Raw genomic sequence first — 109,304 nt, forward strand, 5'->3', positions numbered from 1 at the left:
CCCAGATGCCCCATGGCGACTGGCGGGAAATCGCTGCGATACTGGTGCAGGCGTGAACGGCGGCACCGGAGAAGCTCTCTTCCTCAGTGCGCCACATAGCCGTCTCCCAGGGCTGTAGTGACGCCGAACTCCGCCGCCGGAAATGCCGTCATGATGGCATGCATGGCCGCGTCGCGGTCCGTGCGCGCGATCTCCACGTGCAGCGTGGTTTCGCCGTGCCGGTAGTCCACATTCACCACATAGACGCGGGCCAGTTCACCGAGCGCCCTGCACATGGTCTGGCGCAGGCCGAACACCTCGGTGGATGCCACCGCGAGACGCATGCGGATCCAGACCGGTGCCGGCTGGGGGACCGCGCGCAGCGCGGGCATGGTGGCCTTGCTGCTGCGCAGGGCGGTACGTCGGGGAACGGTATCAACGGCCAGGCTTGACTGTCGCATGATTGGATGGACCCGCGCGGTAGCGGGTCGCGTGTTGGACATGGCTTTATGCTAGCCAGCGCCGTCTAAATTTGATGCAAGGATGTTGGGCTTTGGCGTTAAATCCGCATCAAAACCAGCGACGCTGGCAAAGCGCTCGCGCTCAGAACGTCTTCGTCAGCGAAGCCCAGGCCGCAGCCTTGCCCAGATAGCGGCCCCGGTTGGCACTGGTGTAGGCCGATTCCTTGGCGTTGGTGTCCACGTAGGCCACCGCCAGCGCAAAGCCCTTGCCCAGGTCCTTGGTCAGGCCGATCTTCCAGTCGGTGTACGAGGCGTCGCTGAAGTGCGTCACGCCCTGGTAGCCCACGTGCGCGTTCAGGGTCAGGTCCCAGAAGTTCAGCGGCACGTTGGCCGTCAGGTCGACGTAGTAGCTGTTCTTGCTGTCGTTGAAGCCGAACAGGTTGGTCACGGCATGCGAGTACTTCAGGAATACCGGGCCCCAGCCGATACCGGCATACAGTTCCGTGGTGTAGGGACGCGGGTTGTTGTAGCCGCCCGGGTAGTAGTACTGGAGCGCGCCCACGTCATAGTTGAATTCGGTGCCGGCAACCTTGAAGGTGTTCTTGAAGCCGCCGTAGAAATCCATTTCGACCGGCGCCGACACCGCCGGGTTGGCATCCTCGAGCCAGCTGATGCTGGAGTTCCAGTTGCCCACGTAGAAGCCGCTTTCGTGCGCATAGTCAAAGCCCCCCTGGATCGCGGGCCGCAGGTTGGTCTGGCTGATGCCGCGGTAACGGTAGTCCGAGACCAGCGACACGTTGGCAGTGAACGTATGCGGCGATGCCGGCCCGGCTGCGGCAGTGGCCGGAGCCGCTGCAGGCGCCTCGGCGTCGGGCTGGGATTGCGCCATGGCCGGCATGGCAGCGAAGATGAGGATGGAAGATGCGGAACAGGCGAGCAGCGCGGCCGCGGTATGGCGCAGGTCAGTCATTGTTGTTGTGACGAAAGTTGAAGGAATCCCCGTTGCAGGGAGCCTCGCCACGATATGGCCTGACGCGTAAAAACGGTATCAAAAGCCGCAGCGCCCGCGTACAAATCCAATCAATGCGCTTGGTTTTCAGCGTTATCCGGCAAAGCGGTAGCCCAGCCCGATTTCCGTCAGCAGGTAAGCGGGCCGCGCCGGGTCTGCTTCGAGCTTGTGCCGCAGATGTCCCATATAGACGCGCAGGTACTGGCTGCTTTCGGCCTGAGAGGGGCCCCACACCTCCCGCAGCAATTCCCGGTGCGTCATCACCTTGCCGCGGTGCGCGATCAGGACCGCCAGGAGACGATACTCGATCGGCGTCAGATGCACGGCCTGTCCCGAGCGGGTGACGACGCGGCTGGCCAGGTCAATCTGCACGTCGCCGAACAGGATCTGGTGGGAGCCCTGGGCGTTGGCCCTGGCATGCCGGCGCAGCAGCACGCGCAGGCGCGCGACCAGTTCGCCGACGCCAAAGGGCTTGGTCAGGTAGTCATCCGCGCCGGCATCCAGCGCACCGATCTTGTCGGCCTCTCCACTGCGTGCCGACAGGACCAGCACCGGTACGTCAGTCCACGTACGGATCTCGCTGATCAATTGCACCCCGTCTCCGTCCGGCAAGCCCAGGTCGAGAATGACGAGGTCCGGTTGCCGGGTGCCCGCCTCGATCAGTCCGCGCTTGAGCGATTCTGCCTCGTGCACCATGCAGCCTTCGGACTCCAGCGTCGAGCGGACAAAGCGCCGGATATGCGGCTCATCCTCAACCAGCAAGACTGTCGGGGAAAAATCAAATGGCATCAGTCTGCTCCGGCTCCACCGCTGGCGGATTTCCACGCGGCAACGCTACCAGGAAGCGCGCGCCTGCCTGGCCGCCGGGCCGGTCTGGCCGTTGCGCGGGTTCCACCCAGATGCGCCCCCCATGGGCTTGCACGATTGCCTCGCATACGGCGAGGCCCAGGCCGACGCCCGCGGTCGCGGATTCGCGCTCACCGCGCGTGAATTTCTCGAAGATCTGCCGTTCCTTGCCCTTGGGCACGCCCGGGCCATCATCCTCTACCGCAATTCTGATCTCGCCGTCGACAGCCGCGGCCGAAAGCCGGATCTCTGTGCCGGCAGGCGTGTATTTGGCGGCATTTTCCAGCAGGTTGCACAGCACGCGCTCGATCAGCACGGCGTCGCATTCGACCAGGGGTACCCTGGACAAGTCGGCGACAACCACGCGGTGGTGCTCGAGCGCCTCGCGCATGGCAGCCAGGCTGGCGCCAACGAGTTCCTCCACCGATTGCCATTCCTTGCTCATCCGGACTTCCCGGCCCTGAAGCTTGGCCATGTCCAGCAGATTCACCACCATGGTCCGCATGCGTTTGGCCTGTTCCAGCATGGCGGCCACGGTCTCGGCCAGTGACGGCGCCAGCCCGAGATCGCTACGCTGCATGGTTTCCGCCATGCCGATCAGGCTTGTCAGCGGGGTTCGCAGGTCATGGGAGACAGCGGCCAGCAATGAGCTGCGCAGGCGCTCTGACTCCATCGACAGCAAGGCCTGCTGCGCCACTTCGACGTAATGCAAGCGCTCGATGGCGATCGCGATCAGCGTGCAGAACACATCGACCTGGCGCCGTAGCGCAGGTTGCGCAAAGGCGCGCGACACCGCAGGCTCGACCGCCAGCACGCCACGGGTCTGCATCGGCGCCTTCAATGGCAGATACAGCACGGTGCTGCCTGGCAAGGTATGCGTGCCGGTGCCGGCCGGCTGGCCGTGATCGAATACCCACTCTGCCAGTACACGGTCGATCGAGTCGGTTCGCGCCCCGGTGTCATGCTGCTCGACATCAGACACGGGCGGCAGCAAGCGGCCCTCCGGGGAAACCAGGAAGAAGGCTGAATTGGCATCGAAGGCAGCACGCAGGAAACGGCTGGCGATCGAAATAATCTGGTCCGGCATCAGCGCCGCGGAGAGTTCCCGGGCCAGTTCGTACAGCGTGCGAGCATCGTTCTCGCGCTGCACCGCCACCTGCGCCTGTTCGCGCAAACCGGCCGTCAGTTGCCCGATGACCAGCCCCACGGATAGCAGCACCAGGAACGTGAGCAAATACTGCACGTCGCTGACGGCGAACGACAGCCGCGGCGGTACGAAGAAGAAGTCGAAAGCGGCAACGGCCAACACCGAAGCCAGCGCCGCCGGTCCGCGGCCATGACGAAGCGCGACGCCGACCACCGCCGCCAGAAACAGCATGGCAATGTTGACGACGTCGAACCATGGAAACGCCAGGGCCGACAGCGCCGTGGCACCGGCACACCATACCACTGCCCACAAATGGTCTCTGCGCGTGGCCCCGTCGCCTGGCGCGGGGGCGTCTGGCTCCTCAGTGCCATGGCGCGGGCGAAGATCGACCCGCGTCGTGTCTGCCGCCACGCGGATGATGTCGATTTCCGGACACCCGATCGCCAGCGCATCGGCAAAACTGCGGCGGCCGAACAGCCACGCTGGCGAGTTCACAAATGGCGTCAAGGCCAGGCCGAGAAGGGCGCGGGCCCGTTCAGCAAGGGAGGCGCCCCCGCGGCGCCAGTCTGCCGGCGCCCGGCCGATGACTACCTTGGTCAGGTTGTGGCGGCGCACGTACCCCACGATTGCCTGGACCATGTCGTTGCCCGCCAGGGTCTCAGTGCGTGCGCCCAACTCCTCTGCGAGACGCATGGCCGTCTGCAGGCGCGTCTTTGCGAAATCGGATGGGGGTGCCAGCCTGGGTGTGGCGATGGTCACCACATGCCAGTCGCAGTCGAGCTGGCCGGCAAGCCGGCGCGCACTTCTGACGACCTGCTCGGCATCGTCACCACTGCCAATGCAAGCCAGCACGGCCTCCCGGGTCCGCCACACGCCTTGCACGGCTTCGGACTGACGCCATGCCCGGACATCGGAGTCCACGCGGTCGGCGGTCCGGCGCAGCGCCAGCTCGCGCAGGGCGATCAGGTTGCCTTTCCGAAAAAAATTGCGAGCCGCATGTCGCGCCTGCTCCGGCAGATAGACCTTGCCTTCCTTCAACCGGCGCAGCAGCTCGTCGGCCGGCAGGTCCACCAGCACGACTTCGTCGGCGCTGTCGAAGACAACGTCCGGCACGGTTTCCCAGACGCGGATGCCGGTGATGCCGCCCACCGCCTCGTTCAGGCTGTCCAGATGCTGCACATTGACCGTGGTCCAGACGTCGATCCCGGCGGCCTGCAGTTCCTGGATATCCTGCCACCGCTTGGGATGGCGGCTGCCCGGTGCGTTGGAATGGGCCAGTTCGTCAACCAGGATCAGGGCCGGTCGCCGGACCAGCGCCGCGTCCAGGTCGAACTCCTGCAGAACCCGCTCGCGGTACGGCACGTCCTTCATTGGCAAGCGCTCGATACCGGCGATCAGCGCTTCGGTCTCCGCGCGGCCGTGGGTCTCCACGATGCCGATGACGACATCGGTGCCCTGCGCGGACGCCGCCCGCGCTGCGGTGAGCATGGCGAAGGTCTTGCCGACCCCGGCGGAAGCGCCAAAGTAGACCCTGAGCTTGCCGCGCGAGGCGCGAGCGCCTTCCTCCTGCACCATCTGGAGCAGGGCATCGGGGTCGGGGCGCGCGCCGGCTTCGCGTAGTTCGACATCAGGCATCGGTCGGCTCACCCTCTATCCTGGCATTGGCAAACCAGTTCTGCTTCGCATCCGCGTCCCGGCACTGGGTTACTTCCGTGCAATGGCATCCAATCCAAGGTTCAACTTCAGGACGTTGATTCCCGGGTCGCCCAGGACCGACATTTGCGGCGTTTCCGTATTCGCCGCAATCAATTGCTTCACCTGCTCGATCGGAATCCCCCTGACGCGCGCGACGCGCGCCGCCTGGTACGCTGCGGCCGCAGGGCTGATGTGCGGGTCGAGCCCGCTGCCGGATGCCGTGACCAGGTCCACCGGCACGGGGGCCTGGTTGTCCGGATCGGCGGCGTGCAGCGCGTCGATGCGCGCGCGTGCGGCGTCGGTCAGCGCCGGATTGGTGGGGCCCAGGTTGGATCCCACCGAAGCCGCGGCGTTATACGACATTGGCGCCGTGGCCGACAGGCGGCCCCAGAAGTACTTCGGGTCGGAGAACGGCTGGCCGATCAGTTCCGAGCCAACAGTCTTGCCATCCTTCTCAATGAGCGAGCCGCCGGCCTGATGCGGGAACACAGCTTTTGAGATTGCCGTGATCACGCCGGGATACAGCAGCCCGGTCACCAGCGAAAGACCAACGAACACCACCATCATTGGCCGCAACAAGCCACCTTGCACGGGGGGCGGCGACGGCTGGCGGGACTGCACTTGCGTATTCATGAATGCTCCGATTCGTAGGAGAAAATCAGACCCAGCCAAAGAGGGCCAGGATCATGTCGATCAGTTTGATGCCAACAAACGGGACCAGGATGCCGCCCAGACCGTAGACCAGCAGGTTGCGGCGCAGCAGCACCGCCGCGCCCAGCGGCCGGTAGACCACGCCCTTGAGTGCAAGCGGGATCAGCACGACGATGATGAGAGCGTTGAAGATCACTGCCGACATGATGGCCGACGCCGGCGTGGCGAGCCCCATCACATTGAGCAGGTTGAGCTGCGGATAGGTGGTGGCAAACGCCGCCGGGATGATCGCGAAGTACTTGGCGATGTCGTTGGCCACGCTGAAGGTCGTCAGCGAGCCGCGCGTCATCAGCATCTGCTTGCCGATCTCGACGATCTCGATCAGCTTGGTCGGGTTGCTGTCCAGGTCCACCATGTTGCCGGCTTCCTTGGCCGCCTGCGTGCCGCTGTTCATCGCCACGGCCACGTCGGCCTGGGCGAGTGCCGGGGCGTCGTTGGTGCCGTCGCCGGTCATCGCGACCAGCCGGCCATCGGCCTGGTACTGGCGGATCAGCTTGAGCTTGGCTTCCGGCGTGGCTTCGGCCAGGAAGTCGTCAACGCCGGCTTCCGCCGCAATCGAAGCCGCAGTCAGCCGGTTGTCGCCGGTGATCATCACGGTCTTGATGCCCATCTTGCGCAGTTCGCCGAAGCGATCGCGAATGCCGGTCTTGACAATGTCTTTCAGTTCGATCACGCCAAGAACGCGCACCGAATCGCCGTTGGCGTCGGCTACCACCAGCGGCGTGCTGCCGACGCGGGCGACCTCATCCACGGCTTGCAAGACCGCATCGGGGAACTTGCCGGCGCGTTCCGTGACGTAGCGGCGCACGGCATCGGCCGCTCCCTTGCGCACGTGACGCTCGCCGCCGCCATCGCTCAGGTCAACACCGCTCATGCGGGTCTGGGCGCTGAACGGCACGAATTCCGGCTTCTGGCTTGCCATCACCGGCGCCGTCAGCCCCGGCAGCTGGCGTGCCAGCGTGATAATGCTGCGGCCTTCCGGCGTCTCGTCGGCCAGCGACGACAGCCATGCCGCTTCCGCGAGTTGCAGCTGCGACACGCCCGGGGCCGGGATGAAGCGCGATGCCTGGCGGTTGCCGTGGGTAATGGTGCCGGTCTTGTCGAGCAGCAGCACGTCCACGTCACCGGCGGCTTCGACAGCACGGCCCGAGGTGGCAATCACGTTGGCTTCCATCATGCGGCTCATGCCCGCCACGCCAATGGCTGACAGCAGCCCGCCGATCGTGGTGGGAATCAGGCAAACCAGCAGGGCTACCAGTACCGTGATCGTGACCGGCACGCCAGCCTTCGTCACCAGGACGCTGTAGAGCGAGAACGGCTGCAGCGTGGCCGTGGCCAGCAACAGCACGATGGTCAGCCCGACCAGCAGGATCGTCAGGGCAAGTTCGTTCGGTGTCTTTTGCCGCTTGGCGCCTTCAACCATCGTGATCATGCGGTCGATGAAACTCTCGCCCGGGTTGGTCGTGATGCGGGCCACGATCCAGTCGGACAGCACGCGCGTACCGCCGGTCACCGACGAGAAGTCGCCGCCCGACTCGCGGATCACCGGCGCTGATTCGCCGGTGATGGCGCTTTCGTCGACCGAGGCCACGCCGTCGATCACTTCGCCGTCGCCGGGGATCATCTCGCCGGCCTGCACCAGCACCACGTCACCGCGGCGCAGCGCCGTCGCGGGGCGCGCTTCGGTGGCACCTCCACGCTTGCCGTCCTTCAGCACACGTGCGGTGACCGTGGTCTTCAGACCGCGCAGCGCCTCCGCCTGTTGCTTGCTCCGGCCTTCGGCAAGTGCCTCGGCGAAGTTCGCGAACAGCACCGTGAACCACAGCCACACCGACACCGCCAGAATGAAGCCCGCGGATTCTCCACCCGGGGTTGCTGCCGGCGCGGCCATTGCCTTCAGGAAAAGGATAGTGGTCAGGATGCTGCCCACGTAGACCACGAACATCACCGGGTTGCGCAGCTGGTCGCGCGGCGACAACTTCCTGAAGGCCGCGACCAGCGCGGGCTTCACCAGCTCCGGCGCGAACATGCTGCGCGCCGGCGGGCGATGATGGTGGGAACCGTGTTGCCGGTCGGACACCGGCGCGCTCTTCGCCTGAAGCGTGTTGGAGGATGACGCTTCAGCTGTGTTGGCGCCGCGCTTGGCCACTTGGGCCATCGAATCTTGTTGCATGGTTTCTCCGCAATCCGCTAGAGCCATCCGGCACCTGCATCTGTGAGGCAGTGCAGGGGCCGGACGTGTAGGAATGCCCGATATTTCGTCGTCAGTCGTCGCTTTACTTCGCCGCGGTTGCCGTCACCGCGCCCTGGAGCTGCTCGGCGACCGGCCCCAGCGCCAGCGCCGGGACATAGGTCAGCGCCCCGACCAGCAGCACCGTGCCCACTAACAGGACGACAAACAGCGGGCCATGCGTCGGCATCGTGCCGCCGGTCACCGGCACGCGTTTCTTGGCTGCCAGCGAGCCCGCCAGCGCAAGGACCGGGATGATGATCCAGAACCGGCCAAACCACATGGCCGCCGCCAGCAGCGTGTTGTAGAACGGCGTGTTGGCAGACAAGCCCGCAAAGGCGCTGCCATTGTTGTTGGCCGCCGACGAGAGCGCGTACAGGATCTCCGAGAAGCCGTGCGTGCCGGGATTGAACACCCCGGCGCGTCCCACCTCGGTCATCACCGCCACGGACGTGCCGAGCAGCACCAGCAGTGGCGTGACCAGGATCGCCACGGCCGTCATCTTCATTTCGTAGACTTCGATCTTCTTGCCGAGGTACTCCGGCGTGCGCCCAATCATCAGTCCGGCGATGAACACCGCGAGCACGGCGTAGACCAGCATGCCGTACAGCCCCGAGCCGACGCCGCCGAACACCACCTCGCCCAGCTGCATCAGCAGCATCGGCACCAGGCCACCGATGGCGGTGAAGGAGTCATGCATGGCATTGACCGCGCCGCACGACGCCGCGGTCGTGATGGTGGCGAACAGTGCCGAAGCGGCGATGCCGAAGCGCGTTTCCTTGCCTTCCATATTGCCGCCGGCCTGCAACAGCGACGCGGCGTGATCCACGGGCAATCCGGCCAGGGCCGGGCTGGCCATCTGCTCGGACATCGCCGCCACGCAGGCCAACGCGACAAAGATGACCGTCATGGAGGCCAGCACCGCGACACCCTGTCGCCTGTCCCCGACCATTTCGCCAAAGGTGAAGCACAGCGCCGCCGGTATCAGGAAGATCGCCAGCATCTCTAGGAGGTTGGCCAGGGCATTCGGGTTCTCGAACGGATGCGCCGAGTTGGCATTGAAGAAGCCGCCGCCGTTGGTGCCCAGCATTTTGATGGCTTCCTGCGAGGCAACCGGTCCCATCGCCAGCGTCTGCTTGTCGGTCTTCAGGTCTTCCGTCGCCGGCTTGCCTTGTGCATCGAGCACCGGTTGCCCGGCCGCATCGACCTTCGGCTGGCTGTACTCAACCGGCGTGACGAGGCTGACTTCCTTGTAGGCATCGAAGTTCTGGATCACACCCTGGCTGACCAGCGCCAGCGCGATCACGGTCGCGATCGGCGCCAGCACGTACAACGTGACCCGCGTCATGTCGACCCAGAAATTGCCGATGGTGGCGGCGCTCTGGCGCGCAAATCCGCGCATCAGCGCGAACACCACCGCGATGCCGGTCGCCGCGGACAGGAAGTTCTGCACGGTGAGCGCGAGCATCTGCGTCAGATAGCCCATGGTCGACTCGCCGGCATAGCCTTGCCAGTTGGTGTTGGCGACAAAGCTGATCGCCGTGTTAAAGGCCGAGTCCGGCGCAACCGCACCAAAGCCCTGCGGATTGAGCGGAAGCATGCCCTGCAGGCGCTGCAGCGCATAGACTGCCACCACGCCAAGCAGGTTGAACGCCAGCACCGCGACGGCGTACTGCTTCCATCCCATCCCGGTATCGGCACGCACGCCGCCCAGGCGATACAGCAGCCGTTCCAGCGGTCGGCCCCAGACGGTCAGCGAATAGTCGCCGTCTTCCACAGCGCGCCGGATATAGCGTCCGAGAAAAGGGGCGCACGCCAGGAGGATGGCGAGATAGAGGACCAGCAGGCCCAAGAATTGGGAGGACATCAGAATTTCTCCGGCCGGAACAACGCAATGAGGAGGTAAACAAAAATGGCAATGGCCAGCACGCCGCTCAACAGATCCGTCCAGCCCATCACAGCCTCCTGTCCGACGCGCTGTTCTTTGCCAGCATCTGGTCATGCGGGCTGCCGGGCTCGCTGCCTGCCGGAGATTTCGGCGCAAGCACGGCGCAAAGCCCCAGCAGGGCCGCGCTCAGCACGGCGAAGCCAATCAATACGATCAAAAAGATCCCGTCCATAACAAAGCACCCTTGAATGGTTTCGGCTTGCAGATTAGCGACGGGGTCGTAAAAACAGGGTAGAAAGGTGGCCGGTGCGTATAAAGAACGCATAAAGATTCCGGCGATCAGCATGCGCACGCGAACCAAGGAGCACTTTTTCTGGCCGCTGGCGATCGTGATGGGTGCTGCTGGTGGCTGAGGTGCTGCGCCGGCGCGACGCTTCTCTATCGAATCTTTACGCGATGGCGCCGTATCGCGGCTCAGCACGTTAATCGAGAGGCTTGACCCGCCTGAACGCACCAAGGAGTGCGAGGTCGTAGGCAATCTTGAGCACGCCGCAGGCAACCAGCGGCGTCCCGACCCAGCCCATGGCCAGCAGCGCGCCCGCCAGGGTCGGGCCGAATGCGGCAGCCAGGCTCCTGGGCACGGCGGTCAGGCTTGCCGCCGCCGGCCGCTCGGGCGGCGTCACCACGGCCATGACATAGGCGGTCCGGGTCGGTACATCCATCTGCGACAGCGCGCTGCGTACGAGCAACAGCGCCAGCGTCGCCGGCAGGGAGGGGGCGAACGCGGCCGCGATCAGGCAGAGGCTGGATGGGATATGGGTGAACACCATCGTATTCAGCAAACCGAACCTGCGAGCCAGCGGCGCAGCCACGAGTTGGGAGCCGGCGCTTAGCAGCCCGGCCCAGAAGAAGAATTGCCCGGCGGCACCAATGGAAAGGCTGAAGCGCTGCATCAACCAGAGCGCTAGCAGAGAGTTCACCACCAGGCCGCCGGCAAATGCGTCGACGCTGAAGAGCAGGGCAAGGCGGGTAACGATCCGGCGAGACGGTCCCAGCGGGACTCTCGTCGTTGCCAGGTGCGCTGGCGGCTCCGGCATGCGGGCATAGAGGATCCAGAGTGCGGCACCGGTCAGGGCATAGACAATGAACATGGCGCGCAGCGCGCTGAGGACAGGAACCCCAAGCTGCGCCGCGAGCCAGTCCGGCAGCGCCGCCGCCAGCGCGCCAATGGCGGCGCAGAGGGCCCCGGTCAGGCTGTAGCGGGCGAACAGCGCAGTGCGGGCATCGGGGGAGGCCGAATCGGCAAGACCGGCATGCTCAAGCGGCAGGAAGACGCTGACGTCGCCGGAACTGGGGTTGAGCGTGCCTACGAATGCGACCAGCAACAGCGGCCAGAGAGAGGACAGCCCGGCGAAGCCTATGCCCGTCGCGGCCATCAGCGCGGCCGCCGACACCAGCAGCCTGCGCTGCGGATAGCGATGGCCGATGACGCCCACCAGGACCGTCGCCAGTGCCGAGCCGATCAGGGTGGCGCTGCTGACCAGTCCCACTGCCAGTTGCGCGAAACCGAGGGCCAGCAGGTACGCCGGCAACAGCACGGCGATAAAGCCGTCACAGAACCCGCGCAGCGCGCGCCCGACGAGAAGCGGCAAAGCGCCGGGATGAACGCGTGCGGGCAGGACCAGGCGCGCAAGCCAGCCTCTGCTGACAGTCATGGCCGGGTCTTCACGTGTGCGCATCGCAATGGCGTCCGTATCCCGGTCTTCTCATTGAGCCAGGGGAAGTCCGTGACGACCACGCCGTAAAAAAAACAGCATGCGCCGGACTCGAAGGCACCGGCTTTGGCAAGGCACACGGCAAGGGCAGGCATGGCGGCATGTTAGATGCCCGTACGCCGCGCTTCAATAGCGTAGAGATCGCTACAGGTGGGGGAGGAACCAGGGGCACGCCTGAAGTATCATCCTGGCTGACAAGCAAGTTTCAAACGATCGCCTATCAGTCACATGAACAGCCCCTCCGGAATCGAAGCGCCTCCCGCCAGGCAACGCCGCAAGCAAAGCGACCGCAGGGAAGAAGCGGAACGCCGCATTCTCCAGAGCGCCATGGAACTGGTGAGCGAGAAAGGCGTGACGGGGACGACCCTGGGCGAGGTCGGCGAACGGGCGGGTTACAGCCGGGGCCTGCCGGCCCACCACTATGGCAACAAGGAAGGCCTGTTGACGGCGCTGGTGGGACGGATCGGAAGGAATTTCCGTGCGGCGCGAAACGCCGCAGGTCCGTGGCGGCCGGGCCTCGATGCCATTCTCGGCGTGGTCGGGCTCTACATCGACCGGGCCGCGAGCCACGACTGCGCCACCCGCGCGCTGTACATCATGTTCACCGAAGCCTTTGTCTCGGGCGGGGCGCTCGCTGTCGCGCTGGATCAGTTCAACTGCGCGTCGCTGGCGTACTTCGAGGGGCATCTGCGCATCGGCATCCGCAAGCAGGAGATCCGGGCCGATGTCGACCCCGTGGCGGAGTCCATCGTCATACTTGGCGCGCTGCGCGGCATCTCGGCGCAGTTCCTGCTGGGATCGCCGCATGCCAATCCCGCCCAGGTGCGGGATGCCCTGGTGGGCACGATGGCGCGCGCGCTGCGTCCTGACCCGACGGCATGACGCAGCGCTGCAGCGTGCTTCAGGGGCGCGCCAGCACGTGCGCGTAGCAGACGGCGCCCAGGCCGACCATGTGGGCCAGCCCGTAACGGGCAGAAGCTTGCTGCCGGTCGCCGGCCTCGTGCCGCAGTTGCCGCACGATCTCGCCTACTTGCCCGATCCCGGTGGGCCCGATCGGGTGGCCCATGGCGATCAGCCCGCCGGACGGGCTCACGGCGCAACGGCCGCCAATGTCGAACGCACCTTCCTTGAGTAGCGGCATGGCATGGCCTTCATCGCACACGCCAATCGCTTCCAGGTACTCCAGTTCCTCTACCGTAAAAGCGTCGTGCAGTTCGACCACATCGAGCTGCCGTGGCGAAACGCCGGCATCGGCCAGGGCCCGGTGCACCGTTTCCTGCGTCAGCAGCGTGTCATAGCGCGCAGGATCGTCGTACACGCGCTGGCTTCCCGCGGCCGAGGCCAGCGCCCGGATGGCCCGGCCCGGATCCACGCCGTAGCGTCTGAGTGCCGCTTCCGAAGCCACGATGACGGCGGCCGAACCTTCTCCGACCGGCGTGCACTGCAGCGCGGTAAAGCTGCCGGCAATGGGCTTGCCCGCCAGGATCTCATCCAGCGTGCGTGCTTTCTGCCGCTGTGCGAACGGATTGCTGGCGCCGTTGCGGTGATTCTTCACCGCCACCAGGGCAATGTCCTCGACCGCCACGCGGTTGCGGTGCGCGTAGGCATCGGCCAGCAGCGCAAAATGCGTGAATGGCACGATGGCGTCGTCGGCCAGGCTGGCAATGCCAGTCTGGTGTTCCGCGCGTTCGGGGCGCCCCTGCGTGCGCGGCTTGTCGACGCCAAGCGCGAGGGACATGTCAGTGAGACCCGTCGCCACTTCCAGGCAGGCCTGGCGAAATGCCGCCGAACCGGAGGCAGAGGCGTTCTCGATATGGACGATGGGGATGCCGGTGGCGCCGAGGTGCCGCAGCATGGGCCGGCCGGCGGCCATCGGCAGCAAGGCCGTGGCGACATAGGCGGACTGGACGCCTTCCCACGGTACGCCGGCATCGGCCAGCGCGGCGCGGGCGGCGGTGAGCCCGAGTTGAACGTAAGGTGTTTCGCTCAGCGGCTGGTAGCGATGAAAGCCGATGCCGATGACATAGACCGGGCGAAGGGTGGTGAGTGCAACGCTCATGGGATCCGTTCCTCCGGTTCAGGCGACGCGAACAAAGCGAAGATCCAGCGCGCGCGCTTGCGTGCTGCCTTCCTGCTGCCCGTCCAACACCTCGGCGAGCACTGCGACGACGGCATCGCCCGGCACCAGCCTCGTTCCCCCAGTCCCCTGGCCAGCTTCGCTCCCGAGCGCAAGCGTGCGCACCAGGGGGCCGTCTTCCAGCCTCACCGCGGTGACCGTGAAAGGCGCCTGCCGCGCTGGTGAGGCGTGGAGATGCACCACCGCGCTGGATTCCACCCGACCGCGTCCGCTCAGGGCCACGGGCGTCAGCGCGTCGCCGGTGGCGCCGCAGCGCTCGCAGCCATAGCTTTGCCACGGGTAAAAGACATGGCCGCAGCGGCATGTTCCGCCGAGCAGGGCGGGGTGTTCCGGCAGCGCCGGCGTGCCCTGCGCGCGGTAGAGCGCAGGTTTCAGTAAGGGCAGGGTCATGGCGAATGCGCCACTCGGGGTGGCGCGAGTAGTTGGATAACCCTGCCCAGTTTAGTGAGCGCCCTTCGCGGCGGAATCCGGGAATACACTTACTTGCTGATGAACAAGCAAATACATATTCTTGTCCGACAACAAGCAAGTTGTGGTTCGGGCAGCAGCAACAACCCCGCCCGACATCGCCGAGGTAAGGAGACATGGACCAAGCAATGCTGATTGGAATCGAACGATGGGCGGCGGAAAAACCCGACGATGTCGCCCTGGTCGAAGGAGAGCGCAGCCTGACCTGGGCGGCGTTTAACGAGGTAGCCAACCGCGTCGCGCATGGATTGCGGGAACGCGGGGTCGGTGCCGGCGACATCGTCGTGCTGCGCACCCAGGTGCGGCTCGAATGGGCCATCGTTGCCGGTGCGCTAGCCAAGCTGGGCAGCACGATGCTCGGGCTGAACTGGCGGCTGACACCGGAAGAAAGCCGCCACGTGCTGGCTGACAGCAGGGCAACGGTGTTCCTTTGCGACGATGTCGATCCGTCCGCGTTGAAGCCCTTGCTGGATGCGTTGCCCATCAAGCTTGCCATCTCGATCGACGCGCCCGCCGACGGATTCCTGCCATACAGCGTCTTGCTCGAAAGTAGCGATGTACCACTCCATGCGCAGGCCGAGCCCCCGCTGATCATCTACACCTCAGGCACCACCGGGCTGCCCAAGGGGGTGACGATGCATCGCGGCACCGATCCCCAGACGATGCGCGAGTACCGCGAGTCCGTGGAGGCCTACCGCGGCGGCGCCGGCGAGAGCGTCAGCCTGATCAACATGCCGGCCCACCACGGTTCCGGCCCGTCCCAGTTCTGGGCGTGCGTGCGTCGTGGCGGCAAGACCGTACTGCAGCGGCGCTTCCTGCCGGAAGAGACGCTGCAACTGATTGCCCGCCACAAGGTCACTACCTGGACCGGCGTGCCCACCATGTACAAGCGCCTGGCGGCGCTGCCTGCCGAAGTGCTGGCCCGCTACGATGTCTCGTCGATCCGTGGCCTCAGCATCGGGGCCGCTCCCGTGCCCTACGGGCTGAAGGAATGGATTCTCGGCTACTTCGGCGCCGATACCCTGCAGGAAGGCTACGGCGCCAGCGAGGTCGGCATGATTTCCCGGCTGCCGCCAGAGATGCAGCGCATCAAGCCGGGTTCCAGCGGCAAGCCGCACCGGCATGTCATCGTGCAGGTCCGGGACGCGCAAGGACATTGCCTGCCGGCAGGCCAGCGCGGCGAACTGTGGATCCGCACGCCGGTGACCATCCGCAACTACCTGAATGCGCCGCCGCTCGGCCCCGACACGGTTGACGCCGAGGGCTTCTTCCGCGTCGGCGATGTCGGCTATCTCGATGAGGACGGGTACATCTTCATCACCGACCGCGCCAAGGACATGATCATTTCCGGCGGCGTGAACATCTATCCGGCCGAGATCGAGGCGGCGCTGCTGAGGCATCCCTCCATCCTGGACGCCGCGGTGATCGGGATCCCCGACGACGAGTTCGGCGAGCAGGTGCTTGCCTTCTGCGAACTCAAGCCCGGCCATCGCGTCGGCGAGCATGAGGTGCTGGCCCACTGCGCGGAGCATCTCGCTTCGTACAAGCGGCCGCGCCGTATCGAATTCATGCAGGAATTGCCGCGCAACACCATGGGCAAGCTCCTGAAGCGCGAACTGCGGGATCCCTATTGGAAAGGACAGGAGCGGCACGTATGAACGACCTACTCAGTCTCGAAGGCAAGGTGGCGCTGGTGACAGGCGCCGGACAGGGCGTGGGCGAGCAGATCGCCCGGCACTTCGCCGGGCACGGCGCTGCCGCGGTGATCGTCAACGATTACTTTGCCGAACGCGCGCAAGCCGTCGCGCAATCGATCCGGGACGCCGGCGGCAACGCGTTTGCGGTGCAGGCGGATGTGTCCGATGCCGACAGTGTCAGGCGCATGGTTGCGCAGGCACGCGAACTTGCCGGCCCCATCGACGTGCTGGTCAACAATGCCGGCAACCATGGCGCGACGCCGTCGCCAGACGTGCGCAAGCCGTTCTGGGAGCATGGGCGAGAGGCCTGGAACAGCGCGATCGAGGTCAATTTCTACGGGGTGATCCACTGCGCCAGCGCCTGCATCCCCGACATGATCGAGCGCAAGCGCGGCCGCATCATCACCATCATCTCCGATGCCGGACGCGTGGGCGAACCGGGCCTTGAGATCTATTCCGGCGCCAAGGCAGGGGCTGCCGGCTTCATGCGCGCGATTGCCCGCACGCTCGGGCGCTATCAGGTCACGGCCAACACCGTGGCGATCGCGGCCACGGCGACTCCTGCGATCGAAAAGCGCCTGGCCGACGATCCTGACAGGCTGAAGAAGATGATGGAGAAGTACGTCATCCGCCGGCCGGGGCGCCCCGAGGACGTGGCGAACATGGTGCTCTTCCTGGCTTCGGATGCCAGTGCCTGGATCACCGGTCAGACCTATCCGGTCAACGGCGGCTTCTCCTTTGCCCAGTGAGGTGCGCATGAACGACGATACTCCCAAGGTGCTGACAGAGCGGCGCGGTCCGCTGCTCATCGTCACCATCAACCGCCCGCAGGTCAAGAATGCGTGCGATGCCGAAACCGCGGTGCAGATGAATGCCGCGATGGACCTGCTCGATGACGAAGAGAGCCTGTTCATCGGCATCCTCACTGGCAGCGATGGCAATTTTTCCACCGGCGCGGACCTGAAGGCCGTGGCACGCGGCGAGCGCGCCACCACCGACGACCGCGGCGGCTTCGGGCTGTTCCGCCGCCCGCCGCGCAAGCCGCTGATCGCGGCGGTGGAAGGCTATGCGGTGGGCGGCGGGCTGGAGCTTTGCCTGTCCTGCGACCTGATCGTGGCCGCGCGCAATGCCCTCATGGGCCTGCCGGAAGTGCGCCACAGCGTGGTGGCGGTAGGCGGCGGCCTGTTCCGGCTGCCGCGCCGCATTCCCTACCATATCGCGATGGAGTTGGCGCTGTCCGGCCAGATCCGCGACGCCGCCTTCTTCCATCAGCACGGACTCGCCAACCGTCTGGTGGAGCCGGGCACCGCGCTGCAGGAAGCCATCACGCTCGCCGAGGGCTTGCTGGTCAACGCGCCGCTCGCCATGGCCGCGAGCAAGGAAATCATGCGCCTCAGCGCCAACTGGACCGACGAGGAGGCCTGGCAGAAGCAGGCCCCGATCGCCGCGCGCGCCCTGGATTCCGAAGACCGGCGGGAAGGCCTGGCCGCTTTCGCGGAAAAGCGCAAGCCGCAATGGCGGGGCCGATGAGGTCCGCCATTGCAACCGGCGGGCTGGAGCTGCCGTGGCCGCGCTTGCGCCTGCCGCTGATCGCCGCGCCCATGCTGCGCATCAGCGGACCGGCGCTGGTGACCGCTGCCTGCCGCAACGGCGTGGTCGGTGCCTTCCCGACCGCCAACGCGCGCACGGTGGAGGAACTCGATCAGTGGCTGACGACCATCCGCGCCGACCTCGATGAGCGAGAAGCGGGCAAAGCCGAGCCGGCGCCGTTCTGCCCCAACCTGATCATCCGCCAGCCGCGGCTGCAGGACGATCTGGCCTGCCTGGTGCGCCATCGGGTGGAAATGGTCATCACCAGCGTGGGGTCTCCAGCCGCGGTGGTCGGGCCGTTGCACGACGTCGGGTGCATGGTGCTGGCAGACGTAGCCTCGGTCGCGCACGCCGAGAAGGCGCTGCAGGCCGGCGCCGACGGACTGGTGCTGCTCAGTGCCGGCGCGGGCGGCCAGACCGGATGGGCCAACGGGATGGCCTTCGCGCGTGCGGTCCGGGCTTTCTACGACGGGCCGCTGGTGCTGGCCGGTGGCATCTCGGACGGCCACGCGTTGTGGGCTGCCCGGGTGCTGGGCTGCGACCTTGGCTATATGGGCACCAAGTTCATCGCCACCGCGGAAAGCATGGCAGATGCACGCCACAAGGAGATGGTGGTGGCAAGTCGCCTCGACGACGTGCTGCGCACGCGCGCGTTCACAGGGCTCGATACCAACATGCTGCGACCTTCCATCGAGGCCGCGGGCCTCGACGCTGACGGGCTGGACGAGTCGGTCACGTTTGAAGAAGCCAAGGCCCGCTTCGGCGGGGGAAAGGCGCACGACAAGCCCAAACGCTGGAGCGATATCTGGAGCGCCGGACATACCGTTTCAGGGGTATCCGACGTTGGCAGCGTGGCTGCCTTGATCGCCACCACATGCAGGGAATACGAAGCCGCACGCTTGCGCACGCAAGCCCTGTTATCGGATCAGCCGCCGGCATAGCCCCGGTCAACCGCATAGCGAGCGCCGCCAGAGCGCCAACCAGGAGACAAAATGTTCAAGTCAAGCCATGCCGGCCGCCTCGTTGCGGGTCTGATCACGTTCGCCTGCACCGTGGTGCCTGCCATCGCAGCCGAATCCACATCGGGCTACCCGGCCAGGCCCATCAAGCTGATCGTGCCTTATCCGCCGGGCGGCGGCCCCGATGCGATCGCGCGCCCGCTCGCCCAGAAGCTGGGCGCCGCGCTTGGACAGTCCATCGTGGTCGAGAACCGGCCGGGGGCCTCGGGCATCATCGGCACGGACGCGGTGGCCAAGGCCGCGCCAGACGGCTACACGCTGCTCTACTCCATCTCCGGCCCGATCGTGCTCAATCCGCTGACCTACAAGAGCCTGCCGTACGATGCCAAGAAAGACGTGGTGGTGGTCTCTCAGGTGGTCAAGCGATCCCTGATCCTGCTGGTCAACGCGAAGGTGCCCGCGAAGACGCTGCAGGAGTTCGTGGCCTATGCAAAGCAGAACCCCGGGTCGCTCGCGTTTGCGTCCTTCGGTACCGGTTCCTCGGCGCATATCGCAGGCGAGTATCTGAACAAGAAGGCCGGTATCGACCTGGTCCACGTTCCCTACAAGGGCAGCTTCATGAACGATCTCGCCAGCGGGCAGGTGGTGGCCGGCTTCGGTGAACCCGGCTCCGCCAAGCCCCTGATCGATGCCGGCAAGATCCGCGGCCTGGCCATTGCCGGAAAGGACCGTTCCAGCCTGCTGCCTAAAGTCCCTACCTTCACCGAGCAGGGCATGCCGGCGCTGGAGTCGATGGTGGGTTGGCATGCAGTCTATGCCCCGGCGGGCACGCCCCCGGATATCCTGCAGCGCCTGAACGCGGAAATCGTCAAGATCGTGAAGACCCCGCAGATGGCTGCGCTGTTGCGGGAGCAGGGAGGGGAGCCTGCCGGCACGGGGCTGGCGGAAGCGGGCCGCGTGCTGGAAGAAGAGCGCACGCGCTGGCAGCAGGCGGTACAGGGGATTGGGGGTGTTACGGTGAACTGAAGACAGCCTGTGGGCGCCCGGCCTGACGAGGCTTCGTCCGGCTCGCCGCCCACAGGTGCGCCAGCCTCAACGCGGCTTGTCCGCGCCGGACCACTTGTCACGCTGTTTGCCGTTGGCCGGCCCACCTTTCCGTTGCATGTCGTATCAGGTCCGATCCTAAGCCTCTCTACCGATGTTGGCGGACAAAGAGTCAATCAAGGGACAAGAAGCCTCATTGCCATTGGCGTGGCATTGCCCAATGAGATTCTTCAGTTCCGCTCGCAATCGTCGCAAATCCTTCAATCTTTCCTCCACAAGACTGAGCTTTTGCTCGGCCAGTGCGCGGGCTGTGCTGCACGTCCCGCCATCGTTCTGTCGCAGCAGTACCCGGACTTCATCCAGGGTGAACCCGAGCGACTGGGCCTGGCGAATGAAATGAAGCCGCTGCAAGCTCTGTTGCGAATACTGTCGAATGGCGCCATAGGCACGCTCCGGCACCGGCAGCAGGCCGCACCGATGGTAGTAACGTACCGTCTCCACGCCAACACCAGCCGCCTTGGCCAGCTTCCCGATTGTTAGTGTGTGGTCCATCGCTTGACTCCGTACCTTGGTACGGACCTAGGCTACGCCTAAACCGCACATACGGGAAGGACGGATTGCGTTGCGATGGGCAACGCCGGAGATCGGGTCGCCAGGCACGGTGACCGTCTACTGCCCATCGGCCGTGAGGCAAAGAGAAATGATGAGCGCCGTCAAGCTGCAGTCAATCATCACCTGCCCCAAGTGCGCGCATGCAAAAGAAGAAACCATGCCCATTGATGCCTGCCAGTGGTGCTATGAGTGCGAGCGCTGCCACGCGGTGCTAAGGCCCAAGGCCGGTGATTGCTGCGTCTTCTGCTCGTATGGCACCGAAAGGTGCCCGCCCATGCAGCAGCAGTCTTGCTCGTGTGTTCGTTGACGCAGGTACAGCGATGCATGACGTACCCTCGATGCGGTTCCTCCCGGATGATCCCGGCTCTTACCCAGCCACGCATGTCCGCGGGAGCATGTTCTTGCTCGACAGTACGCGACGCCCGCTGTATGTCGCGGGAAACTTAGAGAGGGGTCATTATGCAATCGCGGATCATTCGCGTTCTACCCGCAGAAGATGGTTGGGCATTGGAATTCGGCGGCCTCAATATAAAAACCCAGAGATTTCCGACCATGGAAGCGGCAATCGCTGCGGGGTGGGAGGTGGCCATGCGAGAGAACGCCGAATTGCACATACATCGTCACGACGGGGATGTGCACTTGCGCAACGCGTGCGGCGACAAGCAACAGGAGCCGCAGCGGTGAGACCGTACTAGCTGTGAAGCGTGAAAGGGCTGTCAGCTGATCGAACTGGCTGCCTATCTGACGATCTAGCTGACGTACGCCCACCCACAGCCTTGAGCGCCAGCAGCATCCGGTTGCCCTCCTCGGATGTAATGGCATGCTGCACCTCATCTACGATCAGGACAACGTTGGTCTTCGCCTTGTCGACCACTTCCGCCAGCGCCTGTGCCAGCGTGGCACAGGTCCACATAGATCAGGATCGCCCCGTCTGCTTCAAGAGCCGGGACGAGGTCATTGATCAAGAATGTCGTCTTGCCGGTGCGCCGCAGTCCGGACAGGAATAGGCCGGAGCGCAACCCTTCGTCCAAGACCCCAGGGCGCAGCAATTGCCGGGTCATCCGGTCGGCCAGAGCGGGGCGGCGATAGATGTTTGGCATAGTGCACTTATTTGGAATTATTGAATTTCAATAATTATTGCGATCCCATAATTCCCAATAAACCATGATCCCTGACCACGCCTATGGCCGCACTGGTAACGCAAAGGACATTGGGTGGGGTGCTCGCTGTAAGTTCTTCGGGCTGTAGCAGGGCGCCCACGCCCCGCGTGCGTCTGCATCTATTCGACCGGAACTGGCCGGAGCGAATAGGCCGCATCACTCGTCGATAACGCGACCAGTATTTCCTGCCGACGTCATGCAGGCGATAAGAGACGTCGCATTCGGAAGAGGCGAGCGAAGCTTGCGGCAACTCAGGCGAGTGGGAAATCACTGAGTGAACATCGAAGCGATGCGAACGCCAGGCCCTCCCGACGATCGCCGCCTATGCCGCCTCGAAGGGAGCATTGGCCAAGCTGACGCGTGCGCTGTCCCTGGAAGCCATCGAGCATGGGATTCGCGTCAATGCAGTGGGCTCTGGCGATGTGGTGGCGAACATCACCAACCATATCCACGCCGACGGGCCTGCGTTCCTGGCCGAGCATGGAATGAATGCGTAGATTCGCCGCGCCGCGCCGCGCCGCCCGTGGAGATCGCGCAAGTGATCGCGTTCCTGACATCGGACAAGGCCAGCTACATCATCGGCGCCGTGGTGATGGTCGATGGGGGCATGAGTGTCGCGCTGCCATGAGCGCGACCCCCCCCGGCTATCGGTTATCGCTGATCCGCCATCTGGATGATGATCTTGCCTTTTGCATGCCTGGTCACGCTTCTGCTCATCGCGTGCGATGCTTCGTCAAGCGGAAAGACCGAATCGACCTGCGTGCGCAGCTTGCCCGACGCATACAGGGCAGCGATCTCTGCGAGCTGCTGGCCGTCAGGACGGGTGGAGAAGCGTTTGCCCTCCGCGCCTGACGCACGGCAGCGCAGTATGTCTGGCTGACTGACGCTGGAGACGAGGACGCCGCCGGGCTTGAGGACCAACCACGATTGCTCCTGCGTGTAGCCACCGACCAGGTCGAGAACCATATCCGCCTGCGCGACCCGGCGGGCAAAATCCTCCGCGCCATAGTCGATCACGGCGGTTGCGCCCAGGCTACGCACGTAGTCGAGGTTGGCAGCGGAGGCGGTGCCGATCACCTCGGCGCCGGCCAGGGCGGCCAGCTGAACCGCTACGCTGCCGACACCGCCGGCCGCGGCATGGATGAGGATCTTCTGTCCTGTACGAAGGCCGCCATGTTCGAACAGCGCCTGCCATGCGGTCAGTGCGACGGTCGGGATTGCCCCGGCTTCAATCAGCGGCACATTCCCTGGCTTGCGCGCAAGCCGCTCCGCGCTGACGGCGGCGCGGGTCGCGTAGCCCCCGGCAATCCCGATGAACCCCATCACTTCGTCACCGGGTGCGAAGGTCGTGACATTGCGTCCCACCGCGATCACCGTGCCGGCAGCATCGGCGCCGGGCGTGAACGGTAGCGGTACCGGGATCACGCTGCGCATTGCTCCGGAAACGATCTTCCAGTCGATGGGATTCACCGACGTCGACATGATGTCGACAAGCACCTCATTGTCGCCCGGGCGAGGATCCGCGACTTCGCGGAGTGCCAGATTCTGCGGGCCGCCGAATGCGTCGACTTGTATGGCTTTCATCAGATGCTCCTTGCATAGTCCACCGCGATGGGCGCGTCTAGCGCCACTGCGGCCTGAACCGGGTTGAAGTACTCGCGAAGGTGCGCGATCTTGCCGTTCCTGACGGTCAGGAAGACGACATATTCCTGTTCATAGGGCCGGCCGGTCGATCGGATCAGGCCTTTGGCACGCACCACGCCGACGGACATTCCTGGATCGGCCAGTGCCGAGACCTGCGCATCGTAGAAGCGGAAGCCGGATACCTCGCTGATGAACCACTGGGCATGCCTGATGACGGCTTCCCTGCCAGCCAGTTGACGCGGGTGGCCCAGGCTCGGCGCGTAGGGAAGATTCCACACGATGTCGTCGGCAATCAGTTCCTTCCACCGCTCGTGATTGTCCACAAGCGATTCGAAATGCTGGGTCAGTAGTGCTGCTGCGTTGTTCATGATGTTCCCCTGTGGAGCCTGCCAGCCCTTCGGCAGCGAAGGCCGTATCGACCGAGATCAGTTGGCGTGGGCCAGCCGTGTGGACGTCGTGTGGCGTTCGTCCAGGCTGAACGCGCCAGCGCCGTTGGCCACCAGTTGCAGGAGCCCGCCGGCCATGGCCAGGTTCTTCAGGAAGTGGAACATCTGGTTCTGGTCGCCGAGCGCGTGGTGGAAGATCAGCGCGGTTGCCACGGAGTAGACGGCAAGCATTGCCGCGACGGCGCGCGTGCGATAGCCGGCAATCAGGAGTGCGCCGCCTGCCAGTTCGAGCACCAGCGCGCCGGCGAAGCCCAGCGTCGGCGCAGGCAGGCCGAGCGATGTGATGTAGGCCAGGGTGGCACCCGGCGCTATCAGCTTGCCAACCCCACTGACAAGGAAGATGGCGGCGACAAGGATGCGGCCGATCAGTGGAAGGGATGAATGCGACAGGTTTTGCTTGGAGTTCATGATGGGTCCTCGATGGAGAGAGTGGAGAAGCGGCCTTGCAGATGGCATGAGGGGAGAGTAGGCGCTTGACATCCATCTTGGTAGCCTATATTTGTAGATGTTATCCATCTATGGAGTAGATACATGCTCGATGGCGTCTCGTTGGACCAGTTGCGCACCTTTATTGCCGCCGCCGACGAAGGAAGCTTCTCCGCGGCGGGCCGCAAGCTGCGGCGCGCGCAGTCGGTGGTGAGCCATACGCTGGCCAACCTGGAGGCGCAGATCGACGTGCGCCTGTTCGACCGGGGTGGCCGCTATCCGCGCCTCACGGAGCAGGGCACCGCCCTGTTGGCGCAAGCGCGCCTGGTGGTGAGCGGCATGGATGGGTTCAAGTCCAAGGCACGCGCCATGGCGGAGGGGCTGGAGCCCGAGTTGTCAGTGGTCGTGGACGTGATGTATCCGATGGCTTCGCTGACCGGGGCCGTGGGGGAGTTTCGCGAAGCCTTTCCCCATACGCCGCTGCGCCTGTACGTCGAGGCGCTGGGGGCAGTCCTGCGGCCGGTGCTCGAGAACGTTTGCCGGCTTGGCATCAGCGGCTCCATGCCGGTGGTTCCGCAGGCGCTGGAAGCCGAAAAGCTGCTCGATGTGCCAATGGTCACGGTCGTGGCGCCGCAGCATCCGCTGGCGGCAAGGAAGAGGCTGATCCGGGCAGCCGAACTGGAGGATCACGTCCAGTTGGTGCTCACGGACCGGACCACGCTAAGCGAGGGAAGGGCCTACGGCGTGTTCTCCCCTTTGACCTGGCGCCTGGCCGACCTTGGCGCGAAGCATGCATTCCTGCGCGCCGGCTTTGGCTGGGGACATATGCCCGTGGCAATGGTGCAGCCGGATCTCGACCAGGGCACGCTGGTGCCACTGAGACTGGAGAGCTTTCAGCCCCGGACCCCACCGATTGCCATGTTTGCCGTGTATCGCAAGGACGCGCCGCCGGGCCCCGCCGCCCGGTGGTTCCTCAAGCGGCTGAAAGGGACGTCGGCGCGCGACTGAACGGTCATGCTAGGTATTTGTGGGGTTAGAGGATTGGGGATCCGCATTGTGCTCCCCCACCTGAGCCACAAAATCCTCCCCCTCCGGCAACCCCAGCGAGAACCTCACCGGAAAATTCACAGCAATCCCGCCTTCCCCGGGCACCGGCCGAACCACGTCCCGCGCCTGTACATGCGGATCCTCAAACAGCGCCGTCGCCCCCAGCACCGGCGAGAACGGAATATCCAGCGGCCCGAAGAACGCCTCCCACTCGGCCAGGTTGCGCGTGCGGAACACCGCTGCCATCAGGTCATTGACCTCAACCTTGTGCCCGTACCGCACACCACGCGTGTCAAAGCGCGGATCGCGCAGGGCAGGGAACTCATCGCCCAGCGCCTCGCACAGGTTGACCCAGAATTTGTTCTCCAGGATGCCCATCGCCAGATGCCGGCCATCACGTGTTTCGAAGAGATCGTTCTCCGGCATCACGGTAGGGGATGCTTGGGGCGATGCCTCATGCCCGCGCGCGGCCCAGGCGCCATGGGCGGTCCACGACAGGATCGCGTCATGGATCGAGACGTCCAGATGTTGACCCTGTCCATTCTGGCGCGCACTCATGATCGCCACCGCAAGCGACAGCGCCGCGTAACCGGATGCGGCGTAATCCGACACCCGCACGCGCGGGCGCGAGACCGTATCGTGCACCTGCACCGGCGTCGCCCAATATCCAGCCAGCGCCAGGTAGTTCAGGTCATGCCCGGCGTGGCTGGCATACGGGCCAGTCTGGCCAAAGCCAGAGACCGAACACAGCACGATAGCCGGATTGACCGCCGCCAGCGCTTCATAGCCCAGCCCAAGCCGCGCCATCACGCCGGGGCGGAAGCCTTCCACTACGGCATCGGCATTGCGCACCAGGTCAAGGAAGGCCTCACGGCCTGCATCGGTCTTCAAGTCCAGCGCAATCGAGCGCTTGCCGCGGTTGAACTGCGCAAACACCGTTGGACCAAGCTGCCGCGCGGTGTCGCCAGTGCCGGGCTGCTCCACCTTGATCACATCCGCGCCTAGTTGTCGCAGCAGGCTGCATGCATGCGGACCGGGCAGCAACTGGCTGACGTCGATGATGGTGACGTCCTTGAGGCAGGACCATTCTGGCTTCATACAGGGCCTTGGGGGGAGAAGGGAAGAAGGGGTGCCGCACGCGCGGAAGGTAGCGTGCGGCGCGGAGCGGGCAGGACGCTCAGCCCAGGTCGCCAACCATGCCGATCGACTTCATCAGGTCGCCGTAACGCGCGTTGTCGCTGGCGACCAAGGTGGCGAACTGTGCTGGCGAGGCGCTGCGGCGCAGCTCGCCGGCATTGGCCTTGAGCTGGGCATCGAACACGCCGGCGCTTTGCAGGGCACCGATCGCGGCGTGCAGCTTCTGCGCCAGTTCGGCCGGGAAGTTGGCCGGTGCGAACAGGCCGCTCCAGTTGTCGATGACAAAGCCCGGGGGCAGGGCTTCGGCCATGGTCGGCACGTCCGGGAAAAACGGCGAGCGTGCGGCCGCAGTGACGGCAAGCACCCTGACCTGGTTATTGCGTACGTACTGTGTCGCGGTGCCGAGCACGGGCATGCCGAACTGGGTTTGTCCGGTCAGCATGGCGGTGATGATCTCCGGCGCACCCTTGTAAGGGATGTGCACGGCGTCGCAGCCGGTCTGGTGCAGCATGGTTTCCACCGCAAGATGGGCGATGCTGCCCTTGCCGCCGGAGCCGTAGTTGAACTTGCCCGGCGCCTTCTTCATGGCGGCGATCAGTTCGGCAGCGGTCTTGTAGGGCGACGAAACGGGCACCACCAGCGCGGACGGTCCGCCCGACAGGGCCGTGATCGGCGTGAAATCCTGCGCCGGGTCATACGGCATCTTGCGGTACATGTGCACGTTGATCACGTGCGTATTGGCCAGGATGCCCAGCGTATAGCCATCGGGCGCGGCACGGCGCAGCGCACTGGCGCCGATGATGCCGCCGGCGCCGGGCATGTTCTCGACCACCAGCGGCTGGCCGAGCTTCTTGCCCATCTCCGCCGACAGCGTGCGGGCGACGTTGTCGGGCGTACTGCCGGCGATAAACGGAACGATCAGCCGGATCGGGCGGTTGGGGTAGCTGGATGATGCATTGGCGGCGCGGGCCGGCAGCAGCAGGCTGCCCAGCGCGGCGGCGCCGGCGGTGGCAAGCCAGTTTCGGCGGTTCATGCTTGGTCTCCGTGGTCTTGTCGTATGGTCTTCTCGCCGGCGGCGACCGTGCCGCCGGCACGCTCAGGCCTTCTGCTGCTGCAGCGGTTCCAGGATAGCGCGCGCAATGGTGTTGCGCTGGATCTCGCTGGTGCCGGTGAAGATGCGGAACATGCGCAGTTTGCGGAAGGTCTGCTCCACCGGGTGGCCGCGCGTGACGCCGACATTGCCGTGGATCTGCACGGCCTTGTCCGCCACCTCGAAGCAGCGCTCCGAGACAAAGAGCTTGCACGCCGCGGCCTTCATGCGCAGGTCGGCGCCGGCATCGGCCAGCGCGGCGGTATGCGTGATCATGCTTTCGCAGGCCCACAGCGCGGCGGCCATGTCGGCCAGCATGTGCTGGATCGCCTGGAAGCGCGCGATCGGCCCGCCGAACTGGCGGCGCTGGCCGGCGTATGCCACCGACGACTCATATGCCTTGGTGGCCAGACCCAGCATGCTGGGGCAGTGCAGCAGGCGGTTCACGTTGATGCGCGACATGCCCAGCTTGAAGCCGTTGCCTTCGCCGCCAAAGATATTGGCGCGCGGCACGCGCACGTTCTCGAAGCGGATGTCGCCGTCGATATGCTGGCCCGACATCGGCACGTACTCGTTGCTCACCGTCACGCCCGGCAGGTCCAGGTCGACCAGCACCGCGGTGATGGCCGGCGGCGTGGTGGTGGCGTCGGTCACGCACATGACGATGGCAAAGTCGGCGAATGGCGCACCGCTGATGTAGTGCTTGCCGCCGTTGATGACCAGCTCGTCACCATCGGCCACGGCCGAGGTCCTGATGCTTTGCGCGTCGGAGCCGGAATGCGTTTCCGTCAGTGCGAAGCAGGTCGACTTCTCGCCGCGGATCACGGGCTCGAAGTAGCGCTTGAGCTGGTCGGGCGTGGCGTACTTGAGCATGTTGCCCACGCGCGGCGGGCCGCCCAGGTCGCCCAGCACGTGCGCCGCCAGGGTGGAGCCGCTGGCGGCCAGGTCGGCCTTGAGCGCGCATTGCTCCTGGATGTTCAGGCCCTTGCCGCCGAGCGATGTCGGCAGGCAGGCGGCGTAGAAGCCCAGCTCGCTGGAGCGGCGCCAGACCTTGCGCAGGGTCTCGCGCGGCCATGGGTCTTCAGAACCCAGGCCGAGTTCCTGTTCCAGCGGGCGCAGCTCTTCGTCGATAAAGCGGCGGATGCCGGCGCGGGTTTCCAGCAGTACGGGATTGGTCAGGTGATCGAACATGGCGGGCTCCTTCAGCTCAGTTCTCAATTCACGCGGCGCCCGACGCCTTGCCAGTAGCGTTCGCGCACGATCTTGCGGGCCAGCTTGCCGCTGGCGTTCTTGGGCAGCTCGGCGACAAAGTCCACCGAGCGCGGCGACTTGTAGTCGGCTATGCGCTCGCGGCAGTGCGCGATCAGCTGCTGGGCGGTGGCCTCGCGCCCGGGGCGCAGCGTGACCACGGCCTTGACGCTTTCACCCCAGGTGTCGTCCGGCACGCTGATGACGCACGCTTCCAGCACGTCGGGGTGCTGGTACAGCGTGGCTTCCACCTCGGTCGGATAGACGTTGAAGCCGCCGGAGATGATCATGTCTTTCTTGCGGTCGACCAGGTACAGGTAACCGGCCTCGTCCACGCGCGCCATGTCGCCGGTGTGCAGCCAGCCGTCGATGACGGTCTCGCGCGTCAGCGCGGGCTCGTTGAAGTAGCCGTGGAACACGTCTTCGCCGCGGATCACCAGTTCGCCGATCTCGCCCACGGCAACCTCCTTGCCTTGCTCGTCGACCACGCGCACTTCGGTCTCGCCGAGGGCGCGGCCGCAGGAGGCCAGGCGCTCAGGGTGGTTGGCGATGGCGTCAGCATGGTCGGTGGTGGACAGGCGCGTCACGCCGGAGGTCGATTCGCTGGCGCCATAGCCCTGCGACAGGAACGGGCCGATGCGCTCCCAGGCCTCGCGGATGCGTGCCGGCGCCATCGGGGCGGCGCCGTAGGCCAGGGTCTTCAGGCTGGACAGGTCGGCTTGCGCCAGCGTGGGCTCGGCCAGCAGCATGTTGATCATGGCCGGGACCATGAACACGTGGGTGATGCGCAGCCGCGCCACCTCGGCCAGGAAGTGCGCAGGCTCGAATTTCTCGAACAGCACCAGCGTGGCGCCCTGGTACAGGTAGGGCTGCATCAGCATGCCGGAGGCGTGCGTGACCGGCCCGATCAGCGCCAGCCGGTCGCCGGGGCGGGCCGGGCGGTCCATGCCGGACACCATCTTGCGCAGCGCCGCCATGCGGTTGCCGTAGCTCTGCATGGCAGCCTTGATCTTGCCGGTGGAGCCGGACGAGAAATGCAGCACGGCCAGGTCGTCGGGGGCAGGGGTGATGTCCGGCGACGTGGTGCCGGCGTTGGCCAGCAGCGCTTCATATTCGACATAGCCCGCCGGCGCATCGCCGATGGCGATAAAGGTCTCGATGCTGCCAAAGCCCGCCGTGGTGCGCGCATAGCCGGTGTAGCCGGGGCCGGCGATCAGCACGCGCGGGGTGCAGTTCTCTACCACGTCGCTGGCCTCGGCCGCGGTGAAGCGCGGGTTGAGCGCCGCCTTGACCAGTCCGGCCTTGTACAGCGCGCATTCCAGTTCGACCAGCTCGGGCCGGTTGCGCGACTGCACCGCCACGCGGTCGCCGGGCTGCAGGCCCAGTGCCAGCAGCGCATTGGCCAGGCGCGTGGAACGTTCGTCCAGCTGGCGATAGGTCACCTCCCGGTCCTGGTAGAGGATGGCGGGCTGGTCGCCCCAGTAGCGCGCGGCGCGGCGCAGGAAATACGCGAAACCCATGCTGTCTCCGTTGATGCTTGATGATCCTGGCGAGCGCTTTTACGTGTGCTCGTGCGCCGTAGTCTGTAAGATGGCAGGCATCACCACAATGACGCGTTGGCTATAAAGTCATAACCATCAGGAATGTGATGCAATGGAGACGCGAGACATCGACTACATCCTCGCCGTGGCGGCGCACGGCGGCATCGGCCGTGCCGCCGACGCGCTGGGGATCAGCCAGCCGGCGCTGACCAAGGCGGTGCAGCGGGTGGAGACGCAGGCGGGGCTGCCGCTGTTCGAGCGCACCGCCAACGGCATGACCGCCACCTACGCAGGCACGCGCTTCCTGGAGCGGGCGCGGCGCATCCAACTGGAATACGAGGACGGCATCAAGGAGATGCTGGGCATCCGCACCGGCGAGCAGGGCATCCTGCGCGTGGGCTATTCGCCGTCGATCCCGGGCAGCATGATCCTTGGCGCTTGCCGGCAACTGGTGCGCGAGCGTCCCGTGGCACGGCTGCGGCTGCGCCGCAGGCTGGCGCGCGACCTGCTGGACCTGCTGGCGGCGGGGGAACTGGATGTGGCGGTGGCGCCGGCGCCTTCGGCAGCCTCATCGACCGGCCTGGCGGTGCAGCCACTCTTTGACGACCGGCTGGTGGTGGTAGCTGACGAAGGCCATGTCTTGCTGCAGCGGCGCAAGCTGCGGCTGGCGGACCTGGCGGACCAGGAATGGCTGCTGCCCGAAGGGCATATCACACTGCGCCAACAGGTCGACGCGGCGTTCCGCCAGCGCGGCCTGCCGGAGCCGCAGCCGCGCATCGAGATCGACTTTGGCAGCAGTTCGCTGTTTGCGCTGATGCAGGGTACGCAGATGCTGAGCATCGCCAATGAAGGCGGCGATGCCATGCAGCACGGCCTGCGCGTACTGCCGCTGGGCGTGGAGGAGCTGGACCTGCGCCGTAACATCGGCGTGATCTCGCGCGAGGGCGCCTACCTGTCGCCGCTGGCGCAGCGCCTGACGGTGCTGCTGCGCGAGCACAGCCGCTGAGCCGTCAGGCCCCGGGGGGGAAGCGACTACTGCAGCGGGATCTTCGCCACCGCCGCCAGCCGCTTCCAGCGCTGGATCTCGTCCTTCTGGTACTGCAGCATCTCGGCCGGCGACGACAGGATCAGCTTGGTCGACTGGCGCGTGTAGTACTCGCGCACGTCGGGCGCGTTGCCGGCCTGCGCAAACAGGTCCAGCAACCGCTTCACCACCGCCGGCGGGGTCTTTGCCGAGACCGCCGCGGCCACCCAGTTGTAGGCCAGGAAGTCCGGCAGGCCGGCTTCGACGATGGAGGGCACGTCCGGCAGCAGCGGCGAGCGCTGCGGCGCGGTGTAGGCCAGCGCGCGGACCTTACCGCCACGGACCAGTTCGATGGCGCCGGTGGCATCCACCACGGCGAAGTCGACATTGGCCGCCATCACGCCGTTGATGGCATCGCCCGCGCCCTTGTACGGCACGGCAGTGGTCTTGATGCGGGCCAGTTCGTTGAGCCACTCGGAGTAGAGCGTGTAGGAGATCGAGCCCGTGCCGTAGTTGAGCGCGCCGGGGCGCTTGCGGGCATCTTCCAGCAGCTCCGTCAGCGTGCGGTAGGGCGAGCTTGCCGGCACGATGATCACGCATGGCCCGCGCGACAGCAGCGTGATCGGCACGAAATCCGTCAACGGGTCATACGGCAGCTTGCGGAAGGTGGCGGCATTGGTCGACAGCGTGGAATTGCTGCCGATAAAGACGGTGTAGCCGTCGGCCGGCGCGTTCAGCGCGGTCTGCACGCCGATAAAGCCGTTGCCGCCGGGCTTGTTCTCCACCACCACGCCCTGGCCGGTCAGCTCGCCGATCTTCTTGGCGAACATGCGCGCGGTGGTGTCGGTGCCGCTGCCGGAAGGGAAGGGCACGATAAAGCGGATCGGGCGGGCAGGAAAGGCGTCGGCGGACTCTGCGGCGGGCGCCGCCAGCGGCGTAGCGGTGCCGATGGCCGCCAGCGCGGCGGCAGCCAGTCCGAGGAAGCGGCGGCGGGAACGGAAAGCCTGTTGCATGGTGTCTCCTGAGCGTGGAAAGCCCGGCGTGTTCCCGCCGGTGCAAGGGGATAAACGGGGGGGCTTTAGCGGCGCAGCCCGAGCAGGTCGCGGGCGATGACCCAGCGGTGCACCTCGCTGGGCCCTTCGTAGATGCGCATCAAACGGGTCTCGTTGGCCATCTGCTGCAGCGGCAGCTCCTTGGTCATGCCCATCGCACCGAAGGTCTGCATGGCGTGGTCGATCACGTCCCAGGCCATCTCGGTGGCGAATACCTTGATCATCGATACCTGCGTGCGCGCCTCGTCGCCGGCGTCGATGCGGCTGGCGGCTTCGTAGGTCATCAGGCGGCAGGCGTGGATGCGCGTGGCGGCGTCGGCCACCCACCACTGGATCGCCTGGCGCTGCGCCAGCGGCGCGCCGAAGGTCTGGCGCTGCGGCGCGTACTCGCAGATCATGTCCAGTGCCCGCTGCGCCCGGCCGATGCACCACGCGGCCATCTGCACGCGGCGCGTGGACAGCCGCGCCTGCATCGGCGCAAAGCCCTGGCCCTCGGTGCCCAGCAGCTGCGCGGCGGGGATGCGGCAGTCTTCCAACACCACCTCGTAAGTCGATGCGCCGCCGATCATCGGGATGCGGCGCTCCACCTTGAAGCCCGGCGTGCCGCGCTCGACGATAAAGGCCGAGATGCCGCCGCGCGCACCCCTGGCCTTGTCGGTTACGGCCATGACGATGGTCCAGTCGGCGCGTGCTGCGCGGCTGATCCAGATCTTGCGGCCGTTCAGCACCCATTGGTCGCCGTCGCGTTCGGCGCGCGTGGTCATCATGGCGGGGTCGCCGCCGGCGCCGGGTTCGGAAATGGCGATGGCCGACACGGTCTCGCCGCGCGCGTAAGGGGCCAGGTAGCGCTCACGCTGGGCCTCGCTGGCGCTCAGCATCAGCATGCGCAGGTTGGGCGAGTCCGGCGGCAGTTCGTAGGGCGTGATGGTCTTGCCAAGTTCTTCGTTGACGCCCACCATCGCCACCGTGGGCAGGTCGGCGCCGCCCATCTCCGTGGGCGCATCCAGGCCCCACAGGCCCAGTTCGCGCGACATCGCATCAAGCCGCGCGTGCTCTTCCGGCAGCAGCGTCATCTGCCCGCCGGCGGCTTCGCGCGCCAGCACCGCGGGTTCCAGCGGGATCAGCTGGTCGCGCACAAAGCGCGCGACCAGGTCCTTGAGCATCCCGTGTTCTTCGTCCAGTTCAAAGTTCATGCCTGTCTCCTGCTGATTCGTTATCGTTGGCTGACGCCGTGCGCGAGGCCCAGCTCCTGCAGGACTTCGGCGGTGTGTTCGCCCAGCCCCGGCGCATGACGGCGCAGCGACAGCGGCGTGGCCGAGAAGCGCGCGGCGGGGCGCACTTCGCGCAGCGGGCCTTCGGTGGGGTGCTGCGTTTCCTGGAACAGGCCGACGGCGCGCAGGTGCGGATGCTCGACCAGTGCGTCCAGGCCATAGATCGGCGTGGCGGGGATGTCGAGCGACTCGAACAACGCCATCCATTCGTCGGTAGTGCGCGCCGGCGTCAGCTCGGCCAGGTGACCGTACAGCGCGCGGATATTGGCGTTGCGCTGCGCGCGGTCGGCCACTTCGTAGCGCTCGGCCAGGTCGTCGCGGCCCACCGCGCGGAAGAAGGCTTGCCAGTGGCGCTCGGTGTAGGGCAGGGCGCAGATCCAGCCGTCTCGGGTCGGCGCGGGGCGGCGCCCGCCTTGCAGCAGGCGGGCGTAGCCGGCACCGGCCGGCGCGGGCTCGAAGGTCAGGCCGCCCAGGTGCTCGGCCATCACGAACGCGGTCATGGTCTCCAGCATCGGCACCTCCACCGACTGGCCGACGCCATGGCGCTCGCGGTACAGCAGGGCTGCCAGCACGGCGTTGGCCAGGGCCAGCCCGGTGGTCTTGTCGGCGATCAGGCTGGGCACGTACTCGGGGCGATCGCCGGTGGTGGAACCCAGCGCGACCAGCCCGCAGCCGGCCTGGATGATGTCGTCGAAGGCCGGCTTGTCGCAGTGCGGGCCGTCCTGGCCGAAGCCGGTGGCCACGCAGTAGACGATGCGCGGGTTGATGCGCGCCACCTCGGCATAGCCGAAGCCCAGCCGCTCGATCGCGGCTACGCGCATGTTGTGCACCAGCACGTCGGCGCTGGCGATCAGCCCGCGCAGCGCCTCGGCGCCCTCGGGGGTCTTCAGGTCGAGCACGACCGAGCGCTTGTTGCGGTTCAGCGCCAGGTAGATCGAGCTCATGCCGGCATGCTGCGAGACGCCGTTGGCGCGCATCAGGTCGCCTTCAGGCCCTTCGATCTTGATCACGTCGGCGCCAAAGTCGGCCAGCACCTGCGTGGCCAGCGGCCCGAGCACGACCGCAGTGAGGTCCAGCACGCGGATGCCGTCCAGCGGGCCGGCCGGCGTGGTGCGGGTGTCTTGTTCGTTCATCGGGCCCACTCCTTCAACGGCGCTTGAAAGCAGGGGCGCGGCGCGCGGCCATGGCGGCGACACCCTCGCGGAAGTCCTCGCTGCGGAACTGTCCGTGCTGGATTGCCAGTTCGCGCTGGTTGATCTCGGCGATGCGGTCGGCAAGCCCTTCGCGCAGCGTGGCGCGCGTGGTTTCCACGGCCAGCGGGGCGGAGGCGGCGATCTCTTGCGCCAGGGCCATGGCGCGGGCATTGACCTGCGCCTTTTCCACCAGTTCGTCGGCCAGGCCGATCTTGACGGCGTCGGTGCCGGTGATGCGCCGGCCGGTGTAGAAGAGCAGCGCGGCCTGCTGCTCGCCCACCAGGCGCGGCAGCGTCAGGCTCATGCCGAAACCGGGGTGGAAGCCCAGCCGGTTGAAGTTGGCGCTGAAGCGCGCCTCGGCGCAGGTCACGCGGAAGTCCGCCACCAGCGCCAGCCCCATGCCGGCGCCGATGGCGGCGCCTTCCACCGCGGCCACGATCGGCTTGCGGTTGCGGTAGAGCCTCATCGCATGCGCGTAGAAGCCGCCCGGGTCGTTGGCGACCGCGCCCTGGTCGGCGCCGCTGAAGTCGGCGCCGGCGCAGAACGCGCTGACGCCGGACGCCAGCACGATGGCGCGGCAGTTCTCGTCGTCGTCCAGCGCCTGCAGGGTGTCGGCCAGGCGCCGCATGATGTCGGCATCGACAAAATTGTGCGGCGGGCGGGACAGGACGATGCAGGCTACGTGGCCTTCATGGGTGACCTGGATATCGGCGTCGGTTGACATGCGGGGCGCTCCTCTGTGGTGGATCGGCTCGGGGCCGGGATGCACACAGTATTCGCGCCGCGCGGCCGTACCGCTATACTCGAATTTCACTAACTGAAATTACTGACAATGCCGGACGTCGTGCTGCCAGAGCCCTCCACCCGCCGCGTCACGCACCAGACCGGCCGCTTTACCCGCGACACCGCGGGCAGCCAGTCGCTGGAGCGCGGGCTGGTGCTGCTGCGGGCCTTCCGTGTTGGCACCACCAGCCTGACCAATGCTGAGCTGGCGGTACGCACCGGACTGCCGCGCCCCACCGTCAGCCGGCTGACGCGCTCGCTGGTGGATGCCGGCTTCCTGCGCTATGACGTGAACGAACGCGCCTACCGGCTGGCGCCGGTGGTGCTGAGCCTGGCCGATGCCTTCCACCAGTCCAGCCGCGCGCCGGACATTGCATTGCCGCTGATGCGCAAGGTGGCCGAGGCCGGCAAGGTCAACGTGGGGCTGGCCGTGGGCGACCAGCTGGAGATGGTGTACCTGGCGTCGATCCGGCACAGCCGCGACAGCGTGTCGCGCACGCGGCGCGTGGTGCCGGGAACGCGCGTGCCGATGGAGATGACGGCGATCGGGCTGTCATGGCTGGCGGCGCAGCCTGAGGGGGTGAGGGAGGATCTGCTGGCCGGCATCGCCGCGCGCCAGGGCGAGGCCTGGACCGGCATGCGGGCGCAGGTGCTGCGCGGCATTGCGCAGGCGCAGCGGCACGGCTATTGCACGGCGGCCTACCAGCCCGGGCACCTGCTGGCCGTGGGGGCCGCATTCTCCGGGCCGGACCAGCAGCTGTACGGGCTCAATATCAGCTTCCCGTTCAACGAGAGCGAGCGCAGCCGCGACAATGCCCGCTATGCGGCCCAACTGGCGCGGCTGGTGGCGGACATCCAGGAGGCCTGGCGCCGCGCGGCAGGATAATCGGGCTCAGTACACCGACGGCATGCCTGCGGGCCGGTTCTTGAAGCGCCGGTGGATCCAGTAATACTGCTCCGGCATGGTGGCGATCTGGGTTTCGAGGAAGGCGTTCATGCGGCGCGAATCTTCCTCGACGCTGCCCGAGGGGAACCCTTCCAGCGGGTCGAATATGCGCAGCCGGTAGCCGCGGTAGTCGGGCAGCACTTCGGTGGTGAAGGGCACCACGCGCGCGCCGGTCATGCTGGCCAGGCGCGAGGCCGAGGTCAGCGTGCAGGCCGGCACGCCAAAGAACGGCACGAACACCGAATCGTTGATGCCGAAATCCATGTCCGACGCCAGCATCACCGGGCAGCCGGCGCGCAGCGTGCGCACCACCTGCTTGCCGCTGCCGCTGCGCGGGATCATCTCGGCGCCAAAGCGCCCGCGCTGCGTGCGCGAGATTTGTTCCAGCATCGGGCTGGACATCCTGGTGTACAGCGAGGCCACCGGGTGGCGCATCGAATAGAACATGCAGCCGGCCTCGATGCCGACGAAATGGAAGCCCATGAAGATGGTCGGATGCTCCGCGCACGAGGCCAGGTCGATGCGCGAGTCCAGTTCCACCAGCTTGCCCAGGCGTTCGGCGCTGCCGAACCACTGCACGCCGCGCTCCAGGTAGCTGCGCAGGACGTGGCCGAAGTGGTTCCGTGCCAGCTTGTCCCGCGTGTCTGCATCCATGTCTGGGAAGCACAGGGACAGGTTGGTATGGACAATGCGCCGGCGGCGGCTGGGGATGCGATACAGCAGCTTGCCGATCGCATCGCCCAGGCGTGCGGTGACACCGTACGGCAGGGCGGCGACGAGCTTGAAGACTGCGATGGTGAGCGCGGCCTGGAGCCGGTTTTTCATGAAGATCCTAGGGAGCGGCAGCGGCGGGTGGGGCAATGGCCCTGGGCAGGCGGCTGCGCGGCAATAATTCGGGCGGTGTGCCGGCCGGAAAGGGGCGGCGTGAGTGCGCTGTGGGTCGCTGCGCAAGCGGTCTCCGAAGGGCGCACTGTAGCACGATGGCCGCTGCCCGGCGATGACGGTTACTACCAGTAGCAAACAGAGCGAGATTATTGCAGCGCCTGGGAGATTCCGCGGAAATGCCCTGGCAGGGGCAGAACATTTCCGACTGTGCCGGGTGCGATCCGGAGAAAGGAAAATGACACTGAATAATACGCGCAGGCGGCATCGCCACGCCTGCAATAATGGCCGGCGGGATTATCAGCCAGGCATTGCTCAGGGCTTTTTCAACTCGCCCAGATAGTAATTGACCTCGGCAAGCAGGGCGCGGTGGAATTCCGCCGGCAGGACATGGTCGTCGGTCAGCGACATCAACTGGTTGATGCGCTGGCGGAAGCGCTGCTCGGCGCTGGCGCGCGCCGCCGGCGGCAGGCCCGTGGTCAGCGAGCACAGCAGCTCGCGCATCACCAGCAGGCGCGCGCCGTACTGGATCATGGCATCGCCTTGTGTCTTGAGGTTTTGCGCCAACTGTTCCGGCATCGTCTTGCCCGGCTCGCCAGGCGCGGCCGGCGCGGGAGCTTCGATGGCGTTGTGTTGGTCATTCTTGTCGGGCGCGGCCGCGCCGGTCTTTTTTCCAAGCATAGTGATCCTGAACATGGGCGAGGCTCCCTGATACAAGCGGGGCCGGCCTGAAACGCCGGCGGCCTGGATGGCAGAAGCACTCATCATGGAAGCCTGCCGTGCACCGGACTGTGCGGCGGCAGACACTGGGACGCCGTGCGCGGCGTCAGCCGGCCAACGCAGCCGGCGCGGTTTTGCGGCACTTGCCTGCGCGCGCCGGCGGCAGGCATAGCCCGCAGACGTACCGGTGGCGCGCATCGTCGGCCTGCACGACATACTCACCCCGGCAGTCCCTGCAACGCGCCAGCCGCAGCATGCCGCGCTCATAGAAGCGCACCAGCGTCCAGGCGCGGGTAAAGCTCAGCTGCGAGGCCTCGCCGGTGGCGCACAGCTCTTCGCGGTACATGCGGTAGCTGGACAAGACCGCGCGGATCCCGTCCAGGCTGCCGCGGCTGGTCATGAAGCGGTAGGCGCCAAGCAGCATCGAGGCATGGGCATTCGGGCGCCAGGAGACAAACCAGTCCGTGGAGAACGGCAGCATGCCCTTGGGCGGCGACACCCCGCACAGCTCCTTGTACAGCCGGATCAGCCGCACGCGTGGCAGCGACACTTCGGATTCCAGCACCTGCAGGCGGGCGCCCAGGCCGATCATCTCGATTGCCAGGCGAATCTGCTCCACATCCTGCAGCGTGCTCTTGCCGGGACGAGGGGGCTTGGCGCGCGGAACCGGGGGTGGTGAGCCGGCCACAGCCGTGCCGGCGATATCGTGTGCATCCATGAGTCTCCTCCAGGAGATATATCGGAATGGGCGCGGGCAAAGTGCCGGTTGCTGATCCGGCTTGCCCGGGCCTGTCACCGATAATCATGACCCGGCGTGTCATCGTGCGCGGCACGGTTTCTCGCGGGTCCGGGGCTCAGGTTTCTCGTAGTCGAGGAGGATTTTTGGATCGATCGGGGAGTTATAACCATAACATGCATCAACAATCATATTTCCGCGATTATTGTGTGTCATGTACGGCGCCTGGATTTGACCGTCCCCACCCTGGTGTAGGAGAAGTGCCCGCACGCTATCGGACTGACGCCGATTTCAATGGCAGGCCGATGGACTACGCTGCAAGAACACCAACGACGGAGCGACCCATGGCTGCGAACTTCCTGATCAGGCAGACGGCGCAAGGCTGGGAACTGACGGTCGAAAGTGCCCGCAAGGGCCTGGTGCACTGCGAGGATCGCGAAATCGCCGTCAACATCGGCATGGCTGCGGCCAGGCGGCGTGGCGTCGCGCTGATCGTGCAGGAGGAAGAGGGCGGCAACGACACCTCGCGCGGCATCTCACCACTGGCTGCCTGAACGGGCCCGCCCCGCCCCATAGCGCGGTACGGCCCCGGCATGCCATCAGAACACCCCAAGCCCCAATCCCGCTGCCAGGCCCTCACCCAACTCCGCGCAACGCGCCAGGTCCCCGGCTTCGATTTGCTTGGGCGCAAGGATGCGCTCAGGCGTCTGCGCATGCGTACAGACGATCAGCCCCGGCGCAATGCAGTTGAGCCGCCAGCCGGTGGCGATGCGGTCGATCTGGCGCAGCGCATTCTCGCCATCGCTGCCGGCGCAGATCATGGTGGCGTAGGGGCGGCCGTTGATGCGGTCCAGCGCGGCGTAATAGCAGCGGTCGAAGAAGTCCTTCATCATCCCTGCCATGGCGGCCAGGTTCTCTGGCGTGGCGAAGAGATAGCCGTCGGCGGCAAGGACATCGTCCGGGCCGGCCTCGGCAGCCGTCTTCAGCACGACCGTGACGCCGGGCTGCTGACGGGCCGCGTCAGCGGCGGCCTCGGCCATCTGCCGGGTGCCTCCGGTCATGGTGTGATAGACGATCAGCAGCGTTTTCATGCTTGCGTGGGGGCGGTGTGCCGTACGCTAAAGACTGTATCACGCAGGCCGGCGACGACAGTTATCGTAGAATCCGGGGCAGCCATCCTGCGCGCCCGGCGCACGTGCCACCCCTCCATGCCGAAAGCCAAAGCCCCCGCCCTTGACCGCTCCGCCAGCGAGCAGGCCATCCAGTTGCTGGATGCCGCCACCGATCATGTTCTTGCCAATGGCCTGGGCGATCTCTCCTTGCGCAGTGTGGCGGACGCGCTCGGCACAAGCCACCGCATGCTGATCTACTACTTCGGCTCCGGGGATGGCTTCTGGCAGGCACTGTTGCATCGCATCCGCCATGCGGAGCAGGCCGCCCGCCAGCGCGTGATGGTGGAAGGCATGGCTCCCGAAGCCGCGATGGAGGCGGCATGGGAGCGCTATTCCGCTCCAGCCTACCTGCCGATCATGCAGCTGATGTTCGAGATCTACGGCAAGGCCATCCGCGACCGCGAGCGCTTCAGCGGCTTTCTGGAAGACGTCGTCGGCAGCTGGACAACCACGCTGGCGGCGCGCCTGCAGCGCGACCTCGGCCTTGGCGCTGCCGAGGCCGGGCTGCGCGCGCGGGTGGAACTTGCCACCATGCGTGGGCTGCTGCTGGACCTGGTCACCACGGGTGACCGCAAGGGCACGACGGCCGCGCTGAAGTACTTCGCCGCCAGGATGGCGGTGCCTCCCCAAACCGGCAAGTAACGGCTTCTTCCGCGGAAATCCGCGTAAACCCCGATTTTTCCCATTCGTGTACCACGTGGTACATTGCATCCCACGCCTTCGCGAACGAGGCGAATCGTGACAAACCAACAGGGTGCAATATGGATCGGCGACAACTACTGGCCTGGGTGGCCGGGACTGCGGTGGCGATGGCGCTGCCAGGGATCGGGCAGGCGCAAACCTTCCCTTCGAAGCCCGTGCGGCTGGTGGTGCCGCAGGCCGGCGGCACCGGCAATGATGTGCTGGCGCGCGCGCTCGCGGAAAAGCTCAGCCGTGCCTGGAACCAGCCGGTGGTGGTGGAGAACAAGCCCGGGGCAAACGGGATGCTGGCGATCAGCTATGTGATCGGGCAGCCCGCCGACGGCTACACGCTGTTCTTCGCCGGCGTTTCCAACCTGAGCTTCAATCCCTTCCTGTATCCGAAGCTGCCCTACAACCCGGGCCGGGACCTGACCGGCGTGGCGATGCTCGCCAACTCGCCCTTTGTCTTTGTCGCGGCACCGTCGCTCAAGGCCGATACGTTCCAGGATTTCGTGCGGATGGCCAAGGCTCGCCCCGGCGAGATCAGCTTCGCGTCGGGCGGCATCGGCAACTCCACCCACCTGGCGATGGAACTGGTCGCACAACGCACCGAAGTCCGGCTGCAGCACGTGCCGTTCAACGGCGGCGGTGGCTCGACCAGCCTGATGAACGGGCAGACCCCGGTGATGATGAATGTGCTCGCGGGCGTGCAGCCTTACATCGCCGGCAAGAAGCTGGTACCGCTGGCGGTCACCGGCGACAAGCGGCAGCCGGCCTTGCCCGCGGTGCCCACCTTCAAGGAGCTTGGCTATGACGTGCAGGTACCCGGGTGGTACGCGATCGTGGCCCGCTCAGGCACGCCTGCAGGCGTTATCCGCAAGGTCAATGCCGACATCAACCAGATCCTGGACGACCCGCAATTCCAGGAGAAGCTTGCCTTCCAGTTCCTGGATGCAATCAAGGGGCCGCCGTCCGAGGTGGAGCGCCATATGAAGCGCGACGCCGATACCTGGGGCCCGATCATCCGCAACCTTGACATTTCTCTCTGAGGACCGCTGCCATGGCACATCTCACCAAGGCCGTACACGACTATCGCCTGGCGGCGATGCACAGGCTGATGGACAAGCTGCGCGTCGATGCGCTGGTGTTCGGCACGCCAGACTTCTTCCAGTACGCCACCAACTTCCAGCTCGATGTCTGGCCGTGGGAGCGCCCGGTGTTCGTGGTGGTGCCGCGCAATGGCGACACCTTCGCGGTCATGAACGAGCTGTCGACCAACCATATGCGCTTTGCGACCGAGAAGGGCACGGTCTGGCTTGCCGATATCACCTACTATTCCGAGCATCCCCGTGTCTCGAACCGCCTGCCGCTGCCCGCGCAGCTGCCGGAAGTGGTTGCTGCGCTGCTGGGGGCCAGGGGGCTCGGCATGTCGCGGATTGCGGTCGACGTCCAGCATCCGATCCTGGCCGGTGCGCAGCGCTACCTGCCTGAACTCACGCTGCGGCCCGCCATGGCGGAGATGCGCAGCCTGCGCTGGGTCAAGCATGCGGAGGAGCTGCAGGTCATGCGCGAGCTCGGTGCGCTGACGGACTGGGTGCAGGATCGCTACCGCGAGAACTTCCGGCCAGGGCGGCTGGTGCAGGAACTCGACCACGCCATGGCGGCGCTGATGTCAGAGGAGGCGGCGCGGCGCTTTCCGGGCGAGGATTTCGATATCCTCAAATGCTGGACGCTGACCGGGCCGGCTTCGGCATCGCCGCATGGCGATGGCGCCGGATGCGGCGCACGGATCTGCGCCGGCGACACCATCGTCAACCTGGTGCTGCCGCGCCTGAACGGGCTTTATGTCGAGAACGAGCGCACCTGGTTTTGCGGGCGCCCTGGCGGCGAGCAGGCGCGGCTCTACCAGGTTGCGGCAAAGGCCACCGACGCTGCCGTTGCGGCGGCGGTGGTGGGCAAGCGCGTCTGCGACATGGATGCGGCCGCGCAGGCTGTGATCGAGCAGGCCGGCTGCGGGGACTACGTGTTCCATCGCACTGGCCACGCGGTCGGGCTGATGCTGCACGAATACCCGGAGGACATGGCGTTCAATACCCGTCCGCTGCTTGCGGGAGAGGTGTATTCGGCGGAGCCGGGTCTCTATGTCTATGGTCTCGGCGGCTTCCGGCTGGACGATACCGTGGTGGTTGGCGACCAGCCGGAAGTCATCATCAAGACGCCGAAGACGCTGGAATTCGCCACCGTGGACTAGGCGCCAGCCGCGTAGCTCAGTCGAGCGTCACTCCCGTATCCGCCGTCAGTTTCAGAACCACTGGCAAGTAGGCCTTGTATGCGGCCTCCGCCTGCGCCGGCGTATTGCCGAGCGGTTCCGCGCCCATGTCCACGATGCGCCGCTGCATGTCGGCGCTGGCGACCAGGCTGGCGGTCTCGCGGCCCAGGCGGTCGATGATGTCCTGCGGCGTCTTCGCGGGCGCCATCAGCGTGATCGGGCCGGTCAGCCGGAACGGGTCGTCGGCGTAGCCGGCCTCGGCGAAGGTCGGCACGTCTGGCAGGCCCTGTGCGCGGCGCGTGCCGGTGACCGCGAGGGGCCGCAGCTTGCCGGTGGCGAAGTGCTGCTTGAGTGCGGTCACGGAGCCCACCGTCACGTTGACTTGGCCGGCCAGCAGGTCGGTCACCATCGGCCCTTCGCCGCGGTAGGGCACGTGCAGCATGTCCGCCTGGTATTGCCTGGCGAGGTAAGTCTGGATGGTATGTGGCTGCGTGCCCGGGCCCCACGACCCCATGCGCAGCTTGCCGGGCGACGCCTTGGCATAGGCCAGCAGTTCGGCAACGGTCTTGGCCGGCACGCTGCTGTTGACCGCCAGCACGGTGCGCGCGGTGGCGATGTCGGAGATCGGGCGCAGTTCAGTGCGCGGATCGTAGGGCAGCTTCTTGTACAGCGCCAGGTTGGACGTGATCGGGCCGGGAATGGTCATCAGCAGCGTATAGCCGTCAGGCGCCGACTTGGCGACATAGTCGGTGCCAATGATGCCGCCGGCGCCGCCCTTGTTCTCCACCACCACCGTCTTGCCGAGCTGGCGCGACAGGCCATCGCCGATGGTGCGCGCCAGCGTGTCGGTCAGCCCGCCCGGCGGGTAGGCAACGATCAGGTGGATGGGCTTGGCCGGGTAGGCGCCCTGTGCGCCGGCCGGCGTGGGCGTGGCGGCCAGGGCCAGCAAGGTGAGCAGGGGCAGGGCGGCTTGCAGCAGCGGGCCGCGCAGCAGGGGGGCAGCGGTCATCATGATGGCGTTGTTTCCTTGGGATGGATGGTCACGTGTTGCCCTACGTCGAAGGGGATGTCTCACTCCAGCTTGATGCCGCGCGCCTTGATCAGCTTGCCCCATTTGCCGATTTCCTGGTCGATGAAGGCGGAAAACGCGCTGCCCGGCTCTGGCTGCGGCTCAAGCCCCAGCCCCAGCAGCTTCTTGCGGATCTCGGCATCGGCCAGCACGGCCGATGCCTCGCGGTTCAAGCGCTCGGAGACGGCGGGCGGCGTGCCGGCCGGCGCGACCAGGCCGAACCAGCCGTAGCCGACCATGCCCGGGTAACCCTGCTCGGCAAAGGTGGGCGCATCCGGATAGACCGGCGAACGCTGTTCCGAGGCCACTGCCAGCACACGCAGCTTGCCGGCCTTGATAAAGGGCAGCGCCGAGGTGATGGCGGTCAGGGTGGCGTCCGCGCGGCCGGCCAGCAGTTCGGTATAGGCGGTGGCGTCGCCGCGGTAGTGGACATTCAGCAGCTTGAACTTGCCGACCTGCCCGAACAGTTCGGCGGTCAGGTGCGGGCCCGAGCCTGCGCCCGGGGAGGCCAGCGTCACGCCATCCGGCTTGTCCCGGGCCATGCGCACGAAGTCGGACACGGTGCGAGCCGGCGAGCTGGCATTGACGATCAGGAAGACCGGCCCCAGCACGCGCGGCCCCACTGGCACGAAGTCCTTGTGGACGTCGTAGCGCTGAGCGATGCCTGCCGCGGTATTGATGGCGAAGGGCGCGGCGGCCCACAGCAGCGTGTAGCCGTCCGGCGCGGCATGGGCCACCTGCTCGGTGGCCAGGCGCGTGCCGGCGCCAGGCTTGTTCTCCACCACCACCTGTTGGCCAAGCTTGTGGCCAAGTGCCTCGGCAAGAATGCGGGCAGAGATGTCATTGGAGCCGCCAGCGCCATATGGCGACACCAGCTTGACCGGCCGCGACGGATACGTTTGCGCCTGCGCGGGGCTGGCCAGGCACAGCATCGCCAGGCCGGCCGTCAGCACGGCCCGGGCGAAGATTGAGGTCCGATTCATGATGCTTCCTTCATGCGGCGGATGGGTGGATAGCGGAAGGTGCGTTCCAGGTGCGTGATACCGGGCACGTAGAGACGCAACGCTACATAGAACGGCTCCGCGGGTGCCGGCAGCCAGTTACCGGCCAGGGCGTTCTCCGAAGGGGGCTGCGCGCCCAGCACGATGCGCAGGCTGCCATCGGGCGCCGAGCGCAGGGCCGGCGAGCGGTCGCCCAGCGAGTAGCGCTGCAGGGGGTTCTCGACCAGCATGCAGTCCGATTTGCGGTACATGGTCAGCGACCAGAATGCGCCCGCCTGGGGTAGTCCTTGCGGGGGAAACACCAGTTCATACTGGTGCGTGCCGTCCAGCGGCAAGCCGTCGCCATCGCAATCGGCCATCAGGTACATGGCTTCCTCAACGCCTAGCGCACCAATGTAGTTGCGCGCCACTTCGGCGCGCAGAGCGTAGTGGGTGCCGAACGAGGTGCGGATTTCCACCGGCAGGAACCAGCCGCCGCCCAGCGCGGAGGCCCTGGGCGCGGCCAGTTCCGCGTCGACCTGCGTCAGCGCGGTGGCCAGTGCCGCGCGCTGTGCCCCGGTCAGCGGCGCATTGCTGCCGATGCCGGCCGGGGCAAAGGCGCGGACCAGTTCGGCTTCGGCGGCGGGTGGCGGGTTCTCGCGCAGCATGCGGGTGACGACGGCGGCGTAGCGGTCGGGATCGGCTGGCCGCTCGCCGGCTTGCATGCCAGCATCGAATACGGTTGCTGCGCTGGTGCCGTCTGGCCGGCGCAGGCGGATGCCGTCCTGCAGGGCATGTGCACCCGGCAAATCGGCTTCGCCATCGGCCAGGACGCGGCCGATGATCCAGACTGCGTTGGTGGGACAGGGCAGCGGCGTTGCGCCGGCCGGCACCTCGCCGCGCCAGGCTGGCCCATGCAGCAGCCACGTGCCGCCTTGAGTGCCGGTGGTGCGGGTGCCGATATAGCCGAACGGGTTGGTATAGGCGTCTAGCAGGCCGAGCACGTAGTAGCGGCCGTGGCAGTCGGGCACATCGAGCAGCAGCGGACCGCCGGACAGGTCGAGCCACGCATTGGTGTAGAGCGTGTCGTTGTTCGGCGTGACGACCTGCCGGTGCTGCGGGCCGAGCAGCGCGCGCACATGCGTGACGGTGTTGATCCAGCGCAGTGTGGAATCGGGCCCGTCGCCGGCAAAGACCCCGGCGCCATCGCGGCGCGGGCAGGTGGCGGCGCGCATGCGCGCCATCTCGTACAGCGGCAGCGTGTAGCGCACCGCGTCGCACGCCAGTGTGCCGAGCTGGTTGTCGTGGGGCTCCATGGCGCGCTCCATCAGGCAACGCGCCGCAAGGGCGGGATCACGTAGTCGCCGGCCATGAAGCCATCGGTCGGTTGGTAGAGCCGCAGGATCAGGTAGAACGGGCCGTCCGGTGCCGGCAGCCAGTTGTCCTGCGCCTGCGTGGGGCGCTGGTGCGAGATGGTCAGGGTGAGGCCACCGTCGGCATCGTATTGCAGCCCGGGGCTGCGGTCGCCCAGTGCGTAGCGCCCGATGGCGTTGTCGGTGAAGAAGCGGTCGGCGCCGTAGAGCGAGACCGACCAGAACGCCTGCGCCGGCGGCAGGTGTCCCGCGGGGAAGTGCAGGGCGTAGGCGTGGCGGCCGTGCAGCAGTTCGCCGTCGGCGTCGTAGTCGGCAGCGGCATAGACGGCCTCGTCGGCGCGCAGTGCGCCCAGGCCCTTCATCGCGGTAACCGCGCGCTGCATCCAGTCGTCGCCATAGCGGCCCAGCAGCAGGCTGTAGGTCCAGCTCTTGCGCGCATGGCTGCGGGTGTTGGCCTCGATCAGGGCCATGCCTTCGTGCCAGGCGCGGACCAGGCCCTGTTGCACCGCAGGCCGCAGCGCGCCCACATCGACGGCGTCGCCGGCGCGGATGCCGCATTTGCGCAGCAACGACAGCAGGCCCGCGGCAGAAGGCTCGGCAGGATACTCGCGCAGGGCGTTGAAGATGTTGGCGAAGAAGTCCAGCGCAGGCTCGCCGCCATCCTGCCAGTCGCGCACGCAGGCGGGCTGCATCCTGGTGCCGCCGGACAGGCGGAAGCCGTTCTGGAAGGCGCTCGCCGCCGGCAGGTCGTCGGCACCGGTCACCAGCACGCGGCCCAGCAGCCAGACCAGTGAGGTGGGGCAGCGCACCACGTGGTCGCCTTCGGCGTGCTGCCCGGGGCCGGCCAGAACGATGTCGGCGCCGGCCGCGGGCACATTGCGCGGGCCCAGGTTCTCGAAGTTGTTGGTCCAGGCGTCCAGCAGCTCCACCACGTAATAGCGGCTGGCGTCCGCCAGTGCGGGCACGTGCAGCGTGACCGGGCCGTCGGCCAGGTTGACCCAGGCGCAGAAGTAGAGCAGGTCGTTGGCCGGGGTGACGATGTCGCGGTCCTTGTGCGTCCACTGGTGCGTGCTGGCCGACAGCACGTTGACGGGGGCACGGCCGTAGCCCGTGGCCTGGGCTACGTAGGTCTGCAGCCGGCAGGTGCGCAGGCTTTCAAACAGCGGATAGGTGGCAAGCACCAGCGGCAGCGCCGCCGCGGCGGTGAGGGCTTCCTGGGGCGTGTCGATGGGTGCGCCGGCAAGGAAGGGCGCAGCGGGTTGGTTCATGGCGTTGTCTCCGTATGCGTGCGCCATGACTTTTTGGGCGGCGCCGCGAATCTTGTCATTGACGTGTCGGAGCATGTTGTCATGACATGTTATGATGAGTCAATGTTGTTATGATAAGTGGATGCCCGCATCGGACATGACGTGAACACCACCAATCTCGTGACAACAAGCTCCCTGCCTCGCTTCAAGCAGATCGAAGGCGCGCTGCGCCAGCGCATCGTCAACAATGAATGGACTCCGGGCATCAAGCTGCCGTCCGAGGCTGAGCTGATGGCTGAATTCGGCGTCAGCCGCATCACCGTGCGCCAGTCGCTGGCATCGCTGCTTGCCGAAGGGCTGATCGAGACGGTGCACGGCAAGGGCAGCTTTGTCAGCCGTCCGGCGGGGCAGGCGGACCTGGGGCCGTTGACTGGCTTTTTCGATTACATGCGTGCGCGCGGGCACGAAGCGCACGGCAAGCTGCTGTCGACGCGGCTGATTGCGGCGCCGGCCATCGCCACCGATGCGCTGCGCCTGCCACCGGGAACAAAGCTGCTGTGCGTGACCATGCTCAAGTCAGTGGCAGGCACCCCGGTGGCGGTGGGCATGACGATGGCGCCCGAACCCCTGATGCGCGCGATCCTGGAGCACGACCTTGAACGTCACGATGCACTGATGATCGTGGAAGCCCGCCTGGGTTATCGCCTCAAGTACCTGCACACGGAGAGCGCGGCAATCCCTGCCAATGCCGAAACCGCGCGCCGCCTCAAGGTGGCGCCCGGCGAGCCGCTGCTGCGCATCCGGTTCACGCCGCACGACATCGACGACAAGCCGCTGGCTTTCTCCGAGTTCATGTTTCGTGGCGACAAGTTCACCTACAAGGCTTGCGTGCGGCGCTAGCGCTGCCTGGCAGTGGCGCCAGGGGAACTTTTGTGCCGATGCCGTGGCCTGAACGGCATCGGCGCCGGCGTTAGAATGTGGCGTCCAGTTCTGCCACAGCCCAGGAGTTCAAGATGCTTTCGCCGCTTTTTCCGCGTTCCCTGTCCACCGCGCTGGTGATGGCGTTGTCGGTCACGTGCGCGTCGGCGGCGCTGGCTGCGGGGCAGGACGGCGCACCAAAGCCGCGCGGCAAGGACGAGGCCCCGGAGGCCCCGGTTGCCTGCATGAAGGCGGTCAAGGCAGCGCTGCCCAATCCCGCCAGCTTCAAGTGGATCGGCGGCAAGACCCGCAAGGTGGCCGAAGACGCCTACAGCGTGGTGGCCGACGTCGAATACCTGGCGCAGGACGGCGCCGTGCGCAAGGCCAAGGTCCAGTGCGACGTGCTGCGCGCCCCGGGCAACCAGTTCGTGGTGCCCAAGGTCAGGCTGCCGTAATAGGGCTAGCTGGCCGGCATCCGCTCGAATGCCTGCAGTGAAGGATCGATGGCGTCCCACGCCGGCGCGCGGGCGCTGTAGGTGAGGACCTGCGGCACGAAGCGGTCCGGGTCGTCCAGGCTGCCCGCGTGGACCGCGATCAGCTCCGGCATCGCGGCAAAGCGCAGGAAGACCGGCGTGCCGCAGACCGGGCAAAAGGCGTGGACCTTCACGTTGCCGCTGTCGCCCGCGACCTCCCAGTGCGTGGCTTCACCAGCGATGGTCATCTCGGCGCGCGCGGGAAAGGTCAGGTAGGAGCCGTGCCCGGTGCCGCTGCGCCGCTGGCAGTCGCGGCACTGGCAGTGGTTCTGGAAGACGGGCGCGTGCCTGGTTGCGTAGCGGATCGCGCCGCACGCGCATCCGCCGGTGTAGGGCTGGGTCATGAGCAACTCCCGGTTCAGGCTGCCTTCGGCTTGGCGAAGACGTCGATGGCCTGCCCTGTTTCCAGAAGGGACTTCAGGCTGGAAAGAACAATCGGCCAGCCCTGCCTGATGGCCTTGTCCATCCCGCTGCCGGCCTCGAGTTCGTCATGGGTGACGGTCAGCCGCACCATCTCCTCGTACGCCTCGATGTCGAAGCTCACGCGGCTGTAGCTGGCCGGATCGGCGGCCTGCGAGGGGCTCGCCCACGTGATGACCAGGCGCGTCGGCGGCGCGGCCTCGACTACCTTGCCGACCACCTGGACCGTGCGCTGCTCGTTGGCGCGCACGTGCTCCCAGGCCGATCCGGGCTTCCAGTCGGAGACGTTCTCGTGGCCCCAGTAGCGTCGCGCGATCTCCGGTTTCGTGATGGCCTCGAACACTTTATCCGGCGTCGAGCGGATGTAGGTCACATAAACGAAGCTGGTCTTCTCCTGGCTCATTGCTGATCTCCTTCGAGTTCGTTCTTCAGGTCGTGCAGCAGGCTGAGCCGCTGACGTTCGAATTTCCGCACCCAGCGCTCGTAGACCTCGTGCAGCGGCACCGGGTTGATGAAATGCAGCTTCTCCCGGCCACGCCGGACCGTGCTCACCAGGTTGGCCGCCTCGAGGATCCCGAGGTGCTGGGTGGCTGATTGCCGCGCCATGTTCAGGTGCTCGCAGAGTTCGCCCAGCGTCTGCCCGTTCCGCTCGTACAGCAGGTCGAGCAGCTTTCTGCGTGTCGGGTCGCCCAGCGCCTTGAAAACCTTGTCAGCGTCCATCCCATCCGTTGTGTTTGTGCATGAGGGGAGTATATGCAGGCAAATACCTGCATGTCAATCAGCGCGTCAGGCCAACGCAGCACAGCCAATTGCAGGCAAAAGTGGACACTGTCCATTTCATTTGCTAGGCTATGTGTACGGCATCCACAAGCATCTGTGGCTGCAACCCAAGGGGACCGCGAATGAAGACCGAAGCGCAGAAGGAGCACCGCTGGCTGCGACGGCTGGTGGGCAACTGGATCGCCGAAGGCGACGCATCGATGGGACCGGACCAGCCGGTGCAGAAGTGGGAGATCCCCGAGCGCGTGAGCAGCGTCGGCGACGTCTGGGTCCAGTGCGTGACGCAGGGCGACATGCCCGGCTGCGGCCCGTCCACCACGGTCATGACGCTCGGCTACGACCCCGCCCGCAAGCATTTCGTGGGGACCTTCATCGGCTCGATGATGACCCACCTGTGGATCTATGAAGGCGAGCTCGACAGCGGCGGCCAGCAACTGACGCTGCGTGCCGAGGGGCCGGATTGTTCCGGCAATGGCCGCATCGCCCAGTACCGCGACGTGATCACCTTCACCGACGACGACCACCGCACGCTGACGTCCTACATGCTGGGCGAGAACGGCGAGTGGGCCCAGTTCATGAACGCCAGCTATCGCCGCCAGCGTTAGGCCTGGCGGCGCAGTGCCGCCAGCCGTGCCAGCCGCCCGCGGGGGCCGGGCGGATCGTCTTGCGGGCGCGCGGCGCCGCCCTCGGCACGGCGCCGGCGCCGGCGGCGCAGCACCAGCAGCAGCGACGCCGGCACCAGCAGCACCAGCGCCAGCAAGGCGAAGGTGAACAGGCCCGGATCGCGCGCCGCGGCGGCGACGCGGTTCACCAGGCAGGCAGCCACCACAATGCTGGGCAGCATGCCCAGCGCGGTGCCGAGCAGGCAGTCGCGCAGGCTGATGCGCGATGCACCGATCACCAGGTTGACCAGCGCGAACGGTGCAATCGGCACCAGCCGCAGCACCACCATCGCCACCACCCCGTGCTTGCCCAGCTGGTGGCTGACCCGGTTCAGCCGCCTGCCGCCAAAGCGGCGCACGGCATTGCGCCCCAGCAAGCGGCCGGCCAGGTAGCCCGCGCCGGTGCTCAGAACGGTGCCGCACAGCGCCAGCGCGGCGCCATAGAGCGGGCCGAATATGACCACGGTCACCAGGATCAGCAGCGTCACCGGCAGCATCGTCACCGCGCCGGCCAGGTAGACGCCAATCATCGCCAGCGGTGCCAGCGGCATCTCGTCCAGTTGCTCGACCACACTGAGCAGCGCGCGGAAGTCTGCCCATTCGCGCAGCGGCGTATGGCGCCACGCAAACGCCAGCCCCGCCAGCAGCAGCGCCAGCGCCACCATCATCCCGACGCGCCCGAGCACGCGCGGGCGTGCCTCATGGCTGACGAACTCGGCCAGGACCTGGTCGCTGTCGATCGGCTCGATCGGGTCCAGCAGGCTGGCCGCCGGCGAGGCGGCATCGACATCGTCCGGCAACGGCGGCTCGTAGGCTTCCAGCGAGCGCCCGTCCGCGCGCTGCAGGTTGCGGATGGCCGCAAGCACGCTGCGGGTGGCGGCGACCTCGGCCTGGAAGGCTTCGGGTGCCACATCCAGGTGCTCGCCCAGCAGCCGTGCGCGCATGGCGGCAATGGCCGCCTGCACGCGCGGGTCGCCGCCCGACATCACCACGATATTGCACTCGGTATCCAGCCCCAGCGAGCGGTTGCTGAGGTTGGATGAGCCGATGGTGATGAGGTCGTCGTCGATCACCGTGACCTTGCTATGCACGTTGACGCATTCGGGCATCAGGCCCGGAATCGACGGGCAGTACAGGCAGAAGCGTTCCTGCGTGTCGGCTGCGCGCAGGCGGCGGTACAGGCGCGCGCGCAGCACGCCCATGCTGTGCGCTTCGAGCCAGCCGCTCTCGTTGCGTCTCGACACCAGCACGATAACAGGGCCGTCCTCGTGCCCCAGCCGTGCCTCCAGCGCCTTGGCGATCTCGTGCGAACTGAAGTACTGGTTCTCCATGTAGATGCTGTGCCGGGCGGAGGCGATAGCATCGCGCAGCAGCATGCGGATCTCGCTGACACCGGGCTCGTCCTCGCACATGGGCATGGTGCGGGCGATGGCGACGCGCACGTCGGTCAGCTCCGGCGCCAGGCCTGGCGGCCACGGGTCTGACGAGGTGGCCGCAACCGGGCGCGGCTGGCTGCCGCTGGCGCGCAGCCAGCGCGCCGCGCACAGGGTGCCCAGCGCCGCCGCGGCGGGGCCGTCGAGCGCGCACTGCACGTCATGGAAGGGCGGGTAGGGCTTGCCTTCGGCCACGCGCAGCGGCGCGCCGGGGGCATGGCAGCTGTCGTCCCAGCGGCGTAGCGTCAGGTCCAGCCCGCCGACAAAGGCGAGCTTGTTGTCGATGACGACCACCTTCTGGTGGTGCGAGGCGCCGGGGGGATGGTTGCCGTCAAGCCGGAACGACAGGTGCCGGTGCGCCTGCCAGTGCGCGCTGGCGGACGGCAGCCACTCGCGCTCCATCGCCATCACCATGGCGTAGTCCCAGCTCAGGATGTAGATGCGCAGTTCGGGGCGCTGGTCCGCCAGCGCGCACAGGAAGTCTCGCAGGCCCGCCGGCAGGCCGTCCTGCGCGCCCTGCGGCACCAATTCCATGCGGCTGTCGATATCCCAGCCCAGGATGAAGATGGTGTGCTCGGCTCGCGGCAGCGCTTCGCGCAGCGCGCGGAAGTAGGCGTCGGCGTCGACCAGCATGGCAAAGCGCTGGCAGGACTCGACGCGCCAGCAATTGCGCCCCGGCTCCGGCGTAAAGCCGAGCGGGGCCTGGCAATCATGCGGAGGGCCAGTGGCGGGGGGCGCGGTGGTGCCGGGCGGGTTGTGTTGCCTCATGTCGCACGCTTCGGGGAGGTTTAGCCAGAAGCGTCGCGCAAGTTCCGTACCGGCGCGGCACGTGGGCTGCCCCCCAAGCGTGCAGGCGGCGCCCCAGGGGGTAAAGGCAAGCCTTGGCCGGTTCAGGCGCGTGTGCGCTTTACCTGCCTTTGTAAGAACGGCATGCCGACGAGGGCGAGTCGGAAGACCCCGCTATGCGGCGAAGACGCTACGACGGATGGCTGCGCCGCAGCGTGGTAGGGCGGGCAATGCCCCAGACATCCAGCAGCGGCTCGAAATGCGGCTTGCTTTCGCGCGGTGCCGGCGCCACGCGCCGCGGCGGCGGCAAGGGCCGGCCGGTCAGCACTAGCGGGGTATCTGCCTCGGCCGGCGATTCAGGCTCTCCGGCGTAGGCGACCACGCCCATCTGGCGGGCGGACTTCAGCGCACGCGTCAGTTCCGCGGCGTTCAGGCGGCTGGCGGCGGCAAGCTGGTGCCGGGGCATGGGCCCCTTGGCACGCAGGCTGGAAATCAACGCCATCACGCATTCCCGGGTGGTTCGATTCATTTCGCTGCGTCAGGAAAAGGGTTGCAGCGGTGGGCTCGCCAATCGAGCCTGCCGCGTACGGTACCCATTCTTTCGCAGGGGTCATATCCTTGCCAACCGGATATGACACTTGTTCACATTTCCGAGCGCAGAGAGGAATCTTCCCTAATCTAATGCCGCGTTTCCGGGTCGCCGGCCGGAAATCTGCGATCCGCGCCGTCGCGCAGGGTCAGCATCGTGCCATGCCGGCGCCACTTGCGCGCGTGCCTGGCATGGATGTCTTCGGCAAGCTCGTGCAGTTCGGCAACCCTGGCGTCGATCGGGTCGGGATAGATGTCCAGCGGGCGGTACCTGAGGAACAGGCGCATGGGGGTCTCGGTTGGTTCTGGATAATGGCGTGCCTTGATTCCAGTATCGGTGACGGACCCATAGCTTTCACGAACGGAGGCGTAACACATTGATTTCACTCAATGTGTTTCCTGCAATGGACTGTTGTGCCCGCATTGGCCGCGGGCCCGGGGAGGTAGGGGGTGGGGCCGGCCGCTGGCGGTGGCCGGGGGGCTCAGTAGCCGATGCGGGCGGTGCCGCGTGCGTCCCGGCAATAGATCTTGCGCTCGCGCACCAGGCCGTCGCGGCCGTGGATGCACAACGGCAGGCCATCCTCGCGCGCGCGCATCCAGCCGGCCGCAATCGCGGCTTCCTGGGTCGGGAAATGCAGCGCGGTGTCGTCGCCACCGTTCTCCAGGCCCTCAATGGTGAGTGCCCATGCGCCGTCGCCGGCGTATTCGGTGTTGTCGGTTGCGGCGGGAAGCACGTGGATGCTGCGTGACGTCATGGTGTTCTCCGGAGGGCTTGGACTGACTGTTGACTTTTAAGCGATGGCGCTGCCGCGGGGTATCCGTCGCTGTCCTACAAGCACAAGCACAAGCGCGTACGCGGTGACGGCCGGTCGCGCCGTCGGCTGACATCCCGGTAGGACGAAAGCCGACTTTGCGCGCTGCGGTGCGTTGCTACGATCCAATTGCCGGTCGGGCAAGCGGCTGCCCGGTCAAGTCATTCCGATCCACTCCATCCTGGCGGCGCATGCCGCATCCACACGAAGCAAGGAGATCGTCATGAGAAAGCTATTCGCATTGTTTGCCCTCGCTGGCGTGCTGCTGGTCACGGGTTGCAACACCATTTCCGGTGCGGGCAAGGACATCGAACGTGGCGGCGAGAAGGTGCAGGGCGCGGCGGAAAATACCAAGCAGAAGATGTAAGTCCCGCTGCCCGCCGCCCGGGCATTTGCCACGGCGAATTCAATGTGCGGCCGCCGCCGGAGCCTGCCCCGCGTCGATGTAGTTGCGGCGCCAGCTGGCGGGCGGCAGGCCGAACTCGCGCTTGAACGCGCGGCTGAACGCGGCCTCCGAGTCGTAGCCGACCGCGCCCGCGACCTCGCTGATGGAACGGTTGCCGCTGCGCAGTTCGGCCGCCGCGGAGCGCAGCCGCCAGTGCGCCAGGTACTGCATCGGTGGCTGCCCCAGCAGGTCGGTAAAGCGCTGCGCCAGCGCCGAGCGCGACAGCCCCACGTTGCCAGCCAGTTCATCGACCGTCCACGGATAGGCGGGCCGCGCATGCATGCGCGACAGCGCCCGCCCCACATAGCGGTCGCGCAGCGCGGCGAGCCAGCCGCTTTCATTGTCAGGCAGAGTGTCGATGCAGCGCCGCACTGCCTGCACGAACAGCAGCTCAGACAGCTTGGCCAGCACCGTGGCGGTGCCCGCACGCGGTTCCGCCGCTTCCGAGGTGGCAAAGGCCAGCGCCGATGCCAGCCATGCCGATTCCAGCCCGCTGCCCAGCCCCACCTTGAACAGCCGCGGCAGCGACGTCAGCAAGGGATTGCCCATGGTGTCGTCGAACCCCAGGAAGCCGCACACCATGCGCGTGGTTTCGCCGCCGCCGCCGTAGGACACGCGCATGACCTCGCCCGGGCTGTTGCGCAGCATGTCGTACACCAGCGGAGCGGATGGCAGTGGCTGCAGGCGCAGGTCGCTGCCCAGTACGTGCGGCTCGCCCTGCGGCACCACCAGCAGTTCGCCGGTATCGACGCGCACGCCCGGGCCGGTGCCGTCGACCAGGCGCGCCCAGCAGACGCCTTCGGTAATCAGGTGGTAGGAGACGACGCGGTCGGCGCGGGGCAGGAAGGCGGCGCGCAATTCAGCATCCGCTTCACTGATCAGGCACCACGGCGACTTGAACTCGCCGTTCAGGAACACGGCGCCGCTTAGCTGCACGGCGCGCAAGAGGTCGGACAAGGCATCCATGGTCACATTCCTCCAGATCCGGTGTTTCGCGCAAGAAAGCCGGACGCCCGATCATACGGGCGAGGGGACCGGGCTCCGATACTAGCACCGTGCCTGGCGCCATACAACGCCGCAGCGCACGTATCAGACCAGCCGGAGACAACACCATGGAAACCCTTTCCGCAGCGGATGCCAGCGCAGGCGCACAGGCCGACTGGCTCGGCCTGGCCGCGACCCTGGGCCGCACCTTCGAGGCGCGCGCGCCAGAGATCGATGCCAGCGGGCAGTTCGTCAGCGCCAACTACGACGACCTGCGCGCGCACCGCTTCTTTGCCGCGGCCGTGCCGCAGGAACTGGGCGGCGCCGGGCTCTCGCACCAGGAGCTGGGCGCGGTGCTGCGCGAGCTGGGCAAGTCCTGCGGATCGACCGCGCTGGCCTTTGCCATGCACACCCACCCGGTGGCCACGGCCGCATGGCGCTGGCGCAATCAGCAAGCGCCGGTGGAGGGGCTGCTCAAGCGCGTGGCGGGCGAGCAGCTGGTGCTGCTGGGCAGCGGCGGATCGGACTGGCTGCAAGGCAGCGGCAAGGCTACGCGCGTGGATGGCGGCTTTCGCGTGGATGCGCGCAAGATCTTCGCCAGCGGCGCGCCGGCGGCGGACCTGTTCATGACCTGCGCCGTCCATGACGATCCGGAGACCGGGCCCACGGTGCTGCATTTCGCGCTGCCGATGAAGTCGCCGGGCGTACGCGTGCTGTCGAACTGGCACACGCTCGGCATGCGCGGCACCGGCTCGCACGATGTGCTGCTGGAAGGCGTGCTGGTGCCGGATACCGCCATTGCCGCGCGCCGCCCGCAAGGCGTGTGGCATCCGATGATGCATACGGTGGCGATGATCGCGCTGCCGCTGATCTATGCGGTCTACGTCGGCGTGGCCGAGGCCGCGCGCGATATCGCGCTGCAGCTGGCGCGCCAGCGGCGCCTGAGCGCGCATGCGGTGGAAGCCGCCGGGCGCCTGTGCAACGAGGCCGATGCCGCGCAGCTGGCGCTGGATGCGATGTTCGCGGCGGCATCGGGGCAGGCGCCGGGCGCGGTCACCACCAACCGCATCATGTGCGCCCGCACGCTGGCCGCGCGCGCGGTGCTGGCGACGGTCGAGGCGGCGATGGACCTGGCCGGCGGCGCGGGCTTCTATCGCGACGCCGGACTGGAGCGGCGCTTTCGCGATGCGCAGGGCGCGCGCTTCCATCCGCTGCAGGCCGGTGCGCAGCAGGAGTACGCAGGGCGCATGGCACTGGGGCTGGATATCGACGCGCCGCCCGGCGAGGTGCGGCCTGCCGCGCAATGATGCCCGCCCTGGCGCCGCTACCGTATGCCACGCAAGCATGCAACGACAGCGGCCAGGACGACGCGGCCCGCGCCATCAGCCACGATGGCGCGGCGCGGCGGGCCTTGCGCGATGCGCTGGGGCAGTTTGCCACCGGCGTTACCATCGTTACGGCCGCGGACGCCGACGGCCAGCCGGTCGGCGTCACGATCAATGCCTTTACCTCGGTGTCGCTCGCACCGCCGTTGCTGCTGTGGTGCCTGGCGCGCAGTTCCGGCAGCCTGGCGGTGCTGCGCGCGGCGCCGTGCCACGCGATCAATGTGCTGGGCAGTGGCCAACTGGCCTTGTGCCAGCGCTTTGCCGCGCGCAGTGGTGACCGCTTTGCAGGCGTCGATTGCCGCCCCGGGCCGTGCGGCACGGTGCTGATCGACGGCACGCTGGCGCATTTCATCTGCCGGCACCGCTCGGTGCGCGTGGTCGGCGACCACGTGATCTTTGTCGTGGAGGTGGTGGCCTATGGCTCGACGCCAGGTGCGCCGCTGGTGTTCCATGCGGGCGGGTTTGCCGGCAGCTAGGCGCGCTTGCCTGCAATCACCAGTGCAATGCCGCCCAGCACCGCGGCCGCGCTCAATGCCAGCCGCAGGCTCAAGGCTTCACCGAGCAGCGCGATGCCGCCCGCCGCCGTAATGACCGGCACGCTCAGTTGCACGGTGGCGGCGGTGGCGGCCTTCAGCCGCGGCACCACGGCATACCAGATGACATAGCCCAGCCCGGATGTGATGGCACCGGACAACAGCGCATAGCCCAGTCCCGCGCTGTCCAGTGAACGCTGCGCCTGCATCACCGCACCCAGCGCCAGCGCCATCGGCACCGCGCGCAGGAAATTGCCCGCGGTGGTAGAGGCCGGATCCGCGGCGCGCCTGCCGCGCAGCGAATAAACGCCCCACGCGATGCCGGCCGCGATCATCAGCAGCGAGGACAGCAGCGGCGGCGCGGCCAGCCCTGGCAGCAACAGCCACACCAGCCCGGCCAGCGCCAGTGCCAGGCCGAACCATTGCTGCGCGCGCATGGGCTCGCCGGCATAGAGGCCATAGCCGGTCATGGTGGCCTGCACCGCCCCGAACAGCAGCAGTGCGCCGGTCCCCGCGGTGAGACGCACATAGGCGAAGGAAAAGGCCGCGGCATAGCAGAACAGCGCAAGCGCGGAGATCCAGTTGCCTTCCACCGGCGGCAGCCGCTGCGCCACGACCGTGCGCACCAACTGGTGCCGCGCCGCGACGATGACCCACAGCACCAGCGCCGCCGCGGCGACGCGGGCCAGCGTAAAGCTGGCCGCGTCGATGGTGGTGCCTTTCAGCGCGAGCCGGCACAGCAGTGAATTGCCGGCAAAGGCGAGCATCGCCAGTGCGGTCAGCACCACGGTGTTCGCGCGCGACATGCGGCGGGGCGGCGGCGTGGTTCAGGCTACGGGCGGCTCGTCGCCGATGGCGAACGAGGACAGGTGCTCGATCGCCCTGACCAGCCCGGAATGATCCCAGCCAGCGCCGCCCAGCCCGCTGCAGACATTGAACAGCTGCTGGCACGACGCCGTGCTGGGCAGGCCCACGCCGAGCTGGCGCGCGGTGGACAGCGCCAGGTCCAGGTCCTTCTGGTGCAGCGCGATGCGAAAGCCCGGGTCGAAGGTGCGCTTGATCATGCGTTCGCCATGCACTTCCAGGATGCGCGAGCTGGCAAAGCCGCCCATCAGCGCCTCGCGCACGCGCGCGGGATCGGCGCCGGCGCGGGCGGCCAGCACCAGCGCTTCGCTGACCGCCTCGATGGTCAGCGCCACGATCACCTGGTTGGCCACCTTGGCCACCTGGCCGTCGCCGGCCTCGCCCACGCGCGTGATGTTCTTGCCCATCAGTTGCAGGATCGGCAGCACGCGGTCGAATACTTCCTGCTTGCCGCCGGCCATGATCGACAGCGTGCCCGCCTTGGCCCCGACCTCGCCGCCGGAGACCGGCGCATCAACATAGTCGGCGCCGAGCGCCTCGATGCAGCGCGCGAACTCGCGCGTGGCGATCGGCGAGATCGAGCTCATGTCGATCACGGTGACGCCGCCTGCCGTGTCGGCAAGGCCGTCAGCGACCCCCTTCTCGCCAAACAGCACCCGCTCCACGTCGGGCGTGTCAGGCAGCATCAGGATGATGGTCTCCGACTGCTTTGCCACCTCCTCGGCGCTGGCGCAGGCTTTCACGCCGGCATCCTGCAGGTCCTGCGGCACGCCGCTGCGGGTATGGGCGGACACGGTATGCCCGCCCTCGACAAGGTGCTGCACCATGGGCTTGCCCATCACGCCAAGTCCGATAAAGCCGATCTTGCTCATGTCAGTGTCCGGTAGTGGTCAGGCGCCAGGCCGGCCGTGCGTCGCGCACGACGCCGGGTTCATCTCTGATGATAGTCAGTCGCAAGCCAGCGCAGACAGCGGCCCCGGCGCAGGCTGCGCGCTGGCGCGCGCGGCCGCCACCCGCGCGGCGGCATCGTCCAGCTGGGCCAGCGTGCCGGCGTCAACCGGGACATGGGTGGCGCGGGCGGCGCGCCAGGCCCGTTCGGGCTCGCCCGGCAGGCGGATGCCATCCTGCCCGGGCTGCAGTCGCGACGCCTTCATCCACTCGGCGAACGCCGCTACCTCATGCCCGAACGACGTGCTGGTGCCCAGGCGCGCGGGATCGAACACGATCGCCAGCATGTTGTTCCAGACCGCATGCTCATGCCGCAGCGTTTCGGGGCGGATGGTGTGGCCGCCGGTGACCGCGGCGCCCAGCAGCTCGCACATCACGGCCAGCACATGGCCCTTGTGCTCGCCAAAGGGCCGCAGCGCGCCTTGCGGCGCGCCGTCGGCGGGGTACATCACGGCAGGATCGGCGGTGGGCTCGCCGTGCGCGTCCAGCAGGCAGCCGGGCGCCACCGGCACGCCCTTGTTGTGGGCCACGCGCACCTTGCCCAGCGCGATCGCGCTGGTGGCGAAGTCCAGCACCAGCGGCGGCTCGCCCGCCACAGGCACGCCGATGGTGAACGGGTTGGTGCCGTAGCGCGCATCGTAGCCGCCGTGCGGCGCCACGATGGGCTTGGACAGCACGTTGACGAAGTGGATCGAGATCATGCCGGCGGCAGTGGCCTGCTCGGCCCAGTGGCCCACGCGCCCCAGGTGGTGCGACTGGCGCAGGCCCATCACGCAGACGCCATGCTCGCGCGCGCGGCCGATAGCCATGTCCATGGCCTGCGCCGTCACTGCCTGGCCCATGCCGCGGTTGCCGTCCAGGCTCAGCATGCTGCCGGCATCGTGCAGCACGCTGACCTGCTGGTTCAGCTGCAGCTCGTCGGCCTGCCAGGCCAGCACATAGCGCGGGATCATGCCGACGCCGTGCGAGTCATGCCCGCTCAGGTTGGCGCCGACCAGGTGGTCGGCCGTCAGGCGCGCCTCTTGTGCGCTGCTGCCCGCGGCAAGCCAGAGATCGGCCACCCACTGGTGCAGGGCGGCGGTAGGGATGCAGTGTTCGCTCATATCGGCCTTGGCTAGGGAAAAAAAGAGCCCCGTGCCGTGTGACGGCAACGGGGCTTCATGATACGGCCAGCGAGAGCTCGGCGGCGCCGGCGTGGCCGGTGATCGGCTACTGCTTACTGGCGCAGCGCAGCTTCGGCAGGTGACTGGCCAAGGATTTCGCGGATACGGGCCAGGTAGGTATCGCCCACCGCGCGGTGCATGCGCGCTGCCTCGGCCGCGAACTGGCGCCGGCTGGGTGGGCGGATGCCCAGGCTGCGGCAGATCGTTGACAGGTAAGGCTTGCGCTGGCCGCCCAGGCGCAGTGCCGCGGTCTGCAGCGCGGCATCGCCGATGCGCCCGCGCAGCCAGGCCAGCACCTGGCGGTCATAATCGTTTTGCACACGGATCAGGTGTTCCATGGACGGGACTCCTACTGTTCATCCATACAGGTACTGTAAATATATACAGTATCCGGCGGGATGCAAGGAGTTTGTCCACGAACACTTTGGCCGCGTGGTCAAGTCGCCTACAAGCCACCCAGGGCGTTCACGGTGAACGCCAGAATCCCCATGTTGAACAGAAACGCGGCCACGCAGTGGCCCAGGACCACCCTGCGCATGTGGGCGCCGGCGATGGTCACGTCAGACGTCTGGAAAGTCATGCCCAGCGTGAAGCTGAAATAGAGGAAGTCCCAATAGCTGGGGTCCTTAACGCCCGGCACCTGCAGCCCGCCCTGGTCGCCGGTGGCGGTCTGGAGATAGTAGAGATGCGCATAGTGCAGCGTGAAAACGGTGTTGGCAAAAAGCCAGGACAGGATGAGCGTGGCGACGATCAGCGCGATGTCGGCCCAGTGCGGTGTCTCGGGGCGCGCGATCAGCGTGCCGATCGCGACCAGGATCACCATCGAGAGCAGCACGGTGATCGCGAGCAGCGCGGTGCGGTTGGCATCGTTGTATTCCGCTGTACGCCGCATGGCCGCAGCATCGGCGCGCAACAGCGGCAGCGCGGCGCCAAGGAAGACAAGGGCCGCGAGATCGAAGCCGATCAGCAGCGCAATACGTGGCTCTGCGCCGAGCGCACCCGCGGTGAAGGTCGCAACAATCAATATGGCGCCGCACAGCAGAAAGCGTGCGGGTGCAATGCGCTTGCCGATAGCGAAGCGGGAGGGTCTGTTCATGGGGCAGTTATCCGGATGACCCTTCGTCAGGAAAGGAGGCTGGTCACCCGTGAATAATATCCGTGCCGTGGCGCAGTTTGTAACGCTGCATGCGCCTTTCATTTGACGGTATCGAGGTCGATAATGGCCCTGTGCCATGACCGGCAAGGAGAGACGCCATGACCAAAAGCTCTTCCTCCAAGGATGAATGCGATCTCGCCCAGGGCGTGCCGCTGGCTGACCTTGCTGATGGCGGCATGGTGACAGGCCAGATTGGCGGCGAACCGGTCTTGCTTGTGCGACGGGCTGATGAACTGTTTGCCATCGGTGCGACCTGTACCCACTATGGCGCGCCTCTGGCGGACGGCCTGCTGGTCGGCGACACGATCCGATGTCCATGGCATCACGCCTGCTTCAGTCTTCGTACCGGCGCGGTCCTGGGGCCGCCCGCCCAGGACGATCTGAAATGCTGGCGCGTGGAACAGCAAGACGGAAAGGCCTTCGTCCGCGAAGCGCTGCCGGCGGTGCAGCCACCGCGACTTGCCGCCGCCCAACTCCCTGAATCCGTGGTGATCATCGGCGGCGGCGCAGCCGGGACTGCCGCGGTCGAAACCCTGCGGCGGGAAGGCTATAGCGGCCCCGTCACGCTGTTGAGCGCCGATCGTTCATTGCCGTACGACCGGCCGAATCTATCGAAAGACTACCTCGCCGGGACGGCAAACGCGGACTGGCTGCCAATGCGGCCACCGACGTTCTACGCGGATCACGACATCGATGTGCGCGCCGACAACCGTGTCGTCAAGCTCAGCCCCGCGCAAAAATCCGTCACGCTCTCGGATGGCAGCAACGTAAGCTACGGCGCGCTTCTGCTTGCCGTCGGTGCCGTGCCGATACGGCTCGACGTTCCTGGCGCATCCTTGCCGCACGTGGGCGTGCTCCGTACGCTGGCCGACTGCGACGCATTGATCGCGCGTCTCGGCACGGCACGCCGATGCGTCGTGGTGGGCGCAAGCTTTATCGGGATGGAAGTCGCGGCAGCGCTGCGAACGCGAGGCCTGGAAGTGCATGTTGTCGCGCCCGAAGCGCATCCGATGGAGCGGGTCCTGGGTGCGGCGCTCGGCGGCATGATCAAGGCGCTTCATGAATCGCACGGGGTAACGTTCCATCTCGGGGCCACGGTGGCGGAGATTCAGCCGGATCGGGTGAAATTGTCGACCGGCACGGAGCTGGCCGCCGATCTGGTCGTGACCGGGATTGGCGTTCGCCCCGACGTGGCCTTGGCGCAGGACGCCGGCCTCGCGCTGGACAAGGGCGTGGCGGTCGATGAATTTCTCCAGACGAGCGAACCTGGCATCTATGCCGCGGGCGATATTGCGCGCTGGCCTGACCCGGGAACGGGCCAGCGTATCCGCGTCGAACACTGGGTGGTCGCCGAGCGCCAGGGCGTGGTGGCAGCGCGGAATATCCTGGGACAGCGCCAACGCTTTGCGGCCGTGCCATTCTTCTGGACCCAGCACTATGATGTGGCCATCAACTACGTAGGCCATGCGGAGCAATGGGATCGCCTGGATGTCGACGGCGATCCCGCCGCGCATGACTGTACGGTGACCTATTGGAGCAAGGACAAGCGGCTTGCGGTCGCCACGGTCGGGCGCGACCTGGCGAGCCTTCGGGCGGAGGCCGCATTCGAGCAGGAGGCGACAGGATCCGGGGCGTGATCGGCAACCTAGGCAATCCGCAGGCGTTCGGGATGTGAGTAGACGACCAGGCTGCCACTGCGCACAAAACCGGCCAGCGTCACCACCGTGGATTCCGCCATCCGCACGGCCAGTGCCGTTGGGCCGGACACCGCAGCAAGAATCCCGGCGCCGATCGATGCCGTCTTGAGCACCATCTCGTAGCTGGCCCGGCTGGTGACAATCACCGCGCCGCTCTTGATATCCTCAGTGCCGCTTGCCAGTGCGCCCGCCAGCTTGTCGAGCGCATTGTGGCGCCCCACGTCCTCGCGCACCAGGACCAGCGTGCCATCCGCGCGCAGCCATCCCGCTGCGTGGGTCGCTCCGGTATCGCGCAGCAGCGTCTGGCGGTTGTGCAAGGCGGCGAACGCCGCGTCGAAGACAGACGGGTCGAAGATGGCCGTGCTCTGCACCGGCTGCGGCAGGCGCATGACGTCTTCAAGCGACTCGGTGCCGCACAGGCCGCAGCCGGTACGCCCCGCCAGCGCGCGACGCCGGGTCTTCAGCCTGGCGAAGGCGGCGGAGGCGATCTCTATCTTGACCGTCACGCCGTTCCCGCCGGCTTCCACGTCGATACCGTAGATCTCGCAGGCGTTGTCGACAATGCCTTCGCTAAGGCTGAAGCCGATCGCGAAGTCATCGAAATCGGCGGGCGTAGCCAGCATGACCGCATGCGAGATGCCGTTGTATTCGAGCGCGACTGGCGTTTCTTCGGCAAGGCGGTCGTCCTCGGACCTCACGGTGCCATGACGCCAGCGTCTGACCTCGACGGTGCGCTGCGCCGGTACCTCTTCCATGCCGGCGCTACTGCCTTCCACTGGCAAATCCCGCCTCATCGCCTCTCCGCAATGTGTTTTCCGTGCAGTCGTGGTCATGGATGGCGCTATCTACTTCGAGGCCAAGCCCATTGTCGCGATCGCTGCAGCGCAGCCTACGACTAACCAGAATAGCCGGGTTCAGCAGCTTGCGCCGTCATGAATCGAATAGACCATTTGCTGCGAGCATTTGTGAGCTGTCAAGCATGCAATGGGGAGGGCAGCGCTATTTGTAACCGCTACTTGCCGAGCGGTAGGCCGAGTCTATTTTTATGAAAAGCTCGCCTTGCGGCACGGGCGGCTGTCGCCCCCAGGGGGCCGGTTCACGTTCATGGAGCAGACATGGCTACTCGACGGGAAGTGCCTGGCATCAGGCCGTATGACGGACCCGCTGGTGGTTGGGGTGCGCTTCGCGCAACGACTCAAGCCATACGGCTGCAAATGGATAGCGTCAAGGCGCCGATCACGATGCTCCGGACCAATCAGCCCGATGGCTTCGATTGTCCGGGCTGCGCGTGGCCCGACAAGGAGCACAGGTCCACGTTCCAGTTCTGCGAGAACGGCGCCAAGGCCGTCACCTGGGAAGCGACCAGCAAACGGGTGCGGCCAGAATTCTTTGAAAGCAACACGGTGTCGTCGCTGCTGCAACGATCGGATTTTGAGCTGGAGGATATGGGGCGGCTTACCCATCCGCTGGTCTACGATCGTGCCACTGACACATTTCGGGCGGTCGATTGGGGCGCGGCATTCGCCCGAATCGGTGAAATCCTGCGTGGGCTGTCGCCCGACCAGGTCGAGTTCTATACGTCGGGCAGGGCATCGAACGAGGCAGCTTTTCTGTTCCAGCTGTTCGCACGGGAATATGGCACGAACAACTTCCCCGATTGCTCGAACATGTGCCACGAGCCCACCAGCGTCGGCTTGCCACAATCGATCGGAATCGGCAAAGGCACGGTGTCGCTGGAAGACTTCGATAGTTGCGAGCTCATCATCTCCATCGGCCACAATCCCGGGACGAATCACCCCAGAATGATGGGAACGCTTCATGAAGCCGCACGGCGCAACGTCCCCATCGTCGTGTTCAATCCGCTGCGCGAGCGCGCGCTCGAACGGTTCGCGGATCCCCAGAACTGGCTTGAAATGGCGACTTACGGCTCGACCAGGATCGCCTCGACGTACTATCAGGTCGATGCCGGAGGCGACGCGGCCGCGCTCAAGGGGATCATGAAGGCCCTCCTGGCCATGGACGCGGCTCTGGGAGATATTCTGGACCGTGATTTCATCGCGGTGCATACCGAGGGTTTCGACGCATTTGCAGCAGACCTGGCAGCCACGACGTGGGAAGACATAGAGAAGGCGAGCGGACTCACCCGTGCGGATCTTGAGCAGGTTGCAGACCTCTACGCGAAATCGAATGCGACGATCGTCACCTATGGCATGGGCGTCACCCAGCACAACAAGGGCACTGCCAATGTCCGCCTGATCGCGGATCTGTTGTTCCTGCGTGGAAACTTCGGCAAGCCCGGCGCTGGCATTTGTCCATTGCGTGGCCACTCCAACGTGCAGGGAAATCGAACGGTCGGCATCACCGAAAGACCAACGGACAGTTTCCTCAAGCAGATCGAAGATGCATTGGGATTCAAGCCGCCGCAGACGCACGGACATGATGCCGTCAAGGCGATGCAGGCAATGATAGACGGCACGGCCAAGGCCCTGATCTGCCTGGGCGGCAATTTCGCGGTTGCGCTGCCCGATTCCGGACAGTCCTTTCCCGCGATGGGGAAGCTCGATCTGAGCGTCCATATCGGTACCAAGCTCAATCGCTCGCATCTGCTGGTGGCGAAGGAAACGTACGTGCTGCCGTGCCTGGGCCGCACGGAACTTGATGTACAGGCGACCGGGCCACAATCGGTGACGGTCGAGGATTCGATGTCAATGGTCCACGCATCGGCCGGAAAGCTCACGCCTGCCTCTGAAGAACTGCGTTCCGAGCCTTCGATCGTGGCCGGCATGGCCAACGCGACCATGCCCAACAGCAAGGTCCCGTGGCTGGACCTGGTGGCCGACTATGACAAGATCCGCGACCTGATCGAAAAGACCGTGCCCGGCTTCGAGAACTTCAACGCACGCATCCGGACGCCGGGTGGCTTCCGCCTGCCGCTTCCGCCGACCGAGCGCAAGTGGCCGACGCCGACTGGGAAAGCGATGTTCTCCGTGTATGGCGGGGTGAAAGAGGACGCCGACGTCCTCGGCGGAGAAAATGTCCTGCGCCTGATGACGATCCGCAGCCACGACCAGTACAACACCACGATCTATGCGCTGGATGATCGCTATCGAGGCGTATTCGGGCGGCGCGATGTGCTGTTCATGCATGAAGACGACATGGCGGCACGCGGACTGGAGCATGGTGACCTGGTCGACATCGAGACCATCGTAACCGGCAGGCAACTGCGCTTGAAGAAGATCACTGCGATCGCTTATGCAAACATCGCACGGGGTTCCGTGGCGGCGTATTACCCGGAGGCGAATGTGCTGGTGCCACTGGACTACATTGACAAGGAAAGCGGAACGCCTTCGTACAAGTCCATTCCCGTACGGGTGTTGCGTGCGGAGGTGACTTAACCCTGGGCGAGCTTCTGGCGACCTGGCGAAGCGCGGCACGAGATTTGGCGTGGGAGGAGGGCGTTGTCCGGCGACACGATACATGCATGACCTGACCCAGCAAGTCACTGAACTCGTATGCAGTCCGTTCTGAGATAAAGCTTCCCCACAAGAAAAATCATGATCGTACGGCCAAAGAGAAACTGGTTCAGCATGCTGTTCGTATGGAGCGGGTCAGTCTTGCAGACCATCATTCCGCAGCTGCTCTTCCTGGCTCTTGTCAGCGGCTTCGCTGTCCTGACCCAAGGGCGGATACTGGGCGAAAAGATCCCGCTCAATACCGCCCCTTTCACGCTATTTGGCGTGGCGCTGACCATCTTTCTTGCGTTCCGGAACAATGCCAGCTACGAACGCTTCAAAGAAGCACGCTACCTTTGGGGGCACGTGCTCATCGCCTCACGCTCGCTCACCTCGCAGATACTGTGTTATCTCCCCGAGGACCGCAGTGAGGATCGGATCCAGCTGGTCAATCATCTGATTGCGTTTGCCTATTCGCTAAAGCATGAGCTTCGCAAGACGGACCCGACCCAGGATCTGGTTCGGCTTGTCGGGCGCGACGCGATGGAGGCCTTGCGTTCCAAGCACTATCGGCCGACGGCAATCCTCAATGAGGTACGCCATAGACTCTCGCGCCTGCAATTTCGTGCCGTGATCTCGGAGAACAAGCTCTGGATGCTTGATGCCCAGATCAACGAACTGGCGACGACGGTCGGCGGGTGCGAGCGCATTGCATCCACCCCGATCCCGTTTTCCTACGGGGTCCTGCTGCATCGCACCGTGTACGCCTATTGCATCATGCTGCCATTTGGCCTGGTGGATTCGACCGAGCTGTTCACGCCAATCATCTGCGTCTTTGTTGCTTACACGCTGATCGCGCTGGAAGCAATCGCCGACGAAGTGTCCGAGCCGTTCAGCGAGGCGCCCAACGCTCTGGCACTCGATGCCATCGCACGCAACATCGAGCGCTCGCTGCTGGAGCTGTCCAATCGGGAGATTCCCGAGGAGAAATTACCGGACCGTCAGTATCAACTGACGTAGGGGGCGGCGCTGCAGTCAGTCCGGCGCGCCGAAACGGACCGCGCCGGCTCAATCGACAAGCATTATTTTCCGGGTGCTTGCCCTGTCAGTTCAAGCGGAACCGATGCCTCGCTCGTCAGCATCAGGAACGTCAGCGTTTCACGCAGGTACAGCCGTACCACCTGCTCCGTATGGCTGCTATAGCCGATCGAGAGATCCTCGCCAAGGTGCAAGGCGTAGTCACCGCCGCGGGTCGACATTACACTGCCGCCGCTGATCGCCGGCGCCCAGATGATCTCGCCGCTGACGATCCGCTTGATGTGGTCAATGACCGGGTAGCCCTGGTCGCGCCCGCCCGCGAGCGCGGTGTATGCGTCGGCGCCAAGGAGCACGGAGTAGGGGCCGTCGACGCCCACCAGCTTCAACGCCTCGAGCGCATCGCTGATCACCTGCGGATATTCGTTGACGTCGGCCGGCAGCGTGAACTTCGGATTCGACGAGCCTTGGTGGATGCCAACGACGCCCGCCTGCCGATAGCCGTCGAAGATGGCCCGATCCTCCGCAAAGGCAAGCTGTTTGGCCGCTTCCTTGGCCGGCTGCCAGTCGGAGTCGCGCGCGCCGCGCTCGACGCTGTCGATCGCTTCGCGCTGGAGTTCAAACGGCACGGTCAGCTGGACCAGGGCCCTGACCTCGCGCAGCTTCGCGCCGACGCCCTGCAGCGGCGCCTCGAGGTCCAGCAGGTGCCCGGTACCCACGCCGGCCAGTTCGGGGCCGCCGGGGCCGATCACGTCTGTCACGCGCCGTCCGGCGACGGAACGCTTGAAGGTGCGCGCCACTTCCTCTTCAATTTGAGACCATGCGGCGCTGGTGATTGGGGCGAGTTCGCGGTGCAGGTTATTCATATTCACGGTTCCCTTTGAGCGATCCGATATTCAATGAGCCTTCCCGGTGCGGTGCGGCCGACGGTGAGGGCGCCGGTTGGCTATCACTGACAGCAGGGGCTTCGCGGTCCGCAAGCCCTTCAAGCAGGTCGGCCGACGGCACAAAGAACAGGCTGCCGGTGACTGCCTTGCTGAAGTCGAGCAGCCGGTCGTAATTGCCGGGCGGCAATCCGACGAACATGTTCTCGAGCATCTTCTCGATCGGCGCGGGCGAACGGGCGTAGCCGATGAAGTAGGTGCCGAACTCGCCCGCTCCCGGGCGCCCGAATGGCATGTTGTCACGCAAGATCTTCACCTCTTGCCCGTTCTCGACCAGCGTTGTCAGCGAACTGTGCGATGACGAGGGTTTGATCTCTTCGTCCAGTTCGATGTCGGACAGCTTCTTGCGTCCGATGATCAGTTCCTGTGTCTCCACGGGAAGGGCATTCCACCCCGTCATATTGTGCAGATATTTCTGCACGATGACGTAGCTGCCGCCGGCAAACTCGGCATCCTCGTCGCCGATCACCGTGAAATCGACCGCCTCGCGTCCGGCCGGATTCTCCGTGCCATCGACAAAGCCGATCATCGCCCGCATGTCGAAGTTGCGAAAGCCGTGCACCTCGTCGACGACCTGGATCGCATCGCCAAGCTTGCCGAGCAGTTGCGTGGCAAGCTCGAAGCACAGGTCCATCGAATCGGCACGGATGTGCAACAGCAGGTCACCCGGCGTGGCGATGGCGACGCGATCGCCGGTGCCGAACTCCCGGAACGGATGCAGCGCCGCGGGACGGGGCTTGCCGAACAGCCTGTCCCAAGCGTCGGAGCCGAAGCCGCAGACACAGGACAGGTTGCCTGACGGCACGCGATGGCCGACCGCGCGCACGATGGCGGCAACGTCGGCACACCATGCGCGGACGGTGTCGGCGTGGTCGTCGCCGTCGGTGAGCGTCGCAACGATGAATATGGCGCTGCGGGTGACTGTGCCGGAAACAGCTTGCGGTTCGGGGGAATTTGTAGGCATCGGGCGCTTCTTGTTGGTGAAACCGATACGGTTTTCGGGCTGACGGAAGAGAATTCAACGCATAAGCCTACACGAATTGTGTGGTGCCTCTGACCTTTCATTTCCTCCTGACCAGGCAGTATCAATCGCCGTTGCAAATTGCGCAACGCCGGCGCTGGCGCTCACGTCAGCTTGTAGGATCTGGCCCCTGTTCCCGCAAGTCCGCCACCGTCAACGATGAGATATTCCTCGCGAATGGGGGTGCCATCGAAATAGCTTTCCAGGATTTCCAGCGTGCCAGCGGTATAGCGGGCCTGCGCGGAGAGCGAGGTCCCGGAGATATGGGGGGTCATGCCGTTGAAAGGCATGGTTCGCCAGGGATGATCCGGGGGCGCTGGTTCGGGGAACCACACGTCACCGCCATAGGCGGCAATGTGGCCGGACTTGACCGCACGCACAACCGCGTCGCGGTCAACCAGTTCTGCGCGCGCCGTATTGATGAGGTAGGCGCCGCGCTTCATCCTGGCGAGCATCCTGTCATCAAAAAAATGCATGGTTGAGGGATAAAGGGGTATCTGCAGGCTGACAAAGTCCATGGCGCTCACGAGCGATTCGGCATCGGGGTGGAAAGTCAGGCCCAGTTCCTGCTCGATCTCCGGGCTGAGTCGGTGCCGCTGGGTGTAATGCAACTGCAGGCCAAAAGGCTTGAGCCTGCGCAGCACCGCGAGACCGATCCGGCCGGCGCCGATCGTGCCGAATTGCATGCCTTCCATGTCATAGCTGCGTGACACGCAGTCGGCAATATTCCACCCGCCACGCAAGGCGATCTCATGGGATGGCAGGTAGTTGCGGACCAGCGCCAGCATCGTCAGTATGACGTGCTCCGCCACGCTGATGCTGTTTGATCCCGTCACTTCGGCGACGGTGATGTGGGCACGGGCGGCCGCCTCAAGATCGACATGATCGGAGCCGATGCCCGCAGTCAGCGCAAGCTTCAGCTTCCTTGCCCTGGCGATTCGCTCCCTGGTCAGGTAAGCCGGCCAGAATGGCTGCGAAATGACCACTTCAGCATCGGGAAGATGCTTCTCAAACGCAGAGTCAGCCCCATCCTTGTCGCTGGTCACGATGAGTTCGTGGCCCAGCCCCTCCAGATAGCCGCGAAGACCCAGCTCGCCGGAGACCGACCCCACAAGTTCGCCGGGCTTGAATCCGAGCGCTGCCTTCGAGGTCGGGGCAGTCTGGCCGTTGTCATAGGTCGTGATCACCGGAATGTCATCGCGGACATAGTGCGGCGGATATCCGGAGACCGGATCCGGATAAAGGACACATAGGACTTTCGCCATGAGAGTTCGATTCCTTTCCTGCTTTGCAGCGACATGGTCGGCCAGCCGATCCAGACTGCTGAGCAAGGCCCATGCCTGCGACAGCATCGCTGGGTAGTCGGGAGGTTCCGGCGTACTGCAAGCGCTGCGGGGCCTGTGCGATGGACAAAATGTCCATGCTGAGCCAGGTCTCTCGGGTCAATCTGTCCATCCCGTTGTCACTTAAGGCATCGCTTATAGGCGCGCAAAGAATCGCTGAATTTACCTTAAGTGGCCAGGCAATTATCTTGTCTCCAACGATGCAGGAACACTAAGCGCAGCGGCGTCGATGCACGCTTGAGCAAGCCTCATCGGCCATTCGGATAAGGATAGGAGACCATGCATGTTCACGACGAGGATATTCCCGCGGCAGTCCCTGATGGTCTCCGGCGCGTCAGGCTGTCGGTCTACCTGACGCAGCCATGATCGTCGGCACGGCAGGACATATCCATCACGGCAAGACCAGCCTGGTTAGGGCGCTGTCGGGCATGGATGCCGACCGCCTGAAGGAGAAGAAGGTGCGCGAGGTCTCGATCGAGCCTGGCTATGCGTACGTGCCGCTCGAGAACGGCGACGTGCTCGGCCTGGTCGATGTCCCGGGCCACCAAAAGCTGATTCACACCATGGCCGCGGGCGCATGCGGTATTGACTTCGCGCTGCTCGTGGTCGCCGCCGATGCCGGCGTGATGCCGCAAACGCGCGAGCACCTTGCCATTGTGCAACTGCTCGGCATCCGGCGCGGCGCGATTGCGCTGACCAAGGTCGATCGCGTGGATGACGCGCGGCTGCGGCAGGTGCGCGCGGAGATTGCGTCGTTCCGGCGCGGCAGCATGCTGGAGGATGCACCGGTTTTTGAAACCTGCGCAACGCGCGCCGACGATCCGGGTGTGAACGCGTTGAAGCGGCACCTGCACGCGGCCGCGGCTGCGTCGCGCACCAGGCGCGACGACGGGCTGTTCCGCCTTGCGGTTGACCGGGTCTTCACGCTTGCCGGGCAAGGAACGATCGTGACCGGAACCGTGGTGTCCGGGCGCATCCATGTCGGCGACAGGGTGTTGCTCGCACCGAAGAACGAGTCTGTGCGCGTGAGCAGCATCCATGCGCAGAATCGTCCTGCTGCTGCCGGGCGGGCGGGGCAGCGCTGCGCGCTGAACCTGGCCGGCATCGGCAAGGGCGCGATCGAACGCGGTGACTGGGTGGTCGATGTGCGCCTGGCACGGGCGTCGGAGCGCATCGATGTGATGCTGACCCTGTTGCCAGACGCCCCTGCGCTGGAGCACTGGGCGCCCATGCATATTCACCTGGGCACGCAGCACCAGGTGGCACGTGTCGCGCTGCTCGATGGCCCGACGCTTGCGCCCGGGCAGCGCGCGCGCGTGCAGCTTGTGTTCGAGCGGCCGGTGTGCGCGCTGCCTGGCGATCCCTTTGTCGTGCGGAACGCGCAGGCTAGCCGCACCATCGGCGGCGGAGATGTACTCGATCCGTTCGCGCCCGCGCGCAAGCGCCGTTCCCCGGCGCGGCTGGCGTGGCTCGACGCAATGCAGGCCATGCTTGACACTGGCTCGGTCGGGGCATTGCTTGAGCAGGCGCCAAACGGGCTGTCGCGCGCGCTGCTGGAGCGGCTGAGCGGCATGCCGGCGGCGGCCATCGAACTGCCGCGGGACACGCGCGTGATTGAACTTCCGGGCGACGATGCCTTGCTGGTGTCCAGCGCGGCGTGGCGGGCGCTGGCGGGCCGATTGACCACTGCCCTCCGGCAATTCCACCAACGCTCGCCGGATGTGCTTGGCCCGGAGGTGGCGCGTTTGCGCAGGATCGCCGCGCCGCTCGCGCAAGACGCGTTGTGGAGTGCGGTCGTCGATGACGCCTGCGCGCGCGGTGACATCATCAGGAACGGGCCCTGGCTGCACCTGCCCGAGCACACCGTGACGCTCGACGATGCGGATCGCTCGCTTGCCGCGACATTGCAGCAGGACATGAAAGCGGGGCGCTTCGATCCGCCATGGGTGCGCGAGCTGGCGAGCGCGCATGGCGTGCCGGAGGACAGGGTGCGGCAACTGATGCGCAAGCTCGCACGTCATGGCGAGACGTTTCAGGTCGTGCACGACCTCTTCTACGATCCGGAGGCGATTCGCGAGCTGGCCTTGCTCGCCGCTGTCGACGCCAGCAAGAACGCCGGCACGGTCGTCGCCGGGGCATTTCGCAATGCCACCGGACTCGGACGAAAACGTGCGGTTCAGGTCCTGGAATTCTTTGACCGTGTTGGCTATACGCGCTTCGACCGTGGCCGGCATCTGGTGCGCACGGACAGTCGTTGGCTGGAGTTGCTCTGACAGGCGACGACTGCCTCCCTACATTCACCAGCAGCGGAGTATGTCTTGAGCGTCAGCACTGAGCAGGTCACCGAAGCCCTGCGCACCGTCATCGATCCCAATACGGGCAAGGACCTGGTGTCCACCCGATCGGCCAGGAATATCCGTGTCGACGGCGGCGATGTCTCGCTGGAAGTCGAACTCGGCTACCCCGCGAAGAGCCAGTTTGATCCGATCCGCAAGCTGGTGGTTGCTGCAGTGCGGCAAGTGCCAGGCGTGAGCAATGTCAGCGTGGCCGTCACCATGAAGATCGTCGCACACGCGGTGCAGCGCGGGGTCAAGCTGCTGCCGGGCGTGAAGAATGTGATCGCGGTGGCGTCGGGCAAGGGCGGTGTGGGCAAGTCCACCACGGCCGTGAACCTGGCGCTGGCGCTGGCGGCAGAAGGCGCGCGCGTCGGCATGCTCGACGCAGACATCTACGGCCCGAGCCTGCCGATGATGCTGGGCATCGACGGCCGCCCGGAATCCGCCGACGGCCAGACCATGGAGCCGCTGGAAGGCCACGGCCTGCAGGCCAACTCGATCGGCTTCCTGATCGAGCAGGACAACCCCATGGTATGGCGCGGCCCGATGGTGACCTCGGCGCTGGAGCAGTTGCTGCGCCAGACCAACTGGCACGACCTGGACTACCTGATTGTCGACATGCCGCCGGGCACCGGCGACGTCCAGCTGACGCTGTCGCAGAAGGTGCCGGTCACCGGCGCGGTGATCGTCACCACGCCGCAGGACATCGCGCTGCTGGACGCCAAGAAGGGCCTGAAGATGTTCGAGAAGGTGGGCATTCCCATCCTGGGCATCGTCGAGAACATGGCGGTCTACTGCTGCCCGAACTGCGGCCACGTCGAGCATATCTTCGGACACGGCGGCGGCGAGAAGATGTGCGCCGACTACGGCGTGGACCTGCTCGGCAGCCTGCCGCTGAACCTGCAGATCCGCGAGCAGGCCGACTCCGGCCGTCCGACCGTGGTGGCCGAGCCCGACAGCCCGGTGGCCGAGATGTACCGCGCCATCGCGCGCAAGGTGGCGATCAAGGTCGCCGACAAGGCGCGCGACATGACCAGCAAGTTCCCAAGCATCGTCGTGCAGAACACCTGACCAGGGTGAACGATTTACGCGCGGCTCCCGTCGCGCGCTGACATGGAGCAATGGCATGAGACGCCTTCGCAACGCCAAGATCGTGGCCACGCTCGGTCCCGCGAGTAGCACGCCCGACCTCATTGACGCGCTGTTCGAGGCCGGCGCCGATGTCTTCCGGCTCAACTTCAGCCACGGCACCCACGACGACCACCGGCAACGATTCGAAGCCATCCGCGCCGTAGAGCGCGAACTGGGCCGCCCGATCGGCGTTCTGCTCGACCTGCAGGGTCCGAAGCTGCGCATCGGCACCTTCGCCGACGGCCCGGTGCAACTCGCCGCCGGTGCTGGCTTCCGGCTGGACCTGGACAGTGCGGCGCCCGGCTCGGCCAGCCGGGTCTGCCTGCCGCACCCGGAGATCTTCGCCGCCCTGAGCGAGGGCGTGGAGCTGCTGCTGGACGACGGCAAGACCCGGTTGCGCGTCGGGCAGTGCGGCGCCGACTTCGCCGAGACCACGGTCGTCAACGGCGGCACGCTCTCGGACCGGAAGGGGGTGAACGTGCCGGACGCGGTGCTGCCGCTGTCGGCCATGACCGAGAAGGACCGGCGCGACCTAGACTTCGGACTGGCGCTGGGTGCGGACTGGATCGCGCTGTCCTTCGTGCAGCGGCCGGAGGACATCCGGGAGATCAAGGCAATCGTCAACGGCCGCGCCGGCATCGTGGCCAAGCTGGAGAAGCCTGCCGCCATCCAGAGCCTGGACCTGATTGTCGCCGAGGCCGATGCCATCATGGTGGCGCGCGGCGACCTGGGCGTGGAGATGCCCGCCGAGCAGGTGCCGTCGCTGCAGAAGCAGATCGTCCGCGCGTGCCGCAAGGCCGGCAAGCCGGTCATCGTTGCCACGCAAATGCTTGAATCGATGATTGCCGCCCCCGTGCCTACCCGTGCGGAAGCGTCAGACGTGGCGACGGCGATCTACGACGGTGCCGACGCAGTCATGCTGTCGGCCGAGTCGGCTTCCGGCCGGTATCCGGTGGAGGCGGTGCGAATGATGAACAGCATTATCTCCCGCACGGAATCCGACCCGCTGTACCGCGACGCCATCGAGGCATCCCACACCCCGCCGCGCGCGGACGCGGCTGATGCCATCGGTTACGCGGTGCGGCATATCGTGGGCTTGCTCAGGGTGCCGGCGACGGTCGCCTATACCAGCTCGGGCTACTCGGCGCTGCGCATGGCGCGCGAGCGGCCGCAGGTGCCCATCCTCGGCATGACACCCCGCATGGCGACGGCGAGGCGGCTGACGCTCACCTGGGGCGTGCATGCGGTGCTCTGCCACGAGGTGCTGGATGTGCCGGAGATGACCGATCTGGCCAGCCGCACTGTGCTGGCGGAGGGGTTCGGGGAAGCCGGACAGTCCATCGTCATCTCCGCCGGACTGCCGTTCCTGGTGGCGGGAACCACCAACCTGCTGCGGATTGCGCAGATCCAATGAGGGGGTAGGGACGCCGCCGAACAGGTACGTCCCGGGGCATTGCCGCAGCGTTGCACGGTCCCCGCTGACAGAGGCCACTGCCACCTCCGTCAGCGGGCCGGGCCGCTCCCCTCCTGACCTCGACTCCCCCCTCGAAGGGGGTAGGCGATGCTGAGGCTTGGCTCATTTGCCCCGACTCTCGTTGACTACGGCTTTGGAAGCCCCCGGCGGGGCCTGCCGAAGACCGGGCAAATGATGGCCATGATGGTATCGAAACCGTGCAAAAGTCATATCCTGCTAATCAGCAGGGTGCCTTTGACGGCGCGCAGGCATGAGTGGCGCCGTTAAAGGCCTTCCGGCTGGCGAACCTCGCCCGGTTTTATCGACGCCAACACTGTACATGCGCTGGCGCGTGGTCTAGTCTTCACGTTGACCCGCGTTCGGGTGAAATCCGGGCGAAGGGGCCAATCAAGGCGCCAGTAAAAGCGCCAGTATCGGGGGTCTGGACTGCCATGAGTATCGAGATCGGAAAAGACATCACTGCGTTTGCCGACCAACTGCTGGACGCCGTATTCCTGGTCGACACGGGCGGCCGCATCCAGTATGTCAGCGCAGCCTGCGAGGGCATTTTTGGCTATACGCCGAAGGATATGGCGGGCGAGTTCATCATCGATCTGGTCATGCCCGCCGACCGGGACCGGACCATTGTCGAGGCCAAGCAGGTCATGTCGGGAAAGAAGCGGATCGGTTTTGAAAACCGCTATCGCCACAAGGACGGCAGTGCCGTCCATATCATGTGGTCCGCCGGATGGCTCCAGTCGGAACGGTTGCGCGTCGGGGTTGCCCGCGATGTCACTGCGCTGAAGAAGGAGAGCATTCTTGACCTTGGGCTGGCGCTTTCTTCCGTCCCGTTGGCGCCCCACGAGCAGAAAGTTTTGCGGCTGCTGTTGACCGACGCATCGGAAAAGCAGATTGCCCAGCGCCTCGGTCTGGCGGTTTCCACGACCCATTCCTATGTGACCGGCATCTTCCGGAAATTCGGCGTCAGGGGCCGGGCCGGGTTGATGAGCCTGTGGCTGGAAAACCTGACCAGGGATTAGCGGTAGCGGAAAACCGAACGCTGGATGGTTTCCAACGGCACAAATCCTAGTCTGTATTTGTCTGATACAAACTAGGATTTGTGCTTGTCGGAAATCGGCGCGGGGTTCGGACACCACGTTGCATGCCGCCGCTAGCCGGCACATAGTCCATCTTCATTCGCGTACTTCGGGCCCCAATCCGATATCTCCACCGGCGCCGCCATCAGCGCCTGAGCAACGGGCACTGCGACTTCGACATCGGCATGAACGCCTGCTCGCCCGGCACCGTGGCCAGCACCTTGTAGTAGTCCCATGGGTACTTGGATTCGGCCGGCGTCTTGACCTCGAACAGATACATGTCGTGGACCATGCGGCCGTCTTCGCGGATGCGGCCGTTCTTGGCAAAGAAGTCGTTGATCGGCATCGACTTCATCTTCTTCATCACCGCCGCAGTCTCGTCGGTGCCCGCTGCCTGCACGGCCTTCAGGTAGTGTGTCACCGATGAATATGCACCTGCCTGGCTCATGTTGGGCATCTTCCTGAGCTTGTCGAAATAGCGGCGCGACCACGCACGCGTGGCTTCATTCATGTCCCAGTAGAAGGCCTCGGTCAATACCAGACCGGAGGCCGTCTTCAGGCCGATGGCGTGGATGTCGTTGATATAGAGCAGCAGGCCCGCCATGCGCTGCGTGTTGTTGCGGGTCAGGCCGAATTCAGAGGCGGCCTTGATTGCGTTGACGGTATCGCCGCCGGCATTGGCCAGGCCCACCACCTGTGCCTTGCTGGCCTGCGCCTGCAGCAGATAAGAGGCGAAGTCGCTGGTGGCCAGCGGGTGGCGCGCGGCGCCAAGCACCTTGCCGCCGGTCTCGTTGATGACCGCGGTGGCCGAGTCCTGCAGCGTGTGGCCGAAGGCGTAGTCCGCCGTCAGGAAGAACCAGGACTTGCCGCCGCGCTCCACCATTGCGCGCGCGGTGGTGTTGGCCAGCGCGTAGGTGTCGTAGGCGTAGTGCACTGACACCGGCGTGCACAGGTCATTGGTGATGCGCTCGGTGCCGGGGCCGGAGAACACCACGATGCGGTTCTTCTGTCTTGCAACCTCAAGCACCGCCAGCGCCGGCGCCGACGCGGCCACGTCGAGGATGGCGTCGACATTGGCGGTATCGAACCACTCGCGCGCCTTGTTGGCGGCGATGTCGGCCTTGTTCTGGTGATCGACCACCACCAGTTCGATCTTCTTGCCCAGCACCTTGCCGCCGAAATCGTCGATGGCCATCTGCGCGGCGGTGGCGCTGCCGCGGCCGGTGACGTCGGCATACAGGCCGCTCATGTCGAGCAGCATGCCGATCTTGACGACGTCGTCAGAGACGGCGGCCCTGGGCTGGGCCTGGGCGGTGCCGCAGGTAAGCGCCGCGGCGAAGGCGAGGGCGCTGGCGGCAATACGGCGGATCGCGTGGCGATGGTTCATGGTGTCTCCCTGATTTAATGTTGTTGGCTTATACCGTGGCGATCGGCGTCACCGGCGACCCAACTGCTCCGGGCAGGCGCAGCGGCGGGGCGGTGAGCTGGAAGCGCGTACGGCCGTTGGCGCGCAGCCAGTCCGCCAGTTCACGCAGGTACCACAGCTCGCCCAGCGGCAGGCCCAGCTTGAACAGGCAGTGGTGGTGCAACGGCAGCAGCGGGTGGTGCTTGTCGCCATCGGGCGCGGGGCGGGCGGGGTAGCGTTCGACCGCGTAGTTGTCGGCGATCAGCGCGGCGATGCCGGCATCGGTGATCCAGTTCAGCAGGCGTTCGTCGCGGCCATCCAGCGCGCAGCAGCTGTGGTGCAGCACGGCTTCATCGGGGTTGCGCTGCATCGACAGCACCACCTCGGCAAAGCCGGTGCGCAGGAGCAGCATGTCGCCGCGTTCGACTTCCACCTTGCCGGCATCCAGCGCGTGCATCAGGTCGTCGTAGCCGACATTGCGGAAGTCCATGCCGAAGGTGTGGGCCAGGTCCACCAGCGCGCCCCGGCCCTGCATGCCCTTGACCGCGAAGTTCTCGATGCCCAGCGCCTGCGCGGCACTGTGGTCGTGGCCGCAAGGGTGCGCGGCGAAGTTGTCGTCCTCGGCATAGTCCACCGGGCCGACGATATGCTCGTTGGCGCGGTAGCCGTTGTAGTAGACGCGCTCCGGGCGGCCGTCGCCGTCGGCATCGAACAGCGCGCCCACGTGTGCCAGCGCATCCCATTGCGTGCTGTATTGCAGGCACAGCAGCACCTGGTCGTCGCTGATGACGTCGGTGGCGGTGGGATCGACCTTGGCCAGCGGGAAGTTCAAATAGGGGATGTCGTCACGGAAGGTAGGCCGCAGCACCGGCGGATGCCGGCGCGGGTTGAGCTTGTTGCCGCCGGGGTAGTCCAGCGGCAGCGACAGGCAGAAGCTGATGCCGGCCTGCACCTCGCGCGCGCCTTTCACGACCTGCTCCGGGCCGATCAGGTTGATGCGGCCGAGCTGGTCGTCGGGGCCGAAGTCACCCCAGTTGGAACCTTGCGGACGTTGCTTCCAGCGCATGAGTCATGCCTCCTGTCGTGTGCGTGGCCGACGGAGCGGCCGGTGTATGGGGTATCAGTGCGGCGTGGCTGCGCGATGTGCGTGGCCACGCGGAAGATCTCCTGTCCGGTTCTCGTGGCATGAAACCGGTTGCATCCTTATAGGCCATATCGCGGGGGATGGTCATTTTGCGGTGCAGCAGGATTTCGGCGAGTTGGCCTCCTTCTTAGTGGCGGACAATGCTGGTTCATGATTGGTTGTCGTACAACATGACAGAGAAGTGGCTTATATCCGTCCTGAAAAAACGAGAGATAGGGAATTCCCGGGGTCATAGGCAGCCATAAGCAGATAGAATGTTGTCAGACAACGTAACACTAAAGGTGCGCGACGCGCGCCAGGCTGGAGATGACATGGCAGTGACCCCGACGGCAGGTGAGCAGGCGGCTCGCCCGCTGTACATCACGATGCACGCGAACGACAACGTTGCCATCGTGGCCAACGACGGCGGCCTGCCGGCGGGAACGGAATTCCCCTGCGGCCTGGTGCTGGCCGAGGGCGTGCCGCAGGGCCACAAGGTGGCGCTGACTGATCTGCGCGAGGGCGACGCGGTGATCCGCTACAACGTGGTGATCGGCTACGCGCTGAAAGACCTGCCACGCGGCAGCTGGGTCAATGAGCGGGTGATCCGCATGCCGGCCGCGCCGGAACTGCACGACCTGCCGGTCGGCACGCGCGTGGCGCCGCTGCCGCCGCTGGAAGGCTATACCTTCGAGGGCTACCGCAATGCGGACGGCTCGGTCGGCACGCGCAATATCCTGGGCATTACCACCACGGTGCAGTGCGTGGAGGGCGTGGTGGAGTTTGCCGTGCGGCGCATCAAGGAAGAACTGCTGCCGAAGTATCCCAATGTCGACGATGTGGTGGGCCTTGAACACACCTACGGCTGCGGCGTGGCGATCGACGCGCCCGATGCCGGCATCCCGATCCGCACCATCCGCAATATCGCGCTGAACCCCAATTTCGGCGGCGAGGTGATGATCGTCAGCCTGGGTTGCGAGAAGCTGCAGCCGGCGCGCCTGATCGGCGCCGGCACCATCCCGATCCAGAAGGAGGGCGAGCCCGACGTGGTCTGCCTGCAGGACGAGCAGCATGTGGGCTTTGCCTCGATGATCGATTCGATCATGGCCACGGCAGAGAAGAACCTGGCGCGCCTGAACGCACGCCGGCGCGAGACCTGTTCGGCGTCTGACCTGGTGGTCGGCGTGCAGTGCGGCGGCAGCGATGCCTTCTCCGGCGTCACCGCCAATCCCGCGGTGGGCTTTGCCACCGACCTGCTGGTGCGCGCCGGGGCCACGGTGATGTTCTCCGAAGTGACCGAGGTGCGCGACGGCATCGACCAGCTCACCGCGCGCGCGGCCACGCCCGAGGTGGCCGAGGCGCTGGTGCAGCAGATGGCCTGGTACGACCGCTATCTGGAGCAGGGCAAGGTCGACCGCAGCGCCAACACCACGCCGGGCAACAAGAAGGGCGGCCTGTCGAATATCGTGGAAAAAGCGATGGGCTCGATCGTCAAGTCCGGCACCGGCCCGATCCATGGCGTCACCGGCCCCGGCGAGAAGGTCACGCAAAAGGGGCTGATCTATGCCGCCACGCCCGCGGGCGATTTTGTCTGCGGCACGCTGCAGCTGGCCGCCGGCATGAACCTGCACGTGTTCACCACCGGGCGCGGCACGCCGTACGGGCTGGCCGAGGTGCCGGTGATCAAGGTGTCCACCCGCAACGACCTGGCACGGCGCTGGCATGACCTGATGGATGTCAACGCCGGCCGCATTGCGACCGGCGAGGCCACCATCGAGGAAGTGGGCTGGGAGCTGTTCCACACGCTGCTGGCGGTGGCCAGCGGCAAGAAGTCATGGGCCGAGCACTGGAAGATCCGCAATGCGCTGGTGCTGTTCAATCCGGCGCCGGTGACCTGAGCCTCGGGTCTGACTGCGCTACGTACGCCCGCGCAACGGTTTGAGCAGATGTGACAGGCCGTTGTGATCCAGTTCGTGCATCAGCGCCAGCAGCGCGCCGATCTGCCCCGGCGGGAAGCCCTCGCGCGCGAACCAGTTCAGGTAGTTGCCTGGCAAGTCGGCGATCACCGTGCCTTTGTGCTTGCCAAAAGGCATGGTGACTGTGACCAGCCGCTTCAGGGCGTCGGCATCGAAATCGGTCATTGGTGGGCGGAAAGTCGGAAGGCTCCACGCTATCACAGTCAGAAGGCGCTCGTGATGCCCATTTGACCAAGCACCTGCGTGCGCCCGCTCGAAGCCGCGTTGGGCCCGAAGAGCCCATTGATCCATGCCCCCGTAGCCGGGCCATCACCTGAAGCCCGTTGATAGACACCTTCGGCATAGACGGCGGTCCGTTTTGAGAAGCGATACATCAGCGTGCTCGTCAGCGGGACAGCGTCATTGTTCAGGAGGATGGCATTTCCCTTCATGTACTGGACGTTGCCACCCAGTGTCCATGCGGGAGCGAGCGACCAGTTTGCGCCGATTTGCCCCTGGGCCTGTGTGTTCTCGGTATGCGCATATAAGACGCTGGTCATGACCGGTCCGAAGCTGTAGCGCATGCCGGCTCCGAAGTTGCGGATGCCGTCTTGCCCGTTGTTCATCTGCAGATACTTGACGTCCGTGTAGGCCGCGCCGGCGGCGAACCAGCCGCTCGAATAGTTGACGCCAAGGCTGACGGTGTTGCCGGAGGAAAACGACCCGGCGACACCTCCAAAGCCGTACAGGGCGCCGAAGGTCAAGCTGGCAAAATTGGCCGATTGGTACTTTACCGATCCTGGTACCCGAGCGGACCACCCGATCGAAGTCCGCCGATCCAGTGGGGTTGTTCGGGATGCCGAGGGCGGAAAATGCTCCCTGCCGGAAATTGTAGAAGCCGCCATAGGGCAGTGCGCCATCGAAGCCGCCGTTCGCCTCGTGAAAGCCGCCGAAAAGCAGCGAGTCGAACATGAAATCATACTGGTTGCCAAAGGTCAGCTTGCCCCAGTGCTGGTTGGACAGCCCGACCCAGGGAGATCGGTTTCCTTGAGCAACTCGGCTGCCATATCGTCGTGCTGTCCGGCGCGGCTTCGATACCCGGGGCAGTGGTGGAACTCGATGGCGCTCAGGCAGCGTTCATGCATGGGCATGGCATGCAAGCTTACATCAGCCGGCCGGACTTTGCTGTTTTCGGCGGCGTTTCCGACCTGGCGCATCTGCCCGGCCTGGTCGATTCCCTGCGCCAGAAGATGCACTGGCGCGGTGCGGCGCAGTCCAGCATGCTGGCCGGGACCAGCGCAGCGGCTGTTTCGTGAGCGCGGGAGCCATGATGACGACAACGGTTTCTTCGGCAGCGCTTGCGTTCCAGCGGGCGATGCCGGTCACACGCTTGCTGGATTGCGGCATGGACTATGCCGACGCCGTCCGGCTGTTCGACGCCACAAGGCCGGGGAGAGGATTGGGATCGCATGGCCGAGTCGCTCGCCGATGCTCAGCTGGAGCGCGCCGAACACGCTGCCAGGGCCGGCCACCTGGTGACAGCCGCCCAGGCCCAGCCATCCAGGCCAATTTCGAACGCATGCGCTTTCAATCGCACCGCGACAGGATCTCTTGCCCGTTCTCGTGCTGCATGGCGGCGCGGATCCGTTGGTGAAGCTGGAAGACCAGCAGCCTTTCCTGGACGCGGCGCTCACGGACGACGTGACGCTACGAATCTGGCCGGATGGCGAGCATACGATCTACAACCACGCGGCCGAGCGGACGGTGCTGGTGGCGGATTGGTTGCAGACCGGCTCTGCTGAATGGACGCCGCCCGCCGTCAGGCGCGCTGGATCTTCGCTTCCTCCACAGCCGCGCGCACGCACTCGGCCAGCAACTCTGACGCCCGGGTGCGCGTCGCGCGGGCCGTGCGCGCGATCACCAGCGGCTGGCGCACGGTGTCTTCCCGTATCGGCTTTTCCACGACGGCGGTGACCTGGGACGACGCCGGTGCCTGCGTGATCAGCAGCGCCGCGCCCAGTCCGTTCGCCACCATGCCGCGCGCCAGTTCCAGCGAAGTCGCGCGGTAGCGCACCTCGGGCTGCAGCCCGAATTGCCAGAACGGCGCCATCAGGAATTCACGGCTGTGCGGCAGGTCGATCAGGATCAGCGGTTCCTGCGCCAGTTCGTGCAGCGACAGGCTGCCTTTGCGCCTGGCCAGCCGTGAGCCTGCGGGCAGCAGGCCGTAGGGCCGCAGCTCTGCCAGCAGTTCGCGCTCGATGTCATCGGGCATGCCCACATCGTAGGTCAGCGCAAGCTCGATCTGCCCGCCGTGCAGCCAGTCCTCCAGCTGGGCGAGGTCCCCTTCGACAAAGCGTACCGACAGTTTGGGATAGCGCTCGCGTGCCATGCGCAGCACCACCGGCAGGTAGACCGGCGCCAGGGTGCGGAAGACGCCGATCTGCACCTCGCCCGCCGAGGCATCGCCGCTCTTGTCCACTTCAAATGCCGTTGCTGCCCCAAGGATGTGGCGCGCTTCCGCCAGCTTGCGCACGCCGAAGCGGGTCAGGGTCATCCTTGCGCCGACATCGCGGGCGAACAGGGCTTCCTCGAACAGCGTCTCCAGTTCACGGATGGCAACGGAGATGGAGGGCTGCGAGACGTTCAGCAGCCGCGCCGCCGCCGTGGTGCTGCCGGTTTCCGCCGTCGCGGCGAAGTAGCGCAACAGCCGCAAGGAGACACGCATCAGAAAATCCTATAGGTGCTAGTCGAATTTCATATTTTACTTGATAGCCTGCGCTGCGCAGAATCGGTGTCACTGAAACGCAAGCCCGCGGGCTTGCAAGCCCTGGAGGCCAAGACGTGACCCATTCCGACCTGCCGCTTGCCGGCATCCGCGTGATCGATTTCTCGCGCGTGCTGGCGGGCCCTTACTGCACGGCGCTGCTCGGCGACCTTGGCGCCGAGGTGATCAAGATTGAACCGCCGGGCGGCGACGACTACCGCGCGGTCGGTCCCTTCGTCGATGGCAAGAGCGGCCTGTTCTCTGCCATGAACCGCAACAAGCAGAGCATCGTGATCGACCTGAAGACGGCAGCGGGCCTGGCGCTGGCGCGCTCGCTCTGCGCCCGGGCCGACGTGGTGGTCGAGAACTTCCGTCCAGGTGTCGCGGACAAGCTGGGCATCGGCTATGAGGCGCTGCGTGCGCTGAATCCGTCGGTGGTCTACGCCAGCGTGTCGGGCTTCGGCCAGACCGGCCCGGAATCGCATCGCCCGGCCTACGACATCATCCTGCAGGCAATGTGCGGACTGATGGACGCCACCGGCGCCCCGGACGGCACCCCGACCATGCTGGGCGAGGCTGTCTCGGATGCGGTCAGCGGCCTGTTCGCCTCATGGGGCGTGCTGGCCGCGCTGCTGGCGCGCGAGAAGACCGGGCGGGGCACGCATATCGATGTCTCGATGTTCGACGCCACCCTAAGCCTGAGCGCCACTCTGGTTGCGCGCTATGCCGCGACCGGCTTGGCGCCGCGGCGCGTCGGCAACCGCCATCCCTCGTCCGCGCCGTTCGGCGTGTACCGCGCCGCGGACGGTTTCTATGTGGTGGCGGTGCTGAACAACAAGCTGTTCCAGGCACTGGCCAATACCATCGGCCGGCCGGAGATGGCGCAGGATCCGCGCTTTGCCGACGACGAGACGCGCTGCCGCTTCGAGGGGGATCTGCGCGTCGGTCTCGAAGCCTGGTCGGCCAGCCTTTCCGTGGCTGAGGTGAACCGCCTGCTGAGCGAGGCGGGCATTCCTGTCGCGCCCATCCGCAACGTCAAGGAAGCCCTGGAAAGCGACCATGCCGCCCACCGCGGCCTGCTTACCGAAGTGGCCGAGGCGGAAGGCGGCACCGTGCGGCTGCCCTCGCAGCCGGTGAAGTTCTCCGGCTACGGCGCCAACCGCGTGACGCCCGCGCCGGCGCTGGGGCAGCACACCGAAGCCATCCTGGCCGAGCTGGCCAACGCTGCTACGGCGCATCCGCAAGTGTTCAGCAAGGAGAAACAACATGCATAAACGACTGGGCGTCGAACCGGGCGATCTCGAGATTGCCGACGCCATCGGCCGCTTCGCGCAAAGCGAACTGGCGCCGAAGGCGGCCGAGGTGGACCGGGCCGAAGCCTCCACCACGTGCTATGTGCCGCAACTTGCCGAACTCGGCCTGATGGGGATGAACCTGCCGGAACGCTGGGGCGGGACCGAGACCTCGCCCGTGGCACTGATCCTGTCGTTGGTGGAGGTTGCCAAGGCCTGCGCCTCTACCTCGTCGATGATCGGCGCGCACTACCTGGCTACCGATTCCATCCTGATCGGCGGCGACGACAGCCTGCGCGAGCGCTACCTGCCGGATGCGGCCGCCGGCATCAAGCTGGGCGCCTTTGCGCTGACCGAGCCGCGCGCCGGCTCCAACCCGGCCGACATGGCCACGCGTGCCACCCCGGAGGGCGACGGCTACCGACTGCGCGGGGTCAAGCATTTCATCTCCAACGCGGACGCGGCGGACTTTATCGTCGTCTACGCCAAGACCGATCCCGCCGCGGGCACGCGCGGTATCAGCGCCTTCGTGGTGGACCGGCACAGCGAGGGCGTGGAGATCGCTCCTGCCGAGAAACTGATGGGCATTCGCGGGGCGCCGGCCCATGAGGTGGCGCTGGACTGCTTCGTCCCTGCCGCCAACCGACTGGGGCCGGAAGGCACGGGCTTCCGTACCGCGATGAAGGTGCTGGACAACAGCCGCCTGGACGTGGCCGCCACCAGCCTGGGCATTGCCGAGGCAGCGCTGGCCTGCGCCGCGGACTGGGCCAGGCAGCGCCAGGTCGGCGGCGAGCCGCTGGCGCGCAAGCAAGGCCTGCAATGGATGTTCGCCGACATGCGCACGCGGCTGGAGGCGGCCTGGCTGCTGACCCTGCAGGCGGCGGTACGGCGCCAGGACGGCGAGCCCTTCACCGAGCAGGCATCGATGGCCAAGCTCTATGCCTCGGAGATGGTCGGCTTTGTTACCGACGCCGCGCTGCAGATCCACGGCGGCTACGGCTTCACGCGCGAAATGCCGCTGGAGCGGTTGGTGCGCGATGCGCGGATCCTGCGCATCTATGAAGGCTCGTCGGAAATCCAGCGGACGGTGATCGCACGCGCGGTGCTGGCGTAAGCGCCGCTGCAGATCCGACGGCGGGGATCAGGGCGTGGCAGGCGTGTCAGGGCTGTCAGGCGTGGCGGCGGGCGCGGCAGGTGTGTCAGGCGTGGCCGCGGGCGTGGCAGGCTTGGCTTTCCGCGGCCGGGCGCCCGCACTGCGGCGGGCCTTCAGCTGCTGGGCCCGCTTGGCATCCGCCAGGCTGACGACGCCGGCCTCATTGCCGTCCAGGTCCAGCCGCTTGGCGCCTTCCACCATGCACGACCAATAGCGTGCGCCGCTGCACCAGGTGCGGATCGCTTCACGCAGCTCCGCCTCGGTCAGGGCAAGCTTTCCCGCATGCTGGGCCAGATCCTCAAACGTGCCGACCTTCAGCGGCACCTTGGGTGCCGGGTTCTTCGGAAACGCCTTGGGGAAGTGCTTCTGCAGCCGGGCAATCGAATGCACCACCGGATCGACGGGCGGCTTCGCGGGTGCGGCAGCCGGCGCGGCAGCTGGCGCGGGGCGCCGGCGCTTGCCTTCCGTACGTGATTCGGCCTTCGCCTTGTTTGCCAGTTGATCCCTTAGTGCTGCGAGTTGTTCAAAGCCCATGATATTTGCCGTTCTGTGAACCAGAATTGTAGCAAGGCTGGGCCAATGACAGGTTCGGCGGCATTTTGCATGCGGCGGGCATGGGTCGAATACGTCTCTCGCTCCCGAAAAGGCGGGGCCCGGACAGAAGGGCTGGCGGCGGGACGTCCTCACATGATTGCCCTGAGCAGGCGGACCATCCGTTCGAAAATCGAGGAGCAGCGGTGGATTCTTATGCCATGAACGGTGAAACGCCAGACGAGTCGCACCTGCAGCAATCCCGCGCAGCGCTCACCCTTGCTGCGTTAGGCGTCGTCTACGGCGATATTGGCACGAGCCCCCTTTATGCGGTCAAGGAAACCTTCAATCCAGCCCACGGGATTCCCCTCGTAACCGAGAACATACTCGGCGGCATCTCCGCGATCCTCTGGGCGCTGATGGTGGTCGTTTCGCTCAAGTACGTGATCCTCATCATGCGGGCAAACAACAGGGGCGAAGGCGGCATCATGGCACTGCTCGCGCTCGCCCTGGCGTCCGTGAAAAAGGTCGGTCGCTCCCCGACGCCGATCCTGCTCGTGGGCCTGTTTGGCGCGGCGCTCTTCTATGGTGATGCCGTGCTGACGCCTGCCATGTCGGTGCTCTCGGCGCTCGAAGGCATCGAGGTGGGCACTACCGCGCTGCAGCCGTATATCTTGCCGGCATCCGTGGGTGTGTTGATCGCGCTGTTCCTGTTCCAGCGCCATGGCACCGCGGCCATCGGCGCGCTGTTCGGGCCTGTCACGATCGTGTGGTTTATCGCCCTGGCCGCCGCGGGCATCCACGGCATCGCCCGGTATCCAGCAATCCTGGGCGCGCTCAGCCCGCTGCACGCGCTCGGTTTCGTGACGCAGCACGGGTTCGCCTCGTTCGCGGTGCTTGGGGCGGTGCTGCTCGCGTTCACCGGTGCCGAAGCGCTCTACGCCGATATGGGACACTTCGGCAGTGCCCCGATTCGCCTGGCCTGGTTCGGCCTGGTATTCCCGGCCCTTGCGCTCAACTACCTGGGGCAGGGCGCGCTGATCATTGTGAATGCAAAAGCAATCGAGAACCCCTTCTACCTGCTCTTTCCGTCGTGGGCCCTTTATCCGATGGTTGCACTTGCAACAGCGGCAACAGTGATCGCGTCGCAGGCGACGATTTCGGGTGCCTACTCGCTGACGAAACAAGGAATCCAGCTGGGCTATCTGCCACGCATGAACGTGGTGCACACATCAGAGCGGGCGATCGGTCAGATCTACATACCGACGCTCAACGGGATATTGCTTGTTGCGGTTCTGATTGCCGTGCTCGGCTTCGGGTCTTCGTCCAATCTTGCTTCGGCATATGGTGTCGCGGTCACCGGCACGATGCTGGTGACGACGCTTCTCACCTTCTTTGTGATCCGCTACGGTTGGCGCTACAACTTGCTGCTAAGCCTTTTCGCAACTGGCTTCTTTATCGCGGTGGATATGGCTTTCGTTTCTTCCAGCCTGTTGAAAGTTGCCGAAGGGGGCTGGTTCCCGCTCGTTGTCGGGGCCGTGATGTTTGTCGTGATGCTGACATGGGTTCGCGGCCGGCAAGCCCTGTTGGAGCGGCTCCAAAGTACCGACGTACCCCTCAAGTCGTTCCTGGATTCGCTGTTTCTCGCACCACCACCGCGTGTACCCGGCACGGCGGTGTTCCTTACCCCGACACCGGATGTGGTGCCACATGCGTTGATGCATAACCTCAACCATAACAGGGTGCTACACGAGCGCGTCGTGTTTCTTACCGTGAAGATGAAGGACGTACCATCGGTGCCGGTGACCGAGTGCGCGGCCGTTGAACCGCTCGGACACGCCTGCTACCTGATAACGCTGCGCTTCGGCTTCATGAACCGGCCCGATGTTGCGCAGGCGCTCGGCGCGCTGCCTGCGGCGGCTGGCCTGGAGTTTGACATCATGGACACCTCGTTCTTCCTGAGTCGCGAGGCCATCGTCCCTGCAGCCGGCGTTTCCAGTGGCATGGCCTCATGGCGTGAGCGTCTGTTTGCCACGATGAGCAGGAACGCCGGTAATGCTGCAGATTATTTCAACATACCGGCAAATCGCGTGATCGAGATTGGCACGCAGATCGAGATCTAGACCGCAGGCGGTACCTGTTCTGCAAAGGACTCCGTGGCCCAGGCGTCCCGTACCTCGGCAGCCAGTTCATCGGCGCGCCCTTGATAGCGTGGCGAAAAATGGAACGGCGTCACCGCGCGTGCGCCGATGCTGCGCGCAATCAATCCGGCCTGGGCAGCGGTCAGGTGGTTCTTGCGCAGGCCGTGTGCCCGGTCAACGTCCAGGAACACGCTCTCGATGAAGAGCTGGTCGATGCCTTGCATCAGTTGCGACAGCGCTTGCACGTTCTCGCTCGTATAGCGCAGGTCGGTCACGTAGCCGATGCGCCGGCCGGGCTCGGCATCCAGGATCAGCCGGCTCAGCTCGCCGACCGTTCGCGCCGACGCATGGTCGCCGAGCCGGTCCCGCCACTGCACAAGGATCGGCGCATCGTCGGCTGCGCCGGTCAGGACGGCATGCTTGAGTTCGCGCAGCCAGGCGCCGGTGGTCAGGCCGGATGCGGCCAGGCGTTCCTTGTTGACGCCGAGTCGGGCCTTTTCCTCCACCAGGTAGGCCAGGCATGGAGTCCCGTGGTCGACAAAGCAGGCGCGCACCCGGAACGTCGCTTCGTCGTGCACGATATCGCCGGTCCTCGCGGCGCGCGCTTCGGCTTCTCTGGCAAAGCCGTGCCGGCTGGAAAAGCAGGCGCGCCGCACCTGCCGGTCCAGTCCAAGTTCGGCCACTTCGATGACCAGTTCGGTGGCGTAGCGATGCACCACGTTCCAGGTATAGGCAAGCAGCTTGTGCTCGACCTGCGCCAGGAATCCTGGCCCGCCGACCAGCACAATGCGCGGCTTGCGCCCGAGCAGCACCCGCAGCAGCTTGTCGAAGCCAGAGAAATGATCCATGTGCGCATGCGTGACAAACACATGCGACAGGCGCATCAGTTCGCGCGGCATCAGCCGGGCGATGTCGCCCAGGTCGAACAGCAGCGCGCGCCGTTCGTCCAGGAAGTCGACGAACAGCCCCGGGTCGCCAAAGGCATCGTTGACGAGGCGGGCTTCCAGCAAAGGGCGCATGATCAATCGCGGTGCGACCGGCACCAGGCTCAGGCAAAGGCGCATGCTGGTCCGGGCTGCCAGTCACCGCCCGGTCGGCTGGCGCAGCAGCTTCTGCACGATTCGCTCATGCTCCTCCAGCGCCGCGTCAAGCGTCTGCGCGCCAAAACTTTCATTGTCCTGCTCAGCCAGCCCTGTGACGCGCGTGATGAACAAGGGGGTGTCCGTCGGTGCGGCTTCCGACACGCCCCGGAAGCGGGTCGTCACCATGCCGCCGGACTGCTCCAGCAGGGTGCGGCGGAATACCAGGTCGTTGTCCGCCATCCAGCGCGACCATTCGTCGTGGTCGGTTACCTGCACTGGCCGGTTCTTCTCATCAAGGATATAGAAGCGGCGCCATTGCTGTGCGTCTTGACGAGGCTTCATCGAAGGCCACCTCCGTACGGTTGTGGGCACCCGGGCTCGGCGGACAACCGTGGCCGGAGTGCCGGAAGCTGGCCGTCTGTGGCCGCAAAGTGCTTTGCAAGGGACTGCCACGCAAGGCACGAGCTCAACGTTGCCCTACAGCCAGTCTATTTAACGCCCGCCACAAACTGGAGTAGATTTGAAGAGACAGGCGCGCACAAGGTTGCCACAGGGGTGCCAGCGTGGCTGTCGCCTGGGAGTGTATGCATCATGGACGAAGACACCGTTGTCACCGTTACGGTACAGGACAATGGGCCGTACCGCATAAAGGGTCCCGTCAGGATCGTGACCCCGGCAGGCGCCACCTTCGCTTTTGAAGGCGAGCAGGTCTGGTTGTGCCGGTGCGGCCATTCCGAGAACAAGCCTTTCTGCGATGGCTCGCACAAGCGGCAGGGGTTCAGCAGCACGCCACAGCCGAAGTCTTGAGCCGCCTGAGATTGAACCAGCGCCAGCACAGCCTGGTTCATGCCAGCGCGCCATTGCGCGCGACCACCCGGCCGGCCGACACCACCAGTTGCCGGACCGGCCTTGCCACGACCGCCTCGGCCACCGTTTGAGCGGCGACCAGCGCCAGGTCCGCCCGGTCGCCCGGCGCCGATGCGCACGAACTGGCCGTCTGCCATCAGGATATCAACCTGGTTCCCGGCTGCGAGCCGGACATTGCGGACCAACAGTTGATTCATTGCAATTCCGGTTTTTGTCAGGATGAAACTCTCACTGCATGGTTCAACGCAGCGGGGCGCGCATGCCGCCGCGCGGCAGGCAGCCAAGCAGCCTGTCGAAGGCCGGCGCGATGTCCTCTTCCGGTACGCAGGCATACCCCAGCAGCAGGCCTTGCTGAACAGCATCGCCGATGAAATAGCGCGACAGCGGCCGCACCACGATGCCGCGCTCGCGGGCAGCGGCGGTGATGGCCACGTCGTCGGCATCGTCGGGCAGGCGCAGCACCAGGTGCAGGCCGGCATTGCTGCCGTGCTCGTGCAGCGCGCCGGGGCCGAGGTATCGCTCGATCAACGCGGCCAGGATGGCGCGCCGCCGGGCATACAGCGGCCGCATTCGGCGGATGTGGGCGGCATAGTCGCCGGCCTGCATGAATTCGGCGACGGTCGCCTGCGTCATCAGGTGGCCGGCCCGGTATAGCTCGGCGTGCGCGGTTTGGAAGGCGCCGGCCAGGCTGCGCGGTAACACCAGGTAGCCCATGCGCAAGCCCGGATAGAGCGTCTTGCTGAAGGTGCCGATATAGATCACCGGCGCATCCGGTTCCATGCCCTGCAACGACGGAATCGGCTGCCCGGAAAAACGGAACTCGCTGTCGTAGTCGTCTTCCACGATCCAGCTGCCGCGCTGGCGGGCGTATTCCAGCAGCGCGCGCCGGCGCTTCAGGCTCATCACGGCGCCGAGCGGGTACTGGTGCGAGGGCGTGACGAAGATAAAGCGCGGCGCGGGCATCTCCCTGCCGGCTTCGGTGTCGGGCAGCGTCAGGCCTTCGTCGTCCACCAGCTTCGGCACCATGCCGATGTCGCTGACCTGCAGCACGCCGCGGATGCCCCAATAGCTGGGTTCCTCCACCCATGCCTGGTCGCCGGGCGAGCCCAGCATCCTCACCACCAGGTCGATGGCCTGGTGAATGCCCTCGGTGATCAGCACCTGGTCCGGATCGCAGCGCACCGAGCGCGCCACCCGCAGATGCGCCGCCAGGGCTTCGCGCAGCGCCGGCAGCCCGCCGCCATGGCTGTAGCTCAGCCACTCCGGGTGCGGGTTGCGCCACACGCGGGCCGAGATCTGGGCATAGCGGCGATGCGGGAAGCGCGTGACGTCGGGCACGCCCGGCATGAAGGCGCCCCATTGGGTGGGCGAGGCCGAGGCATTGGCCAGCAGCCGCTGTCCGCGCGGCGACAGCCCGGGCATGGCCTGCGGCCCGACCTCGGTCGCCGGGGCCGCGGCGGCGTTCAGGTAGCGCTCCGGCGCGGTGGCGGCAACGAAGGTGCCGCTGCCGGTGCGCGCGTACAGGTATCCCTCGGCCAGCAGCTGGTCGTAGGCAAACATCACCGTATTGCGCGACAGCCCCAGCTCGGCGGCCAGGTCGCGTTGCGGCGGCAGGCGGGTGGCCGGCGCAAGGCTGCCGTCCTGTATCGCGCCGCGGATGCATTCGTAGAGGCCGCGGTTAAGCGGTTTGCCCAGTGCCGCCGTGCCTTCGGGGCCCAAGCGCTGGAGCAGCTGGTCGCCGCAGATCGATTTCAAATTGGCACCATCGGAATTGCAAAAGCGGTACTGGATTATAGGGCCAAGGCCGGTTGAAATGGCTGGCATCGCTGGGCCCCTGCCAGCGGTGCCCGTTTCGCGAGTCGGCCGGTGCCGACAGTCCTTACCGCACAATGACCATGAAAAACCTCGAACTGAACCAACGCCGTACCCTCGCGACGCCGCGCGGCGTGGGCGTGATGTGCGATTTCTACGCCGACCGCGCCGAGAACGCCACGCTGTGGGATGTGGAAGGCCGTGCCTACACGGACTTCGCCGCCGGCATCGCCGTGCTCAACACGGGCCACCGCCACCCGCGCGTGATGCAGGCCATCGCCGCGCAGCTGGAGCGTTTCACGCATACGGCCTACCAGATCGTGCCCTACCAGGGCTATGTCACGCTGGCCGAGCGCATCAACGCGCTGGTGCCGATCCAGGGCCTGAACAAGACGGCCCTGTTCACCACCGGCGCAGAGGCCGTGGAGAACGCCATCAAGATCGCCCGTGCGCATACCGGCCGCCCCGGCGTGATCGCATTCTCTGGCGCCTTCCATGGCCGCACGCTGCTGGGCATGGCGCTGACCGGCAAGGTGGCGCCGTACAAGATCGGGTTTGGCCCGTTCCCCTCCGACATCTATCACGCCCCGTTCCCCAGCGCGCTGCATGGCGTCAGCACTGAGCGAGCGCTGCAGGCGCTTGAAGGCCTGTTCAAGACCGATATCGATCCGGGCCGCGTGGCCGCGATCATCGTTGAGCCGGTGCAAGGTGAAGGCGGCTTCCAGGCGGCGCCGGCCGATTTCATCCGGGGCCTGCGGGCGGTGTGCGACCAGCACGGCATCGTGCTGATCGCCGATGAAGTGCAGACCGGCTTTGGCCGTACCGGCAAGATGTTCGCGATGTCGCACTATGACGTGGAGCCGGACCTGATCACCATGGCCAAGAGCCTGGCCGGCGGCATGCCACTGTCGGCCGTCAGCGGCCGGGCCGCGATCATGGATGCGCCGCTGCCCGGCGGCCTCGGTGGCACCTATGCCGGCAATCCGCTGGCGGTGGCCGCAGCGCACGCGGTCATCGATGTCATCGAGGAAGAAAAGCTGTGCGAGCGCTCCGCCAGCCTGGGCCAGCAGTTGCGCGAGCACCTGCTGGCGCAGCGCAAGCACTGCCCCGCAGTGGCCGAGGTGCGCGGGCTGGGTTCGATGGTCGCCGCCGAATTCTGTGATCCCGCCACGGGCCAGCCCAGCGCCGAGCATGCCAAACGCGTCCAGGCCCGTGCGCTGGAAGCCGGCCTGGTGCTGCTGACCTGCGGCACCTACGGCAATGTCATCCGCTTCCTCTATCCGCTCACCATCCCGCAAGCTCAGTTCGACGCGGCGCTGGCGGTGCTGACCCAGGCGCTGGCCGAATAAGGGGAACACATGGAACTCCAACATACCGCGCTGTTGCGCAGCCATTGCCTGATCGACGGCGAATGGACCGGGGCGCAAAGCGGCGCAGAACTCGCCGTCTTCAACCCGGCGACTCAAGAACGGATCGGCTCGGTGCCTCTGGCCGGCGCGGCTGAAGCCGAACAGGCGGTGCGCGCCGCCGAGCGCGCGCTGCCGGCGTGGCGCGCGCAGACGGGCAAGGCGCGCGCCGCCGTGCTGCGCCGCTGGGCCGACCTGATGCTGGCACACCAGGAAGACCTGGCTCAGTTGATGACCGCAGAGCAAGGCAAGCCGCTGGCCGAGGCGCGTGGCGAGGTGGCCTACGCCGCGAGCTTCCTCGAGTGGTTTGGCGAGGAAGCCAAGCGGGTCGATGGCGAGGTGCTGGCCAGCCCGCGCAGCAGCCAGAAGATGCTGGTGCTGCGCGAGCCGGTGGGCGTGTGCGCGGCCATTACGCCGTGGAACTTCCCCGCGGCGATGATCACGCGCAAGGTCGGCCCGGCGCTCGCCGCCGGCTGCACCATCATCGTCAAGCCCGCCGAACAGACGCCGCTCACGGCACTGGCGCTGGCCGTGCTGGGCGAACAGGCCGGCGTGCCGCGTGGCGTGCTGCAGGTGGTGACCGGCGACGCCGTGCAGATCGGCGGCGTGCTGTGCGCCAGCCCGGTGGTGCGCAAGCTCAGCTTTACCGGCTCGACAGCGATCGGCAAGCTGCTGATGGCGCAGTGCGCCGGCACCGTGAAGAAGCTCTCGCTGGAACTGGGTGGCAACGCGCCGCTGATCATCTTCGACGATGCCGACCTGGATCGCGCGGTCGAGGGCATCCTTGCCTCCAAGTTCCGCAACAGCGGCCAGACCTGTGTCTGCGCCAACCGCATTTATGTGCACGACCGCGTCTACGACGAGGTCGCGCGCCGGCTGGTCAGCGCGGTCGAAAAGCTGCGGCCGGGCCATGGCGTCGACAGCGGGGTCACGCAAGGCCCGCTCATCGACGCCGATGCGGTAGCCAAGGTCGAAGCGCATATCGCCGACGCGCTCGCGCACGGCGCCACGGTGCTGACGGGCGGCCAGCGCCATGCGCTCGGCGGCACCTTCTTCGCGCCGACGGTGCTGGCCAATGCAACTTCGTCGATGCGGGTCGCGCGCGAGGAGACCTTCGGCCCGCTGGCACCGCTGTTCCGCTTCACCAGCGAAGAAGAAGTGGTGGCGATGGCGAACGATACCGAATCCGGGCTGGCCGCCTACTTCTTCTCGCGCGACATGGCGAAGATCTGGCGCGTGGCGCAGGCGCTCGAGTACGGCATGGTCGGCATCAATACTGGGCTGATCTCCAACGAGGTGGCGCCGTTCGGCGGCGTCAAGCAATCGGGGCTGGGCCGCGAAGGCTCACGCCATGGCATCGACGAGTATCTGGAGACGAAGTACCTCTGCATGGAAGTTGAATAACAGCAATGGGGTAAAGCACACCCCACCACCAGGGCGGGGCATGGCGCACCCACGCAGTGCGCTGGCCCCATGGAGACAAGACAGTCCGGCAAATGCCGGTGCCAGGTGGGCGACTCCGGTGCAAGACCTGCGCAAACTTCCAGGAAAGGGAAGGGGGCGGACAGGACGCGCGCCGGGATCGGCCCAACGCCAATGGCACGCATATTGCGGACTGGGAAGTGCCATCCGTTCCTGTCAGCGGATGCCATTTCTTCTATCGATGAGGGTACAAAGATGCGTTCCACTGCTATCCGCAGCCTGCTTGCTGTCACCATGCTGGCGGCCTCTTCACTGGCACTTGCGCAAGGCGCCCGCGACTGGCCCAGCCAGCCGGTGCGTATTGTCGTGCCGTTCCAGGCCGGCTCGGCCACCGACCTGATCTCGCGGCAGATCGGCATCGGGCTTGGCAAGGAATACAGCCAGACCTTTGTGGTTGAAAACCGCCCGGGCGCCGCCGCGATGATCGGCAGCGAGGTGGCCGCGCGCGCGCCGGCCGATGGCTATACGCTGCTGATGTCCGGGCCGGCGTCGATGGTGACCAACCGGTTCCTGTACAAGAAGCTCAGCTATGACCCGGATGCGTTCGAGAAGGTGGCAGTGGTCGCGGTCACGCCGAATATCCTGTTGTCCAACCCCTCGCTTCCGTTCAAGACGCTGCCCGAGATGGTCGCGTATGCCAAGGCTAATCCGGGCAAGCTGACCTATGCCTCCTTCGGTGCCGGCACCACCTCGCATATCGCCGGCGAGATGCTGAAGGCCGCGGCCGGCATCGATATCGTCCATGTGCCGTACAAGGGCGCCGGCGAAGCGATCCCGGCGCTGCTGTCGGGCCAGGTGTCGATGTATTTCGACACCATCATGACCGGCCTGCCCTATGTGAAGGCCGGCAAGCTGCGCGCGCTCGGCATGTCCACCGCTAAGCGCTCGCCCAACGCGCCGGAGATTCCGACGATTGCCGAGCAGGGTTATGCCGGTTTCGATATCGCACCGTGGTATGGCATTGTCGCGCCCAAGGGCACGCCGGCCGACGTGGTCAGCAAGCTCAATGTCTCGATCAACAAGCTGCTCAAGGCCCCGGAGTTCCGTGAACGCCTTGCTGCCACCGGTGCCGAGCCGCGCGGCGGCAGCGTCGGCGATTTCAGCGCGATGGTCAGCGCGGAGATCCCGCGCACCGAAAAGCTCGTCAAGCAATCCGGCGTGACGCTGCAATAAGCCGCGTGCAGCAACCCTGGGGCGCCGCCCGCGCGCCCTTTTACCTGTTCTGAATGGAGTTCCCGATGTTGCCTTTCGACTGGACCTTTCCCTACCCGTCGCAAAAGATGCCGCTGCTGGCCGCCAATGCGGTCAGCACCAGTCAGCCGCTCGCCGCGCAGGCGGGGCTGCGCATGCTGTACGAAGGCGGTAATGCCATCGACAGCGCCATTGCCAGCGCGATTGCGCTGACCGTGGTGGAGCCGGTCATGAACGGCATTGGCGGGGACATGTTCGCGCTGGTCTGGCATGAGGGGCAGCTGTACGGGCTCAACTCCAGCGGCCGGGCGCCGGCGCGCTGGACCCTGGATCATTTCGCCGGGCACGACAGCATGCCCCAGGTTGGCTGGGATACGGTCACCGTGCCGGGCCAGGTCGCGGGCTGGAAGGCGCTGTCGGCCCGCTTCGGCAAGCTGCCGTTCGCGCGGCTGTTCGCACCGGCCATCGAGTACGCTGAACAGGGTTTCCTGGTGTCACCGCAGATCGCACGGCAATGGGCCGCGCAGGTGCCGGTGCTGGCCGGGCAGCCTGGTTTTGCCAAGGCGTTCCTGCGCGACGGCAGGGCACCGCAGGCGGGCGAGCGCTGGCGTTTCCCGGAGCAGGCCGCCACGCTGCAGCGTATTGCCGAGAGCGATGGCGCAAGCTTCTACACGGGTGAACTCGCCGCGCGCATCGTCGCGTTCGCCGAGGAAACCGGAGGCGCCATCCGCGCCGACGACCTGGCCGCGCATCGCGCCGCCTGGGTCCAGCCGATGGCGCAGCAGTTCCGCGGCTATACGCTCCATGAAATTCCCCCGAACGGCCAGGGCATCGCCGCGCTGATCGGCCTCGGCATCCTGGACCGCTTCGACGTGGAAAGCATGGGCTGCGACAGCGCCGGCTTCTACCACGTCAGCATCGAGGCGATGAAGCTGGCCTTCGCCGACCTGCACCGCCACGTGTCGGACCCCGCCACCATGCAGCACGCGCCCGCCGCCTTCCTGGATCCGGCCTATCTTGCCGAGCGCGCGGCGCTGATCGATATGAAACGCGCCGGCACACCCACCGCTGGCGTTCCGAAGAGCGGCGGCACCGTCTACCTGTCCAGCGCGGATGCCGCGGGTTCGATGGTGTCGTATATCCAGTCCAACTACCGCGGCTTTGGCTCCGGCGTGGTGGTGCCCGGCACCGGCATCGCGCTGCATAACCGCGGCGCGGGCTTCAACCTGAAGCCCGGCCACGCCAACTGCGTGGCGCCAGGCAAGCAGCCGATGCACACCATCATCCCGGGCTTCGTCACCCGCAATGGCGAGCCAGTAATGTCATTCGGCGTGATGGGCGGCTCGATGCAGGCGCAGGGCCATGTGCAGATGATGGCGCGGCTTGCTGCCTTCGGCCAGAATCCGCAGGCCATGAGCGATGCCCCGCGCTTCCGCGTGGAGCACGGCCCGGTGGTGAATGTCGAGGCGCATCTGGCGCCGGACGTGGTCTCCACGCTGCGCGGCATGGGCCATCGCGTTGAAGTGGCGCCGCGCGACAGCCTGGAGTTCGGTTCGGCGCAGCTTATCTACAAGGCGCCGTACGGCTATATCGCGGCCTCGGACTCGCGGCGCGACGGGCAGGCAGTGGGGTTTTAGGCGCGAGCCGCCCGCGGTCACAGCGGCGCAGGCTGGGGCTGGCTGGCAGACGTGGCCGCGGCGGGCTTCTTGTTGTCAGTGCCGCTATATGAGAAGTACCTCGCCTTCGCGCCCCTGGCCCAGTACGCCACGGTGAAGTGCTTGCTGTCGCGCCCATAGAGCAGTTCCAGGCTGCCATTCGCGGCGGCCCACTCGGCGTAGCCATTCTCCGCCGCGCCTTCGGTCTTGCGCAGGGACGCATAGCGTTCGTCGAGCTTCTTGCGCACCTCATCCAGCGCCGTGCGCTCGAACGTCATCGTGATCAGCGCCACGGTGTCCTGCGCATCGCAGTTCAGGATCACGCGCGTCAGGCCCGGGAGGTGGAAGCGCTCCAGGTGCCTGAGCTCGACGGCATCGCCACCGGCCCACTCGGACTTGCCGGTCCTGGCGTGATTCTGCGGCGGCGCCAGGCGAGAGCACCTGGCCTTGCCCAGCTCCAGTCCCAGCGGCGCCGCGGTGTTGCCGGCTGCGTCAGGCTGGGCAGGAGATGCGGCATGGATCGAAACGGATGTCAGCAGGGCGGCACAGAGCAGGGCGGCCTGCTTCAGGTTCAGGCGGGAAAGTGCTTTCACGGTCTTGAGGAGAAGTTGTCAGCCGGGGATTCTACGGCTTTCTTGCTTCCTGCCGTCCGATCTTGCTAATGACGGGTGTGCCTGCCTGCGCGGCTTGCGCCGGCATGAAGCGGCGGGTGGCGGCCCAGAACATCAGCGCCAGCAAGCTGACCACGGCGCCCAGCACGCAGACGCCCCGCCACCCGGCAGCCTCATAGACTGCCGTGGTGGCAATGGCGCCCAGCCCGCTGCCCGCCGCGTAGAACAGCATGTACGCGCCGACCAGCCGGCTATGTACCGCGGGGTCGGTGCGGAAGATCATGCTCTGGTTGGTGACGTGGATGGCCTGGCCGCCCAGGTCGAGCAGCACGATGCCAATGGCCAGCGGCCACAGCGATGTCTCCAGCCACGACAGCGGAAGCCAGGCCGCCACCAGCAGCACCAGTGCCGCGAGCGTGGTGCGCTGCCCGAAGCCCTGGTCCGCCCAGCGTCCCGCACGCGCGGCCGCCAGGGCACCCACCGCGCCAACCAGCCCGAAGGCGCCGATGGCCGTATGCGACAGCGCGTAGGGCGGAGCGCTCAGCGGCAATACCAGGGCGCTCCACAGGATGTTGAACGCCGCGAACATCAGCAGCGCGATCGTGCCCCGGATCTGCAAGACCCGGTCGCGGCGCAGCAGCAGGAACATCGATGCGACCAGGCTGGCATAGCGCATCCGCTGGCCGGCGCTGGCCACCACTGGCAGCGCACGCCATAGCAGCCACGCAAGCACCAGCATCGCCGCTGCGGCGCAGACATAGACGTTGCGCCACCCGACCACGTCGCTGACGCCGCCGGCCACGACACGCGCCAGCAGCAGTCCGATAAAGACACCGCTCTGCGCGGTGCCGACCACGCGCCCGCGTTCATGCGGTCCTGCTGCCGCGGCCGCGTAGGCGATCAGTCCCTGGGTCATGGCGGTGCCGAGCAAGCCGGTCAGGAGCATCCCCGCCAGCAGCACGGTAACGGACGGCGCCAGCGCCACGGCGGCCAGCGCGCCGGCCAGGGCAAGCACCTGTGCCAGCATCAGGCGGCGGCGTTCCACAAGGTCGCCCAGCGGCACCAGCAACAGCAGCGCCAGGGCACAGCCAAGCTGGGTGGCGGTGACCACGCCGCCGATGGCCCCGGCGCTGATGGAGAAATCCGCCATCAGCGCATCCAGCAGCGGCTGGGCGTAATAGACATTGGCGACGCTCAGGCCGCTGGCGCAGGCGAACAGCAGCACGGCGCCGCGCGGCAGGTTCGCACACGGTGCCGCAGGGCAAGTCGGAGGCGGTGCCATCACCGCGGGGGAGGTTTCCATACCAGTTCATGTGGTTGCAAATCAAAACCAGTTGAAGCGTAAGCCTACTGGTTTTAAAATGCAACTACATTGACGGGCTGCACAGCCCCAAGGCAACCAAGACATGGCCACCCGCAAAGACCCCAGCGATGAAACCTGCCCCGTTGCGCGCACCCTGGAGCTGGTCGGCGAGCGCTGGTCGCTGATGATCGTGCGCGATGCGTTCGACGGCATACGCCGCTTCAGCGATTTCCAGCGCAGCCTGGCGGTCGCGCGCAACATCCTGGCCGACCGTCTGCGCCGGCTGGTGGAAGCCGGCATCCTGGCGACGCAGCCGGCTTCCGATGGCAGTGCGTATCACGAGTATGTGCTGACGAAAAAGGGAGAGAGTTTGTTCCCCGTCGTATTGGCCTTGCGCCAATGGGGCGAACACCATCTGTTTGCGCGCGGCGAGCGGCGCTCGCAGATGGTGGAAAAGCGGACCGGGAAGCCGGTGCCGCTGATGATGCCCCGGACCAGCGACGGTGATGTGCTCTTACCAGGGGAAACGGAAGTGCGCAAGCCGCGCTAGGGGGCGGTGACGAGGTCGTCGACAGTCGCCCGCTTTTCGGCACGGGCGACATGCCTCTTGCATTCAGCTGCCCCGATACGTCCCGAAGCTCCACGGCGAACACAGCAACGGCACATGGTAGTGCTGCGCGGCGTCCGCGATAGTAAAGCGCACGGGCACGATGTCGGCGAAGACGTCGGGGGTGCGGAAGTAGTCCGCCACCCAGAAGCGCAGCTCGAACTCGCCGGTGCGCGCCTGGGCCGGCGGCAGCATTGGCGTGTCGGTGCGGCCGTCGTGGTTGGTGCGGGCGCGCGCGATCAGCCGTGGCGGCTGGGTGGCGACGTCGAACAGTTCCACCTGCATGCCGGCCACGGGGCGGCCCAGGGATACGTCGAGCACATGTGTGCTGATGCCTGCCATGATGCGTGTGTCTCCGGGTTGGGCCGCGGCGTCAGCTGCCGCGGTAGTAGTTGTAGCTCCACGGCCCGAACAGCACGGGCAGGTGGATGCGCTGGCTGGCGTCGGTGACACGCAGGCGCAGCGGGATCTTCGACAGGAAGGAGGGTTGCGGCAGGCTGGCCTTGCGTGCGGCAAAGTATTCGTCCGCGTGCAGGATCAGCTCATAGGTGCCGGTGCGGTAGCTGTCGCCGATCAGCAGCGGCGGTTCGCTGCGGCCGTTGGCGGCCAGCGTGACGGTCTGCAGCGGCGTGCGCTGGCCATTGTCGATGCGGAACATCTCCACGCGCATACCGGCCGCGGGCGTGCCGTGGTAGGTGTCCAGCGCGTGCAGTGTCAGGCGCGGGCTCAGGCCGACTTGCTGCACCGGCGCAGCGGTCTGGTTCGGGGCCGCCGCCTCCGGCGTGGCGCCCCAGCTGGCGCCGGCCAGCAGCGCGCCGCCGCCCAGCGTCATCGATTGCAGCGCGAAGCGCCGGCGGGTGGGATCAAAAGCGTAGTCGTCCATGTCAGGCCCCTTGCTTGCCGTGCTTGCCGCCCAGCTTGCGGATGCCGACCAGCACCAGCGCCGCGGCCAGCACCTCGATCACCGCCACCAGGTACAGGCCGGAGGTGAGCTTGCCGGTAGTGTTCTTGATCAGCCCCATCACATAGGGCGCGCCAAAGCCGGCCAGGTTGGCCACCGAGTTGATCAGGGCCACGCCCACCGCGGCGGCGCTGCCTGCCAGGTAGCGGTTGGGCAGCTGCCAGAACACGGGGATGGCGCTCATGGTGCCGACCAGCGCGGCGGTCATGGCCAGCAGTGCGATCACCGGCGACAGCACCTGCGCGCCCAGCAGCACGGCCAGCACGGCCATGGCACCGCCACCGACCAGCGCCGCGCCGCTGAAGTGCCAGCGCACTTCGTTGCGGCGGTCGGAATGCGCGCCGTTGAGGATCATGCCGGCGGCGCCGCACAGGTAGGCCACGGCCGCGATCCAGCCCACCGCCATCGGCGTGGTGAAGCCCACGTCCTTGATGATGGTCGGGATCCAGAAGGTCAGCGTCGAGTTGGCGCACAGCAGGCAGAAGAAGATCGCGATCAGCAGCCACACCTTGGGGTTGGCGAAGAGCGTGCGCCAGTCGTGGCCGCGCTCGCCCAGGGCGGCGTTGTCGCGCTTGAGGGCGTCCTGCAGCACGCGCTTCTCGTCGTCGGAGAGCCAGCGCGCCTGTTCCGGCTTGTCGGTCATGTAGAACCAGGCAAAGATGCCGGCCAGCACCGACGGGATGCCTTCCAGGATGAACAGCCACTGCCAGCCGTGCATGCCGTTCACGCCAGCCATGCTGGTCATGATCCAGCCGGCCAGCGGGCCGCCCAGCACGCCGGCGATGGCCGATGCGGACATGAAGGTGCCGAAGGCGCGCGCGCGGCGCTGCGACGGGTACCAGTAGGTCAGGTACAGGATCACGCCCGGGTAGAAGCCGGCTTCGAATGCGCCCAGCAGGAAGCGCAGGATGTAGAACTGCGTGGGCGTGGTGACAAAGGTCTGCAGCATGCAGATCACGCCCCAGCAGATGGTGATGCGCATGATCGTCTTCTTGGCGCCGATCTTCTGCAGCAGCATGTTCGACGGCACCTCGAAGAAGAAGTAGCCAAGGAAGAAAATGCCCGCGCCCAGCCCGTACACGGCCTCGCTGAAGTGGAGCGCATCCAGCATCTGCAGCTTGGCGAAGCCGATGTTGACGCGGTCCAGCCAGGCCAGTACCCACAGCACCCCAAGGAAGGGCAGCAGGCGCCAGGTTACCTTCCGGTAGACGCTGTCCTCGGCGTCGTCGGCGGTGCCGGCAAATACCGGGATGCCTTGTTTCGTGATCGACATGATGTCTCCTGTCTTGTCGTGTTCTGCCAGGTCTTGCTTGGCGGCGGTGCATGCCGTCCGCCGGGTTGGGAGCAAGTATATGAATGGCCCGCCAATGCGAAACGAGGGGGCTGGTATAGACCCCATAGCAGCACCGATATGGGCTGCAATCCCTTGTGTGGCGCGGGTTTGCGGGTGCTCCGGCGGGGCCCTGGCGGACCTATGGATTACCCTAGGCAGGCCGTTTTCCGGGGTGTGCGCACGCGGACCGGGCAGGCTCGTCCGGGTTGTACCGGTTGTCGTGCGGTGCGCAACACGCTACAAAGTCGCCATTGCCTGGCACGGCGTTGCCGCCCGGAGCGGCGGCAGCCGCACCCGACAGGCCTCCACTTTTTCTGCCACGGACCCAACATGATTCGCGCCGACGACCCGTTCGATACCTACCTGCTGCGCGTGCTGTGCATCCTGATCGCCGAGCAGAGCGTGTCGCGCACGGCGATCCGCCTGAACCAGTCGCAGCCGGCCATCAGCGCCGCGCTCAAGCGCCTGCGCGCGATTTTCAACGACCCGCTGCTCACGCGCGAGAAGAACGTCATGGTGCCGACCGAGCGCGCGTTGCAGCTGGCGCGCAATGCCCAGGCCGCGCTCAGCGCGCTGGACAACCTGCTGGTCTCGGACGACCGCTTCGACCCCGCCACCACCGAGCAGAGTTTCGTGGTGGCCATGCCTGACTACCTGGCCCCGCCGTTCTTCGCGCACGTGGTGCGCGCGGTGCGGCGTGCGGCGCCGCACGCGCGGCTGTCGGCGCTGCCGTTGGGGGCCACCTTCGATTACGAGCAGGCGCTGTCGGCGGGTACGGTCGATATCGTGATCGGCAACTGGCCCAATCCGCCTGAGCACCTGCACCTGTCCGTGCTGCTGGAAGACGAGGTGGTGTGCGTGGTGGCGCAGGACAGCGTGCATGCGCAGCCCGGCAAGTTCACCGCCCAGGCCTACCTGGGCGCCTCGCATATCGTGCCCACGCCGTATTCGCGCGACCAGCGCGGCCTGGTCGATGCCGGCCTGAGCACCATGCGCGTGCACCGGGACAACCGCATCAGCTGTCCCTACTTCAACCTGGCGCCCAGCCTGATCCCCGGCACCGACCTGATCCTGACCACCGCACGCCACTTCGCCAACTACCATGCGCAGCATGTGCCGCTTGCGGTGCTGGAACCGCCGATCGAGTTCCCGTTCATGCGCTTCTACCAGCTGTGGCATCCGTCGCGCCACCGCTCGGCCGCGCATGTCTGGCTGCGCGGCATGCTGACCGCCGCCTCGCAGGAGCTGCGCGACCTGCGCGATATGCGCCGCTAGCGGTATCGGTTTCTGTTATGGGATCTATAGGGCGCGGGCTCTCGCCGCTGCGGCGGGCCGTTCCTATACTCGGCCCCGTATCCAACGATTCCCCATGCGCGGGATCCCTACGGGAGAAGCATCCATGTCTCAACCACTCGACCTGGCGTCGGTCAACGCCCTGGACGAAGCGGCCTTTGCCGATGCCTTCGGCAGCGTGTTCGAACACTTTCCGCAGGCCGCCGAGGGCGCCTGGGCGCAACGGCCGTTCGCATCGGCGACGGCGCTGCATGGCGCCATGATGGACGTGGTGCGCAAGCTCGACGAGCCGCGCCAGCGCGATTTCCTGAACCTGCACCCGCAGTTGTCGGCACGCAATATCCGCGCGGGCACGATGACGGCCGATTCCAACGCCGAGCAGAAGAGCGCCGGCCTGGATGCGATGTCGGCGCAGCAAGAGGCCGCGCTGGACCAGCTCAACGCTGACTACCAGGCGCGCCATGGCTTCCCGTTCATCATCTGCGTGCGCCACTACACCCGCGAGGGCATCTTCGCCGCGTTCGAGCGCCGCCTTGGCCGCAGCACGCAGCAGGAGCTTGACGAAGCGCTGGCGCAGATCGCCGCGATCACGCGCGGGCGGCTGGCGGCGCGGCTGGCCGGTTGAGTTCAGCGTTTATCCAAAGGCTTCAAGACCCAGCGCCAGCATCCCGACCAGGATGAGGCTGGCGGCCCAGACCGCCTCCAGGTTGAACCAGCTCCGCGACACGAACTTCAGTCCCAGGTAGCGGTAGACCAGCCATGCCATGCCGCCGCCCACGGCGAACATGGCCAGGGTGTGGATGACGGCGACCACCAGCGCCATGCCCAGGTTGGCGCTGGCGAGCGTGGCGGCGGCCTGGTGCCCCAGGTCCGCCTCGACACGGCAGAGGCCAAGATAGATCGGCACCAGCATCAGGCCGGCGCCATGCGCAATCGCCACCGCGAACGACCATAGCGCTAGCCGCGATGGCGCGATGCGCACCAGTGCCCGCGGGTGGCCTCGCCTGAGCAGCAGCACGATGCCGCAACCAACCAGCAGCACGCTGGCGCCGATGCGGATTTGCGCTTGCCAGGCGACCAGGGCAGCCAGCATGCCGAAAGGCAGCGTTACCGCCAATACCGCAAGCGCGTGCCCGAAAGCCAGGTACCCGAGCGCGGCAAGGAGGGCGCGGCTGCTATGCGCCAGCAGGCCGTTCGATACCGCCAGCGGCCAGCCCATGGCCGGGTTGATGCCGTGATAGAGGCCGCTGGCCAGCACTGCCGACCAGAGGCCGATCTGTTCCCAAGCGTGACCGGTCAAGCCTTGACCGACGGATAGCAAAACGAGTCGGTCGAACAGTCGCCGCCTTCCAGCCGGATCTGGTGCGCGCGGTAGCCTTCCGGAAACTCGACCCAATAGTCATCGGCCAGCGTCAGCCCGCCGTCTGGGCCGGCATGCGCCATGACCTGCGTGCCGGGGATGCCGTCTGGGTAGAACTGGTTGTCCCAGGTGGAGTAGAGCGAGTTGGTCCAGTAGACGCGCTTGCCGTCGCGGCTGATCTCGACCATCTGCGGGCCGCCGGCAAATGGCTTGCCGTTGGGATGCGGCGTGCGGCGGACGATGCCGCCGATATGGACCGAGCCGGCGAGCTTCAGGTTGCGCGGATCGCTCACGTCATACTGCCGCATTTCGCCGGTGCCCCAGCAGGACACGTAGAGGAACTTGTCGTCGAGGGACAGATCGATATCGGTCACCAGCGGCGGCACGGCACCGAAGCCCTGCAGCAGCGGCGGCAGCAGGCTTGCGTCGGCGGCTTCGGGCGGGATGGTTGCCGTCTTCTCGGCGTGGAACTTGCCGCCTTCGCGCCACCAGGTCCAGATCGAGCCTTCCAGGTTGGTGGTATCGACCACCACTCCAACAAAGCCGTATTCCCGGATCGGATCATGCGCAGGCCGGACTTCCAGCGCCATCTGGTGGTTGGCGCCCAGGTCGATGGTCTGCACGTTGCGGCGCGCCCGCAGGTCCCAGAAATGCAGCTTGTGCCCGTAGCGGTTGCCCAGCAGGTCCTCGGGCACCAGCCCGTTCTCGAACTGCGGCGGCAGGGCCCATTCGCTGGACACCATGTAGTCGCGCGGCAGGTTCCACCAGAAGTCGTAGTGCTTCTCCTGTTCGCCGCGGTCGATTTCCCAGCGGCCCAGCACGTCGAAGGTCTCGCAGTCCATGATGAAGATGCCGGGCGCGCCGTCCGTGCCATCCGGGCCACCGCCCCCGAGCGTGCTGACGTAGATGCCCTCCGGCCCGCAGTGCACGGTATGGGGCCTGGAGTAGCCGGTCTTGCGGAAGATCTCGTCCGGTTCAACGATCTTGTGGATCCGTGCCTGGGTCGGGTGGGGCTTGGTGTCGATGATATACAGGCGCGACGAGCGCATGCCCGGAATGATCAGGTAGCGCCGTTCGAGAAACGCATGGCCGGTCAGCGGCGACAACGACGACGAGCACGCATTCCAGCCGAAATGGTGCAACTCGTCGCCCTTGTTGGTCATCGGCACGGTATGCACGACCTGGCTGTAGGTGGGCGAGCCGGGTTTGGCGTCGATCACCGCGAGCGCGTCTGGCTGCGAGGCGTCGGGGCTTAGCAGCACCGTATAAGCAAATGATTCCGCTGGTGCGCTGATCGCGAGTTCCGGCGAGGCGTGAAATGTCGGATCTGGCCGCATGTTCATGGGTGAGCCCTCCTGGTTTTGCAGGACGTCGCAACGTCGCCGGTACATCACTTGCCCGTGGTGTGTGGCCAAGGTGCAGGGGAAGCCTACTTAGCCTAGGTCGTTCTCAATACCGAGTCAAAGGCGGCGCAGGCGCGGCAAACGAATAACTCTCAGGGTGCCCATTCATGCTGGCAAAAGATGCGCTTCGTGAAATAGAGATTTACGAAAAGCCGTAAATCGCGCAGAAATGGGGCTTCGGGCCAGCGAGCAAGCCACGCGCTGCACCGGTATCAGAGAAACGATCAGCGAAATGGAAACCCAAGCAATGAATGCGGTAAAACCTCAAGGTGAGGGCGATGGCGAGTTCTGTCTGGACAATCCGGCACTGGAAAGCATCGGTGTCAGGATCACCCAGTGGCGCGACGACTATGTAGAACTTGAGCTGCCGCTCGCGCCCAATATGCTCAACCGCAGCCGGGTGGTGCATGGCGGCACCCTCTGCACCTTGCTCGACGCCGCCACTGGATACTCGGGCCTTTACTCGGCGCCAGGCGAGGACGCGCGCCATGCGGTCACGCTGTCGCTGACCTCGAACTTCCTAAGCAACGGCACGGGCAAGTTGCTGACCGCAAAGGGCATGGTCGACCGGCGCGGACGCTCGATCTTCTTCTCGCGCGCAGAGGTGTGGCTGGATGGGGAGTTGCTGGTGGCAACGGGTGTCGCCACGATGAAGTACCTGAAGTAGGCAGTCAGTCTCAGGCGCCGTCCTGGCGCCAGCGCGTCGGCGACTTGCCGAACTGTGCCGCGAACCAGCGCGAGAATGCGCTGGGTTCTGAAAACCCCAGCAGCGTGGCGACCCGGGCGAGCGGGCGCTGCGGATCCTGCAGGTAGCGTTGCGCAAGCTCGCGGCGCACTTCATTGACCAGTGCGGAGAAGGTATCGCCATCCTGCTCCAGCTGGCGCTGCAGCGTGCGCGGACTGATGCCAAGGCTTTGCGCGACCTGTTCCACCGCGCCGCGCCCGCGCGGCAACAGCTGGTGCAGGGTGCGCCGGACGTCGGCCGCGATGGAAGGCTTGCCGGCCCCCGGCTGCAGGTCGAGGAAGCCCCTGGCGTACCCGGCCAGGCTGGCATCGGCCAGGGGATTGACGCGATCCAGGTCGCCGCTGGCGAGCACCAGCCCGTCGAACTCTGAACCGAACTCAATGTGTTGTCCGAACAGGCGCCGGTGGATTTGCAGGTCGGCCGGCGCCGCATGGGCGAAATGCACGCTGTGCGGCTTCCAGGACGTGCCCAGGATGGCGCGGATCAGGCTGTACAGGGCGGCGACTGTCAGTTCCATGGCCTGCC

110 protein-coding genes and 2 pseudogenes (2 of these 112 only partly in view) are annotated in these 109,304 nt (G+C 66.1%); 43 read left to right on the forward strand and 69 right to left on the reverse strand.

The window, feature by feature from the left end; translation table 11 throughout:
* The 11 genes from dapA to CNE_RS22285 form a co-directional block, all read right to left on the reverse strand.
* Positions 1-97 carry the 5' portion of a 4-hydroxy-tetrahydrodipicolinate synthase gene (dapA, locus tag CNE_RS22235; RefSeq protein WP_049800635.1) on the reverse strand. The gene continues 872 nt to the left of window position 1, outside the view, so 97 of the gene's 969 nt are visible here — the first part of the coding sequence; it begins with the start codon at positions 95-97; its stop codon lies beyond the left edge, outside the window.
* Complete coding sequence (locus CNE_RS22240; RefSeq protein WP_013952528.1) at positions 84-440, reverse strand: hypothetical protein; 357 nt, start codon at positions 438-440, stop codon at positions 84-86. Before CNE_RS22240 ends, dapA begins: the two co-directional genes overlap by 14 nt.
* Positions 441-582: 142 nt before the next feature.
* The gene (locus CNE_RS22245) at positions 583-1,410 is read right to left on the reverse strand and encodes a TorF family putative porin (RefSeq protein WP_013952529.1); all 828 of its coding nucleotides are present in this window, start codon (positions 1,408-1,410) and stop codon (positions 583-585) included.
* Positions 1,411-1,542: 132 nt separating this feature from the next.
* Entirely contained in the window at positions 1,543-2,238 is a 696-nt protein-coding gene (gene kdpE / locus CNE_RS22250; RefSeq protein ID WP_013952530.1) for a two-component system response regulator KdpE, read from the reverse strand.
* Complete coding sequence (locus CNE_RS22255; protein ID WP_013952531.1) at positions 2,228-5,077, reverse strand: sensor histidine kinase; 2,850 nt, start codon at positions 5,075-5,077, stop codon at positions 2,228-2,230. The genes kdpE and CNE_RS22255 overlap by 11 nt, the downstream gene beginning before the upstream one ends.
* A 69-nt stretch (positions 5,078-5,146) precedes the next feature.
* Complete coding sequence (gene kdpC / locus CNE_RS22260) at positions 5,147-5,770, reverse strand: potassium-transporting ATPase subunit KdpC (RefSeq protein ID WP_013952532.1); 624 nt, start codon at positions 5,768-5,770, stop codon at positions 5,147-5,149.
* Between the two features lie 25 nt (positions 5,771-5,795).
* On the reverse strand, positions 5,796-8,021 hold the full coding sequence (kdpB, locus tag CNE_RS22265; RefSeq protein ID WP_041228581.1) for a potassium-transporting ATPase subunit KdpB: 2,226 nt from the start codon (positions 8,019-8,021) through the stop codon (positions 5,796-5,798).
* 103 nt (positions 8,022-8,124) lie between these two features.
* Positions 8,125-9,945 carry a potassium-transporting ATPase subunit KdpA gene (gene kdpA / locus CNE_RS22270; RefSeq protein WP_013952534.1) on the reverse strand — a complete coding sequence of 607 codons (1,821 nt, stop codon included), beginning with the start codon at positions 9,943-9,945 and terminating at the stop codon, positions 8,125-8,127.
* A complete protein-coding gene (gene kdpF, locus CNE_RS22275) occupies positions 9,945-10,034 on the reverse strand; it encodes a K(+)-transporting ATPase subunit F (protein WP_018309472.1) in 90 nt (29 codons plus the stop codon). Before kdpF ends, kdpA begins: the two co-directional genes overlap by 1 nt.
* Entirely contained in the window at positions 10,034-10,447 is a 414-nt protein-coding gene (locus tag CNE_RS22280) for a hypothetical protein (protein ID WP_148271649.1), read from the reverse strand. The genes kdpF and CNE_RS22280 overlap by 1 nt, the downstream gene beginning before the upstream one ends.
* 1 nt (position 10,448) lies before the next feature.
* Positions 10,449-11,681 carry an MFS transporter gene (locus CNE_RS22285; protein WP_013952535.1) on the reverse strand — a complete coding sequence of 411 codons (1,233 nt, stop codon included), beginning with the start codon at positions 11,679-11,681 and terminating at the stop codon, positions 10,449-10,451.
* A gap of 288 nt (positions 11,682-11,969) precedes the next feature.
* Here CNE_RS22285 and CNE_RS22290 point away from each other — a divergent pair, with 288 nt between their 5' ends.
* Positions 11,970-12,623, forward strand: coding sequence for a TetR/AcrR family transcriptional regulator (locus CNE_RS22290; protein ID WP_013952536.1), 654 nt, complete (start codon positions 11,970-11,972; stop codon positions 12,621-12,623).
* Between the two features lie 19 nt (positions 12,624-12,642).
* Here CNE_RS22290 and CNE_RS22295 read toward each other — a convergent pair whose 3' ends face one another.
* Entirely contained in the window at positions 12,643-13,800 is a 1,158-nt protein-coding gene (locus CNE_RS22295; RefSeq protein ID WP_013952537.1) for a thiolase family protein, read from the reverse strand.
* An 18-nt stretch (positions 13,801-13,818) separates the two neighbouring features.
* Positions 13,819-14,268 (reverse strand): Zn-ribbon domain-containing OB-fold protein, encoded by a 450-nt coding sequence (locus CNE_RS22300; protein WP_013952538.1) that lies wholly within the window; start codon positions 14,266-14,268, stop codon positions 13,819-13,821.
* Between the two features lie 194 nt (positions 14,269-14,462).
* Between CNE_RS22300 and CNE_RS22305 the strand changes: the two genes are divergently transcribed.
* From CNE_RS22305 to CNE_RS22325, 5 genes are read left to right on the forward strand one after another with little or no spacing between them, the layout of a single operon-like run.
* Positions 14,463-16,004, forward strand: coding sequence for a class I adenylate-forming enzyme family protein (locus CNE_RS22305; RefSeq protein WP_013952539.1), 1,542 nt, complete (start codon positions 14,463-14,465; stop codon positions 16,002-16,004).
* Entirely contained in the window at positions 16,001-16,792 is a 792-nt protein-coding gene (locus tag CNE_RS22310) for an SDR family NAD(P)-dependent oxidoreductase (RefSeq protein ID WP_013952540.1), read from the forward strand. Before CNE_RS22305 ends, CNE_RS22310 begins: the two co-directional genes overlap by 4 nt.
* A 7-nt stretch (positions 16,793-16,799) precedes the next feature.
* Positions 16,800-17,573, forward strand: a complete 774-nt coding sequence (locus tag CNE_RS22315; RefSeq protein ID WP_013952541.1) for a crotonase/enoyl-CoA hydratase family protein — start codon at positions 16,800-16,802, stop codon at positions 17,571-17,573.
* Positions 17,570-18,574, forward strand: coding sequence for an NAD(P)H-dependent flavin oxidoreductase (locus tag CNE_RS22320; protein WP_148271650.1), 1,005 nt, complete (start codon positions 17,570-17,572; stop codon positions 18,572-18,574). Before CNE_RS22315 ends, CNE_RS22320 begins: the two co-directional genes overlap by 4 nt.
* Before the next feature lie 51 nt (positions 18,575-18,625).
* Positions 18,626-19,618: a Bug family tripartite tricarboxylate transporter substrate binding protein gene (locus CNE_RS22325; RefSeq protein ID WP_013952543.1), complete on the forward strand. Its 993-nt coding sequence runs from the start codon at positions 18,626-18,628 to the stop codon at positions 19,616-19,618.
* A 156-nt stretch (positions 19,619-19,774) separates the two neighbouring features.
* Here the strand turns inward: CNE_RS22325 and CNE_RS22330 are convergent, their stop codons facing one another.
* Positions 19,775-20,188 carry a MerR family transcriptional regulator gene (locus tag CNE_RS22330; RefSeq protein WP_013952544.1) on the reverse strand — a complete coding sequence of 138 codons (414 nt, stop codon included), beginning with the start codon at positions 20,186-20,188 and terminating at the stop codon, positions 19,775-19,777.
* 151 nt (positions 20,189-20,339) lie between these two features.
* Between CNE_RS22330 and CNE_RS42185 the strand changes: the two genes are divergently transcribed.
* Together CNE_RS42185 and CNE_RS22335 are read left to right on the forward strand one after the other, a co-directional pair.
* Positions 20,340-20,555 carry a GDCCVxC domain-containing (seleno)protein gene (locus CNE_RS42185; RefSeq protein WP_080569613.1) on the forward strand — a complete coding sequence of 72 codons (216 nt, stop codon included), beginning with the start codon at positions 20,340-20,342 and terminating at the stop codon, positions 20,553-20,555.
* 152 nt (positions 20,556-20,707) lie between these two features.
* Positions 20,708-20,932, forward strand: coding sequence for a DUF2188 domain-containing protein (locus CNE_RS22335; protein WP_041228584.1), 225 nt, complete (start codon positions 20,708-20,710; stop codon positions 20,930-20,932).
* A gap of 146 nt (positions 20,933-21,078) precedes the next feature.
* Here CNE_RS22335 and CNE_RS39365 read toward each other — a convergent pair whose 3' ends face one another.
* Positions 21,079-21,348, reverse strand: coding sequence for a hypothetical protein (locus CNE_RS39365; RefSeq protein WP_404997173.1), 270 nt, complete (start codon positions 21,346-21,348; stop codon positions 21,079-21,081).
* Between the two features lie 359 nt (positions 21,349-21,707).
* Here CNE_RS39365 and CNE_RS22345 point away from each other — a divergent pair.
* Positions 21,708-22,036, forward strand: a pseudogene (locus tag CNE_RS22345) (SDR family oxidoreductase); the annotation flags it as partial.
* A 23-nt stretch (positions 22,037-22,059) separates the two neighbouring features.
* Here the strand turns inward: CNE_RS22345 and CNE_RS22350 are convergent.
* Genes CNE_RS22350 through CNE_RS22360 form a run of 3 tightly spaced genes read right to left on the reverse strand, consistent with a single transcriptional unit; the run spans position 22,060 to position 23,906 of the window.
* Complete coding sequence (locus CNE_RS22350; RefSeq protein ID WP_013952549.1) at positions 22,060-22,992, reverse strand: NADP-dependent oxidoreductase; 933 nt, start codon at positions 22,990-22,992, stop codon at positions 22,060-22,062.
* Positions 22,992-23,420, reverse strand: coding sequence for a nuclear transport factor 2 family protein (locus CNE_RS22355; RefSeq protein WP_013952550.1), 429 nt, complete (start codon positions 23,418-23,420; stop codon positions 22,992-22,994). Before CNE_RS22355 ends, CNE_RS22350 begins: the two co-directional genes overlap by 1 nt.
* Positions 23,421-23,477: 57 nt before the next feature.
* Positions 23,478-23,906, reverse strand: a complete 429-nt coding sequence (locus tag CNE_RS22360) for a DoxX family protein (RefSeq protein WP_013952551.1) — start codon at positions 23,904-23,906, stop codon at positions 23,478-23,480.
* A gap of 123 nt (positions 23,907-24,029) precedes the next feature.
* Here CNE_RS22360 and CNE_RS22365 point away from each other — a divergent pair, with 123 nt between their 5' ends.
* Complete coding sequence (locus tag CNE_RS22365; protein ID WP_013952552.1) at positions 24,030-24,932, forward strand: LysR family transcriptional regulator; 903 nt, start codon at positions 24,030-24,032, stop codon at positions 24,930-24,932.
* Between the two features lie 9 nt (positions 24,933-24,941).
* On the opposite strand, the gene CNE_RS22370 is transcribed toward CNE_RS22365, so the two are convergent.
* The 4 genes from CNE_RS22370 to CNE_RS22385 all read right to left on the reverse strand — a co-directional run bounded on the left by CNE_RS22370 (position 24,942) and on the right by CNE_RS22385 (position 29,966).
* Positions 24,942-26,069 carry a CaiB/BaiF CoA transferase family protein gene (locus CNE_RS22370; protein WP_013952553.1) on the reverse strand — a complete coding sequence of 376 codons (1,128 nt, stop codon included), beginning with the start codon at positions 26,067-26,069 and terminating at the stop codon, positions 24,942-24,944.
* A gap of 79 nt (positions 26,070-26,148) precedes the next feature.
* Positions 26,149-27,141, reverse strand: a complete 993-nt coding sequence (locus tag CNE_RS22375) for a tripartite tricarboxylate transporter substrate binding protein (protein WP_013952554.1) — start codon at positions 27,139-27,141, stop codon at positions 26,149-26,151.
* Positions 27,142-27,204: 63 nt separating this feature from the next.
* Positions 27,205-28,389: an acyl-CoA dehydrogenase family protein gene (locus CNE_RS22380; protein WP_013952555.1), complete on the reverse strand. Its 1,185-nt coding sequence runs from the start codon at positions 28,387-28,389 to the stop codon at positions 27,205-27,207.
* Positions 28,390-28,412: 23 nt separating this feature from the next.
* Positions 28,413-29,966, reverse strand: a complete 1,554-nt coding sequence (locus CNE_RS22385; RefSeq protein WP_013952556.1) for an AMP-binding protein — start codon at positions 29,964-29,966, stop codon at positions 28,413-28,415.
* Between the two features lie 133 nt (positions 29,967-30,099).
* Here CNE_RS22385 and CNE_RS22390 point away from each other — a divergent pair, with 133 nt between their 5' ends.
* Positions 30,100-30,993 (forward strand): LysR family transcriptional regulator, encoded by an 894-nt coding sequence (locus CNE_RS22390; RefSeq protein ID WP_013952557.1) that lies wholly within the window; start codon positions 30,100-30,102, stop codon positions 30,991-30,993.
* A gap of 26 nt (positions 30,994-31,019) precedes the next feature.
* Here CNE_RS22390 and CNE_RS22395 read toward each other — a convergent pair whose 3' ends face one another.
* The 4 genes from CNE_RS22395 to CNE_RS22410 all read right to left on the reverse strand — a co-directional run bounded on the left by CNE_RS22395 (position 31,020) and on the right by CNE_RS22410 (position 35,251).
* The gene (locus CNE_RS22395; RefSeq protein ID WP_013952558.1) at positions 31,020-32,024 is read right to left on the reverse strand and encodes a tripartite tricarboxylate transporter substrate binding protein; all 1,005 of its coding nucleotides are present in this window, start codon (positions 32,022-32,024) and stop codon (positions 31,020-31,022) included.
* Positions 32,025-32,089: 65 nt separating this feature from the next.
* A complete protein-coding gene (locus CNE_RS22400) occupies positions 32,090-33,256 on the reverse strand; it encodes an acyl-CoA dehydrogenase family protein (RefSeq protein WP_013952559.1) in 1,167 nt (388 codons plus the stop codon).
* Positions 33,257-33,276: 20 nt separating this feature from the next.
* Complete coding sequence (locus CNE_RS22405; protein WP_013952560.1) at positions 33,277-34,467, reverse strand: CaiB/BaiF CoA transferase family protein; 1,191 nt, start codon at positions 34,465-34,467, stop codon at positions 33,277-33,279.
* Between the two features lie 13 nt (positions 34,468-34,480).
* Positions 34,481-35,251: an enoyl-CoA hydratase/isomerase family protein gene (locus CNE_RS22410; protein WP_013952561.1), complete on the reverse strand. Its 771-nt coding sequence runs from the start codon at positions 35,249-35,251 to the stop codon at positions 34,481-34,483.
* A gap of 108 nt (positions 35,252-35,359) precedes the next feature.
* Between CNE_RS22410 and CNE_RS22415 the strand changes: the two genes are divergently transcribed.
* The gene (locus CNE_RS22415) at positions 35,360-36,196 is read left to right on the forward strand and encodes an IclR family transcriptional regulator (RefSeq protein ID WP_013952562.1); all 837 of its coding nucleotides are present in this window, start codon (positions 35,360-35,362) and stop codon (positions 36,194-36,196) included.
* A gap of 6 nt (positions 36,197-36,202) precedes the next feature.
* Here CNE_RS22415 and CNE_RS22420 read toward each other — a convergent pair whose 3' ends face one another.
* From CNE_RS22420 to flhC, 3 genes are all read right to left on the reverse strand, one after another.
* Positions 36,203-37,081, reverse strand: coding sequence for a lipid A biosynthesis lauroyl acyltransferase (locus CNE_RS22420; RefSeq protein ID WP_013952563.1), 879 nt, complete (start codon positions 37,079-37,081; stop codon positions 36,203-36,205).
* A 372-nt stretch (positions 37,082-37,453) separates the two neighbouring features.
* On the reverse strand, positions 37,454-37,834 hold the full coding sequence (locus CNE_RS22425; RefSeq protein WP_013952564.1) for a hypothetical protein: 381 nt from the start codon (positions 37,832-37,834) through the stop codon (positions 37,454-37,456).
* 130 nt (positions 37,835-37,964) lie between these two features.
* Positions 37,965-38,576 carry a flagellar transcriptional regulator FlhC gene (gene flhC, locus CNE_RS22430; RefSeq protein ID WP_013952565.1) on the reverse strand — a complete coding sequence of 204 codons (612 nt, stop codon included), beginning with the start codon at positions 38,574-38,576 and terminating at the stop codon, positions 37,965-37,967.
* 362 nt (positions 38,577-38,938) lie between these two features.
* On the opposite strand from flhC, the gene CNE_RS22435 reads away from it, so the two are divergent.
* Positions 38,939-39,148 carry a transposase gene (locus tag CNE_RS22435; protein ID WP_041228585.1) on the forward strand — a complete coding sequence of 70 codons (210 nt, stop codon included), beginning with the start codon at positions 38,939-38,941 and terminating at the stop codon, positions 39,146-39,148.
* A 45-nt stretch (positions 39,149-39,193) separates the two neighbouring features.
* Here CNE_RS22435 and CNE_RS22440 read toward each other — a convergent pair whose 3' ends face one another.
* Positions 39,194-39,685: a flavodoxin family protein gene (locus tag CNE_RS22440; protein ID WP_013952567.1), complete on the reverse strand. Its 492-nt coding sequence runs from the start codon at positions 39,683-39,685 to the stop codon at positions 39,194-39,196.
* Positions 39,686-39,802: 117 nt separating this feature from the next.
* On the opposite strand from CNE_RS22440, the gene CNE_RS22445 reads away from it, so the two are divergent.
* The 3 genes from CNE_RS22445 (at position 39,803) to CNE_RS22455 (ending at position 42,698) form a co-directional block, all read left to right on the forward strand.
* A complete protein-coding gene (locus CNE_RS22445; protein WP_013952568.1) occupies positions 39,803-40,408 on the forward strand; it encodes a TetR/AcrR family transcriptional regulator in 606 nt (201 codons plus the stop codon).
* Positions 40,409-40,527: 119 nt separating this feature from the next.
* Entirely contained in the window at positions 40,528-41,496 is a 969-nt protein-coding gene (locus CNE_RS22450; RefSeq protein WP_013952569.1) for a Bug family tripartite tricarboxylate transporter substrate binding protein, read from the forward strand.
* Between the two features lie 11 nt (positions 41,497-41,507).
* Entirely contained in the window at positions 41,508-42,698 is a 1,191-nt protein-coding gene (locus CNE_RS22455; protein ID WP_013952570.1) for a M24 family metallopeptidase, read from the forward strand.
* Between the two features lie 16 nt (positions 42,699-42,714).
* Here CNE_RS22455 and CNE_RS22460 read toward each other — a convergent pair whose 3' ends face one another.
* From CNE_RS22460 to CNE_RS22475, 4 genes are read right to left on the reverse strand one after another with little or no spacing between them, the layout of a single operon-like run.
* Positions 42,715-43,728 carry a Bug family tripartite tricarboxylate transporter substrate binding protein gene (locus CNE_RS22460; RefSeq protein ID WP_013952571.1) on the reverse strand — a complete coding sequence of 338 codons (1,014 nt, stop codon included), beginning with the start codon at positions 43,726-43,728 and terminating at the stop codon, positions 42,715-42,717.
* Between the two features lie 59 nt (positions 43,729-43,787).
* Positions 43,788-44,768, reverse strand: a complete 981-nt coding sequence (locus CNE_RS22465) for a Bug family tripartite tricarboxylate transporter substrate binding protein (protein ID WP_013952572.1) — start codon at positions 44,766-44,768, stop codon at positions 43,788-43,790.
* Positions 44,765-46,081 (reverse strand): DUF1254 domain-containing protein, encoded by a 1,317-nt coding sequence (locus tag CNE_RS22470; protein ID WP_013952573.1) that lies wholly within the window; start codon positions 46,079-46,081, stop codon positions 44,765-44,767. Before CNE_RS22470 ends, CNE_RS22465 begins: the two co-directional genes overlap by 4 nt.
* Positions 46,082-46,092: 11 nt before the next feature.
* Complete coding sequence (locus CNE_RS22475; protein WP_013952574.1) at positions 46,093-47,406, reverse strand: DUF1254 domain-containing protein; 1,314 nt, start codon at positions 47,404-47,406, stop codon at positions 46,093-46,095.
* Between the two features lie 141 nt (positions 47,407-47,547).
* Here CNE_RS22475 and CNE_RS22480 point away from each other — a divergent pair, with 141 nt between their 5' ends.
* Together CNE_RS22480 and CNE_RS22485 are read left to right on the forward strand one after the other, a co-directional pair.
* Positions 47,548-48,285, forward strand: a complete 738-nt coding sequence (locus tag CNE_RS22480) for a GntR family transcriptional regulator (RefSeq protein WP_041228832.1) — start codon at positions 47,548-47,550, stop codon at positions 48,283-48,285.
* 113 nt (positions 48,286-48,398) lie between these two features.
* A complete protein-coding gene (locus CNE_RS22485) occupies positions 48,399-48,758 on the forward strand; it encodes a DUF2880 domain-containing protein (RefSeq protein ID WP_013952576.1) in 360 nt (119 codons plus the stop codon).
* A 5-nt stretch (positions 48,759-48,763) separates the two neighbouring features.
* On the opposite strand, the gene CNE_RS22490 is transcribed toward CNE_RS22485, so the two are convergent.
* Genes CNE_RS22490 through CNE_RS22500 form a run of 3 tightly spaced genes read right to left on the reverse strand, consistent with a single transcriptional unit; the run spans position 48,764 to position 49,976 of the window.
* A complete protein-coding gene (locus tag CNE_RS22490) occupies positions 48,764-49,180 on the reverse strand; it encodes a GFA family protein (RefSeq protein ID WP_013952577.1) in 417 nt (138 codons plus the stop codon).
* Between the two features lie 14 nt (positions 49,181-49,194).
* Positions 49,195-49,659 (reverse strand): SRPBCC family protein, encoded by a 465-nt coding sequence (locus tag CNE_RS22495; RefSeq protein ID WP_013952578.1) that lies wholly within the window; start codon positions 49,657-49,659, stop codon positions 49,195-49,197.
* Positions 49,656-49,976 carry an ArsR/SmtB family transcription factor gene (locus tag CNE_RS22500; protein WP_013952579.1) on the reverse strand — a complete coding sequence of 107 codons (321 nt, stop codon included), beginning with the start codon at positions 49,974-49,976 and terminating at the stop codon, positions 49,656-49,658. The genes CNE_RS22495 and CNE_RS22500 overlap by 4 nt, the downstream gene beginning before the upstream one ends.
* Before the next feature lie 182 nt (positions 49,977-50,158).
* Between CNE_RS22500 and CNE_RS22505 the strand changes: the two genes are divergently transcribed.
* Positions 50,159-50,641: a DUF1579 domain-containing protein gene (locus CNE_RS22505; RefSeq protein WP_013952580.1), complete on the forward strand. Its 483-nt coding sequence runs from the start codon at positions 50,159-50,161 to the stop codon at positions 50,639-50,641.
* Here the strand turns inward: CNE_RS22505 and CNE_RS22510 are convergent.
* The 4 genes from CNE_RS22510 to CNE_RS22525 form a co-directional block, all read right to left on the reverse strand.
* The gene (locus CNE_RS22510) at positions 50,638-52,899 is read right to left on the reverse strand and encodes a VTT domain-containing protein (RefSeq protein ID WP_013952581.1); all 2,262 of its coding nucleotides are present in this window, start codon (positions 52,897-52,899) and stop codon (positions 50,638-50,640) included. The genes CNE_RS22505 and CNE_RS22510 overlap by 4 nt on opposite strands.
* Before the next feature lie 208 nt (positions 52,900-53,107).
* Positions 53,108-53,446 carry a hypothetical protein gene (locus CNE_RS22515; RefSeq protein ID WP_228772612.1) on the reverse strand — a complete coding sequence of 113 codons (339 nt, stop codon included), beginning with the start codon at positions 53,444-53,446 and terminating at the stop codon, positions 53,108-53,110.
* 149 nt (positions 53,447-53,595) lie between these two features.
* Positions 53,596-53,793, reverse strand: a complete 198-nt coding sequence (locus CNE_RS22520) for a hypothetical protein (protein ID WP_041228586.1) — start codon at positions 53,791-53,793, stop codon at positions 53,596-53,598.
* 194 nt (positions 53,794-53,987) lie between these two features.
* Complete coding sequence (locus tag CNE_RS22525; protein WP_013952584.1) at positions 53,988-54,260, reverse strand: DUF2188 domain-containing protein; 273 nt, start codon at positions 54,258-54,260, stop codon at positions 53,988-53,990.
* Positions 54,261-54,540: 280 nt separating this feature from the next.
* Here CNE_RS22525 and CNE_RS22530 point away from each other — a divergent pair, with 280 nt between their 5' ends.
* Complete coding sequence (locus CNE_RS22530) at positions 54,541-54,684, forward strand: entericidin A/B family lipoprotein (RefSeq protein WP_013952585.1); 144 nt, start codon at positions 54,541-54,543, stop codon at positions 54,682-54,684.
* A gap of 39 nt (positions 54,685-54,723) precedes the next feature.
* On the opposite strand, the gene CNE_RS22535 is transcribed toward CNE_RS22530, so the two are convergent.
* Complete coding sequence (locus tag CNE_RS22535; RefSeq protein WP_013952586.1) at positions 54,724-55,728, reverse strand: AraC family transcriptional regulator; 1,005 nt, start codon at positions 55,726-55,728, stop codon at positions 54,724-54,726.
* Positions 55,729-55,874: 146 nt separating this feature from the next.
* Here CNE_RS22535 and CNE_RS22540 point away from each other — a divergent pair, with 146 nt between their 5' ends.
* Both CNE_RS22540 and CNE_RS22545 read left to right on the forward strand, forming a co-directional pair.
* On the forward strand, positions 55,875-57,053 hold the full coding sequence (locus CNE_RS22540; protein ID WP_013952587.1) for an acyl-CoA dehydrogenase family protein: 1,179 nt from the start codon (positions 55,875-55,877) through the stop codon (positions 57,051-57,053).
* Positions 57,050-57,607, forward strand: coding sequence for a flavin reductase family protein (locus CNE_RS22545; protein ID WP_013952588.1), 558 nt, complete (start codon positions 57,050-57,052; stop codon positions 57,605-57,607). The genes CNE_RS22540 and CNE_RS22545 overlap by 4 nt, the downstream gene beginning before the upstream one ends.
* Here CNE_RS22545 and CNE_RS22550 read toward each other — a convergent pair.
* The 5 genes from CNE_RS22550 to CNE_RS22570 form a co-directional block, all read right to left on the reverse strand.
* Positions 57,604-58,470, reverse strand: coding sequence for a DMT family transporter (locus CNE_RS22550; protein WP_013952589.1), 867 nt, complete (start codon positions 58,468-58,470; stop codon positions 57,604-57,606). The two genes, CNE_RS22545 and CNE_RS22550, sit on opposite strands and share 4 nt — an antisense overlap.
* A 21-nt stretch (positions 58,471-58,491) precedes the next feature.
* Positions 58,492-59,400, reverse strand: a complete 909-nt coding sequence (locus CNE_RS22555) for a 2-hydroxy-3-oxopropionate reductase (RefSeq protein WP_013952590.1) — start codon at positions 59,398-59,400, stop codon at positions 58,492-58,494.
* A 75-nt stretch (positions 59,401-59,475) separates the two neighbouring features.
* The gene (locus CNE_RS22560; protein WP_041228587.1) at positions 59,476-60,579 is read right to left on the reverse strand and encodes a malate/lactate/ureidoglycolate dehydrogenase; all 1,104 of its coding nucleotides are present in this window, start codon (positions 60,577-60,579) and stop codon (positions 59,476-59,478) included.
* A gap of 113 nt (positions 60,580-60,692) precedes the next feature.
* Entirely contained in the window at positions 60,693-60,977 is a 285-nt protein-coding gene (locus CNE_RS22565; protein ID WP_011616901.1) for a hypothetical protein, read from the reverse strand.
* A gap of 107 nt (positions 60,978-61,084) precedes the next feature.
* A complete protein-coding gene (locus CNE_RS22570; RefSeq protein WP_202947897.1) occupies positions 61,085-61,837 on the reverse strand; it encodes a DUF1345 domain-containing protein in 753 nt (250 codons plus the stop codon).
* Positions 61,838-61,893: 56 nt separating this feature from the next.
* Between CNE_RS22570 and CNE_RS22575 the strand changes: the two genes are divergently transcribed.
* Positions 61,894-63,432: an FAD-dependent oxidoreductase gene (locus CNE_RS22575; RefSeq protein WP_013952593.1), complete on the forward strand. Its 1,539-nt coding sequence runs from the start codon at positions 61,894-61,896 to the stop codon at positions 63,430-63,432.
* A gap of 8 nt (positions 63,433-63,440) precedes the next feature.
* On the opposite strand, the gene fdhD is transcribed toward CNE_RS22575, so the two are convergent.
* On the reverse strand, positions 63,441-64,286 hold the full coding sequence (gene fdhD / locus CNE_RS22580; RefSeq protein WP_013952594.1) for a formate dehydrogenase accessory sulfurtransferase FdhD: 846 nt from the start codon (positions 64,284-64,286) through the stop codon (positions 63,441-63,443).
* Positions 64,287-64,607: 321 nt separating this feature from the next.
* On the opposite strand from fdhD, the gene CNE_RS22585 reads away from it, so the two are divergent.
* Both CNE_RS22585 and CNE_RS22590 read left to right on the forward strand, forming a co-directional pair.
* The gene (locus CNE_RS22585) at positions 64,608-66,887 is read left to right on the forward strand and encodes an FdhF/YdeP family oxidoreductase (protein WP_013952595.1); all 2,280 of its coding nucleotides are present in this window, start codon (positions 64,608-64,610) and stop codon (positions 66,885-66,887) included.
* A gap of 159 nt (positions 66,888-67,046) precedes the next feature.
* Positions 67,047-67,964 carry a bestrophin family protein gene (locus tag CNE_RS22590; protein WP_041228588.1) on the forward strand — a complete coding sequence of 306 codons (918 nt, stop codon included), beginning with the start codon at positions 67,047-67,049 and terminating at the stop codon, positions 67,962-67,964.
* Positions 67,965-68,026: 62 nt separating this feature from the next.
* Here the strand turns inward: CNE_RS22590 and CNE_RS22595 are convergent, their stop codons facing one another.
* From CNE_RS22595 to CNE_RS22605, 3 genes are all read right to left on the reverse strand, one after another.
* Positions 68,027-68,845 (reverse strand): family 1 encapsulin nanocompartment shell protein, encoded by an 819-nt coding sequence (locus CNE_RS22595; RefSeq protein ID WP_013952597.1) that lies wholly within the window; start codon positions 68,843-68,845, stop codon positions 68,027-68,029.
* On the reverse strand, positions 68,838-69,887 hold the full coding sequence (locus CNE_RS22600) for a Dyp-type peroxidase (RefSeq protein WP_013952598.1): 1,050 nt from the start codon (positions 69,885-69,887) through the stop codon (positions 68,838-68,840). Before CNE_RS22600 ends, CNE_RS22595 begins: the two co-directional genes overlap by 8 nt.
* Before the next feature lie 161 nt (positions 69,888-70,048).
* Positions 70,049-71,209 (reverse strand): NAD-dependent formate dehydrogenase, encoded by a 1,161-nt coding sequence (locus tag CNE_RS22605; protein WP_013952599.1) that lies wholly within the window; start codon positions 71,207-71,209, stop codon positions 70,049-70,051.
* Positions 71,210-71,649: 440 nt separating this feature from the next.
* Here CNE_RS22605 and selB point away from each other — a divergent pair, with 440 nt between their 5' ends.
* From selB to CNE_RS22625, 4 genes are all read left to right on the forward strand, one after another.
* Positions 71,650-73,560: a selenocysteine-specific translation elongation factor gene (gene selB, locus CNE_RS22610; RefSeq protein ID WP_013952600.1), complete on the forward strand. Its 1,911-nt coding sequence runs from the start codon at positions 71,650-71,652 to the stop codon at positions 73,558-73,560.
* Between the two features lie 45 nt (positions 73,561-73,605).
* Complete coding sequence (gene apbC, locus CNE_RS22615) at positions 73,606-74,694, forward strand: iron-sulfur cluster carrier protein ApbC (protein WP_013952601.1); 1,089 nt, start codon at positions 73,606-73,608, stop codon at positions 74,692-74,694.
* Positions 74,695-74,749: 55 nt separating this feature from the next.
* Complete coding sequence (pyk, locus tag CNE_RS22620; RefSeq protein ID WP_013952602.1) at positions 74,750-76,168, forward strand: pyruvate kinase; 1,419 nt, start codon at positions 74,750-74,752, stop codon at positions 76,166-76,168.
* Positions 76,169-76,659: 491 nt separating this feature from the next.
* Positions 76,660-77,247, forward strand: coding sequence for a helix-turn-helix transcriptional regulator (locus tag CNE_RS22625; RefSeq protein WP_013952603.1), 588 nt, complete (start codon positions 76,660-76,662; stop codon positions 77,245-77,247).
* 202 nt (positions 77,248-77,449) lie between these two features.
* Here CNE_RS22625 and CNE_RS22630 read toward each other — a convergent pair whose 3' ends face one another.
* Both CNE_RS22630 and CNE_RS22635 read right to left on the reverse strand, forming a co-directional pair.
* Complete coding sequence (locus CNE_RS22630) at positions 77,450-78,691, reverse strand: ABC transporter substrate-binding protein (RefSeq protein WP_013952604.1); 1,242 nt, start codon at positions 78,689-78,691, stop codon at positions 77,450-77,452.
* Positions 78,692-78,719: 28 nt separating this feature from the next.
* Positions 78,720-79,775: a cyclase family protein gene (locus CNE_RS22635; RefSeq protein WP_013952605.1), complete on the reverse strand. Its 1,056-nt coding sequence runs from the start codon at positions 79,773-79,775 to the stop codon at positions 78,720-78,722.
* Between the two features lie 389 nt (positions 79,776-80,164).
* Here CNE_RS22635 and garD point away from each other — a divergent pair, with 389 nt between their 5' ends.
* Positions 80,165-81,730: a galactarate dehydratase gene (gene garD / locus CNE_RS22640; RefSeq protein WP_013952606.1), complete on the forward strand. Its 1,566-nt coding sequence runs from the start codon at positions 80,165-80,167 to the stop codon at positions 81,728-81,730.
* An 18-nt stretch (positions 81,731-81,748) separates the two neighbouring features.
* On the opposite strand, the gene CNE_RS22645 is transcribed toward garD, so the two are convergent.
* On the reverse strand, positions 81,749-81,973 hold the full coding sequence (locus CNE_RS22645) for a DUF3820 family protein (RefSeq protein ID WP_013952607.1): 225 nt from the start codon (positions 81,971-81,973) through the stop codon (positions 81,749-81,751).
* A 38-nt stretch (positions 81,974-82,011) separates the two neighbouring features.
* Positions 82,012-82,551, reverse strand: a complete 540-nt coding sequence (locus CNE_RS38715) for a porin (RefSeq protein ID WP_049800637.1) — start codon at positions 82,549-82,551, stop codon at positions 82,012-82,014.
* 390 nt (positions 82,552-82,941) lie between these two features.
* On the opposite strand from CNE_RS38715, the gene CNE_RS41865 reads away from it, so the two are divergent.
* Entirely contained in the window at positions 82,942-83,103 is a 162-nt protein-coding gene (locus CNE_RS41865) for a hypothetical protein (protein WP_193351079.1), read from the forward strand.
* A gap of 503 nt (positions 83,104-83,606) precedes the next feature.
* On the opposite strand, the gene CNE_RS22655 is transcribed toward CNE_RS41865, so the two are convergent.
* A complete protein-coding gene (locus CNE_RS22655; protein WP_013952610.1) occupies positions 83,607-84,512 on the reverse strand; it encodes a LysR family transcriptional regulator in 906 nt (301 codons plus the stop codon).
* A 116-nt stretch (positions 84,513-84,628) separates the two neighbouring features.
* Here CNE_RS22655 and CNE_RS22660 point away from each other — a divergent pair, with 116 nt between their 5' ends.
* Both CNE_RS22660 and CNE_RS22665 read left to right on the forward strand, forming a co-directional pair.
* Entirely contained in the window at positions 84,629-85,825 is a 1,197-nt protein-coding gene (locus tag CNE_RS22660) for a CaiB/BaiF CoA transferase family protein (RefSeq protein WP_013952611.1), read from the forward strand.
* Positions 85,818-86,957, forward strand: coding sequence for an acyl-CoA dehydrogenase family protein (locus CNE_RS22665; RefSeq protein ID WP_013952612.1), 1,140 nt, complete (start codon positions 85,818-85,820; stop codon positions 86,955-86,957). The genes CNE_RS22660 and CNE_RS22665 overlap by 8 nt, the downstream gene beginning before the upstream one ends.
* Before the next feature lie 27 nt (positions 86,958-86,984).
* Here the strand turns inward: CNE_RS22665 and CNE_RS22670 are convergent, their stop codons facing one another.
* Complete coding sequence (locus CNE_RS22670) at positions 86,985-87,530, reverse strand: ProQ/FinO family protein (RefSeq protein ID WP_041228589.1); 546 nt, start codon at positions 87,528-87,530, stop codon at positions 86,985-86,987.
* A 218-nt stretch (positions 87,531-87,748) separates the two neighbouring features.
* Between CNE_RS22670 and CNE_RS22675 the strand changes: the two genes are divergently transcribed.
* Complete coding sequence (locus tag CNE_RS22675) at positions 87,749-89,650, forward strand: potassium transporter Kup (RefSeq protein ID WP_013952614.1); 1,902 nt, start codon at positions 87,749-87,751, stop codon at positions 89,648-89,650.
* Here CNE_RS22675 and CNE_RS22680 read toward each other — a convergent pair.
* The gene (locus tag CNE_RS22680) at positions 89,647-90,687 is read right to left on the reverse strand and encodes a ribonuclease Z (protein WP_041228836.1); all 1,041 of its coding nucleotides are present in this window, start codon (positions 90,685-90,687) and stop codon (positions 89,647-89,649) included. The two genes, CNE_RS22675 and CNE_RS22680, sit on opposite strands and share 4 nt — an antisense overlap.
* 63 nt (positions 90,688-90,750) lie before the next feature.
* The gene (locus tag CNE_RS22685) at positions 90,751-91,092 is read right to left on the reverse strand and encodes a hypothetical protein (RefSeq protein WP_013952617.1); all 342 of its coding nucleotides are present in this window, start codon (positions 91,090-91,092) and stop codon (positions 90,751-90,753) included.
* Between the two features lie 249 nt (positions 91,093-91,341).
* Here CNE_RS22685 and CNE_RS22690 point away from each other — a divergent pair, with 249 nt between their 5' ends.
* Entirely contained in the window at positions 91,342-91,557 is a 216-nt protein-coding gene (locus tag CNE_RS22690) for a CDGSH iron-sulfur domain-containing protein (RefSeq protein WP_041228590.1), read from the forward strand.
* Positions 91,558-91,594: 37 nt separating this feature from the next.
* Here CNE_RS22690 and CNE_RS42195 read toward each other — a convergent pair.
* A pseudogene (locus CNE_RS42195) lies at positions 91,595-91,723 on the reverse strand (cytosine deaminase); the annotation flags it as partial.
* 134 nt (positions 91,724-91,857) lie between these two features.
* Positions 91,858-93,372 (reverse strand): MocR-like pyridoxine biosynthesis transcription factor PdxR, encoded by a 1,515-nt coding sequence (pdxR, locus tag CNE_RS22695; protein ID WP_041228591.1) that lies wholly within the window; start codon positions 93,370-93,372, stop codon positions 91,858-91,860.
* Between the two features lie 134 nt (positions 93,373-93,506).
* Between pdxR and CNE_RS22700 the strand changes: the two genes are divergently transcribed.
* The 4 genes from CNE_RS22700 (at position 93,507) to CNE_RS22715 (ending at position 99,145) form a co-directional block, all read left to right on the forward strand.
* The gene (locus tag CNE_RS22700; protein WP_041228592.1) at positions 93,507-94,778 is read left to right on the forward strand and encodes a 4-aminobutyrate--2-oxoglutarate transaminase; all 1,272 of its coding nucleotides are present in this window, start codon (positions 93,507-93,509) and stop codon (positions 94,776-94,778) included.
* 9 nt (positions 94,779-94,787) lie between these two features.
* On the forward strand, positions 94,788-96,239 hold the full coding sequence (locus CNE_RS22705) for an NAD-dependent succinate-semialdehyde dehydrogenase (protein WP_013952621.1): 1,452 nt from the start codon (positions 94,788-94,790) through the stop codon (positions 96,237-96,239).
* A gap of 273 nt (positions 96,240-96,512) precedes the next feature.
* A complete protein-coding gene (locus tag CNE_RS22710; protein ID WP_013952623.1) occupies positions 96,513-97,490 on the forward strand; it encodes a Bug family tripartite tricarboxylate transporter substrate binding protein in 978 nt (325 codons plus the stop codon).
* A gap of 65 nt (positions 97,491-97,555) precedes the next feature.
* Positions 97,556-99,145 carry a gamma-glutamyltransferase family protein gene (locus CNE_RS22715; protein ID WP_013952624.1) on the forward strand — a complete coding sequence of 530 codons (1,590 nt, stop codon included), beginning with the start codon at positions 97,556-97,558 and terminating at the stop codon, positions 99,143-99,145.
* Positions 99,146-99,162: 17 nt separating this feature from the next.
* Here the strand turns inward: CNE_RS22715 and CNE_RS22720 are convergent, their stop codons facing one another.
* Entirely contained in the window at positions 99,163-99,756 is a 594-nt protein-coding gene (locus CNE_RS22720; RefSeq protein ID WP_013952625.1) for a hypothetical protein, read from the reverse strand.
* 31 nt (positions 99,757-99,787) lie between these two features.
* Positions 99,788-101,056, reverse strand: a complete 1,269-nt coding sequence (locus tag CNE_RS22725; protein WP_193351093.1) for an MFS transporter — start codon at positions 101,054-101,056, stop codon at positions 99,788-99,790.
* A gap of 124 nt (positions 101,057-101,180) precedes the next feature.
* Here CNE_RS22725 and CNE_RS22730 point away from each other — a divergent pair, with 124 nt between their 5' ends.
* On the forward strand, positions 101,181-101,627 hold the full coding sequence (locus CNE_RS22730; RefSeq protein WP_013952627.1) for a winged helix-turn-helix transcriptional regulator: 447 nt from the start codon (positions 101,181-101,183) through the stop codon (positions 101,625-101,627).
* Between the two features lie 63 nt (positions 101,628-101,690).
* On the opposite strand, the gene uraH (CNE_RS22735) is transcribed toward CNE_RS22730, so the two are convergent.
* The 3 genes from uraH (CNE_RS22735) to CNE_RS22745 are packed head-to-tail and all read right to left on the reverse strand — an operon-like array spanning position 101,691 to position 103,918.
* Positions 101,691-102,026: a hydroxyisourate hydrolase gene (uraH, locus tag CNE_RS22735; RefSeq protein WP_013952628.1), complete on the reverse strand. Its 336-nt coding sequence runs from the start codon at positions 102,024-102,026 to the stop codon at positions 101,691-101,693.
* A gap of 31 nt (positions 102,027-102,057) precedes the next feature.
* Complete coding sequence (uraH, locus tag CNE_RS22740; RefSeq protein ID WP_013952629.1) at positions 102,058-102,567, reverse strand: hydroxyisourate hydrolase; 510 nt, start codon at positions 102,565-102,567, stop codon at positions 102,058-102,060.
* Position 102,568: 1 nt separating this feature from the next.
* Positions 102,569-103,918: an MFS transporter gene (locus CNE_RS22745; RefSeq protein ID WP_041228593.1), complete on the reverse strand. Its 1,350-nt coding sequence runs from the start codon at positions 103,916-103,918 to the stop codon at positions 102,569-102,571.
* Positions 103,919-104,308: 390 nt separating this feature from the next.
* On the opposite strand from CNE_RS22745, the gene CNE_RS22750 reads away from it, so the two are divergent.
* A complete protein-coding gene (locus tag CNE_RS22750; RefSeq protein WP_041228594.1) occupies positions 104,309-105,253 on the forward strand; it encodes a LysR family transcriptional regulator in 945 nt (314 codons plus the stop codon).
* A 124-nt stretch (positions 105,254-105,377) separates the two neighbouring features.
* Positions 105,378-105,896, forward strand: a complete 519-nt coding sequence (uraD, locus tag CNE_RS22755) for a 2-oxo-4-hydroxy-4-carboxy-5-ureidoimidazoline decarboxylase (protein ID WP_010809719.1) — start codon at positions 105,378-105,380, stop codon at positions 105,894-105,896.
* Positions 105,897-105,905: 9 nt separating this feature from the next.
* Here uraD and CNE_RS22760 read toward each other — a convergent pair whose 3' ends face one another.
* Complete coding sequence (locus CNE_RS22760; RefSeq protein WP_041228595.1) at positions 105,906-106,571, reverse strand: hypothetical protein; 666 nt, start codon at positions 106,569-106,571, stop codon at positions 105,906-105,908.
* A complete protein-coding gene (locus CNE_RS22765; protein WP_013952633.1) occupies positions 106,568-107,974 on the reverse strand; it encodes a selenium-binding protein SBP56-related protein in 1,407 nt (468 codons plus the stop codon). Before CNE_RS22765 ends, CNE_RS22760 begins: the two co-directional genes overlap by 4 nt.
* A gap of 307 nt (positions 107,975-108,281) precedes the next feature.
* Here CNE_RS22765 and CNE_RS22770 point away from each other — a divergent pair, with 307 nt between their 5' ends.
* Positions 108,282-108,701: a PaaI family thioesterase gene (locus tag CNE_RS22770; protein ID WP_041228596.1), complete on the forward strand. Its 420-nt coding sequence runs from the start codon at positions 108,282-108,284 to the stop codon at positions 108,699-108,701.
* Between the two features lie 10 nt (positions 108,702-108,711).
* Here CNE_RS22770 and CNE_RS22775 read toward each other — a convergent pair whose 3' ends face one another.
* A protein-coding gene (locus tag CNE_RS22775; protein ID WP_041228597.1) for an AraC family transcriptional regulator crosses the window boundary here: on the reverse strand, positions 108,712-109,304 show its 3' portion. 406 nt of this gene lie beyond the right edge of the window; only the last 593 of its 999 coding nucleotides appear in the window; the start codon falls outside the window, past its right edge — the gene reads right to left on this strand; it ends in the stop codon at positions 108,712-108,714.

It is taken from the genome of Cupriavidus necator N-1, from assembly GCF_000219215.1.
Lineage (GTDB): Bacteria > Pseudomonadota > Gammaproteobacteria > Burkholderiales > Burkholderiaceae > Cupriavidus > Cupriavidus necator.

Excerpts from the sequence above, each read along its gene's own strand:
- CNE_RS22240 (WP_013952528.1), bottom strand. The coding sequence starts at position 440 with ATGCGACAGTCAAGCCTGGCCGTTGATACCGTTCCCCGACGTACCGCC.
- CNE_RS22245 (WP_013952529.1), bottom strand. The coding sequence starts at position 1,410 with ATGACTGACCTGCGCCATACCGCGGCCGCGCTGCTCGCCTGTTCCGCA.
- kdpE (WP_013952530.1), bottom strand. The coding sequence starts at position 2,238 with ATGCCATTTGATTTTTCCCCGACAGTCTTGCTGGTTGAGGATGAGCCG.
- CNE_RS22255 (WP_013952531.1), bottom strand. The coding sequence starts at position 5,077 with ATGCCTGATGTCGAACTACGCGAAGCCGGCGCGCGCCCCGACCCCGAT.
- kdpC (WP_013952532.1), bottom strand. The coding sequence starts at position 5,770 with ATGAATACGCAAGTGCAGTCCCGCCAGCCGTCGCCGCCCCCCGTGCAA.
- kdpB (WP_041228581.1), bottom strand. The coding sequence starts at position 8,021 with ATGCAACAAGATTCGATGGCCCAAGTGGCCAAGCGCGGCGCCAACACA.
- kdpA (WP_013952534.1), bottom strand. The coding sequence starts at position 9,945 with ATGTCCTCCCAATTCTTGGGCCTGCTGGTCCTCTATCTCGCCATCCTC.
- kdpF (WP_018309472.1), bottom strand. The coding sequence starts at position 10,034 with ATGGGCTGGACGGATCTGTTGAGCGGCGTGCTGGCCATTGCCATTTTT.
- CNE_RS22285 (WP_013952535.1), bottom strand. The coding sequence starts at position 11,681 with ATGACTGTCAGCAGAGGCTGGCTTGCGCGCCTGGTCCTGCCCGCACGC.
- CNE_RS22290 (WP_013952536.1), top strand. The coding sequence starts at position 11,970 with ATGAACAGCCCCTCCGGAATCGAAGCGCCTCCCGCCAGGCAACGCCGC.
- CNE_RS22295 (WP_013952537.1), bottom strand. The coding sequence starts at position 13,800 with ATGAGCGTTGCACTCACCACCCTTCGCCCGGTCTATGTCATCGGCATC.
- CNE_RS22300 (WP_013952538.1), bottom strand. The coding sequence starts at position 14,268 with ATGACCCTGCCCTTACTGAAACCTGCGCTCTACCGCGCGCAGGGCACG.
- CNE_RS22305 (WP_013952539.1), top strand. The coding sequence starts at position 14,463 with ATGGACCAAGCAATGCTGATTGGAATCGAACGATGGGCGGCGGAAAAA.
- CNE_RS22310 (WP_013952540.1), top strand. The coding sequence starts at position 16,001 with ATGAACGACCTACTCAGTCTCGAAGGCAAGGTGGCGCTGGTGACAGGC.
- CNE_RS22315 (WP_013952541.1), top strand. The coding sequence starts at position 16,800 with ATGAACGACGATACTCCCAAGGTGCTGACAGAGCGGCGCGGTCCGCTG.
- CNE_RS22320 (WP_148271650.1), top strand. The coding sequence starts at position 17,570 with ATGAGGTCCGCCATTGCAACCGGCGGGCTGGAGCTGCCGTGGCCGCGC.
- CNE_RS22325 (WP_013952543.1), top strand. The coding sequence starts at position 18,626 with ATGTTCAAGTCAAGCCATGCCGGCCGCCTCGTTGCGGGTCTGATCACG.
- CNE_RS22330 (WP_013952544.1), bottom strand. The coding sequence starts at position 20,188 with ATGGACCACACACTAACAATCGGGAAGCTGGCCAAGGCGGCTGGTGTT.
- CNE_RS42185 (WP_080569613.1), top strand. The coding sequence starts at position 20,340 with ATGAGCGCCGTCAAGCTGCAGTCAATCATCACCTGCCCCAAGTGCGCG.
- CNE_RS22335 (WP_041228584.1), top strand. The coding sequence starts at position 20,708 with ATGCAATCGCGGATCATTCGCGTTCTACCCGCAGAAGATGGTTGGGCA.
- CNE_RS39365 (WP_404997173.1), bottom strand. The coding sequence starts at position 21,348 with ATGCCAAACATCTATCGCCGCCCCGCTCTGGCCGACCGGATGACCCGG.
- CNE_RS22350 (WP_013952549.1), bottom strand. The coding sequence starts at position 22,992 with ATGAAAGCCATACAAGTCGACGCATTCGGCGGCCCGCAGAATCTGGCA.
- CNE_RS22355 (WP_013952550.1), bottom strand. The coding sequence starts at position 23,420 with ATGAACAACGCAGCAGCACTACTGACCCAGCATTTCGAATCGCTTGTG.
- CNE_RS22360 (WP_013952551.1), bottom strand. The coding sequence starts at position 23,906 with ATGAACTCCAAGCAAAACCTGTCGCATTCATCCCTTCCACTGATCGGC.
- CNE_RS22365 (WP_013952552.1), top strand. The coding sequence starts at position 24,030 with ATGCTCGATGGCGTCTCGTTGGACCAGTTGCGCACCTTTATTGCCGCC.
- CNE_RS22370 (WP_013952553.1), bottom strand. The coding sequence starts at position 26,069 with ATGAAGCCAGAATGGTCCTGCCTCAAGGACGTCACCATCATCGACGTC.
- CNE_RS22375 (WP_013952554.1), bottom strand. The coding sequence starts at position 27,141 with ATGAACCGCCGAAACTGGCTTGCCACCGCCGGCGCCGCCGCGCTGGGC.
- CNE_RS22380 (WP_013952555.1), bottom strand. The coding sequence starts at position 28,389 with ATGTTCGATCACCTGACCAATCCCGTACTGCTGGAAACCCGCGCCGGC.
- CNE_RS22385 (WP_013952556.1), bottom strand. The coding sequence starts at position 29,966 with ATGGGTTTCGCGTATTTCCTGCGCCGCGCCGCGCGCTACTGGGGCGAC.
- CNE_RS22390 (WP_013952557.1), top strand. The coding sequence starts at position 30,100 with ATGGAGACGCGAGACATCGACTACATCCTCGCCGTGGCGGCGCACGGC.
- CNE_RS22395 (WP_013952558.1), bottom strand. The coding sequence starts at position 32,024 with ATGCAACAGGCTTTCCGTTCCCGCCGCCGCTTCCTCGGACTGGCTGCC.
- CNE_RS22400 (WP_013952559.1), bottom strand. The coding sequence starts at position 33,256 with ATGAACTTTGAACTGGACGAAGAACACGGGATGCTCAAGGACCTGGTC.
- CNE_RS22405 (WP_013952560.1), bottom strand. The coding sequence starts at position 34,467 with ATGAACGAACAAGACACCCGCACCACGCCGGCCGGCCCGCTGGACGGC.
- CNE_RS22410 (WP_013952561.1), bottom strand. The coding sequence starts at position 35,251 with ATGTCAACCGACGCCGATATCCAGGTCACCCATGAAGGCCACGTAGCC.
- CNE_RS22415 (WP_013952562.1), top strand. The coding sequence starts at position 35,360 with ATGCCGGACGTCGTGCTGCCAGAGCCCTCCACCCGCCGCGTCACGCAC.
- CNE_RS22420 (WP_013952563.1), bottom strand. The coding sequence starts at position 37,081 with ATGAAAAACCGGCTCCAGGCCGCGCTCACCATCGCAGTCTTCAAGCTC.
- CNE_RS22425 (WP_013952564.1), bottom strand. The coding sequence starts at position 37,834 with ATGTTCAGGATCACTATGCTTGGAAAAAAGACCGGCGCGGCCGCGCCC.
- flhC (WP_013952565.1), bottom strand. The coding sequence starts at position 38,576 with ATGGATGCACACGATATCGCCGGCACGGCTGTGGCCGGCTCACCACCC.
- CNE_RS22435 (WP_041228585.1), top strand. The coding sequence starts at position 38,939 with ATGGCTGCGAACTTCCTGATCAGGCAGACGGCGCAAGGCTGGGAACTG.
- CNE_RS22440 (WP_013952567.1), bottom strand. The coding sequence starts at position 39,685 with ATGAAAACGCTGCTGATCGTCTATCACACCATGACCGGAGGCACCCGG.
- CNE_RS22445 (WP_013952568.1), top strand. The coding sequence starts at position 39,803 with ATGCCGAAAGCCAAAGCCCCCGCCCTTGACCGCTCCGCCAGCGAGCAG.
- CNE_RS22450 (WP_013952569.1), top strand. The coding sequence starts at position 40,528 with ATGGATCGGCGACAACTACTGGCCTGGGTGGCCGGGACTGCGGTGGCG.
- CNE_RS22455 (WP_013952570.1), top strand. The coding sequence starts at position 41,508 with ATGGCACATCTCACCAAGGCCGTACACGACTATCGCCTGGCGGCGATG.
- CNE_RS22460 (WP_013952571.1), bottom strand. The coding sequence starts at position 43,728 with ATGATGACCGCTGCCCCCCTGCTGCGCGGCCCGCTGCTGCAAGCCGCC.
- CNE_RS22465 (WP_013952572.1), bottom strand. The coding sequence starts at position 44,768 with ATGAATCGGACCTCAATCTTCGCCCGGGCCGTGCTGACGGCCGGCCTG.
- CNE_RS22470 (WP_013952573.1), bottom strand. The coding sequence starts at position 46,081 with ATGGAGCCCCACGACAACCAGCTCGGCACACTGGCGTGCGACGCGGTG.
- CNE_RS22475 (WP_013952574.1), bottom strand. The coding sequence starts at position 47,406 with ATGAACCAACCCGCTGCGCCCTTCCTTGCCGGCGCACCCATCGACACG.
- CNE_RS22485 (WP_013952576.1), top strand. The coding sequence starts at position 48,399 with ATGCTTTCGCCGCTTTTTCCGCGTTCCCTGTCCACCGCGCTGGTGATG.
- CNE_RS22490 (WP_013952577.1), bottom strand. The coding sequence starts at position 49,180 with ATGACCCAGCCCTACACCGGCGGATGCGCGTGCGGCGCGATCCGCTAC.
- CNE_RS22495 (WP_013952578.1), bottom strand. The coding sequence starts at position 49,659 with ATGAGCCAGGAGAAGACCAGCTTCGTTTATGTGACCTACATCCGCTCG.
- CNE_RS22500 (WP_013952579.1), bottom strand. The coding sequence starts at position 49,976 with ATGGACGCTGACAAGGTTTTCAAGGCGCTGGGCGACCCGACACGCAGA.
- CNE_RS22505 (WP_013952580.1), top strand. The coding sequence starts at position 50,159 with ATGAAGACCGAAGCGCAGAAGGAGCACCGCTGGCTGCGACGGCTGGTG.
- CNE_RS22510 (WP_013952581.1), bottom strand. The coding sequence starts at position 52,899 with ATGAGGCAACACAACCCGCCCGGCACCACCGCGCCCCCCGCCACTGGC.
- CNE_RS22515 (WP_228772612.1), bottom strand. The coding sequence starts at position 53,446 with ATGAATCGAACCACCCGGGAATGCGTGATGGCGTTGATTTCCAGCCTG.
- CNE_RS22520 (WP_041228586.1), bottom strand. The coding sequence starts at position 53,793 with ATGCGCCTGTTCCTCAGGTACCGCCCGCTGGACATCTATCCCGACCCG.
- CNE_RS22525 (WP_013952584.1), bottom strand. The coding sequence starts at position 54,260 with ATGACGTCACGCAGCATCCACGTGCTTCCCGCCGCAACCGACAACACC.
- CNE_RS22530 (WP_013952585.1), top strand. The coding sequence starts at position 54,541 with ATGAGAAAGCTATTCGCATTGTTTGCCCTCGCTGGCGTGCTGCTGGTC.
- CNE_RS22535 (WP_013952586.1), bottom strand. The coding sequence starts at position 55,728 with ATGGATGCCTTGTCCGACCTCTTGCGCGCCGTGCAGCTAAGCGGCGCC.
- CNE_RS22540 (WP_013952587.1), top strand. The coding sequence starts at position 55,875 with ATGGAAACCCTTTCCGCAGCGGATGCCAGCGCAGGCGCACAGGCCGAC.
- CNE_RS22545 (WP_013952588.1), top strand. The coding sequence starts at position 57,050 with ATGATGCCCGCCCTGGCGCCGCTACCGTATGCCACGCAAGCATGCAAC.
- CNE_RS22550 (WP_013952589.1), bottom strand. The coding sequence starts at position 58,470 with ATGTCGCGCGCGAACACCGTGGTGCTGACCGCACTGGCGATGCTCGCC.
- CNE_RS22555 (WP_013952590.1), bottom strand. The coding sequence starts at position 59,400 with ATGAGCAAGATCGGCTTTATCGGACTTGGCGTGATGGGCAAGCCCATG.
- CNE_RS22560 (WP_041228587.1), bottom strand. The coding sequence starts at position 60,579 with ATGAGCGAACACTGCATCCCTACCGCCGCCCTGCACCAGTGGGTGGCC.
- CNE_RS22565 (WP_011616901.1), bottom strand. The coding sequence starts at position 60,977 with ATGGAACACCTGATCCGTGTGCAAAACGATTATGACCGCCAGGTGCTG.
- CNE_RS22570 (WP_202947897.1), bottom strand. The coding sequence starts at position 61,837 with ATGAAAGGCGCATGCAGCGTTACAAACTGCGCCACGGCACGGATATTA.
- CNE_RS22575 (WP_013952593.1), top strand. The coding sequence starts at position 61,894 with ATGACCAAAAGCTCTTCCTCCAAGGATGAATGCGATCTCGCCCAGGGC.
- fdhD (WP_013952594.1), bottom strand. The coding sequence starts at position 64,286 with ATGAGGCGGGATTTGCCAGTGGAAGGCAGTAGCGCCGGCATGGAAGAG.
- CNE_RS22585 (WP_013952595.1), top strand. The coding sequence starts at position 64,608 with ATGGCTACTCGACGGGAAGTGCCTGGCATCAGGCCGTATGACGGACCC.
- CNE_RS22590 (WP_041228588.1), top strand. The coding sequence starts at position 67,047 with ATGATCGTACGGCCAAAGAGAAACTGGTTCAGCATGCTGTTCGTATGG.
- CNE_RS22595 (WP_013952597.1), bottom strand. The coding sequence starts at position 68,845 with ATGAATAACCTGCACCGCGAACTCGCCCCAATCACCAGCGCCGCATGG.
- CNE_RS22600 (WP_013952598.1), bottom strand. The coding sequence starts at position 69,887 with ATGCCTACAAATTCCCCCGAACCGCAAGCTGTTTCCGGCACAGTCACC.
- CNE_RS22605 (WP_013952599.1), bottom strand. The coding sequence starts at position 71,209 with ATGGCGAAAGTCCTATGTGTCCTTTATCCGGATCCGGTCTCCGGATAT.
- selB (WP_013952600.1), top strand. The coding sequence starts at position 71,650 with ATGATCGTCGGCACGGCAGGACATATCCATCACGGCAAGACCAGCCTG.
- pyk (WP_013952602.1), top strand. The coding sequence starts at position 74,750 with ATGAGACGCCTTCGCAACGCCAAGATCGTGGCCACGCTCGGTCCCGCG.
- CNE_RS22625 (WP_013952603.1), top strand. The coding sequence starts at position 76,660 with ATGAGTATCGAGATCGGAAAAGACATCACTGCGTTTGCCGACCAACTG.
- CNE_RS22630 (WP_013952604.1), bottom strand. The coding sequence starts at position 78,691 with ATGAACCATCGCCACGCGATCCGCCGTATTGCCGCCAGCGCCCTCGCC.
- CNE_RS22635 (WP_013952605.1), bottom strand. The coding sequence starts at position 79,775 with ATGCGCTGGAAGCAACGTCCGCAAGGTTCCAACTGGGGTGACTTCGGC.
- garD (WP_013952606.1), top strand. The coding sequence starts at position 80,165 with ATGGCAGTGACCCCGACGGCAGGTGAGCAGGCGGCTCGCCCGCTGTAC.
- CNE_RS22645 (WP_013952607.1), bottom strand. The coding sequence starts at position 81,973 with ATGACCGATTTCGATGCCGACGCCCTGAAGCGGCTGGTCACAGTCACC.
- CNE_RS41865 (WP_193351079.1), top strand. The coding sequence starts at position 82,942 with ATGCAAGCTTACATCAGCCGGCCGGACTTTGCTGTTTTCGGCGGCGTT.
- CNE_RS22655 (WP_013952610.1), bottom strand. The coding sequence starts at position 84,512 with ATGCGTGTCTCCTTGCGGCTGTTGCGCTACTTCGCCGCGACGGCGGAA.
- CNE_RS22665 (WP_013952612.1), top strand. The coding sequence starts at position 85,818 with ATGCATAAACGACTGGGCGTCGAACCGGGCGATCTCGAGATTGCCGAC.
- CNE_RS22670 (WP_041228589.1), bottom strand. The coding sequence starts at position 87,530 with ATGGGCTTTGAACAACTCGCAGCACTAAGGGATCAACTGGCAAACAAG.
- CNE_RS22675 (WP_013952614.1), top strand. The coding sequence starts at position 87,749 with ATGAACGGTGAAACGCCAGACGAGTCGCACCTGCAGCAATCCCGCGCA.
- CNE_RS22680 (WP_041228836.1), bottom strand. The coding sequence starts at position 90,687 with ATGCGCCCTTTGCTGGAAGCCCGCCTCGTCAACGATGCCTTTGGCGAC.
- CNE_RS22685 (WP_013952617.1), bottom strand. The coding sequence starts at position 91,092 with ATGAAGCCTCGTCAAGACGCACAGCAATGGCGCCGCTTCTATATCCTT.
- CNE_RS22690 (WP_041228590.1), top strand. The coding sequence starts at position 91,342 with ATGGACGAAGACACCGTTGTCACCGTTACGGTACAGGACAATGGGCCG.
- CNE_RS22700 (WP_041228592.1), top strand. The coding sequence starts at position 93,507 with ATGACCATGAAAAACCTCGAACTGAACCAACGCCGTACCCTCGCGACG.
- CNE_RS22705 (WP_013952621.1), top strand. The coding sequence starts at position 94,788 with ATGGAACTCCAACATACCGCGCTGTTGCGCAGCCATTGCCTGATCGAC.
- CNE_RS22710 (WP_013952623.1), top strand. The coding sequence starts at position 96,513 with ATGCGTTCCACTGCTATCCGCAGCCTGCTTGCTGTCACCATGCTGGCG.
- CNE_RS22715 (WP_013952624.1), top strand. The coding sequence starts at position 97,556 with ATGTTGCCTTTCGACTGGACCTTTCCCTACCCGTCGCAAAAGATGCCG.
- CNE_RS22725 (WP_193351093.1), bottom strand. The coding sequence starts at position 101,056 with ATGGCACCGCCTCCGACTTGCCCTGCGGCACCGTGTGCGAACCTGCCG.
- CNE_RS22730 (WP_013952627.1), top strand. The coding sequence starts at position 101,181 with ATGGCCACCCGCAAAGACCCCAGCGATGAAACCTGCCCCGTTGCGCGC.
- uraH (WP_013952628.1), bottom strand. The coding sequence starts at position 102,026 with ATGGCAGGCATCAGCACACATGTGCTCGACGTATCCCTGGGCCGCCCC.
- uraH (WP_013952629.1), bottom strand. The coding sequence starts at position 102,567 with ATGGACGACTACGCTTTTGATCCCACCCGCCGGCGCTTCGCGCTGCAA.
- CNE_RS22745 (WP_041228593.1), bottom strand. The coding sequence starts at position 103,918 with ATGTCGATCACGAAACAAGGCATCCCGGTATTTGCCGGCACCGCCGAC.
- CNE_RS22750 (WP_041228594.1), top strand. The coding sequence starts at position 104,309 with ATGATTCGCGCCGACGACCCGTTCGATACCTACCTGCTGCGCGTGCTG.
- uraD (WP_010809719.1), top strand. The coding sequence starts at position 105,378 with ATGTCTCAACCACTCGACCTGGCGTCGGTCAACGCCCTGGACGAAGCG.
- CNE_RS22765 (WP_013952633.1), bottom strand. The coding sequence starts at position 107,974 with ATGAACATGCGGCCAGATCCGACATTTCACGCCTCGCCGGAACTCGCG.
- CNE_RS22770 (WP_041228596.1), top strand. The coding sequence starts at position 108,282 with ATGAATGCGGTAAAACCTCAAGGTGAGGGCGATGGCGAGTTCTGTCTG.